103 protein-coding genes, 1 tRNA gene, 1 other RNA gene and 3 pseudogenes (2 of these 108 running past the window's edge) are annotated in these 115,343 nt (G+C 37.9%); 63 read left to right on the forward strand and 45 right to left on the reverse strand.

Going from position 1 to position 115,343, the window contains the following annotated elements; genetic code table 11:
- The 8 genes and pseudogenes from glnE to dksA all read right to left on the reverse strand — a co-directional run.
- Positions 1–1,465: the 5' end (the start) of a bifunctional [glutamate--ammonia ligase]-adenylyl-L-tyrosine phosphorylase/[glutamate--ammonia-ligase] adenylyltransferase gene (gene glnE / locus GG9_RS07420; RefSeq protein ID WP_005630203.1), read on the reverse strand. Its footprint begins 1,481 nt before the window's first position; the window shows 1,465 of its 2,946 coding nt (coding positions 1–1,465); it begins with the start codon at positions 1,463–1,465; the stop codon falls past the left edge of the window.
- A gap of 5 nt (positions 1,466–1,470) precedes the next feature.
- On the reverse strand, positions 1,471–2,406 hold the full coding sequence (gene miaA / locus GG9_RS07415; protein ID WP_005630205.1) for a tRNA (adenosine(37)-N6)-dimethylallyltransferase MiaA: 936 nt from the start codon (positions 2,404–2,406) through the stop codon (positions 1,471–1,473).
- 7 nt (positions 2,407–2,413) lie between these two features.
- On the reverse strand, positions 2,414–4,303 hold the full coding sequence (mutL, locus tag GG9_RS07410) for a DNA mismatch repair endonuclease MutL (protein ID WP_005630207.1): 1,890 nt from the start codon (positions 4,301–4,303) through the stop codon (positions 2,414–2,416).
- Positions 4,304–5,673 (reverse strand): annotated as a pseudogene (locus tag GG9_RS09460) (N-acetylmuramoyl-L-alanine amidase). It abuts the gene before it with no gap.
- Between the two features lie 7 nt (positions 5,674–5,680).
- Complete coding sequence (gene tsaE, locus GG9_RS07405; protein ID WP_005630213.1) at positions 5,681–6,157, reverse strand: tRNA (adenosine(37)-N6)-threonylcarbamoyltransferase complex ATPase subunit type 1 TsaE; 477 nt, start codon at positions 6,155–6,157, stop codon at positions 5,681–5,683.
- A gap of 75 nt (positions 6,158–6,232) precedes the next feature.
- A complete protein-coding gene (folK, locus tag GG9_RS07400) occupies positions 6,233–6,715 on the reverse strand; it encodes a 2-amino-4-hydroxy-6-hydroxymethyldihydropteridine diphosphokinase (protein ID WP_005630215.1) in 483 nt (160 codons plus the stop codon).
- Between the two features lie 8 nt (positions 6,716–6,723).
- A complete protein-coding gene (gene pcnB, locus GG9_RS07395; RefSeq protein WP_420167072.1) occupies positions 6,724–8,166 on the reverse strand; it encodes a polynucleotide adenylyltransferase PcnB in 1,443 nt (480 codons plus the stop codon).
- A 164-nt stretch (positions 8,167–8,330) separates the two neighbouring features.
- Positions 8,331–8,768 carry an RNA polymerase-binding protein DksA gene (gene dksA / locus GG9_RS07390; protein ID WP_005630220.1) on the reverse strand — a complete coding sequence of 146 codons (438 nt, stop codon included), beginning with the start codon at positions 8,766–8,768 and terminating at the stop codon, positions 8,331–8,333.
- A 259-nt stretch (positions 8,769–9,027) separates the two neighbouring features.
- Here dksA and GG9_RS07385 point away from each other — a divergent pair, with 259 nt between their 5' ends.
- The 6 genes from GG9_RS07385 (at position 9,028) to GG9_RS07360 (ending at position 17,746) form a co-directional block, all read left to right on the forward strand.
- Positions 9,028–11,394 carry a DNA internalization-related competence protein ComEC/Rec2 gene (locus GG9_RS07385; RefSeq protein WP_005630222.1) on the forward strand — a complete coding sequence of 789 codons (2,367 nt, stop codon included), beginning with the start codon at positions 9,028–9,030 and terminating at the stop codon, positions 11,392–11,394.
- A gap of 40 nt (positions 11,395–11,434) precedes the next feature.
- Entirely contained in the window at positions 11,435–13,198 is a 1,764-nt protein-coding gene (gene msbA / locus GG9_RS07380; RefSeq protein ID WP_005630223.1) for a lipid A ABC transporter ATP-binding protein/permease MsbA, read from the forward strand.
- Between the two features lie 72 nt (positions 13,199–13,270).
- Entirely contained in the window at positions 13,271–14,269 is a 999-nt protein-coding gene (gene lpxK, locus GG9_RS07375) for a tetraacyldisaccharide 4'-kinase (protein ID WP_005630225.1), read from the forward strand.
- Between the two features lie 70 nt (positions 14,270–14,339).
- The gene (gene kdsB, locus GG9_RS07370; protein WP_005630227.1) at positions 14,340–15,104 is read left to right on the forward strand and encodes a 3-deoxy-manno-octulosonate cytidylyltransferase; all 765 of its coding nucleotides are present in this window, start codon (positions 14,340–14,342) and stop codon (positions 15,102–15,104) included.
- A gap of 1 nt (position 15,105) precedes the next feature.
- Positions 15,106–16,935, forward strand: a complete 1,830-nt coding sequence (gene uvrC / locus GG9_RS07365) for an excinuclease ABC subunit UvrC (RefSeq protein ID WP_005630229.1) — start codon at positions 15,106–15,108, stop codon at positions 16,933–16,935.
- A gap of 97 nt (positions 16,936–17,032) precedes the next feature.
- Entirely contained in the window at positions 17,033–17,746 is a 714-nt protein-coding gene (locus GG9_RS07360) for a TerC family protein (RefSeq protein ID WP_005630231.1), read from the forward strand.
- Between the two features lie 52 nt (positions 17,747–17,798).
- Here the strand turns inward: GG9_RS07360 and uxuA are convergent, their stop codons facing one another.
- The 5 genes from uxuA to GG9_RS07335 are packed head-to-tail and all read right to left on the reverse strand — an operon-like array spanning position 17,799 to position 23,992.
- On the reverse strand, positions 17,799–18,983 hold the full coding sequence (uxuA, locus tag GG9_RS07355) for a mannonate dehydratase (protein ID WP_005630233.1): 1,185 nt from the start codon (positions 18,981–18,983) through the stop codon (positions 17,799–17,801).
- Positions 18,984–19,002: 19 nt separating this feature from the next.
- Positions 19,003–19,758, reverse strand: a complete 756-nt coding sequence (locus GG9_RS07350) for an FCD domain-containing protein (protein WP_005630235.1) — start codon at positions 19,756–19,758, stop codon at positions 19,003–19,005.
- A 15-nt stretch (positions 19,759–19,773) separates the two neighbouring features.
- Positions 19,774–22,149: a glycoside hydrolase family 31 protein gene (locus GG9_RS07345; RefSeq protein WP_005630236.1), complete on the reverse strand. Its 2,376-nt coding sequence runs from the start codon at positions 22,147–22,149 to the stop codon at positions 19,774–19,776.
- Between the two features lie 21 nt (positions 22,150–22,170).
- Entirely contained in the window at positions 22,171–23,472 is a 1,302-nt protein-coding gene (locus tag GG9_RS07340; protein ID WP_005630238.1) for a TRAP transporter large permease, read from the reverse strand.
- Position 23,473: 1 nt separating this feature from the next.
- Positions 23,474–23,992, reverse strand: coding sequence for a TRAP transporter small permease (locus GG9_RS07335; RefSeq protein ID WP_005630240.1), 519 nt, complete (start codon positions 23,990–23,992; stop codon positions 23,474–23,476).
- Between the two features lie 208 nt (positions 23,993–24,200).
- On the opposite strand from GG9_RS07335, the gene GG9_RS07330 reads away from it, so the two are divergent.
- The 5 genes from GG9_RS07330 to GG9_RS07310 are packed head-to-tail and all read left to right on the forward strand — an operon-like array spanning position 24,201 to position 29,107.
- Positions 24,201–25,193: a TRAP transporter substrate-binding protein gene (locus GG9_RS07330; protein WP_005630242.1), complete on the forward strand. Its 993-nt coding sequence runs from the start codon at positions 24,201–24,203 to the stop codon at positions 25,191–25,193.
- 52 nt (positions 25,194–25,245) lie between these two features.
- A complete protein-coding gene (locus GG9_RS07325; protein WP_005630244.1) occupies positions 25,246–26,190 on the forward strand; it encodes a sugar kinase in 945 nt (314 codons plus the stop codon).
- Positions 26,191–26,201: 11 nt separating this feature from the next.
- Positions 26,202–27,047, forward strand: a complete 846-nt coding sequence (locus tag GG9_RS07320) for an SDR family oxidoreductase (RefSeq protein WP_005630246.1) — start codon at positions 26,202–26,204, stop codon at positions 27,045–27,047.
- A gap of 9 nt (positions 27,048–27,056) precedes the next feature.
- Positions 27,057–28,460, forward strand: a complete 1,404-nt coding sequence (uxaC, locus tag GG9_RS07315; protein ID WP_005630247.1) for a glucuronate isomerase — start codon at positions 27,057–27,059, stop codon at positions 28,458–28,460.
- 8 nt (positions 28,461–28,468) lie between these two features.
- On the forward strand, positions 28,469–29,107 hold the full coding sequence (locus tag GG9_RS07310; protein ID WP_005630249.1) for a bifunctional 4-hydroxy-2-oxoglutarate aldolase/2-dehydro-3-deoxy-phosphogluconate aldolase: 639 nt from the start codon (positions 28,469–28,471) through the stop codon (positions 29,105–29,107).
- Between the two features lie 51 nt (positions 29,108–29,158).
- Here GG9_RS07310 and GG9_RS07305 read toward each other — a convergent pair whose 3' ends face one another.
- Complete coding sequence (locus GG9_RS07305) at positions 29,159–29,485, reverse strand: zinc ribbon domain-containing protein YjdM (protein WP_005628024.1); 327 nt, start codon at positions 29,483–29,485, stop codon at positions 29,159–29,161.
- A 103-nt stretch (positions 29,486–29,588) separates the two neighbouring features.
- Between GG9_RS07305 and GG9_RS07300 the strand changes: the two genes are divergently transcribed.
- Positions 29,589–30,143 carry a YtfJ family protein gene (locus GG9_RS07300; protein WP_005630252.1) on the forward strand — a complete coding sequence of 185 codons (555 nt, stop codon included), beginning with the start codon at positions 29,589–29,591 and terminating at the stop codon, positions 30,141–30,143.
- Between the two features lie 57 nt (positions 30,144–30,200).
- On the opposite strand, the gene GG9_RS0108495 is transcribed toward GG9_RS07300, so the two are convergent.
- Positions 30,201–30,290: transfer RNA gene (locus GG9_RS0108495), tRNA-Ser, on the reverse strand.
- A gap of 180 nt (positions 30,291–30,470) precedes the next feature.
- On the opposite strand from GG9_RS0108495, the gene GG9_RS07295 reads away from it, so the two are divergent.
- From GG9_RS07295 to GG9_RS07275, 5 genes are read left to right on the forward strand one after another with little or no spacing between them, the layout of a single operon-like run.
- On the forward strand, positions 30,471–31,133 hold the full coding sequence (locus tag GG9_RS07295; protein WP_005630256.1) for a Bax inhibitor-1/YccA family membrane protein: 663 nt from the start codon (positions 30,471–30,473) through the stop codon (positions 31,131–31,133).
- Positions 31,134–31,192: 59 nt separating this feature from the next.
- Complete coding sequence (locus GG9_RS07290) at positions 31,193–32,257, forward strand: YcjF family protein (RefSeq protein WP_005630259.1); 1,065 nt, start codon at positions 31,193–31,195, stop codon at positions 32,255–32,257.
- Positions 32,257–32,931 carry a TIGR01621 family pseudouridine synthase gene (locus GG9_RS07285; RefSeq protein ID WP_005630261.1) on the forward strand — a complete coding sequence of 225 codons (675 nt, stop codon included), beginning with the start codon at positions 32,257–32,259 and terminating at the stop codon, positions 32,929–32,931. Before GG9_RS07290 ends, GG9_RS07285 begins: the two co-directional genes overlap by 1 nt.
- A 47-nt stretch (positions 32,932–32,978) precedes the next feature.
- Complete coding sequence (xthA, locus tag GG9_RS07280) at positions 32,979–33,782, forward strand: exodeoxyribonuclease III (protein WP_005630263.1); 804 nt, start codon at positions 32,979–32,981, stop codon at positions 33,780–33,782.
- Between the two features lie 9 nt (positions 33,783–33,791).
- Positions 33,792–34,568, forward strand: a complete 777-nt coding sequence (locus GG9_RS07275) for a TIGR01619 family protein (protein WP_005630265.1) — start codon at positions 33,792–33,794, stop codon at positions 34,566–34,568.
- Between the two features lie 51 nt (positions 34,569–34,619).
- On the opposite strand, the gene mreD is transcribed toward GG9_RS07275, so the two are convergent.
- The 4 genes from mreD to GG9_RS07255 form a co-directional block, all read right to left on the reverse strand.
- Positions 34,620–35,108, reverse strand: coding sequence for a rod shape-determining protein MreD (gene mreD, locus GG9_RS07270; protein ID WP_005630267.1), 489 nt, complete (start codon positions 35,106–35,108; stop codon positions 34,620–34,622).
- On the reverse strand, positions 35,108–36,163 hold the full coding sequence (gene mreC, locus GG9_RS07265; protein ID WP_005630269.1) for a rod shape-determining protein MreC: 1,056 nt from the start codon (positions 36,161–36,163) through the stop codon (positions 35,108–35,110). The genes mreD and mreC overlap by 1 nt, the downstream gene beginning before the upstream one ends.
- An 80-nt stretch (positions 36,164–36,243) precedes the next feature.
- Positions 36,244–37,299: a rod shape-determining protein gene (locus GG9_RS07260; protein ID WP_005630272.1), complete on the reverse strand. Its 1,056-nt coding sequence runs from the start codon at positions 37,297–37,299 to the stop codon at positions 36,244–36,246.
- 133 nt (positions 37,300–37,432) lie between these two features.
- On the reverse strand, positions 37,433–39,211 hold the full coding sequence (locus tag GG9_RS07255; RefSeq protein WP_005630274.1) for an ABC transporter ATP-binding protein/permease: 1,779 nt from the start codon (positions 39,209–39,211) through the stop codon (positions 37,433–37,435).
- A 204-nt stretch (positions 39,212–39,415) separates the two neighbouring features.
- Here GG9_RS07255 and GG9_RS07250 point away from each other — a divergent pair, with 204 nt between their 5' ends.
- From GG9_RS07250 to miaB, 11 genes are all read left to right on the forward strand, one after another.
- Positions 39,416–41,071, forward strand: a complete 1,656-nt coding sequence (locus GG9_RS07250; protein ID WP_005630276.1) for a putative transporter — start codon at positions 39,416–39,418, stop codon at positions 41,069–41,071.
- A gap of 125 nt (positions 41,072–41,196) precedes the next feature.
- Entirely contained in the window at positions 41,197–41,505 is a 309-nt protein-coding gene (gene rsfS, locus GG9_RS07245; protein WP_005630278.1) for a ribosome silencing factor, read from the forward strand.
- A 53-nt stretch (positions 41,506–41,558) separates the two neighbouring features.
- Entirely contained in the window at positions 41,559–42,026 is a 468-nt protein-coding gene (gene rlmH, locus GG9_RS07240; protein ID WP_005630280.1) for a 23S rRNA (pseudouridine(1915)-N(3))-methyltransferase RlmH, read from the forward strand.
- Between the two features lie 21 nt (positions 42,027–42,047).
- Positions 42,048–44,003 carry a penicillin-binding protein 2 gene (gene mrdA, locus GG9_RS07235; RefSeq protein WP_005630282.1) on the forward strand — a complete coding sequence of 652 codons (1,956 nt, stop codon included), beginning with the start codon at positions 42,048–42,050 and terminating at the stop codon, positions 44,001–44,003.
- Positions 43,993–45,108, forward strand: coding sequence for a rod shape-determining protein RodA (gene rodA / locus GG9_RS07230; RefSeq protein WP_005630284.1), 1,116 nt, complete (start codon positions 43,993–43,995; stop codon positions 45,106–45,108). Before mrdA ends, rodA begins: the two co-directional genes overlap by 11 nt.
- A 52-nt stretch (positions 45,109–45,160) precedes the next feature.
- A complete protein-coding gene (locus tag GG9_RS07225; RefSeq protein WP_005630286.1) occupies positions 45,161–46,024 on the forward strand; it encodes a septal ring lytic transglycosylase RlpA family protein in 864 nt (287 codons plus the stop codon).
- A 15-nt stretch (positions 46,025–46,039) separates the two neighbouring features.
- The gene (locus GG9_RS07220) at positions 46,040–47,221 is read left to right on the forward strand and encodes a D-alanyl-D-alanine carboxypeptidase family protein (RefSeq protein ID WP_005630287.1); all 1,182 of its coding nucleotides are present in this window, start codon (positions 46,040–46,042) and stop codon (positions 47,219–47,221) included.
- A gap of 103 nt (positions 47,222–47,324) precedes the next feature.
- A complete protein-coding gene (ybeD, locus tag GG9_RS07215) occupies positions 47,325–47,603 on the forward strand; it encodes a DUF493 family protein YbeD (RefSeq protein ID WP_006995721.1) in 279 nt (92 codons plus the stop codon).
- 1 nt (position 47,604) lies between these two features.
- Positions 47,605–48,243, forward strand: a complete 639-nt coding sequence (gene lipB, locus GG9_RS07210) for a lipoyl(octanoyl) transferase LipB (protein ID WP_005630291.1) — start codon at positions 47,605–47,607, stop codon at positions 48,241–48,243.
- A 51-nt stretch (positions 48,244–48,294) separates the two neighbouring features.
- On the forward strand, positions 48,295–49,257 hold the full coding sequence (lipA, locus tag GG9_RS07205) for a lipoyl synthase (protein WP_032825029.1): 963 nt from the start codon (positions 48,295–48,297) through the stop codon (positions 49,255–49,257).
- A gap of 170 nt (positions 49,258–49,427) precedes the next feature.
- On the forward strand, positions 49,428–50,852 hold the full coding sequence (gene miaB / locus GG9_RS07200) for a tRNA (N6-isopentenyl adenosine(37)-C2)-methylthiotransferase MiaB (RefSeq protein ID WP_005630294.1): 1,425 nt from the start codon (positions 49,428–49,430) through the stop codon (positions 50,850–50,852).
- 69 nt (positions 50,853–50,921) lie between these two features.
- Here the strand turns inward: miaB and ung are convergent, their stop codons facing one another.
- Entirely contained in the window at positions 50,922–51,581 is a 660-nt protein-coding gene (gene ung, locus GG9_RS07195; protein ID WP_005630296.1) for a uracil-DNA glycosylase, read from the reverse strand.
- 268 nt (positions 51,582–51,849) lie between these two features.
- Between ung and grcA the strand changes: the two genes are divergently transcribed.
- Positions 51,850–52,233: an autonomous glycyl radical cofactor GrcA gene (gene grcA / locus GG9_RS07190; RefSeq protein ID WP_005628746.1), complete on the forward strand. Its 384-nt coding sequence runs from the start codon at positions 51,850–51,852 to the stop codon at positions 52,231–52,233.
- Positions 52,234–52,314: 81 nt separating this feature from the next.
- Here grcA and GG9_RS07185 read toward each other — a convergent pair whose 3' ends face one another.
- The 4 genes from GG9_RS07185 to GG9_RS07170 form a co-directional block, all read right to left on the reverse strand.
- The gene (locus GG9_RS07185; RefSeq protein ID WP_237702618.1) at positions 52,315–53,331 is read right to left on the reverse strand and encodes a fimbrial protein; all 1,017 of its coding nucleotides are present in this window, start codon (positions 53,329–53,331) and stop codon (positions 52,315–52,317) included.
- Between the two features lie 122 nt (positions 53,332–53,453).
- Positions 53,454–55,949, reverse strand: a complete 2,496-nt coding sequence (locus tag GG9_RS07180; RefSeq protein ID WP_005630301.1) for a fimbria/pilus outer membrane usher protein — start codon at positions 55,947–55,949, stop codon at positions 53,454–53,456.
- A 69-nt stretch (positions 55,950–56,018) separates the two neighbouring features.
- The gene (locus GG9_RS07175) at positions 56,019–56,714 is read right to left on the reverse strand and encodes a fimbrial biogenesis chaperone (RefSeq protein ID WP_005630304.1); all 696 of its coding nucleotides are present in this window, start codon (positions 56,712–56,714) and stop codon (positions 56,019–56,021) included.
- A 67-nt stretch (positions 56,715–56,781) separates the two neighbouring features.
- The gene (locus GG9_RS07170) at positions 56,782–57,396 is read right to left on the reverse strand and encodes a fimbrial protein (protein ID WP_005630306.1); all 615 of its coding nucleotides are present in this window, start codon (positions 57,394–57,396) and stop codon (positions 56,782–56,784) included.
- Between the two features lie 305 nt (positions 57,397–57,701).
- Here GG9_RS07170 and lepA point away from each other — a divergent pair, with 305 nt between their 5' ends.
- Genes lepA through era form a run of 4 tightly spaced genes read left to right on the forward strand, consistent with a single transcriptional unit; the run spans position 57,702 to position 62,146 of the window.
- Positions 57,702–59,498, forward strand: a complete 1,797-nt coding sequence (gene lepA / locus GG9_RS07165) for a translation elongation factor 4 (protein ID WP_005630308.1) — start codon at positions 57,702–57,704, stop codon at positions 59,496–59,498.
- An 8-nt stretch (positions 59,499–59,506) separates the two neighbouring features.
- Positions 59,507–60,556, forward strand: a complete 1,050-nt coding sequence (gene lepB / locus GG9_RS07160) for a signal peptidase I (RefSeq protein WP_005630309.1) — start codon at positions 59,507–59,509, stop codon at positions 60,554–60,556.
- A 1-nt stretch (position 60,557) separates the two neighbouring features.
- Positions 60,558–61,241 (forward strand): ribonuclease III, encoded by a 684-nt coding sequence (rnc, locus tag GG9_RS07155; RefSeq protein ID WP_005630311.1) that lies wholly within the window; start codon positions 60,558–60,560, stop codon positions 61,239–61,241.
- Complete coding sequence (era, locus tag GG9_RS07150) at positions 61,238–62,146, forward strand: GTPase Era (RefSeq protein WP_005630313.1); 909 nt, start codon at positions 61,238–61,240, stop codon at positions 62,144–62,146. Before rnc ends, era begins: the two co-directional genes overlap by 4 nt.
- A 59-nt stretch (positions 62,147–62,205) precedes the next feature.
- On the opposite strand, the gene rsmC is transcribed toward era, so the two are convergent.
- Positions 62,206–63,198 carry a 16S rRNA (guanine(1207)-N(2))-methyltransferase RsmC gene (gene rsmC / locus GG9_RS07145; RefSeq protein WP_005630315.1) on the reverse strand — a complete coding sequence of 331 codons (993 nt, stop codon included), beginning with the start codon at positions 63,196–63,198 and terminating at the stop codon, positions 62,206–62,208.
- Between the two features lie 105 nt (positions 63,199–63,303).
- Here rsmC and holD point away from each other — a divergent pair, with 105 nt between their 5' ends.
- Positions 63,304–63,708 carry a DNA polymerase III subunit psi gene (gene holD / locus GG9_RS07140; RefSeq protein WP_005630317.1) on the forward strand — a complete coding sequence of 135 codons (405 nt, stop codon included), beginning with the start codon at positions 63,304–63,306 and terminating at the stop codon, positions 63,706–63,708.
- Between the two features lie 2 nt (positions 63,709–63,710).
- Entirely contained in the window at positions 63,711–64,151 is a 441-nt protein-coding gene (gene rimI / locus GG9_RS07135; protein ID WP_080451774.1) for a ribosomal protein S18-alanine N-acetyltransferase, read from the forward strand.
- A 44-nt stretch (positions 64,152–64,195) separates the two neighbouring features.
- Here the strand turns inward: rimI and fdhE are convergent, their stop codons facing one another.
- The 4 genes from fdhE to fdnG form a co-directional block, all read right to left on the reverse strand.
- A complete protein-coding gene (gene fdhE / locus GG9_RS07130; RefSeq protein WP_005630322.1) occupies positions 64,196–65,104 on the reverse strand; it encodes a formate dehydrogenase accessory protein FdhE in 909 nt (302 codons plus the stop codon).
- A gap of 71 nt (positions 65,105–65,175) precedes the next feature.
- On the reverse strand, positions 65,176–65,895 hold the full coding sequence (locus tag GG9_RS07125; protein ID WP_005630324.1) for a formate dehydrogenase subunit gamma: 720 nt from the start codon (positions 65,893–65,895) through the stop codon (positions 65,176–65,178).
- Entirely contained in the window at positions 65,888–66,826 is a 939-nt protein-coding gene (fdxH, locus tag GG9_RS07120) for a formate dehydrogenase subunit beta (RefSeq protein ID WP_005630326.1), read from the reverse strand. Before fdxH ends, GG9_RS07125 begins: the two co-directional genes overlap by 8 nt.
- Position 66,827: 1 nt before the next feature.
- Entirely contained in the window at positions 66,828–69,914 is a 3,087-nt protein-coding gene (fdnG, locus tag GG9_RS07115) for a formate dehydrogenase-N subunit alpha (protein ID WP_141561824.1), read from the reverse strand.
- Positions 69,915–70,189: 275 nt separating this feature from the next.
- On the opposite strand from fdnG, the gene fdhD reads away from it, so the two are divergent.
- Positions 70,190–71,002: a formate dehydrogenase accessory sulfurtransferase FdhD gene (fdhD, locus tag GG9_RS07105; RefSeq protein WP_005630332.1), complete on the forward strand. Its 813-nt coding sequence runs from the start codon at positions 70,190–70,192 to the stop codon at positions 71,000–71,002.
- A gap of 38 nt (positions 71,003–71,040) precedes the next feature.
- Here fdhD and GG9_RS07100 read toward each other — a convergent pair whose 3' ends face one another.
- Positions 71,041–71,274, reverse strand: coding sequence for a zinc ribbon domain-containing protein (locus tag GG9_RS07100; protein WP_032825035.1), 234 nt, complete (start codon positions 71,272–71,274; stop codon positions 71,041–71,043).
- A 197-nt stretch (positions 71,275–71,471) separates the two neighbouring features.
- On the opposite strand from GG9_RS07100, the gene GG9_RS07095 reads away from it, so the two are divergent.
- The 18 genes from GG9_RS07095 (at position 71,472) to GG9_RS07010 (ending at position 92,717) form a co-directional block, all read left to right on the forward strand.
- Positions 71,472–73,058 (forward strand): carbon starvation CstA family protein, encoded by a 1,587-nt coding sequence (locus GG9_RS07095; RefSeq protein WP_005630336.1) that lies wholly within the window; start codon positions 71,472–71,474, stop codon positions 73,056–73,058.
- A 206-nt stretch (positions 73,059–73,264) separates the two neighbouring features.
- Positions 73,265–73,720 (forward strand): division/cell wall cluster transcriptional repressor MraZ, encoded by a 456-nt coding sequence (gene mraZ / locus GG9_RS07090; RefSeq protein ID WP_005630337.1) that lies wholly within the window; start codon positions 73,265–73,267, stop codon positions 73,718–73,720.
- A gap of 37 nt (positions 73,721–73,757) precedes the next feature.
- Complete coding sequence (rsmH, locus tag GG9_RS07085) at positions 73,758–74,723, forward strand: 16S rRNA (cytosine(1402)-N(4))-methyltransferase RsmH (protein ID WP_005630339.1); 966 nt, start codon at positions 73,758–73,760, stop codon at positions 74,721–74,723.
- Positions 74,724–74,725: 2 nt separating this feature from the next.
- On the forward strand, positions 74,726–75,049 hold the full coding sequence (gene ftsL / locus GG9_RS07080) for a cell division protein FtsL (RefSeq protein ID WP_005630341.1): 324 nt from the start codon (positions 74,726–74,728) through the stop codon (positions 75,047–75,049).
- A gap of 12 nt (positions 75,050–75,061) precedes the next feature.
- Positions 75,062–76,894: a penicillin-binding transpeptidase domain-containing protein gene (locus GG9_RS07075; RefSeq protein ID WP_005630343.1), complete on the forward strand. Its 1,833-nt coding sequence runs from the start codon at positions 75,062–75,064 to the stop codon at positions 76,892–76,894.
- A 9-nt stretch (positions 76,895–76,903) separates the two neighbouring features.
- Positions 76,904–78,370, forward strand: coding sequence for a UDP-N-acetylmuramoyl-L-alanyl-D-glutamate--2,6-diaminopimelate ligase (gene murE, locus GG9_RS07070; RefSeq protein WP_005630345.1), 1,467 nt, complete (start codon positions 76,904–76,906; stop codon positions 78,368–78,370).
- Between the two features lie 13 nt (positions 78,371–78,383).
- Entirely contained in the window at positions 78,384–79,757 is a 1,374-nt protein-coding gene (murF, locus tag GG9_RS07065; RefSeq protein ID WP_005630347.1) for a UDP-N-acetylmuramoyl-tripeptide--D-alanyl-D-alanine ligase, read from the forward strand.
- A complete protein-coding gene (gene mraY / locus GG9_RS07060; protein ID WP_005630348.1) occupies positions 79,751–80,833 on the forward strand; it encodes a phospho-N-acetylmuramoyl-pentapeptide-transferase in 1,083 nt (360 codons plus the stop codon). The genes murF and mraY overlap by 7 nt, the downstream gene beginning before the upstream one ends.
- A gap of 123 nt (positions 80,834–80,956) precedes the next feature.
- Positions 80,957–82,270: a UDP-N-acetylmuramoyl-L-alanine--D-glutamate ligase gene (gene murD, locus GG9_RS07055; RefSeq protein ID WP_005630350.1), complete on the forward strand. Its 1,314-nt coding sequence runs from the start codon at positions 80,957–80,959 to the stop codon at positions 82,268–82,270.
- Between the two features lie 21 nt (positions 82,271–82,291).
- Positions 82,292–83,476 (forward strand): putative lipid II flippase FtsW, encoded by a 1,185-nt coding sequence (gene ftsW / locus GG9_RS07050; RefSeq protein ID WP_005630352.1) that lies wholly within the window; start codon positions 82,292–82,294, stop codon positions 83,474–83,476.
- A gap of 11 nt (positions 83,477–83,487) precedes the next feature.
- Positions 83,488–84,543, forward strand: coding sequence for an undecaprenyldiphospho-muramoylpentapeptide beta-N-acetylglucosaminyltransferase (gene murG / locus GG9_RS07045; RefSeq protein WP_005630354.1), 1,056 nt, complete (start codon positions 83,488–83,490; stop codon positions 84,541–84,543).
- Positions 84,544–84,639: 96 nt separating this feature from the next.
- Complete coding sequence (gene murC, locus GG9_RS07040; protein ID WP_005630356.1) at positions 84,640–86,067, forward strand: UDP-N-acetylmuramate--L-alanine ligase; 1,428 nt, start codon at positions 84,640–84,642, stop codon at positions 86,065–86,067.
- Between the two features lie 85 nt (positions 86,068–86,152).
- Positions 86,153–87,073, forward strand: coding sequence for a D-alanine--D-alanine ligase (locus GG9_RS07035; RefSeq protein WP_005630358.1), 921 nt, complete (start codon positions 86,153–86,155; stop codon positions 87,071–87,073).
- A complete protein-coding gene (locus GG9_RS07030; RefSeq protein WP_005630360.1) occupies positions 87,073–87,837 on the forward strand; it encodes a cell division protein FtsQ/DivIB in 765 nt (254 codons plus the stop codon). Before GG9_RS07035 ends, GG9_RS07030 begins: the two co-directional genes overlap by 1 nt.
- A gap of 15 nt (positions 87,838–87,852) precedes the next feature.
- Positions 87,853–89,130: a cell division protein FtsA gene (ftsA, locus tag GG9_RS07025; RefSeq protein ID WP_005630362.1), complete on the forward strand. Its 1,278-nt coding sequence runs from the start codon at positions 87,853–87,855 to the stop codon at positions 89,128–89,130.
- A gap of 81 nt (positions 89,131–89,211) precedes the next feature.
- Positions 89,212–90,474, forward strand: a complete 1,263-nt coding sequence (gene ftsZ, locus GG9_RS07020) for a cell division protein FtsZ (RefSeq protein WP_005630364.1) — start codon at positions 89,212–89,214, stop codon at positions 90,472–90,474.
- 43 nt (positions 90,475–90,517) lie between these two features.
- Complete coding sequence (gene lpxC / locus GG9_RS07015; RefSeq protein WP_005630366.1) at positions 90,518–91,435, forward strand: UDP-3-O-acyl-N-acetylglucosamine deacetylase; 918 nt, start codon at positions 90,518–90,520, stop codon at positions 91,433–91,435.
- A gap of 124 nt (positions 91,436–91,559) precedes the next feature.
- Positions 91,560–92,717 (forward strand): chorismate mutase, encoded by a 1,158-nt coding sequence (locus tag GG9_RS07010; protein ID WP_005630368.1) that lies wholly within the window; start codon positions 91,560–91,562, stop codon positions 92,715–92,717.
- 40 nt (positions 92,718–92,757) lie between these two features.
- Here GG9_RS07010 and rapZ read toward each other — a convergent pair whose 3' ends face one another.
- From rapZ to yjgA, 6 genes are read right to left on the reverse strand one after another with little or no spacing between them, the layout of a single operon-like run.
- Positions 92,758–93,615 carry an RNase adapter RapZ gene (gene rapZ / locus GG9_RS07005; protein ID WP_005630370.1) on the reverse strand — a complete coding sequence of 286 codons (858 nt, stop codon included), beginning with the start codon at positions 93,613–93,615 and terminating at the stop codon, positions 92,758–92,760.
- A gap of 17 nt (positions 93,616–93,632) precedes the next feature.
- Positions 93,633–94,127, reverse strand: a complete 495-nt coding sequence (gene ptsN / locus GG9_RS07000; RefSeq protein WP_005630372.1) for a PTS IIA-like nitrogen regulatory protein PtsN — start codon at positions 94,125–94,127, stop codon at positions 93,633–93,635.
- Positions 94,128–94,129: 2 nt separating this feature from the next.
- On the reverse strand, positions 94,130–94,855 hold the full coding sequence (gene lptB, locus GG9_RS06995; RefSeq protein WP_005630373.1) for an LPS export ABC transporter ATP-binding protein: 726 nt from the start codon (positions 94,853–94,855) through the stop codon (positions 94,130–94,132).
- A gap of 3 nt (positions 94,856–94,858) precedes the next feature.
- Entirely contained in the window at positions 94,859–95,377 is a 519-nt protein-coding gene (gene lptA / locus GG9_RS06990) for a lipopolysaccharide transport periplasmic protein LptA (RefSeq protein WP_005630375.1), read from the reverse strand.
- A complete protein-coding gene (gene lptC, locus GG9_RS06985) occupies positions 95,358–95,966 on the reverse strand; it encodes an LPS export ABC transporter periplasmic protein LptC (protein ID WP_005630377.1) in 609 nt (202 codons plus the stop codon). Before lptC ends, lptA begins: the two co-directional genes overlap by 20 nt.
- A 49-nt stretch (positions 95,967–96,015) precedes the next feature.
- Entirely contained in the window at positions 96,016–96,552 is a 537-nt protein-coding gene (gene yjgA / locus GG9_RS06980) for a ribosome biogenesis factor YjgA (RefSeq protein ID WP_005630379.1), read from the reverse strand.
- Between the two features lie 87 nt (positions 96,553–96,639).
- Here yjgA and pmbA point away from each other — a divergent pair, with 87 nt between their 5' ends.
- Both pmbA and GG9_RS0108500 read left to right on the forward strand, forming a co-directional pair.
- The gene (gene pmbA, locus GG9_RS06975; RefSeq protein WP_005630381.1) at positions 96,640–97,995 is read left to right on the forward strand and encodes a metalloprotease PmbA; all 1,356 of its coding nucleotides are present in this window, start codon (positions 96,640–96,642) and stop codon (positions 97,993–97,995) included.
- A gap of 275 nt (positions 97,996–98,270) precedes the next feature.
- Positions 98,271–98,924: pseudogene (locus tag GG9_RS0108500) on the forward strand (opacity family porin); the annotation flags it as partial.
- A gap of 285 nt (positions 98,925–99,209) precedes the next feature.
- On the opposite strand, the gene GG9_RS09165 reads toward GG9_RS0108500, so the two are convergent.
- Together GG9_RS09165 and GG9_RS06970 are read right to left on the reverse strand one after the other, a co-directional pair.
- Positions 99,210–99,749: a type II toxin-antitoxin system YafO family toxin gene (locus GG9_RS09165; protein ID WP_080563567.1), complete on the reverse strand. Its 540-nt coding sequence runs from the start codon at positions 99,747–99,749 to the stop codon at positions 99,210–99,212.
- Positions 99,750–99,981: 232 nt separating this feature from the next.
- Positions 99,982–100,392 carry a hypothetical protein gene (locus GG9_RS06970; RefSeq protein WP_005630385.1) on the reverse strand — a complete coding sequence of 137 codons (411 nt, stop codon included), beginning with the start codon at positions 100,390–100,392 and terminating at the stop codon, positions 99,982–99,984.
- A 210-nt stretch (positions 100,393–100,602) separates the two neighbouring features.
- Between GG9_RS06970 and GG9_RS09245 the strand changes: the two are divergent.
- Positions 100,603–100,689, forward strand: a pseudogene (locus tag GG9_RS09245) (SlyX family protein); the annotation flags it as partial.
- Between the two features lie 96 nt (positions 100,690–100,785).
- Here the strand turns inward: GG9_RS09245 and GG9_RS06965 are convergent.
- Complete coding sequence (locus tag GG9_RS06965) at positions 100,786–101,424, reverse strand: fimbrial protein (RefSeq protein WP_421800045.1); 639 nt, start codon at positions 101,422–101,424, stop codon at positions 100,786–100,788.
- A 609-nt stretch (positions 101,425–102,033) separates the two neighbouring features.
- Between GG9_RS06965 and GG9_RS06960 the strand changes: the two genes are divergently transcribed.
- The 5 genes from GG9_RS06960 (at position 102,034) to hpt (ending at position 108,409) form a co-directional block, all read left to right on the forward strand.
- Positions 102,034–102,747 (forward strand): fimbria/pilus periplasmic chaperone, encoded by a 714-nt coding sequence (locus tag GG9_RS06960; RefSeq protein WP_005630389.1) that lies wholly within the window; start codon positions 102,034–102,036, stop codon positions 102,745–102,747.
- 94 nt (positions 102,748–102,841) lie between these two features.
- A complete protein-coding gene (locus GG9_RS06955; RefSeq protein WP_005630391.1) occupies positions 102,842–105,355 on the forward strand; it encodes a fimbria/pilus outer membrane usher protein in 2,514 nt (837 codons plus the stop codon).
- Positions 105,356–105,368: 13 nt separating this feature from the next.
- Positions 105,369–106,034 (forward strand): fimbrial protein, encoded by a 666-nt coding sequence (locus tag GG9_RS06950; protein ID WP_005630393.1) that lies wholly within the window; start codon positions 105,369–105,371, stop codon positions 106,032–106,034.
- A 19-nt stretch (positions 106,035–106,053) separates the two neighbouring features.
- Positions 106,054–107,364: a fimbrial protein gene (locus GG9_RS06945; RefSeq protein ID WP_005630395.1), complete on the forward strand. Its 1,311-nt coding sequence runs from the start codon at positions 106,054–106,056 to the stop codon at positions 107,362–107,364.
- A gap of 505 nt (positions 107,365–107,869) precedes the next feature.
- Positions 107,870–108,409, forward strand: coding sequence for a hypoxanthine phosphoribosyltransferase (gene hpt, locus GG9_RS06940; protein ID WP_005630396.1), 540 nt, complete (start codon positions 107,870–107,872; stop codon positions 108,407–108,409).
- A gap of 56 nt (positions 108,410–108,465) precedes the next feature.
- Here hpt and nrdG read toward each other — a convergent pair whose 3' ends face one another.
- Positions 108,466–108,933, reverse strand: coding sequence for an anaerobic ribonucleoside-triphosphate reductase-activating protein (nrdG, locus tag GG9_RS06935; RefSeq protein ID WP_005630398.1), 468 nt, complete (start codon positions 108,931–108,933; stop codon positions 108,466–108,468).
- A gap of 129 nt (positions 108,934–109,062) precedes the next feature.
- On the opposite strand from nrdG, the gene ffs reads away from it, so the two are divergent.
- An RNA gene (ffs, locus tag GG9_RS09250) (signal recognition particle sRNA small type) lies at positions 109,063–109,161 on the forward strand.
- Between the two features lie 20 nt (positions 109,162–109,181).
- On the opposite strand, the gene cydC is transcribed toward ffs, so the two are convergent.
- The 5 genes from cydC to hemH all read right to left on the reverse strand — a co-directional run.
- Entirely contained in the window at positions 109,182–110,912 is a 1,731-nt protein-coding gene (gene cydC / locus GG9_RS06930) for a heme ABC transporter ATP-binding protein/permease CydC (RefSeq protein WP_005630400.1), read from the reverse strand.
- Positions 110,912–112,672, reverse strand: coding sequence for a heme ABC transporter permease/ATP-binding protein CydD (gene cydD / locus GG9_RS06925; protein ID WP_005630404.1), 1,761 nt, complete (start codon positions 112,670–112,672; stop codon positions 110,912–110,914). Before cydD ends, cydC begins: the two co-directional genes overlap by 1 nt.
- Positions 112,673–112,732: 60 nt before the next feature.
- The gene (gene trxB, locus GG9_RS06920) at positions 112,733–113,689 is read right to left on the reverse strand and encodes a thioredoxin-disulfide reductase (RefSeq protein WP_005630407.1); all 957 of its coding nucleotides are present in this window, start codon (positions 113,687–113,689) and stop codon (positions 112,733–112,735) included.
- A gap of 73 nt (positions 113,690–113,762) precedes the next feature.
- The gene (locus tag GG9_RS06915) at positions 113,763–114,620 is read right to left on the reverse strand and encodes a co-chaperone YbbN (protein WP_005630410.1); all 858 of its coding nucleotides are present in this window, start codon (positions 114,618–114,620) and stop codon (positions 113,763–113,765) included.
- Positions 114,621–114,698: 78 nt separating this feature from the next.
- Positions 114,699–115,343, reverse strand: the 3' portion of a protein-coding gene (gene hemH / locus GG9_RS0108510; RefSeq protein ID WP_032825030.1) for a ferrochelatase. 327 nt of this gene lie beyond the right edge of the window; the window shows 645 of its 972 coding nt (coding positions 328–972); the start codon falls outside the window, past its right edge — the gene reads right to left on this strand; the stop codon is at positions 114,699–114,701.

Below are 115,343 nucleotides of genomic sequence, written 5' to 3' on the forward strand. Positions count from 1 at the left end.
ATTGGCTATCCGTTGGCGAGGGTTCATTTTGTTCATTACCGATTAATTGAGTAAATACAGCCCGCACTTTTTCTTGTTTTTGTTGTAAAGTGCGGTAAAAATCGTCCCAATTTTCTATTGGATAATGTTTTTCAATGGTTTGATTATTGTCATTTAAACAGGTAAATGTTTTACATGCCTCGACTAAACGAATTTGATCTATTTCATCGGTTGGTAGTGTTTGAGTTTGTTGATCGTTTATAGCTTGTAGAATATTTTCTACGCGGCGTAAAAAAATATAACTTTCGCGTAAATCGTGGAATTGTTGCTCGGTAATTAATCCTAGTTTGGTAATTTCAGGCAAGATCTTTAAGAGTGAATGTTGTTGTAGATTGATTTCTCGCCCGCCTCGAATGAGTTGAAAAACTTGCACGATAAATTCGACTTCACGAATTCCACCTGCCCCCAGTTTAATATTATCTTTCAAACTACGACGGCGTACTTCTCGCTCAATTTTGCCTTTCATTTCGCGTAAAGATTGAATCACACTAAAGTCAATATAGCGACGATACACAAAGGGGCGTAACATTTTTTGCAATTTAGGTACGTTGGGATCCTTTGTTTGTGCGCCCAATATTCGCCCTTTAATCATTGCATAGCGTTCCCAATCTCGACCTTGATCTTGATAATATTGTTCCATTGCCGCAAAGCTGAGAACAAGCGCACCACTGTCGCCAAATGGACGCAAGCGCATATCGGTTCGATACACAAAACCATCAGAGGTAAATTCATCTAAGGCAGAAATAAGGCGTTGGCCTAAACGCGTAAAAAATTTTCCATTATCCACAGAACGTCGAGCATTCGTATTCTCAACGGACGTTTCCCCTTGTGATGGATAAGTGAAAATTAAATCAATATCTGAGGAAAAATTGAGTTCAAAACCGCCTAGTTTTCCCATTCCTAGGATATAAAGCTGCTGCGGATTACCTTGTTCATCCATTGGCGTGCCCATCTCCGCACAGGCTTGATGATAAAGCCAATCGCGGGCAGCGATAATTAAACTTTCTGCAAGTTGTGAAAGCTGAACAAAAATTTTCTCAACAGTCGCAAGATTCAAACTTTGACAAAAACTTAATTTTGCCATTTCAATGTTACGGAATTGACGTAATATTTGATAGAGTGCTGTTTCGTTATGCACATTGGCTAATTCACTATTCAAACGTTCAATATAGGCAGAGCAATCTGCAAAACAGGGCGCTTTATCCCACCATTGTTTCACTAAGTGCGGGTATTTTTGCAAGACTTTTTCCACAAAGTCAGACATTGCCATAGCATAGCCTAATTGATAAACAGGCAGTTCAGGGTGATTTGAATTTTGTTGAATGGCTTCGTGAATTTTTTCTGGGGAAAGTTCTGGAAAAGATTGGCACAGGATTGTGCCAAGATATTGTAATTTTTGTTCAATGAGGGCAGAAAGTGCGGTCATTTTTTCTAACCTTTTTGATAAGAATCTAAGTGACGTAATACGGTTTCTTTCGCTTGTTGAGGTTGCAAACTATCAAGCCATTGTATTGGCGTTTTCCAACCTCGTAGCCAAGTGAGTTGGCGTTTAGCTAGCTGGCGCGTTGCGCAAATACCACGGAAAATCATTTCCTCGTGATCGTAATCGCCTTGCAAATATTCCCACATTTGACGATAGCCCACACAGCGAATTGACGGTAGATTAATATTTAAATCACCACGCGCATAAAGTTTTTCTACCTCTTCTTGAAAGCCCAGTTCAATCATTTTATGAAAGCGTTGTTTAATGCGGTCATGTAAAATATGACGATCTTGCGGCGCAATTGCAAATTGCACAAAATCATAAGGCAAGGCTTCGCCTTTTTCTTCTGTTAGCTCAGTGAGTGATTTTCCCGTGATATAAAAAACCTCTAAAGCGCGATTGATTCGTTGAGAATCGCTAGGATTAATTCGAGCGGCAGAAATAGGATCGATTTTGGCAAGTTCTGTATGCAATGCTGCCCAACCTCGTTGAACCGCTTTTTGTTCGATCTCGGCGCGAATATTTTCATCAGCAGAAGGTAATGGCGAAAGTCCTTCAATTAAGGCTTTGTAATACAACATCGTACCGCCCACTAGTAACGGAATTTTACCTTGTGCGGTAATATCCGCCATTTCGCGTAGTGCATCATCGCGGAAATTCATCGCGGAATAGCTTTCCGACGGATCTAAAATATCGATCAATCGGTGAGGCGCAAGGGCAAGTTCTTCTTTTGATGGTTTCGCTGTGCCAATATCCATTCCCTTATAAATGAGTGCTGAATCTACACTAATCACTTCTATTGGAAGCGAGCATCGTAGTTGAATGGCTAAATCCGTTTTGCCTGAGGCCGTAGGACCCATTAAAAAAATTGCGGTTGGTTTCATGAAGAATCTAAATTTCGTCTAATAGAGGCTGCCAGTTAACCGGTTTTAGCAACTGGGTAAATGCCGTGCGATTTGTTTGCGTGAGTAAACGTTCTGTATCGCTTAATAAATTGAGTGCATCCGCTAAAGCGTTAAAGGTTTTACATTCCAATTGTGCGCAAAGTGCGGTTAAAAATGGTGATGAATTTTCATCTCTAGTCAGTATTGCCATCACGCATTTTTGTAGATTTTGTGTGCGTAATACACTTGGCACTTTATTTAATGTTAAGCGTAATTGTGCTTGATTTTCGATAAATTCAAAGCCAATTTTTTTGAAGTCATCTGAATATTGTTGCCATGCTTGAAATTGTGATTCAGTTAAGCGAAACACGATGGGAATCAATAAAGGCTGTTGTTCAATGTGTGTTTGTTGTAAAGCCAATTGCCATTGCAAGCGTTGTAATTTTTCCAATGAAAGCAAAAAGAAATCTTGGTTCTGTTGTAATAACAGCGCGCGATTTTCAATAAGTGAAAGGGCGCGTAGATATGATGAGTACTCAATTATTTCAGTTGAGATGATTTTAGTTGTATCTGAAATATTTTGTTGTGCTGTATTCGATATACCCCTTTGCTCTGTAGGCGGTAATGTACGTAACAATTCACCATATAAACGTTGCTCAGTTTTACTCGGTGCATCAGAACGGTAATCTCGATAACCTGTACTTACATGATTTGGCAACACTGGTGTATTAGAAAAGTGCGATTGATTTTGCTGTGGTTTTTCATGATATTGTGGCGCAAAGATATTTTGCCCCGCAGCAGCACGGTTAGGACGAATGCTGTAATTAGGTTGGGGTTCACGCACCGTATTTTCTTCGTGATTTTCTACCGCACTTTGTTCAGTATGCCAATTAATCTGTGCTTGATTGTTTAGTGCATAACTTATGCCTTCGTAAATAAAATCATGAATCAGACGTTGTTGATGAAAGCGTACTTCATGTTTGGTTGGATGAACATTGACATCCACATCGTGTGGGTTTAAGTCAATAAACAACACAAACGCAGGATAAGCATCGGTTGGTAAATATTGTGCATAGGCTTGTCGAATAGCATGACTAATCACTTTATCTCTCACCATTCGACCATTAATATAGCAATAACTTAAATCATTTTGAGTTCGGCTAAAATTTGGTGTGGCTACCCAGCCAGATAAGTGCAAATCATCGTGTTTCCAATCAATTCGTAAGGCATTTTTGACAAAATCATCTCCACAAATCGCGGCGACACGCTTAAGTTGCTGATTGAGATCGAAGGCAGGGCGATATTGACGCACAATTTTTCCATTATGCATTAATGTAAATGCCGTATTGAATTTTGTTAAAGCAATGCGGCGAATGACTTCATCAATATGCGCAAATTCTGTTTTATCTGTGCGCAAAAATTTTCGGCGGGCTGGTGTGTTGAAAAAAAGATTGGCAACTTCAACGGTTGTGCCGACGGGATGTGATGCGGGTTTGGTTGTGGTTTCCATATCACGACCTTGCGCATAAACTTGCCACGCTTCAGTTTGCTCTGCTGTGCGAGAGGTGAGTGTTAAGCGCGATACCGAGCTGATACTTGCCAATGCTTCGCCTCTAAAACCCAAACTTAAGATGGCTTCTAGATCGTCAAGATCGGCTATTTTACTCGTAGCATGTCGCGCTAAAGCCAGGCTTAATTCTTCTTTTGGAATACCACAGCCATTGTCACGAATGCGGATTAAATTTGCCCCACCATTTTCGATATCGATTTGGATTTTATTTGCACCTGCATCGAGGCTATTTTCCACTAATTCTTTCACCACAGACGCAGGGCGTTCTACCACTTCTCCGGCAGCAATTTGATTAGCAAGTTGTGGGGAAAGAATTTTAATTGGCATTTACTTTTCTCTTAATTTAATTTTTTGTCCGCTCAAGGCTTTACCATCTTTTAATTTTGGATTCAGTTTTAAAATTTGCTTGACTGAAATATTGTATTCTCGCGATACAGCATAGATTGTCTGATCTTTTTGAATGATATGGTAAAGCGGAATTTCTTTTTTCTCATCAGATTTTTTAGTGGATAAGGTTTCCTCTTTTTTAGTCTTATTTGAGGATTTATTTTTATCCGTTTTATTTTCTGATTTTTCTATTTTTGGATTGTTGGTTTTTTCAGTGGTTTTCTCTGCCTTTTTTACCGCACTTTCTTTATTTTTTGATGAATTTATTTTGTCATCTTGTGCTTTCTGAGTTTTTCCATTATCTGGAATTTTTACAGTTTCACCAATCCAAAGTGCTTGGCGTTTTAGTTTATTTAACCTCATAATATCTGATACTTTAACATCATATTTATTAGCAAGGCTTCCTAAACTTTCCCCCTTTTTCACAATATGATGAATACCACTGTCTTTTATGTTATTTTCATTTGTATTTTGTTCGGAAGTGCGGTTATTTTTTTCTGAATTTTTTGTGTCATTTTGTTTGATATTTTGAACAAAATCATCATTAACAAGGGGTTTTACTTTTCCACCTCGGAATGTAACCAGCCCCTCATAAATCATATAAGCAATGCGGCGATGATAGGCTTGAGAGTTAAGTTTTTTTCTTCTTCTGAATTGGAAAGAAATCCCGTTTCTACCAACACAGAAGGAATATCTGGCGAACGTAGAACACCTAGACTTGCATGTTGTGGCGTACTGCGACTTAATGTTGTTACTTTAGCAAAATGGCGCAAAATATGTTCGCCTAACGCATAGCCCGTGCGTTGGCTATGACCAAATTGTAAATCAAGCACAGTTTGATCTAGGTATTTATCATTATTGTGTGAAAGCACTTTTCCTGCGCCACCGAGTAGTTCAGAGCGTTTTTCATCGTCTTCTAACCATTGACCCATTTCATCATTAGCTCGACGGTTTGATAACACCCACACTGATGCACCGCGACGCTCAGGTGATTCAGATGAGTCCGCATGAATGGAAATGAGATAATTCGCTTTAAATTTACGTGCGATTTCTGAACGCTCAGGCACGGAAATATAGTAATCGCCGCTGCGCGTTAATACGCCGCGAAAATTTGGATCTTTATCGAGTAAGGCTTTTAACTCTTTTGCAATCGAAAGGGTGACATTTTTTTCATAAATGCCCAAGTTTCGGCTGATTGCACCGGGATCTTTTCCCCCATGACCTGGGTCAATCGCAATCGTAATTGGGGCTGCAAAAATAGAAAAGCTAAATATTGAGAAAAAAAGAAAAAATAAAATTTTAGTTTTCATAAATAAGTTAATTAGAAAATTCGCTTATAATATTTTTACCCAAATTTGTTTGTGCGATTAATTCAATATTTCGTGCATCATCGTAATAATCAATATTTACTAAAATATCCGCTTCTGGCAATATGCCTTGACCTTTTTCAGACCATTCAATTAAGCAAATGCTATTAGTATTAAAATAATCTCTAATACCCATAAATTCGAGTTCTTCAGGATCTGCTAAACGATATAAATCAAAATGATAAATCATTTTGCCTGCAATATTGTATTCTTCAACCAGCGTATAAGTTGGGCTTTTTACATTACCTTGATGACCGATACCTTGCAACATTCCGCGTGTCAGCGTTGTTTTTCCTGCGCCAAGATCACCGTTAAGGTAAACCATAATTGCTTTTTCAGTATGCAATTTTAAAAGAATTTCCGCGAATTTTTTGCCGAAGCGGAGCATAGAAAATTCATCAGGGATATATTGAGTTAAGCTTTCCATAAAGGGTCATGAATGAAGAAAAATGTGGGCAGATTCTACCGCACTTTTGAGGTTCATAAAAGTGCGGTGAAATTTCTAGGGAGTTAATTTTATCATTTCATGGTCATCAAATTGCTTGACCAAATCTGCTAGTGGTTGAGTGTTAGGTAAGACCAAATCCGATGCGATTTCAAACAACGGCACAATGACAAACTCACGGTTATGCATATCATAATGAGGAACTGTTAAGCGCTCGTTTTGAATGATTTCGTTGCCGTAAAGCAAAATATCCAAATCTAACGTACGCTCACCCCAGCGGCGTAAACGTACTCGACCTTGCTCATTTTCAATGCGTTGCAATTCATCTAATAGTGCAAGCGGGCTAAGCTCTGTTTCAATTTTTGCAACGGCATTCACATAATCGGGTTGATCTTGTGGGCCGAGCGGCTTGCTTTTATAAAAAGCGCTCGTCGTTACCAAATGTGTGTTTGGTAACTGACTTATCGCGTTAAGCGCAGAATGTAATTGTTCTACTGGTGTGTTTAAATTGCTACCAAGGGCAATATATGCAGTAATCATCTCTTCCCTTATTCTGCTGAGTGCGTTGTTTTACGACGGCGTGGACGGTAGTATTTTTTCTTTGGTTTGGGATGTAGGCGTTGTTGCTCGTGTATCAACTGTTCGCGCTGTTCACCATTGCTGAATTGATATTCGTGCCACCATTTGGCTAATTCAATTGTTTCGCCACCTTCAATTTCCGCACGCATAGCCAGTAAATCAAAGCCAGCACGGAATTTTGGATGTTCCATGGTTCGCATTGGTGCTGAACCAGTACGTTTTAATAATTGCAGTTGTAAGAACCAAATATCACGAATGACCGCAGTATGACGACGAGGTGCAGCCAAAGCACGGCAGAATAAATCTAAAACTTCATTCCCCGCCAAAGCATAAGCATCATGGTTATTTAGACCGCCTTCATTTTTCAAGATTTCCACTTTTTCGCGTAATGGATACCAGAAAAATGCTGCAAATAAGAATGCAGGATTAATACGAAGTTTATCCGCAACACGTTCATCCGTAGAAGTAAGTGCGGTGACGATCATGCGTTCTGCAAAGCTATCTTCTTTCTCTGTAAAATATGGGCTTAATGCAGGGAAAAGTTGTTCAAATAAACCATATTGACGTAATAAACGATAGGTTTTTACCCCTTGTCCTGCTTGTAATAATTTTAAACTTTCGTCAAATAAGCGGGCTGGCGGAATATTTTTTAATAAAGGAGTAAGTTCACGAATTGGCTGTTCGCTCGGTTTTTCAAGGAACATATCAAGTTTTGCCATGAAACGAATTGAGCGTAGCATGCGCACAGGATCTTCTTGATAACGCGTAACTGGATCACCGATTAAGCGTAGTTTTCCCGCTTTGAGATCCTGAATACCATCAAAATAATCACGTAAGGTATTGTCTTGCGGATTGTAATACAGCGCATTGACCGTAAAGTCTCGGCGTTCTGCATCTTGTTCGATCGTACCGTAAACATTATCGCGCAGTAACATGCCTTCATTGCTTTGTTTCGCTTGATTTTCATTGAGGGCATCACTGTGATTGGCACGGAAGGTGGCGACTTCAATAATATCTCGACCAAACATAATATGTGCTAAGCGGAAACGGCGGCCCACTAAACGGCATTGGCGTTGAAAAATATTTTGGATTTGCTCAGGACGGGCGTTTGTTGCAACATCAAAATCTTTTGGTTTTTTACCGAGCAATAAATCGCGGATACATCCACCGACGATATAAGCCTCGAAACCTTGACGTTGCAGTTTTTCCACTACGGTGAGAGCATTACGGCTAAAATCACGCGGTGAAATATCAAATTGAGCCGCTTTAATTACATTTTTATCGTAGCGGTGTGTTTGTTCTGATTTTTTTGCCCGCGCTTTTGGCATTTGACTATTAGAACGCTCAACTCGTTTAGAATGAGCACTTGTTTTGGCAACCTCTTTTGATTTTTTTGTCTTCTTGCCAAACAAATTTTTGATATAAGTAAGAATAATTTACTCCGTTTTTTTAGTTGGAAATAAATGACTTAGCTCTTTTTCTGTAAAGAAAAAGGCAAGGGGATTTTTCCGCATTTTTAAATGCAAAAAAGTGCGGCTAATTTTAACCGCACTTTTGTATTTTTCAATAGAATGAATTAACCAGCAACCTGTTTTTCGCGGATTTCAGCTAACGTTTTACAATCAATGCAAAGATCTGCTGTTGGGCGTGCTTCTAAACGGCGAATGCCAATTTCTTCACCACAACAATCGCAGTAACCAAAATCATCGGTATCAAGTTTTTTTAAGGTTGCTTCAATTTTTTTCATTAGTTTACGTTCGCGATCACGATTACGTAATTCTAGACTGAATTCCTCTTCCTGAGTTGCTCGGTCTGCAGGATCGGGGAAATTGGTTACTTCATCCTGCATATGTGCAACGGTGCGAGAAGCTTCTTCCACGATTTGTTCGTGCCAAGCATTAAGAATTTTTCTGAAATGAAGAATTTGCTCTTCATTCATATATTCTTCATCTTTTTTCATTTGATAAGGCTTAACGCCTGCTAAATCTAGCAAGCTCAATGATGCTCTTGACATCTCTCACTCCTAATACATACAGAATTTAAGCGTGAACTTCACGACTTCCTGTCTTGTTATTTTAGTTTGTTCCTGACAGCACTTTTAGGAACCCAATTTTTGCGGGCGGTATAAATATCAGAAGTTGTTTGTTTTAGCAAGTAAATTTTCCTGAAAAATTTATTTTTACGATATGGATCGCAAAATCTGAGGCAACCGTTTGCATATTTAAATAAAACTAGCCTAGGCTTAGAGAGACTGGGATTAATCTTTTATAAAAATGAAATTAAACTTAATAACTTTAGCTGTCTTGTTAATTGTTGCGGATTTAACGTTGTTATTTCTACCGCAACTGTTGCTATTGCCTTGGCAAGTTGCTCTCGTTATTGCGCTTGTTCTAATTTTTCTTTTTATTTTTTGGCGTAAACATTTCTTAGTTAGCCTTGCTTTTTTTGTTGCCTATCTTGGCTATTTTCATTATTCGGCTTTGAGTTTATTACAACAAGCTCAAAATATTACCGCTCAAAAGCAAGTGGTGACGTTTGAGATCCAAGAAATTTTGCATCAACAGGATTATCAAACACTTATCATCACAGCAACATTGGCGAATAATTTGCAAGAACAACGAATTTTTTTAAATTGGAAAGCGAAAGAGGTGCCTCAATTATCGGAAATTTGGCAAGCTGAAATTTCCTTACGTCCCCTTTCTGCGCGATTAAATTTTGGCGGATTTGATCGGCAACAATGGTATTTTTCAAAAGGAATTACTGCTGTTGGAACGGTAAAAAGTGCGGTGAAAATTGCTGATGTTTCATCATTGCGTGCAGAAAAATTGCAACAAGTGAGAAAGCAAACGGAAGGGTTATCACTACAAGGTTTATTGATCGCGTTAGCTTTTGGCGAACGGGCTTGGTTAGATAAAACCACTTGGTCAATTTACCAACAAACCAATACCGCGCATCTTATTGCCATTTCTGGCTTACATATTGGGTTGGCTATGGCAATTGGATTTTACTTGGCGCGTGCTGTGCAAGTATTTTTCCCCACCCATTTTATTCATCCTTATTTTCCCTTAGTTTTTGGTGTTTTATTGGCTTTAATTTATGCGTATTTGGCTGGTTTTAGCGTGCCAACTTTTCGTGCCATTTCAGCACTTGTTTTCGTTTTCTTCGTTCAAATAATAAGGCGACATTATTCACCTCTTCTGCTTTTTATGCTGGTTGTCGGATTCTTGCTTTGCTGCAATCCATTAATGCCGCTTTCAGTTAGTTTTTGGCTTTCTTGTGGTGCAGTTGGTTGTTTGATCCTCTGGTATCGCTATGTGCCTTTTCCTCTTTTTCAATGGAAAAATCGACCCTTTTCACAAAAAGTACGGTGGATTTTGAGTGTATTTCATTTGCAATTTGGGTTATTACTCTTTTTTACGCCTTTGCAACTTTTTCTATTTAATGGTTTATCGTTGAGTGGATTTTTAGCTAACCTTATCGCCGTTCCACTTTATAGTTTTTTTCTTGTGCCACTGATTTTATTTGCTGTTTTTACCAACGGCGCAGTTTTTTCTTGGCAACTAGCAAATAAGCTAGCCGAAGGAATTACTTGGTTAATTTCTGTTTTTCAAGGGAATTGGTTTAATGTTTCATTTAATTTAGCGCTGGTTTTAACCGCACTTTGTGCGGGAATTTTTATGTTAATTATTTGGAGTATTTACCGAGAACCTGAGGTTTCATCATCAAGCTGGCAAGTAAAACGAGCAAGATTTTTTTCATTAAATCTCAGTAAACCTTTGCTAAAAAATGAGCGAATCAACGTTTTACGATGTTCTTTTGGCATTATGTCGCTTTGTTTTATGATTTTGTTATTTAAACAATTGAGCAAGCCAACTTGGCAGGTAGATACTTTAGATGTGGGGCAGGGCTTGGCAACGCTGATTGTGAAAAATGGCAAAGGGATTCTTTATGATACGGGTTCTTCTTGGCGAGGTGGAAGTATGGCTGAGTTGGAAATTTTGCCTTATTTACAAAGAGAAGGGATTGTTTTGGAAAAATTGATTTTAAGCCATGACGATAACGATCACGCAGGTGGTGCTTCAACAATTTTAAAGGCGTATCCCAATGTGGAATTTATTAGCCCTTCACGAAAAAACTATGGGGAAAATCACCGCACTTTTTGTACTGCTGGACGTGATTGGGATTGGCAAGGGCTACATTTTCAAATACTTTCACCATATTCTATTGTGGATCGAGCAGATAATCCCCATTCTTGTGTGATTTTAGTCGATGATGGAAAGCATAGCGTTTTGCTAACTGGCGATGCTGAAGTAAAAAATGAGCAAATTTTTGCCCGCACTTTAGGCAAAATTGATGTGTTACAAGTGGGGCATCATGGGAGTAAAACATCGACAAGTGAATACTTGCTTTCTCAGGTTAGACCAGATGTAGCGATTATTTCTAGTGGACGTTGGAATCCGTGGAAATTCCCTCATTATTCGGTTATGGAAAGGCTTTATCGCTATAAAAGTGCGGTAGAAAATACCGCTGTTTCGGGGCAAGTGCGGGTAAATTTTTTTCAAGACCGATTAGAAATCCAGCAAGCTCGCACAAAATTTTCCCCTTGGTATGCGCGTGTAATTGGATTATCAAAGGAATAAAAGGTACAATGCGCGCAATTTTTACTATTAGATAGCGATTATGCAAAAACAAAAATTACAAGATCATGACTTTTCTACCCTGCAAACTTTTAAGCGTTTGTGGCCAATGATTAAACCTTTTAAAGCGGGTTTAGTGGTAGCTGCTATCGCATTAGTGCTTAATGCTTTGGCAGATTCAGGTCTTATTTATTTATTAAAACCTTTGCTAGATGATGGATTCGGTAAGGCGGATCATTCATTTTTGAAAATGATGGCTGTGGTCGTTGTGGGAATGATTTTTTTGCGTGGGGTCTCTAACTTTATTTCTAATTATTGTTTAGCATGGGTGTCAGGCAAAGTTGTGATGACAATGCGTCGTCGCTTGTTTAAACATTTGATGTTTATGCCAGTGAGTTTCTTTGACAGAAATTCAACAGGTAAATTACTTTCTCGGATTACTTATGATTCTGAGATGATTGCAAGTTCTTCTTCAGGATCTTTGATTACTATTGTGCGAGAAGGGGCATATATTATTTCACTATTGGCAGTAATGTTTTACACAAGCTGGGAATTAACCCTTGTTTTATTTGTTATCGGGCCAATTATTGCGGTATTGATCACTATCGTTTCAAAAATTTTCCGTAAATTGAGTAAGAATTTACAAGATTCAATGGGGGAATTAACCTCTGCAACGGAACAAATGCTAAAAGGGCATAAAGTGGTGCTTTCTTTTGGTGGGCAATTAGTGGAAGAAGAACGTTTCGATAAAGTGAGTAACGATATGCGTCGTAAAGGTATGAAAATGGTCACTGCAGATTCCATTTCCGACCCTGTTGTGCAGATTATCGCTTCTCTTGCTTTGGCTGCAGTATTGTTTTTAGCGACGACTCCGTTGATTGCAGAAGATAACCTAAGTGCGGGTTCTTTTACGGTGGTTTTCTCATCTATGTTGGCGATGATGCGTCCATTAAAATCTTTAACGAACGTAAACTCTCAATTCCAACGTGGAATGGCAGCGTGTCAAACTTTATTTGCCATTTTAGATTTAGAACCAGAAAAAGATAACGGCACTTATCAAGCTGAACCCGCGAAAGGCGAATTAGAATTTAAGAATGTGAGTTTTGCATATCAAGGAAAAGATGAACTTGCATTAAATAATATTTCTTTTAGCGTTCCAGCAGGAAAAACCGTTGCTTTGGTTGGACGTTCTGGATCGGGTAAATCAACCATTGCTAATTTAGTGACGCGCTTTTACGATATTGAGCAAGGCGAAATTTTACTGGATGGTGTAAATATTCAAGATTATCGTTTATCCAATTTACGTGAAAACTGCGCTGTGGTTTCTCAACAAGTACATTTATTTGACGATACCATTGCGAATAATATTGCTTATGCAGCGCAGGATAAGTATTCTCGCGAAGAAATTATCGCTGCAGCAAAAGCGGCTTATGCTTTAGAGTTTATCGAAAAATTACCACAAGGTTTTGATACGGTGATTGGTGAAAACGGTGCGAGCCTCTCTGGTGGCCAACGTCAACGTTTAGCGATTGCTCGTGCTTTATTGCGTAATTCGCCAGTATTAATTTTAGATGAAGCCACATCTGCGCTAGATACGGAATCTGAACGCGCCATCCAATCTGCATTAGAGGAATTAAAGAAAGATCGCACGGTTGTTGTGATTGCCCATCGATTATCTACTATTGAAAATGCGGATGAAATTCTTGTGATTGATCATGGAGAAATTCGTGAGCGTGGCAGCCATAAAACATTGCTTGAACAAAATGGCGCCTATAAACAGTTACACAGTATGCAGTTTACTGGCTAATTTATTGATTATCGAAAACGCGAGTTGAAAAACTCGCGTTATTTTATCCGCACTTATTAGAAAGGATTTTCTATGCCCTTCTGGTATTCCAACTCCAAACTTATTTGGCTCTTATCGCCTTTTTCTTTATTGTTTTGGTTGATTAGCCAAATTCGTCACGCCTTATTCTCTTTGGGGCTGAAGTCTTCTTATCGCGTACCTAAACCGATGATAATTGTGGGAAATTTGTCTGTGGGTGGAAATGGCAAAACGCCCGTGGTGGTGTGGCTTGTGGAAGAATTAAAAAAACGAGGTCTGTGTGTAGGTGTGATTTCTCGTGGTTACGGCAGTAAATCTAAAACTTATCCGTTGTTTGTTACTGAAAATACAAATCCAATTGAAGGTGGCGATGAGCCTGTATTGATCGCGAAACGTACTAATGCGCCAGTTGTGATTTCCCCGAATCGCCAGCAAGCGATTGAATTACTCTTAAGCCAAGCAGAGTGCGATATTATTATTTCTGACGATGGTTTACAGCATTATCAATTACAGCGTGATTTAGAAATTGTCGTAATGGATGCTGAGCGCGCGTTGGGAAATGGTTTTGTATTGCCTGCAGGCCCATTGCGTGAATTACCAAGTCGATTAAAATCCGTAGATTTTGTGATCACTAATGGTGGAAAAAATCAGTATTCAGATGCGGTTATGCGTCTCGTGCCTCATTTTGCGATTAATTTAAAAACCAATGAAAAACGCCAATTAAAGGAATTTCAATCAGGTGTTGCCATCGCAGGGATTGGCAATCCACAGCGTTTTTTTACTATGTTAGAAAAGTTAGGGATTCAGTTACAGCAAACTCAAGCATTTCAAGATCATCAACATTTTGAAGCCTCTCAATTAGAAAAACTTGCTGAAAATCAACCGCTCTTTATGACGGAAAAAGATGCGGTAAAATGTCAATCTTTTGCTAAAGATAATTGGTGGTATGTTCCTGTGGATGCGGAGATTATTGAGGCTGAAAAACAAAGTGAAAATTTACCGCTCTTTTGGGCCAAAATAGATAAACTTGTGGAACAATACAGAAATGGCTGAAAGGATTAATCCCCAGTTGTTTTGATTGCTTGCCGATAAAGCTGAAATATTAAAGAATAAGGAATAAATTATGTCATTTACCGTGATTATCCCCGCTCGTTTTGCATCAAGTCGTTTGCCTGGAAAACCTCTTGCTGATATTGCAGGCAAGCCAATGATTCAACATGTATTTGAGAAAGCACTGCAGTCTGGTGCGAGCCGAGTGATTATTGCCACCGATAATGAAAATGTGGCTGATGTTGCCAAAAGTTTTGGCGCAGAAGTGTGCATGACTTCGGTTAATCATAATTCTGGTACAGAACGTTTAGCGGAAGTTGTAGAAAAATTAGCGATTCCTGACAATGAAATCATTGTCAATATTCAAGGCGATGAGCCTTTGATTCCACCCATTATCGTGCGACAAGTGGCAGATAATTTAGCAAAATTTAATGTCAATATGGCAAGCCTTGCGGTAAAAATTCACGATGCTGAGGAATTATTTAATCCAAATGCAGTGAAAGTTTTGACGGATAAAGACGGCTATGTGCTGTATTTTTCCCGTTCGGTTATACCTTACGATCGTGAGCAGTTTATGAATTTACAGGATGTTCAGAAAGTACAGCTTGCGGACGCTTACTTACGTCATATTGGCATTTACGCATATCGTGCGGGGTTCATAAAACAATATGTGCAATGGGCACCGACTCAACTTGAAAATCTAGAAAAACTTGAGCAGCTTCGAGTGTTATATAACGGCGAACGCATTCATGTGGAGCTTGCGAAAGAAGTGCCTGCAGTGGGAGTGGATACCGCTGAAGATTTGGAAAAAGTGCGGGCAATTTTAGCGGCGAATTAAAATGTTTGATGCTAAAAAGTTCTTAGCGGATGTCTCTCACGAACCTGGTGTTTATCGTATGTATGACGATAAAGATCAGGTTATTTATGTTGGGAAAGCAAAGGATCTAAAAAAACGCCTTTCAAGCTATTTTCGTAAAAATCTGAGCAGTAAAAAAACAGAAGCGTTGGTGGCATCAATTCATCATATTGACACCACGCTAACTTCATCTGAAACGGAAGCTTTACTGTTAGAGCATAATTTCATCAAGCTTTATCAGCCTCGTTATAACGTATTATTACGTGATGATAAATCCTATCCATTTATTTTATTAACCAAAGAACGTCATCCAAGAATCACGTCCTATCGTGGGTCTAAAAAATTTACAGGTGAATATTTCGGACCTTATCCTCACGCAGGAGCCGTGCGTGAAACCTTATCGCTTTTGCAAAAACTTTTCCCTGTTCGACAATGTGAAAATTCCGTTTATTCCAACCGCTCTCGTCCTTGTTTGCAATATCAAATTGGGCGTTGTTCTGCGCCTTGTGTACAGGGATATGTTTCTGATGAAGAATATAATCAGCAAGTTGAATTAGCCCGTTTATTTTTACAAGGCAAAGATCAACAGGTGTTAGATTATTTAATCGGTAAAATGGAGCAGGCAAGCAGAAATTTAGATTTTGAACAGGCTGCGCGTTATCGTGATCAGATTCAGGCGGTACGTTCAGTTATTGAAAAACAATTTGTATCCAATGAACGTTTAGATGATATGGATATTATGTCCATCGCTTACCAACACGGTTTAGCCTGTGTACAAGTGATGTTTATTCGTCAAGGAAAAGTGCTCGGCAATCGCAGTTACTTCCCAAAAGTACCTGCCAATACGGATTTATCAGAACTTACCGAAACTTTTGTGGGGCAATTTTATTTACAAGGTCATCAAGGACGAAGTATCCCGAATAGCATTATTGTTGATCGTCAATTAGCTGAAAAATCAGAGCTTGAGCAACTTCTTACGGATCAAGCGGGCAGAAAAGTGACGATTCAGGAAAGTGTAAAAGGCGATAAGAGTAAATATTTACAGCTCGCACAAGTTAATGCAAAAGCGGCTTTAAATGTACAACTTAAACAATCTTCACGAATGTCAGAGCGTTATCAAGCGTTGTGTGATCTGCTAAATCTTCCTGAAATTAAGCGTATGGAATGTTTCGATATAAGCCACACGATGGGAAATCAAACGGTGGCATCTTGTGTTGTCTTTAATCAAGAAGGTCCAATGAAATCTGATTATCGTCGTTTTAATATTGAAGGGATTACTGGCGGGGATGATTATGCTGCGATGGAACAAGCGTTGCAGAAACGTTATGAGCGTGATTTAGAAGAAGATAAAATTCCCGATATTATTTTTATTGATGGTGGAAAAGGGCAATTAAATCGTGCACTGAACGTGTTCCAACATCTTCAAGTAAAATGGGATAAAAATAGACCGCACTTAATTGGCGTGGCAAAAGGTGTGGATCGTCGAGCAGGGCAAGAAGTACTGATCATCAGCAAACAAGACCGCGAAATTCATTTACCTGATGATAGCTTGGCATTGCATTTGATTCAACATATCCGCGATGAAAGCCATAACTACGCCATAAGCGGACACCGTAAAAAACGTCAAAAAGCCTTTACACAAAGTGGTTTAGAAACCATTGAAGGAGTGGGTGCTAAACGTCGTCAAGCTTTACTGAAATATCTTGGTGGTTTACAAGGTGTGAAAAAGGCGACCTTAGATGAAATAACCTCTGTACCGGGCATTTCCCCTAAACTTGCTGAAAGGATTTTTGAAACACTTAAAAACGACTAATCAATTATTTCTCAAATATAAATAACGATTGCTTTTCATCATAAAGCCATTATGATCCGCACTTTCGGATTTATTTAACTCAATTATAGGAAAAATTATGTTTGAATGGATTGCAGATCCTGAAGCCTGGGTATCACTTGCGACACTTGCTGCTTTGGAGATCGTTTTAGGGGTCGATAATATTATTTTTATTAGTATCTTAGTTGGGCGTTTACCTGAAAGCCAACGCCAGTCTGGTCGTATTGTTGGACTTGGTTTAGCAATGCTGACAAGAATTTTACTTTTAATGTCACTGGCGTGGATGATGAAACTTACTGCACCGTTATTTACTGTGTTTAATCAAGAAATTTCTGGGCGTGATTTGATTTTATTAATCGGTGGTTTATTCCTGATTATAAAAAGTTCAGGCGAAATTAGAGAAGCAATCAATCATCAAGACCATCATGAATCGGAAAGAAAAAATAAAGTGAGTTATCTTGGCGTATTAATTCAAATTGCAGTGCTAGATATTGTATTTTCTTTAGATTCCGTGATTACAGCCGTAGGTATGGCAAGCCACCTTCCTGTGATGATTTTGGCGATTATTATTGCCGTGGGTGTGATGATGTTTGCAGCAAAACCAATCGGCGATTTTGTGGATACACACCCAACGTTGAAAATTCTAGCTTTAGCCTTCTTGGTTTTAGTGGGAATTAGTTTAATTGCAGAAAGTTTAGATATTCACATCCCGAAAGGTTATATCTATTTTGCAATGGGATTCTCTGTTGTGGTCGAAATGATCAATATTCGAATGAGAAGATTGATGAAATAAATTAGAAGTGCGGTCGATAAAAATAATGTTTTTTACGACCGCACTTTTTCTTTTACTTATTGAAATACACTTTTTTTAGTGCCATCTCTAAACCGCGAAATTCAGCTAGACCTTTTAACCGACCAATGGCAGAGTAGCCAGGGTTGGTTTTTTTACGTAAGTCATCTAACATTTGATGCCCATGATCTGGGCGCATTGGGATTAAACGTGTTTCTCCTTGATTTAATCGACGACATTCTTCATTTAATAAAGCTTTTACTACATTAAACATATCTACGTCTCCTTCTAGATGAGCTGCTTCATGGAAGGTTAGTGGATTATCTTCACGTTGAGTAGAACGTAAATGTGCGAAGTAAATACGATTTGCAAATTGTTCTGTCATTTTTACGAGATCATTATCGGAACGTACGCCATAAGAACCCGTACACATTGTAAAACCATTTGCTGACAATGGCTGAGTTTCTACAAACCATTGCATATCTTCAATAGTTGAAACTATGCGTGGTAAGCCTAAGATTGGGCGTGGAGGATCGTCAGGGTGAATCGCCATTTTGATTCCTACTTCTTGGGCAACAGGCACGATTTCATGTAAAAAATATGCTAAATGTGTTCGGAATTTTTCGGATGAAATATCTTTATAGCGATCTAATTGACTTTGAAATTCATCAAGAGTGTAGCCTTCTTCTGCCCCAGGTAAGCCCGCAATAATATTACGCGTTAATTGCGTTATATCTTGCTCTGACATCTTGTCATAATAGGTTCTTGCTGCAACTTGTTCTTCTTGATTATAGGCTTTTTCTGCATCAGGACGTTTTAAAATATGAAGTTCAAATGCTGCGAAAGCAATATGATCAAAGCGTAATGCTTTAGAACCATCTGGTAATTCATAAGCAAGATCGGTTCGAGTCCAGTCTAAAACAGGCATAAAATTGTAACAAACAGTGTCAATTCCGCATTGAGCAAGATTGCGAAGAGTTTGTTTGTAGTTATTAATCCATTTTTGATAATTTCCAGTCTGAGTTTTAATTTCTTCATGAACTGGTACACTTTCCACTACTGACCAGCTTAAACCAGCATTCTCTATTTCAGTTTTGCGTTTTTTAATTTCTTCAATATTCCATATTTCACCGTTAGGAATATGGTGAAGTGCAGTGACTATACCAGTTGCGCCTGCTTGACGAATATCAGATAAAGAAACTGGATCTTTTGGTCCATACCAACGCCATGCTTGTTCCATTTTTAACTCCTATAGTTTTCTAACGATCAACAACAATTGGGCTCATATTAAATAGATAACCATCAAAATTAGGATCATCTACATCAGATAATTCAAAAAGTTTTTGCTTAACATTTTCTAAATGTTGCCACATTGCTTTTTTTGCCATTGCAGGATCTTTTCTCTGCAGGGCTGTAATAATATTCTCATGATCTTGTAACCAAAGGTGACGATAGCTCTGATTTGGAATATGAAGATGTAAACCTTTCCACATTTGACTATTAGTACGAAGATCCCACAGTGCTTTTTGCATTTGCAAGATAACTTCATTTTGGGTTATTTCTGCTATCGTACGATGAAAATCTTCATCTGCCACATAATCTTCATCACCTTGTTCAAGTGTATTTCGCTCTCTTGCTAGAATGTCTTTTAATTTAGTAATATCTGCTCTTGTCACTTGTAATGCAGCAAATTCAGCCATACTACTTTCTAATAATTGGCGAGCTTGTAAAAGTTCAAAAGGGCCTACATCAACCTTATCTAAAAATTCATCATTACTTGCAGAGCGTTGTGGCAATGCAATCACATACACTCCAGAACCTTTACGTACTTCAACAAGGTTTTCTAATTCAAGCATAATGATGGCTTCTCGAATGACTGTACGACTTACATCAAAATAATCAGCCAAGTCTCGCTCTGCAGGTAGTTTATCGCCTATTTTATATTGATGATTATTTAGCTGTTGTTTTAACTCATTTCCTATTTTTTTATAGGATCGCAAGTCATCAATGTTCATAAATTTTTCCTAATTTTAATCTAATAAACTCAATTTATAGCCTTTAGTGACTGTTTTACCATTAATGATCAATTTTCTACTTTCTTCATTAGGAAGATTAAAATTAATTTCATTATATTTTGGTAAATAATCACCCGATTTTTCTAAAACAAGTTCAACTGTTTGACTTGTGCATTTTAGATGAATATTAAGTTTCAAAAATTTACCCTTTAAATAATCGAAACTTTCACCGTCATCATCAAATAAAGTAATATTTTTCTCTCCTTGATTAATAAAAGGCAGAATTAATAATTGTCTATAATTATCAGATAACGTATTTTTATGACCTTTTTTTGCCATTGGAATAATGCTTCCAGCTTTTAAAAATAAAGGAATTTTTTCTAATGGCGCATCAGCTATGATTCTTTCGCCGCCATTAAACCATTTGTGTGTGTAATAGTCATACCAACCAACAAAATTTTGTGGTAGATAGACTTCACGTTTTCGCTGGTTAGGTTCAACAACAGAAGCGACGAGTAAATCTTCACCTAAAAGATAGTCATCATTTTCTTCAAAGGTATTTTTATCATGTTCGTGATCAAGGAATGTCGGACGCAGTATTGGTTCATGTTCATGATGAGCCTTCCATAATGTGTTATATAAATAAGGCATTAATATATAACGTAATTGGATAGCATCACGAATAATATTGATTATTTGTGGATACATCCAAGGTTCATTAACGGTTTTATCATCATTCCAAGAATGAATAGTGAAACGTGGATGCATTACACCGTTTTGAACCCAACGTGCAAATAACTCAGGATCTGGTTTATTTCCTGAGAATCCACCTACATCATGTCCAACGTTATAAAGTGCAGAAAGGCTCATACCTAATCCCATTTTGATATTGTAACGTAATGTATTCCAACTGGTACGATTATCTCCAGACCAAGTTTGTACATAACGGTTCATTCCAGGTGAGCCAGAACGTGAAATTAAATAAGGACGTTTATTTGGTGCGTACTCTAATTGAGCTTCATAGGAAGCTTTCATCATTAATAATGGTTGTAGTGGGCGCAATAATTTTATTGGCATACCTTCACCGAAATAATGGCATTTTGCGTAGTTGTCCCACACTTCAAATTCATTATTATCATTCCAAGTAGCATCAATGCCGTAATCGAGTAATTGTTGTTTTACATTCTTTTTCCACCAATTCACCGTGTCTATATTGGTAAAATCTAAATGAGAACCTTCATCATCCCAGAACATAGATTTTTCAGGATTATTTGATTCAGAATCCTTAATGAATAATCCAAGTTTTTCCACTTCTTGATAACGTGGATGATCTAGTAATAAACATGGTTTAATGTTTGCAGCTAACTTCATTCCTGCATTCTGAAAATATTTTGTCATTTCTTTCGGTGTTGGAATTTTGTCATAATTCCAGTTGAAAACATAACGCTTCCCATTTATGGAGGTATAACCTGAAGAGAGCTGGAATGAATCACAAGGAATATCATGCTCATTACATAAATTTACAAATTTTTTTAGTTGTTCTTGGGCATCAGGTGCATCGGTATAGTACATAGTTGAACCACTATAACCTAAGCTCCATTTTGGACCAAAAATAGTACCTCCCGTAAGGCGACAATATTTTTTTGTTACATCAAGTATTTGGGGACCTAGAATAACGTAGTAATCTAGATCTCCATCCTCAGCTTTATAGTTACGATAGTAAGAATGATAATTGTCAATTTCACTACCTAAGGTAAACCAACAAGGCGCAAGATTATCGTAATATAGCCCATAACTTACTTCAGGAGTATGTGTAATATAGAATGGAATGTGTTTATAAAGAGGATCTGTATGTTCAGCATTATAGCCCATTGCATCAATATTACGCATTTCAAAGCGACGTCCGTGGCGATTTAGATTTCCTGTTTTTTCACCGAGTCCATAATAATGTTCTTGAATATCTCGTTGTAAATAATGAGAAATGGTAGTATTTGAAATACCCATCAAATAGGCACCAGTTTGCCGGTCTTTAAATAATGGTTTCCATTTATCACCGTGTTTATATTCCCATTCTAGATAGAGTGGTTGATGAATTGTTACTTTTAAAAGTGCGGTTGATATTTCAAGCGTTTTTTCTGTTTGCTTTACTTCATAATCAGGGCAGGAAAACCCTTCTAACGACCATTTATCACGACCTTGCCAATCTACATCTGATTGATTTGGTGTAATAGCCCAGGTATGAGGGACGTTAAATTCCTTATTCTTTGTAAATGCCACGCGTAATAAATCATTTTCTAACACGAAAATATGCATTTGATAACTGTGATCGCAGGCAATATCAATGCGATGATTATGATTTTCTACAAATTGCCAATTTTTAATCGTTTTCATATTATTTTCCTAATGCGTGAATTAATAACCTAATAATATTTGTGGTAACGCTAAACTTAATGATGGAATGTAAGCTACTAATAAGAGTGTTAAGATTAAAACTGCATAGAATGGTAGTAGCGGTTTAATAACTTGATTAATTTTCACTCCGCCAACAGAACATCCGATAAATAATGCGCTACCAACAGGTGGTGTACAGATACCGATAGAAAGGTTGAAAGCCATTAATATACCGAAGTGAACAGGATCCATGCCTAATTCAGTCACAATAGGTAAGAAAATTGGTGTGAAGATAAGCAATGCTGGTGTCATATCCATAAATACACCCACAACTAATAAAATGATGTTGATGATTAGAAGTATGATAATTGGGTTATCTGAGACGTTTAATAATGCATCACTAATAGTGTAAGGAATATCTGCATTTGCCATTGCCCATGACATTCCCATTGATGTACCGATTAATAGTAGTACGATTGCAGTTGTAACAACCGAATCTAAAATGATCTTTGGTAATTCTTTGATGGTCACTTCGCGATAGAACACGACAGCAAGAATTAATGTGTAGACTACAGCGAACGCTGAAGCTTCTGTTGCAGTGAAGATGCCACCAATGATACCTCCCATTATAACGATGATTAAACCAAGGCTTGGTAATGCATCAAGCGTCTTTTTCATCGCTTCTGAGCGAGTTGGTTTTGGTGATATTGGGTATTTTCTTTTTTTCGCAATGATGGCAACAACAATCATGATTGATAAGCCCATCAAAATTCCTGGAATGTAACCTGCAAGGAATAATGCACCAATAGATGTTCCTCCAGAAATTAATGAATAAACGATAAAGGTATTACTTGGCGGAATAAGTAGTCCAGTTGGGCAAGAGGCAATATTTACTGCAGCGGAAAAAGCAGGATCATATCCTTCTTTCTTTTGTAAAGGTGACATAATCCCACCCATTGCTGCTCCTGATGCTACAGCTGAACCTGAAATTGAACCAAACATCATATTTGCGAGTACGTTCACGTGTGCTAGAGATCCAGGTAAGCGACCACCGATGACTTTAGCAAATTCAATTAACCGCATAGCAATACCGCCACGATTCATAATATTGCCCGCTAAGATGAAAAAAGGAATGGCGAGTAGTGAAAAGCTATCTAATCCAGATGCCATTTTTTGCGAAATAACAGCAATAGCAGCATCAAAAGGAATAGAAAGCATAATAGTAAGCAGTGAGGCAATTCCAATTGAAAATGAAATTGGTACACCAATAAAAAGTAGGACAAAGAAACTTGAGCTAAGCACAATAATATTGGACCATTCCATTTTATTCTCCTTGATTATCTGAAAGCGGTGATGATTTAAGATTCAAATGATGAAAGTTATCTATAATATCTCTTAAAAGGTAAATCAGCATAAAGAAACCACTTAAAGGAATTGCGAGATAAACTAATCCCATTTGGATACCTAAGACAGGTGATATTTGCCCATTGTTTACAGTGTCTATTACCAAGTTGCCTCCCCCATAGCACATAATCATTGTTGCAAAAGCCACGCTGATTAAATTAATTACAAGTTGTAATCGATGTTGAAGGTTGGGTGAGTGTTCGAATTTGCTGACTAGAAGATCGATCGCTAGGTGTTTCTTTTGACCAAGAGCATAAGCTGCGCCCATTAAGCCCACCCAAATAAAGAGAAATCTAGCTATTTCATCTGTATAAGTGCTAGGTGTATTTAATAAATAACGAGATAACACCTGCCAAACTACGCAACACACTAGAAATGAACTTAAAGCTACACAAATCGTTGATAATGCCCAATTCATAATAGATATAAATTTATTCATCATAGGTTCCTTATGTTATTAACTTAAGTTGGTGAACCAATTTTGTGTGTTTTTTTATTTTTGACAAGTTTTTTTATTTAAAAATGTGATCTGGATCACCAATTTAAAATAATTGGATTGACCACATTAAATTTGTTGGTCTATTATCTTTATAACATCCGAGCTGTTAGAGGATTAGTCTTTAATTTACTTATTATGGAGATGCCTTATGCAAATCAAAAAACATATGCTTTCTTGCGCTTTAACGCTGGCGTTGTCTGCTGGAGTTGCTTTCTCAGCTTCTGCTAAAACCGTATTAAAATTAAGTCATAACAATGACAAAACTCATCCTGTTCATATTTCAATGCAGTATATGGCAGATGAAGTAAAAAAATTAACTAATGGAGAAGTGGTGATCCGCATTTATCCAAATAGCCAATTAGGCAGCCAGCGTGAATCAATGGAACTATTACAAGCAGGTTCTCTTGATATGGCAAAATCAAATGCGAGTGAATTGGAGGCCTTTGAGCCTTCTTATGGCGCATATAATATCCCGTATCTTTTTCATGATGTGAACCATTACTATCGTGTTTTACTTGATCCTGCGGTAGGGCAAAAAATCCTTGATTCATCAAAAGGAAAGGGGTTCGTTGGTTTAACTTATTATGATGGTGGCGCACGTAGTTTCTATGCTGCTAAACCAATCCAGTCTCCTGAAGATTTAAAAGGTATGAAAATTCGTGTTCAACCAAGCCCAACCGCAGTTGAAATGATCAAATTGATGGGCGCAAATCCAACACCATTAGCTTATGGTGAACTCTATACAGCGTTGCAACAAAAAGTAGTCGATGGAGCTGAAAATAATGAAACAGCTTTAACATTAGCACGTCATGGTGAGGTTGCGAAATACTTTAGTCGTGATGAACACACAATGATTCCTGATGTGTTGGTAATAGGTCAAAAATCTTGGGACAAATTAACACCAGACCAACAACAGGCTCTCAAGAAAGCTGCTGATGATTCTATGATGTATCATAAAGATTTATGGCAAAAAATGATTGCTGAAACGACTCAAGAAGCAAAAGATAAATTGGGTGTAACTTTTGTTGAAGTTGATAAAAAGCCGTTTATTGATGCAACAAAGAATATGCATGATGCTGCTAAATCAAATCCTTTACTTAAGGAATATATTGAACGTATTGATAGTTTAGCAACTAAATAATTTGCATTGAGAAGGGTAGGCGTTTTCGCATACCCTTTACTTTGGGGCGAATATGAAAAAAATAGCATTTATCGGCGAGTGTATGATTGAGCTCAATGGGAAACCCTTTGCGGAAATGTGGCAAAGTTATGGTGGTGATACCTTAAATTCTGCAACTTATCTTAGCCGAGTAAGTTCATCAAAAGAGATTCAAGTTCATTATGTCTCTGCATTAGGAACTGATAATTTAAGTAAACAAATGCTTAAATATTGGCAAGCTGATGGCATCCAAACAAATTGGGTTTTACAGGATGAACAGCATCAACCAGGTCTTTATCTAATCCAATTAGATGCTCAAGGCGAACGCACGTTCCTTTATTGGCGTAATCAATCTGCAGCACATTATATGGTTCAACATCCTGATTTTGCTAAGGTTATTGCAGAACTTCAGCAAGTTGATGTGATTTATTTAAGTGGTATTTCATTAGCAATCTTACCGAAAAATGACCGCACTTTTTTAATTGAACAATTATCTTCTTTAGCTAAAAAAGGCACAGAAATTGTTTTTGATAGTAATTATCGCCCTGCACTTTGGGGTTCATTAGAAGAAACTCAAGATTGTTATTTGCAGCTTTTGCCTAGTGTCAATATAGCTTTGGTGACTTTTGATGATGAACAAGAATTATGGAAAGATAAAACATCTAGGGATACTTTAGAGCGATTACATAAAATTGGTATATCAAAAGTGATTGTGAAGTGCGGTAAGAATGGTGCTATTTTTTCAGATAGATATTTATCTCAATATGGGCAAGTGATACCTGAACCTATTTTAAATGTAGTGGATACAACCTCTGCTGGTGATTCTTTTAATGCTGGATTTCTGAACGGTTATTTACGAAATAAATCTCTCGAAATTTGTTGTCAGCAAGGCAATCGTATTGCTGGCATCGTCATTCAGCATAAAGGTGCGATTATAGATAAAGTCGCAACTTCTCATCTTCAATCTGAATTTAATTAATGGAGTTTACTATGAATATTGCAGCAAACCATAACTTAGAAAATAAGCTAATTGTAATCACGGGGGCTGGTGGAGTGTTATGTTCATTTCTAGCCAAGCAGTTAGCACATACTAAAGCTAATATTGCCCTGTTAGATTTGAATTTCGAGGCAGCAGACAAAGCAGCAAAAGAAATTAACCAATCAGGTGGAAAAGCAAAAGCTTATAAAACTAATGTGTTAGAACTTGAAAATATTAAAGAAGTGCGTGATCAAATAGCTATTGATTTTGGCACTTGTGATATTTTAATTAATGGTGCTGGTGGGAATAATCCAAAAGCGACAACAGATAATGAGTTCCATCAATTTGATTTAAATGAAACGACGAGAACATTCTTTGATTTAGATAAATCTGGTATAGAATTTGTATTCAATCTCAATTATTTAGGTTCATTATTACCAACTCAAGTTTTTGCAAAAGATATGCTTGGTAAACAAGGGGCAAATATTATTAATATTTCTAGTATGAATGCCTTTACACCACTTACAAAGATACCTGCTTACTCTGGTGCAAAAGCTGCAATCAGTAATTTTACTCAATGGCTTGCTGTATATTTCTCAAAAGTTGGTATTCGTTGTAATGCTATCGCACCAGGGTTTTTAGTTAGTAATCAAAACCGCGCTTTATTATTTGATACTGAAGGAAAACCAACAGATAGAGCAAATAAAATTCTAACTAACACACCAATGGGGCGTTTTGGTGAGCCAGAAGAATTACTAGGTGCATTACTTTTCTTAATAGATGAGCATTATTCTGCTTTTGTCAATGGGGTAGTTTTACCTGTTGATGGTGGTTTTTCTGCGTATAGTGGAGTATAGGGGGATTAAATGAAACAATTTATGGATGAAGATTTTCTTCTTTCAACAGATACAGCAAAAATTCTCTATCATGATTATGCAAAACATAAACCTATTTTTGATTATCACTGTCATTTAAATCCAAGAGAAGTGGCGGAAAATCGTCAATTTAATGATTTAGCTGAAATTTGGCTAGAGGGTGATCACTACAAATGGAGAGCTTTGCGTACAGCTGGAATACCAGAAGAATTGATTACAGGGAAGGCTACTAACTATCAAAAATATTTGGCTTGGGCGAAAACAGTTCCCCTTTGTATTGGTAATCCAATTTATCACTGGACACATTTAGAATTACGTCGCCCTTTTGGTATAACCAATATGTTATTTAATCCACAAAATGCGGAAAAAATTTGGAATCAATGTAATGAAATGTTGCAACAACCTGAATTTTCTGCGCGAGGCATTATGCAGAAAATGAACGTGAAATTAGTGGGGACAACAGATGATCCCATTGATTCTTTGCAATATCATCAAGCAATCAAGAATGATGAAAGTTTTGATATTGATGTGGTACCAAGTTGGCGACCTGATAAAGTATTTAAAATTGAGTTGCCGCAATTTAATGATTACCTTGTACAGTTAAGTGAAATTGCAGATGTAGATATTTATACGTTTGCAGATTTACAAAAAGCGTTGTTAAAACGTCTTGAATATTTTGATGCTCAAGGTTGTAAATCTGCTGATCATGGTATGGAAATTGTCCGTTTTTCAGCTATTCCAGATGAATCAGTATTGAATAGTATTTTACAAAAACGTTTGCAAAATCAACCGCTCTTGGAAGAAGAAGTTGCTCAATTTAGTACGGCCATTTTAGTGTGGTTGGCTTCGGAATATTGTAAACGTAACTGGGTAATGCAAATGCATATTGGTGCAATACGTAACAATAATAGTCGAATGTTTGCTTTACTCGGTGCAGATAGTGGCTTTGATTCCATTGGTGATCGAACTTATGTTGAGCCCCTCTCTCGTTTGTTAGATGCAATGGATAGGAAAAATCAATTGCCTAAAACTATTTTGTATTGTTTAAATCCTCGAGACAATGAAATGATTGCTAGTATGATCGGAAACTTTCAAGGCGATGGTATTGCAGGCAAAATACAGTTTGGTTCTGGATGGTGGTTTAATGATCAAAAAGACGGAATGGAACGTCAGTTACAACAGCTTTCTCAATTAGGGTTACTCAGTCAATTTGTTGGAATGCTAACTGATTCACGTAGTTTTTTATCTTACACTCGCCATGAGTATTTCCGCCGTATTTTATGTGAAATGATTGGCGGATGGGTTGAAAAAGGTGAAGCTCCAAATGACATTTCATTACTGGGTAAAATGATTGAAGATATTTGTTTCAACAATGCAAAAAATTATTTTAAATAGGGAAAATTATGTCATACACAACTCAACAAATTATTGAAAAACTTCGTGTACTCAAAATTGTGCCTGTAATTGCGTTGGATAATGCAGAAGATATTTTGCCGCTAGCAGATACGTTGGCTAAAAATGGTTTACCTGTGGCAGAGATTACTTTTCGCTCTGAAGCAGCGGTAGATGCAATTCATTTACTGCGTACTCATCGACCCGATTTTTTGATTGCTGCGGGCACAGTTTTAACTGAGGAACAAGTAGTTTTAGCTAAAAGTAGCGGAGCAGATTTTGTGGTTACTCCTGGGTTAAATCCAAAAATTGTGAAATTATGTCAAGATTTGAATTTTCCAATAACACCGGGGGTGAATAATCCTATGGCCATTGAAACTGCATTAGAAATGGGAATTTCGGCGGTAAAATTTTTCCCTGCGGAGGCTTCAGGCGGAGTGAAAATGATTAAAGCATTGCTCGGTCCTTATGCTCAGTTACAGATCATGCCGACTGGTGGTATAGGGCTTCATAACATAAGGGATTATCTCGCTATTCCTAATATTGTTGCTTGTGGAGGCTCTTGGTTTGTGGAGAAAAAATTGATTCAATCTAAAAATTGGGATGAAATTGGACGATTGATCAGGGAAGTAATTGATATTATTAAATAAATTTATTTCTTTAAAGAGCAAAGTGCGGTCTATTTAGACCGCATTTTTTGATTAAGCTTTTTTCAAAAATTCGGATTTCAACATGATTTTGCCGCAATCGACGTTATGATCGCCATTTACTAAGCGGATGTTTTTGAATTTTGTACCTTTTTTCAATACTTCTGATGAACCTTTTAATTTTAAATCTTTAATCAAAAGTACATCATCGCCATCTGCAAGCAAATTCCCATTGCTGTCTTTTACGATGAGTTGATCGTCATCTGATTCTTGAATTTCATTATTGTCCCATTCATTACCGCAATCAGGGCAAACAAAATTAATTGAATCGTGGTAAACGTATTCACTTTGACATTTTGGGCAATTAGGCATTTGATCCATTGGGTTTTCCTTCTTGATTACATATAATAGGCGCGCGAGTATAGCAAAAAAGATATCTTTCGCCAAAGCGTGAAAGTTTTTGATGAATTTTTGAGGAAAATGTATGAAAAAACAAATTATTGCCTTAGTTTGTGGCGTGATGTTTAGTAGCTCAACTTGGGCACACAATTTGCAATTAGAGCAATCTTTACCATCGGTAAAAGTGAGTGAGTATGGTGAAATTGTACTTTCTGGTAAAGATACCACGTTTCAACCTTGGGGTTCTGCTGGATTAGCGGGTAAAGTGCGTGTTGTCCATCATTTGGCTGGTAGAACTGCAGCAAAAGAGAAAAATCAGCCAATGATTGATGCGATAAAAGCATCTCATTTTAATCCTACAAAATACCAAACAACGACCATTATTAATGCGGATGATGCGATTGTTGGTACAGGTATGTTTGTAAAAAATAGTGCACAAAAAGGAAAACAGGAAAATCCACATAGCCAGGTTGTATTAGATGATAAAAGTGCAGTCAAAAATGCTTGGGGATTAAATCCTAAAGATAGTGCAATTATCGTGTTAGACAAAACGGGAAAAGTAAAATTTGTGAAAGAAGGAAAATTGTCTGATAGCGATATTCAGGCTGTTATTTCACTTGTGAATGGATTAACCAAATAACGTAATACAAAGTAAAAATCCCTAAGCCTTTCGACTTAGGGATTTTTTTAATTCTGATGGCGGAGGAATAGGGATTCGAACCCTAGGAGGGCGTAAACCCTCGCCGGTTTTCAAGACCGGTGCCTTCAACCACTCGACCATTCCTCCGTGATTGATGGGCGTAGTATAATGAATATTTTATTGATGTAAACAGAAATCTCATGATTTAAGTTTAGGTGATGATAATTTATTCATTTTGATGAAATTAATTCTATCAATACCATTGACTTTTTTACCCCTAGCCCTTACCTTACAGGAGACTTTTTACTTATTTTACAAGGAGCTTTTATGCAATCACGTCTTATTGTGGATGCTCAGCAGGAATCGCTACTCAGCACACATAAAGTGTTGCGTAACACGTATTTTTTATTGGGATTAACAATGGCATTTTCAGCGGTTGTTGCGTTTATTTCAATTAGCCTAAACCTGCCATATCCAAATATTATTGTGTTATTAGTGGGTTTTTATGGCTTACTTTTCTTAACAAATAAATTAGCTGATCGTCCTGCAGGTATTTTCGCTGCCTTTGCTTTCACAGGATTTATGGGATACACCATCGGGCCAATTTTAAATATGTATGTGGCACGTGGAATGGAAGATTTGATTATGCTTGCATTCGCAGGAACTGCAATTGTGTTCTTCGCATGTTCAGCTTATGTGTTAACCACGAAAAAAGATATGTCATTCTTATCAAGCGCAATGTTCGCATTATTTATTGTGCTATTACTTGGTATGGTGGCGAGTTTCTTCTTCCAAATTCCTGCGTTATCAGTCGCAATTAGTGCATTATTTGTTGTGTTCTCTACAATGACTATTTTGTATGAAACGAGTAATATCATCCATGGTGGTGAAACGAATTACATTCGCGCAACCGTGAATATTTATGTTTCAATCTACAATTTATTCTTGAGTTTATTAAGATTACTTTCTATTTTCTCAAGCGATGAATAATGATTGAATTTTAACGTTGTGACCCCACTTTTCAGTGGGGTTATTTTTTGGAATAGGCAATGGAAAAACAAATTTTTGAACATGCAGTCAACGTTGAGGAAGAACAATATCAGCCTAAGCAAGAGTTTCATCATGTAGAAACAAAGCTGGATGAACCCTTGGAAGGGGTGTTAATTGATGCTCAACTTGAACAGGCATTGAAACCAAAATCAGGTTTTGGAAAAACGGTATTAAAATTTACCGCACTTTTATTTGGTGTGGCGACGGTTGCGCAATCCGTGCAGTGGATTTGGGATAGCTATCAACAACATCAATGGATTTATCTTGCTTTTGCTTTAGTCAGTTTAATTGTCATTTTATTGGGGATTAAAGAGATTATTGGTGAGTGGCGACGTTTAGTTAGTTTAAAAAAACGTGAGCAATTGCAACAACAAAGTCAGCAGATTTGGTTAGAAAGTGCGGTAAAAAATGGCGATGTTTTTTCTGTTCATAACGCAGAAAAAAGTAAAGCGCTTTGCTTAGATATTGCAAAATCTCTACGTTTGGAAAATGATTCTCCTGCGGTAATTCAATGGCAACACCAATTAAATGAAGCTTATTCAGCGCAAGAAATTACGCATTTATTCAGTCGTAATGTTTTATCTACTTTTGATGCACAAGCTAAAAAATTGATTAGTAAAATGGCTGCTGAATCAGCTGTGATTGTCGCGATTAGTCCACTTGCTGTAGTGGATATGTTTTTTATCGCGTGGAGAAATCTTCGATTAATGAATAAGATTGCTGAGATTTATGGAATTGAATTAGGGTATTTTTCACGTATTCGATTGTTAAGAATGGTATTGGTCAATATCGCTTTTGCTGGGGCAACCGAAGTGGCACAAGATATTGGAATGGATTGGCTTTCTCAAGATGTAACAGCAAAACTTTCTGCTCGTATAGCTCAAGGAATCGGTGTGGGATTGCTCACTGCTAGATTAGGTGTGAAAGCAATGGAGCTTTGTCGCCCATTAGCATTTCAATTAAACGAAAAACCAAAGCTTTCACATATTCAACAGGAATTACTTAGCTCGGTGAAAGATATTGTTCTAGGTAAAAATAAAATTTACAAAAAGGAGCAAGTCTGATGAAAATCGAGGTTGTTTATCAACATAGCGATTTTATTATTATCAATAAGCCTGAAGGTATTAGTGTTCATAAAGATCAAGCAGAACAAGGTTTAACAGAACTTGTTGCAAAACAACTGAATGTACCTCAAGTATGGTTGGTTCATCGCTTGGATAAAGTGACGTCGGGGTTATTAATTTTGGCGTTGAACGCTGAAAGTGCGGCTGAATTTTCACGACTTTTTTCTGAACATAAAATTCATAAAACGTATTTGGCATTAAGTAGCCAAAAGCCTAAAAAGAAACAAGGGGTGATTATCGGGGATATGAAGAAAGCCCGAGATGGCGCATGGAAACTTTGTCAAACAAAAGAAAATCCAGCAATTACGCGTTTTGAAAGCGTAAGCTGTGAACCTAATTTACGTTTATTTATTTTAAAACCACAAACAGGGAAAACGCATCAATTACGTGTTGCGATGAAAAGTTTAGGTAGCCCGATTTTGGGCGATGGACTTTATGGTAAAAACATTGAAAAAATTGACCGCACTTATTTGCATGCTGCCCAATTGGAATTTGATTATTTGAATGATTTTATTTCGGTAACTTGTTTACCCTCTGAAGGTCAATTTTGGATTAACCCCAGTGTGTTTGAGCAAATTAAGGCTTATCTGGCAAAGCCGTTTTTATCAAAATAGAAATCTCTGTATAATAAAGACAATTTTACTCTTTAATAGGAACAAAAATGAAATTTATCTCTTTTAATATAAATGGTTTACGTGCTCGCCCACATCAACTTGAAGCCATTATTGAAAGATATCAGCCGGATGTGATCGGCTTGCAAGAAATTAAGGTCGCGGATGAGGCTTTTCCTTATGAAATTACAGAAAACTTAGGTTATCACGTATTTCATCACGGACAGAAAGGTCACTATGGCGTAGCATTATTGACTAAACAAGAACCTAAAGCGGTTCGTCGCGGTTTTCCAACAGACAATGAAGATGCGCAAAAACGCATTATTATGGCTGATCTTGAAACTGATTTTGGTTTGTTGACTGTCATTAATGGATATTTTCCTCAAGGGGAAAGCCGTGCGCACGAGACTAAATTTCCAGCTAAAGAGAAATTTTATGCGGATCTTCAACAGTATTTAGAAAAAGAACACGACAAATCGAATCCGATTTTAATTATGGGCGATATGAATATCAGCCCAAGTGATTTAGATATTGGTATCGGCGATGAAAATCGTAAACGTTGGTTACGCTCAGGTAAATGTTCTTTCTTACCAGAAGAAAGAGCGTGGTATCAACGTTTATATGATTACGGATTAGAAGACAGTTTCCGTAAGCTGAACCCAACAGCAAATGATAAATTCTCGTGGTTTGATTACCGTTCTAAAGGTTTTGATGATAATCGAGGTTTACGAATTGATCATATTTTAGTAAGTCAAAAATTGGCTGAACGCTGTGTCGATGTGGGCATTGCACTAGATATTCGAGCAATGGAAAAACCGTCTGATCACGCACCGATTTGGGCTGAATTTAAATAGGAAAGCGAAATGGATATGGCTAATTGGCAGAATTATCGTTCTACCGTGAATGGTATGCCTGCCGTGTTTACCGCAAATATTGAAGATGTTGAAAAATATCACGGTAAAGATCTCGATAAAATAGTGCAATTCACTATCGCTTATAAGGCTGATGATGAAACAGGTTTGCCCTCAGAAGTTGAATACGATAAGTTAATTAATCGTGTATTTAAAATTCTGGCGCAATTAACCGCACTTCCGAATGTATTTTTTGCCGGACATTTTATTTGTAATTCTCAAGCTAAAATGCATTTTTATTGTGAGCATGAAAATCTTGTAGTAGAAACCTTACAACAAATTGATTTTGTTAAAGATATTAATGTACAAAAGGATTTAAGTTGGGATACTTATTTTGACTTTTTGCTTGCTTCTCCATTAGAGATTAAGTTAAATGCAACGGAAGAGTTGCTTGATTTATTGAAAAATAAAGGTCGTGATTTAAGTGATACGTATCTGGTGGAGCATAGTTTTCATTTTGATGAAGAAGAGAAAATGTTCCCTTTTATGGATGAACTTAGTTTAGGGGATTATTCTTTCACGACATTACAATATTCCGCACAAGCTATTCAGTTTAATGAAGATGATGAGCCTTATTTCTTGGTGAAATTAGAGCAAGAAATTTCATTAGATAATGGTGAAATTTTTGAACAAGTCGAACGGTTTGAAAAACTGGCTAGTCAATTTTCGGGAGAGTATATTGGCTGGGAATGTGATTCTTTAATGGATGCGAACAAGCAGTTGAATTAGTTTTTTAGATACTCGTAAGTCATGAAAAAGAGAGATATTTATCTCTCTTTTTTAATGTAATTTAACTTTTCGGCGCATTTTACGCATTAATAAAAATACCCATGGCCACAGTATTCCCGACGCTAAAGCCCCAAAGATTTCTTGCCAGTTAAAAAATGCGGTATGCAGGGAGAATTCGACTAAAAAAATAGCTAATCTGACAATAAATACAAACGCAATCACTAAAAGGCTTTGAAACCAAAGCGATAAATTTCTGAGTACGAGATAGTTTTTTGCCACAAAATAAATTGTCACAGAAAGGACCAGGGCATGAATACCCAATGTGGAACCTAGGATTAAATCCCATACAAGCCCTAATAAAAATGCCCACCCAATACTGACTTTATTTGGAATAGCCAGAACCCAGTAAAGTAAAACGAGAACTAACCAAGCAGGCTTAAATGCTTGAAAACCAAGTGGCCAGGGTGCGAGTTCTAGCACTAATGCTACGACAAAGAAGATTAAAATTGTGAGCCATTGTAAAATAAAGCGAGTTTGCATTAATCTTCTTCCCTATGTTCTTGTTGTTCTGACGGTACAGCTTCTTCATTTTGCGGTGCATCGGTTGGAATTTCAGGTTCAACCGTTGATTTATCCTTATTTTCTTGAAGATTATCGTCTGTTAACGGGGCTTTTTTTACTTTGTAATCAGCTTCATTCGCTTGGCTTTCTAAACGTTTTTGCACTAAATTACGCACTTCTTCTGGAGACATAGATTTTACTTTAGACATATCTAAATTGCTTGGCCAAAGCAGCAATACATAGCGTAAGCGTTCAAGGGCTGCGAGAGGTTTGGCTTTGACCGTCGCAAAGTAATTGGAACCATCGCGTGACACGCTTTGTACAACCGCTACTGGATAGCCTTCAAGGAAACGGCCACCAAGACCAGACGTTACAAGTAAGTCGCCTTTTTCGATATCCACAGAACGAGGTACATTATCAAGAGTTAGCTCATCAGTATGCCCGGTTCCACTTGCAATGACGCGAACATCGTTACGTAGAACTTGTACTGGAATAGAATGGGTGACATCAGTTAAGAGTAATACTCGGCTCGTGTTCTCTCCCACAGAAATAATTTGGCCAATGACGCCTTTTTCATCAATTACAGGCTGACCAACATAAGCTCCGTCTTTTTCCCCTTGGTTAATAACAATTTGTTGACGATAAATATCTGTTTCTGCAGTTAAAATTTCCGCAATCTTTTTGTATTCATCTGTGCGTAAAGGGGAGTTTAACAATAAACGTAAACGCTGATTCTCGACTTTGAGTTGATCTAGTAAGAGTAAATCGGCATTTTTTTCACGTAATTGTTCGCGTAATACTTTATTTTCGATTTGTAATTTACTGGTATCGACTAAATTATCTGATACCCCATCTAATACTGTACGAGGGCTATTGGCAAGATAATAGAGACCACCCACTGCGGTTTCCATAGCGCTGCGAGCTTTAGTCATTGAATTAGTTTGACCATCAGCTAAGATTAAAGAAAAGGAAGCTGCTACAGCTAATAATAATCGAATGCCAAGCGGGGGGGCTTTACCGAAAATAGGCTTCATTAAGCGTCCTACGTTGAGATAAAAAGATTAAAAGGAAAAGTGCGGTCATTTTTAACCGCACTTTTTATTTTTGGTCTAAATTAAATTTCGTCACTAAAAATGTCGCCACCGTGCATATCGATCATTTCTAATGCCTCACCACCACCGCGAGCAACACAGGTTAATGGATCTTCTGCGATAATGACTGGAACGCCAGACTCTTTAGAGAGAAGGGTATCAATATTACGCAATAGTGCACCACCACCAGTTAACACCATACCTCGTTCAAAAATATCAGCTGCGTGCTCTGGTTGACATTCCTCAAGAGCAGTACGAACAGCGGTTACAATACCATTTAATGGCTGTTGAATAGCTTCTAAAACATCACGTGAGGTTAAGGTGAATGAACGAGGTGCGCCTTCAGCAAGATTGTGACCATGCACTTCCATTTCTTTAATTTCATCACCTTCTTGAATGTAGGCTGTACCGATTTCTTGTTTAATGCGTTCAGCAGTAGGTTCACCGATAACAGAACCAAAAGTGCGGCGAACATAAGAAATGATCGCTTCATCAAAACGGTCACCACCGATACGAACTGAAGAAGAATATACGATACCGTTTAAGGAAATAACAGCGACTTCAGTTGTACCGCCACCGATATCAATTACCATAGAACCAACTGCAGTGGAAACAGGTAATTTAGCGCCGATTGCGGCTGCCATTGGTTCTTCAATTAAATATACTTCACGCGCACCAGCACCGATTGCGGATTCTTTAATTGCACGACGTTCTACTTGTGTTGCACCAGCAGGCACACAGACAAGTACACGAGGGCTTGGACGCATAAAATTACCGCTGTGAACTTGTTTGATAAAGTATTGCAACATTTTTTCTGTAACAAAGAAGTCTGCGATTACGCCATCTTTCATTGGGCGAATGGCAGCGATGCTTTTTGGCGTACGTCCAAGCATTAATTTCGCTTCTTTACCTACCGCCGCAATACTTTTTAATGTGCCAACACGATCTTGGCGAATCGCGACAACAGAAGGTTCATCTAAGACAATACCTTGACCTTTGACATAAATTAAGGTGTTAGCTGTACCCAAGTCGATAGAAAGATCGTTGGAGAAAAGTCCACGTATTTTTTTAAATAACATAATTATTCCATTTTAAAATCAGAGTTAATTTTGCTTGGCTGAAAAAGTGAAATTATCTCATCGCCAAGCACGCAAAAAATTGTGCTAAATGTACCAAAAAATGTGTTGAAATTACAGTTGTTTTTCGTGTTTTTTACGTTAGTTGCCACTGGCCTTTATCTTGCAGAGTCAGTTGTTGCTGATGTAAAGCTTTCAGCGTTGAACGGTGGCCAACACTGATTAGCGTAGTTTTTGGTAGCTCTTGTTTTAATAGTTGATACATCGAAAATTCTAAACCTTCATCCATACTAGCCGTGGCTTCATCTAAGAAGGCTACGGCAGGTTTGTGTAGAATCAAACGCGCAAATGCTAAACGCTGCTGTTCGCCAAGAGAAAGAATACGTGTCCAATCCTGTTCTTTGTCTAATTGTTCAGCTAAATGACCTAATTGAACTTTATTGAGTATTTCAATGGCTTGATTATGTGAAATGTTGTCGGATTTATTTGGATAAGCTAATGCTGACATTAAATTTCCTTGTGGCACATATGGCTTTTGTGACAAGAAAAGCTGATTGTGCGTAGGGCAATTTATTTCCCCCTCAGCGTAGCTCCAAAGCCCAGCAATGGTGCGTAAAAGCGTGGTTTTTCCTGCCCCAGATTTTCCTTGAATAAGCAAACTTGTTCCTTGCGGTAAGGTAATGTTTAGATTTTTAATTAGTATATGACCTAATGGATTTTGAATACTTAGATTTTTGAAAATCACATCTGTTGGATGATTGTGGATCTGTGTTTGTGATTTATTATTTACTTTTTCAATGGCATAACTGAACCCAGTTAAACGATCCAGCGTTGCTTTATAGCTTGCAAAATTATCATAAGTATTGCGGAAGAATGAAAGATTTGCGTGTAACTGACCAAATACTTGTAAAGTTTGCATTAAATCACCGAGTTTTATTTGTTTTTCAAAGTAACGCCCAACTTGAATTAACAATGGAAAAACAACAGAAATTTGACTTACAACTAAGTTAAATCCTGAAAATTTTAGCGTTCTAAATACGATTACCCACATGTTATGGATGACAGCATTGAATTGTTGGTAAAGCTGATTTTTTTCTACCTTTTCACCTGCATAAAAAGCAATGCTTTCGGCATATTCTTTTATGCGAATTAAAGAATAACGGTAGTTTGCGTTTAAGCGTTCATTAATAAAATTCAACGATATTAATGGGCGACCGAGCCAGAATGCAATGAGGGTGGTGACAATGACATAGCCAAATACTAAGAACACCATCATATGTGGGATTTCCACGCCAAGTACCATCATTGGACCCGCTAATCCCCATAACAAAATCGTGTAAGAGATCATCGAGGTTACCGCATCAATGACGCCAGTGCTTAAAGAAAGTGTGTTTTTTACATAAGATTGGACATCTTGTTGAATACGTTGATCGGGATTATCAAGATTTTCTGATAAATATTGTGTTTTGTAATAGGCTCGATGTGCCATCCATTTATCTACAAATTGTTCGTTGAGCCATTCAATCCAGTTAATGGTAAAACGTTGCTCTAAATAATAGCTTACTAATGCCGCAGAAACAGAACTTGCCGCGATGACACAGAACAAGCCCATTTGTTGCCAAAATACATGTTCATTAAATTCTTGTAATGAGGTGTACATATTTTTGTACCACTCAGAATGTACAAGGCTGATGCGCACGCTAAGTAGCGTCATTGCAACAATGAGAAGAAAGAATAGGATAGGTTTAACGCTGCGTTTAGGTGAAAGATAGCCACCTGCAAATATCCAAAATTGTTTTCCCCATTGGGTAAAACGCACCAAAAGAAAAATGCCAAAACTAAAGACGATAGAGGTGATGGCTAGCGTTTGTAAAATCCAAATAAGAGAAGTAATGGCTTCTTGGCCGTAATCCATAATATTCCATCCGAGCTAAAAGTGCGGTGAAAAATAACCGCACCCTTTGTAAAAGGGTCAAAAATTTTCGGTATTGTAGAGTCTATGTTCAATTTCGCAAGAAAAAATGTGACGAACGTATCATTTTTTGAGTTTGGTTAAGGTTTTCAAAAAACAACTTGGATATAATCCGAAGGAGTTAAATTTCATTTTTAAGGGGTCAATATGAGTGATATTGCAATCACGATTAGTCTTCTTGCCCTTGTTGCCGTAATAGGTTTATGGATCGGGCATTGGAAGATCCGCGGCGTTGGATTGGGCATTGGTGGCGTGCTGTTTGGCGGCATTATTGTGGCGCATTTCACTAATCAATATGGTTTGCAACTGGATGCGCATACACTGCATTTTGTGCAAGAATTTGGTTTGATTTTATTTGTTTATACTATTGGTATTCAGGTGGGACCTGGCTTTTTTTCTTCTTTGCGAAAATCAGGTTTAAAGCTAAATGCCTTTGCCATTTTGATTATTGTGCTGGGTTCAATTGCCGTGGTTCTTGTACATAAAATTGCGGATGTTCCTCTGGATATTGCTTTAGGTATTTATTCTGGTGCTGTTACTAATACACCTGCATTGGGGGCTGGGCAGCAAATTCTGGCAGAATTAGGGGTACCTCAAACCACTGTAACTATGGGGATGTCTTATGCAATGGCTTATCCATTCGGTATTTGCGGTATTTTGCTTGCAATGTGGTTAATCCGCTTATTTTTTAAAGTTAAAGTGGACGATGAAGCGGCACGTTTTAATGTGGAGAGCGGTCAAGAAAAAGAAAGTTTACATAATGTTTCTTTAAAAGTGACGAACCAAAATTTAGATGGTCTGATGTTAATTCAAATTCCAGGATTTAGTGATGAAGAAGTCGTATGTTCACGTTTAAAACGCGATGATATGGAAATCGTTCCAAAGGCAAGTACTGAGATTCGTACCAACGATATTTTACAACTAGTTGGGGATGATAATTCGCTTGCCAAAATGCGTTTGATTATCGGGCACGAAGTTGATGCACCAACCGTTGCCTATAGTGGCGAAATTCGTTCCGAGAGAGTGGTAGTGACGAACGAAAAAGTCTTAGGTAAAAAGATCCGCACGTTGGGGATTCATCAAAAATATGGGGTTGTGATTTCACGTTTAAATCGTGCAGGTATTGAGCTAGTTCCAACGGGAAATACCACATTGCAATTTGGCGATGTGCTACATATGGTCGGACGCAGTGATGTACTAAATCAAGCCATTTCAGTCATTGGCAATGCACAACAAAAATTGCTTCAAGTGCAAATGTTACCAGTGTTTATCGGCATTGGTTTAGGTGTGCTTGTCGGCTCGATTCCATTTTATATTCCAGGGTTCCCTGTCGCATTAAAATTAGGGCTTGCCGGTGGGCCATTGGTGGTTGCGTTGATCTTAGCGAGAATTGGCACGATTGGTAAACTTTACTGGTTTATGCCACCTAGTGCTAACTTGGCATTGCGTGAAATAGGGATTGTTCTTTTCTTGGCTGTGGTCGGTTTAAAATCAGGTGGAAGTTTCTTTGATACCTTGTTGAATGGCTCAGGTCTTGAATGGATGGGATATGGTATTTTTATCACCTTTATTCCATTAATGATTACCGGTGTTTTGGCTCGTCTATATGGCAAACTGAATTACCTTACAATCTGTGGTTTACTTGCCGGTTCAATGACAGATCCTCCTGCTTTAGCATTTGCTAATGAAATTAAAGAAGATAACGGTGCAGCTGCACTTTCTTACGCAACTGTGTATCCATTGGTGATGTTCTTGCGGATAATGTCACCGCAGTTATTGGCAGTGTTATTGTGGGCGGCATAGCCAAAATAAGTTCAATTTATACAAACAAAAGCGCGGTTAATTTCGCGCTTATTTTTTGCGTGGATTTTGCGCGAGAAGGTATTCAATGATAGAATTTCGCACTTTTATTGCGAAGCGAGAACAAAATGGCACTAGTTGAATTTTTGATGGAAACCTTAGATGGGTTAAAGGGAACAGATATTGTTCATTTTGATGTACGTGGAAAATCATCGATTACGGATAATATGATTATTTGCACGTGTACATCGAGCCGCCAAGTTTCTGCAATGGCAGATAATTTAATTACAGAATGTAAAAAAGCAGGTTTTGAAACTTTTGGTGAAGAAGGTAAAAATACTGCAGATTGGATAGTGGTGGATCTTGGTCAAGCGATCGTACATATCATGCAACGTGACGCGCGTGAAATGTATCAATTAGAGAAACTTTGGGCGTAAATTTTAGTAAAGTGCGGTGAAAAATAACCGCACTTTTTAGATAAGGATGACTTGTGAAAATCACGTTAATTGCTGTCGGAACAAAAATGCCTTCTTGGGTTACAACGGGTTTTGAGGAATATCAACGCCGTTTCCCAAAAGATATGCCTTTTGAACTGATTGAAATCCCGGCAGGAAAGCGTGGAAAAAATGCTGATATTAAACGTATTTTAGAGCAAGAAGGCAAAGCAATGTTAGCTGCTTGTGGAAAAGGCAAAGTTATGACGTTAGATATTCCAGGTAAACCTTGGACCACACCGCAGTTAGCTGAGCAACTAGAAGCGTGGAAAAACGATGGCCGTGATGTATGTTTGTTGATCGGTGGTCCTGAGGGCCTTTCACCTGAATGTAAAGCAGCCGCAGAGCAAAGTTGGTCGCTTTCTCCCTTGACATTACCTCATCCGCTTGTTCGTGTTGTGGTGGCTGAAAGTTTATATCGAGCGTGGTCCCTCACGACTAATCATCCTTATCACCGAGAATAGTAAATCCTCATTTTTACTCAGATGAATTTAAAAAGATTCTTCAATACACCAACTCATGAACCGTTTCGCGATAAAAAAGCGGAGCGTAACCTTTTTGCACGTCGAACTTTAGTGGCTTTTTTGGGGATTTTGCTACTAACAGGCGTGTTATTCACCAATATTTATCAGCTACAGATTGTTAATTTCGATACTTACCAAACTCGTTCTAATGGTAACCGAATTAAATTATTACCTTTACCTCCAACGCGAGGCTTAATCTATGATCGTTACGGTAAATTATTAGCCGAAAATCTTACTTTTTTTGGTTTATACATTGTGCCAGAAAAAACCGAAAATTTAGACCGCACGTTAGATGAATTACGCTACATTGTGGGATTGACGGATAACGATATTGAAAATTTTAAAAAGGAACGTCGCCGCGGAACGCGTTATGCACCGATTTTATTAAAGCCGAATTTAACAGAAGAACAAATCGCACGTTTTGCAGTGAGTGGCTATCAATATCCGAGTTTAGATGTACGTCCTTATTTCAAACGTTATTATTTATATGGTGAAATTATGACTCACATTTTAGGTTATGTGGGCAAAATCAACGATAAAGACCTTGAACGTTTGAAAAAAGATGAAAAATTTGCCAATTATTCTGGTAGCAATGATATGGGCAAATTGGGGATTGAACGCTATTACGAAGATGAGTTACATGGCACCACAGGTTTTGAAGAAGTAGAAATCAACAACCGTGGTAAAGTTATTCGTAAGTTACGTGAACAACCTTCTGTAGCAGGAAAAAGTATTTATCTTACTATCGATTTAGAGTTGCAGCGTTACATCACAGATCTTTTGGCTGGGCAAAAAGGTGCAATTGTTGTATTGGATCCGAAAGATAGTGGTGTGCTGGCTATGGTGTCCACGCCAAGTTATGACAATAATTTGTTTGTTGATGGTATTTCGTCAGAAGATTATAAGCGTCTATTAAATGATCCTGCTCGTCCGCTTTATAGTCGTGCGACCCAAGGTGTGTATCCTCCTGCTTCTACGGTGAAACCTTTTATTGCAGTGGCTGCACAAACTGAGAATGTGATTAGCCAAAATACGACGATTTTTGACCCAGGCTATTGGGTATTGCCAAATACGACTAAGCGATTCCGAGATTGGAAAAAGAGCGGTCATGGTTATACAGATTTAAATAAAGCAATTACAGAATCATCCGATACTTATTTTTACCAAGTCGCTCATAGTATGGGAATTGATCGTCTTTCTGATTGGATGAAACGATTCGGCTTTGGTATGCCAACTGGGATTGAAATTCAAGAGGAAACGGCAGCCAATATGCCAACGCGCGAATGGAAACAAAAACGTTATAAACGTCCTTGGGTACAAGGCGATACTATTTCTGTGGGAATTGGCCAAGGTTATTGGACGGCAACCCCGTTACAAGTAGCAAAAGCGACAACGATATTGGTCAATAATGGCAAAGTAAATACACCGCATTTGATGAAAGCAATTGAAGTATCTACATTAAAACCTTATGAAGATCCTTTGCTTTATCCTGATATTACAGAGGCTAAACAAAGCTACTGGGATGCAGCGAAACGCGGTATGTACAATGTTGTTAATGCTGCAAATGGAAGTGGGCGAAAAGCCTTTGCAGATGCCAATTATCGTGTTGCAGGGAAATCTGGTACTGCTCAAGTATTTAGTTTAAAAGAAAATGAAAAATACAATGCGGCGGGATTGAAAAAAGAACTGCATGATCACGCATGGTTTACCGCATATGCGCCTTATGAAGATCCTAGATTGGTTGTGACAGTTATTTTAGAGAATGCGGGTGGTGGTTCAAGTAATGCCGCACCATTAGCGCGTAAAGTGATGGATTACTATTTAAATCAGCGTTTACCACAAGTTGAAAAATATAATGCAACCATTCAGCAAAAAGAAGATTTACCACAAGAGAGCGAGCAAATAAATGGAAGATAAAATTCCTTTCTGGTTGCGCGCATGGCAACGTTTGCATATTGATTTTTGGCTTTTTATCGGCTTAGTTGCAATAACAGCCTATGGCATGCTTGTGCTTTATAGTGCCACTGGTGCGAGTGAAACCATGTTTAACAACCGGATTATTCAGGTTTTTCTTGGATTTACTGTTATGCTCGTCATGGCACAATTTCCACCTAAATTCTATCAACGCATTGCGCCTTATCTTTATCTGATAGGCTTTATCATGTTGATTTTAGTGGATGCAATTGGAACAACCAGTAAAGGTGCACAGCGTTGGCTTGATCTTGGATTTATTCGTTTTCAGCCATCTGAAATTGTAAAGCTTGCAGTGCCATTAATGGTCGCTGTGTATTTAGGTAATCGTCCACTTCCACCTAAATTAAGTGAAACATTTATTGCGATTGCAATGATTATGATTCCGACTTTACTTGTGGCTATACAACCAGATTTAGGCACATCAATTTTGGTAAGTGCATCAGGTTTATTTGTAGTATTTTTAGCGGGAATGAGTTGGTGGTTGATTTTAGCTGCAGTGATTGGTTTAGCTGGATTTATTCCGATCATGTGGCTATATCTAATGCACGATTATCAACGCACTCGCGTTCTCACATTATTGGACCCAGAAAAAGATCCTCTCGGTGCTGGTTATCATATTTTACAATCAAAGATTGCGATTGGTTCTGGTGGACTTTGGGGAAAAGGCTGGATGCAGGGTACGCAATCTCAGCTTGAATTCTTACCTGAACCTCATACAGATTTTATTTTTGCTGTAATGAGTGAAGAACATGGAATGGTTGGTTTTCTTATTTTGATCTCCATTTACATGTTTATTATTGTACGTGGTTTGATTATTGCCGTGAACGCTCAAACCTCTTTTGGGCGAATTCTTGCTGGTGCAACGACGTTAATTTTCTTTGTTTATGTGTTTGTTAACATAGGCATGGTAAGTGGTATTTTGCCTGTAGTGGGAGTACCATTACCTTTATTCAGCTATGGTGGAACGTCTTACGTTGCTATTATGGCTGCTTTTGGCTTGGTGATGTCAGTTCATACACATCAAGTAAAATTTATGAAAGGGAACTAATTTCATTTTTACTTTTCTTAAAAGGGTAAATAAATGAAAATAGTCAACGCTTATGAAATTAAAAACATTATTAAATCTGACCGCACTTGCTTTGTTTGCTATAATTACTAGCTTTTCAGCCCATGCGGACACTCACAAAATGTATGGTATCCAAGGGGATAAACTTTCGATTATAACCAAAGTACCTTCTCCTAGTACTTATTCTGTGAAAGGGCAAACTTATACGACAAAAACTGAAGATGATGCTAAATCCTATACTAAAGAAGGGATGGCTAGTTACTATCATCTCAAATTTAATGGGCGTAGAACTGCAAGTGGTGATGTTTATAATTCAACACAATTTACTGCAGCACATAAAACATTGCCAATAAATTCTTATGCTTTGGTGACTAATTTACATAACAATCGTAAAGTTATCGTACGTATTAATGATCGTGGACCTTTTAGTGATAAACGTTTAATTGACCTTTCTCATGCAGCGGCGAAAGAAATTGGATTAATTTCTCGCGGTATGGGACATGTTAGAATTGAGGCGTTGCACGTTGCCAAAAATGGGAATTTATCAGGTGCAGCCACAAAAACACTGGCTAAACAAGCAAAAACTCAAGAAGCTGCCGATCGTTTAGTATTAAAATCTAATACGCTTTTTGATAACGCATCTAAGTCAATAAATGCTCTAAAAGGAACCGAATTTTACCGTTTGAAAATGCTTGAATTAACCTCTCGTAGCCAAGCAAATAAGTTAATTACGCAACTTGCGTTAGCGAATATTCAAACTGAAGTAAATCGCTCGGGAAATAAATATGAAATTCACATAGGGCCCTTTGATAATAAAGCACAAATGGCACAAGTGAGAGCTAAATTACAAAAAATGGCAGTAAACAAGCCACTAATTGTTTACACATATAAAAATTAATTGTAGGAACACACTATGTTGAAAAGAACAACAAAAATCGCATTTTTATCAAGTTTTGTAGCACTTAGTGCTTTTTCGGTAGCTGCCGAGGATATCCAGTTTGGCGTAACTCCACCACAAATTACTGCTCAAACTTATGTATTGATGGATTACAATTCTGGCGCAATTTTAGCCGCGCTTAATCCTGATGAGCGTCAATATCCTGCATCCTTAACTAAAATGATGACGAGTTATGTGGTAGGGAGCGCTTTAAAACAGGGCAAAATTCACAATACCGATATGGTAACCATTGATGAGAGTGCATGGGGGCGTAATTTCCCAGATTCATCAAAAATGTTTTTAGATTTAAATACACAAGTATCTGTAGCAGATTTGAATCGTGGTGTGATTGTTGTTTCTGGTAATGATGCGACTGTGGCATTAGCTGAACATATTTCTGGCAATGTACCGAATTTCGTAGAAACAATGAATAAATATGTTCAACAATTTGGTTTGAAAAACACGAATTTCACCACGCCGCATGGTTTAGACGATCCAAATCAATATTCTTCCGCGCGTGATATGGCAATTATTGGTGCGCATATTATTCGTGATTTACCTGAAGAATATAAAATTTACTCAGAAAAAGATTTTACATTTAACAAAATCAAACAACCTAACCGTAATGGACTATTATGGGATAAAACCATTAATGTTGATGGAATGAAAACTGGGCATACTAGTCAAGCAGGATATAACTTAGTCGCTTCAGCCACTACACCAAACAATATGCGTTTAATTTCTGTAGTAATGGGTGTGCCAACTTACAAAGGTCGTGAAGTAGAAAGTAAGAAACTTTTACAATGGGGGTTTGCTAATTTCGAAACATTTAAAACTTTAGAGGCTGGCAAAGAAATTTCAGAACAACCTGTTTATTACGGTAATAAAGGTAGTGTGAAATTAGGCTCGTTACAAGATAGCTTTATTACTGTTCCGAAAGGTAAACAAAATGAGCTTAAAGCGCGCTATGAGTTAGAAAGTAAAAACTTACAAGCGCCTTTAGCAAAAGGCCAAGTCGTAGGTAAAGTCATTTATCAATTAGAAGGTAAAGATATTGCAGCGGTAAACTTACAAGTGATGGATGAGGTGGGCGAAGCGGGTATTTTCGGAAAAGCTTGGGATTGGCTCGTGCTCACTGTAAAAGGCTTATTTGCATAAAATATGTCAGAAATTTACCGCACTTTCTTCATTTTTAACTGAGGCATTCGTAATGTGTGGGTGGTGTGCCATCAACACATCATTTTTATTATTGGGAAATAATATGACAACAGAAAACGATTACGCAAAACTTAAAGAATTAATGGAATTTCCAGCAAAAATGACCTTTAAAGTCGCAGGGATTAATCGCGAGGGGTTAGCGCAAGATCTAATTCAAGTCGTTCAAAAATATATTAAAGGCGATTATATTCCTAAGGAAAAACGGAGTAGTAAAGGTACCTATAATTCGGTTTCAATCGACATTATTGCTGAAAACTTTGAGCAAGTAGAAACACTTTATAAAGAACTTGCTAAAGTTGAAGGCGTAAAAATGGTTATTTAGTATGAACAATTCCCTTATCGTTCGTCAGTTAGGATTGCAAGATTATCAAGAAATTTGGCATAAAATGCAGAATTTTACAGATAGTCGCACCGCGGAAACGCGAGACGAAATTTGGTTGGTGCAACATCCTCCTGTATTTACCCAAGGGCAAGCAGGTAAACCAGAGCATCTTTTACAACGTAGTGAAATACCTGTGGTGCAGTCGGATCGTGGTGGGCAAATAACCTATCATGCACCCGGTCAGCAAGTGATGTATGTGCTCATTGATATTAAGCGTCATGAGAATTTAAATGTACGTCAATTAGTTACCGCACTTGAACAAACGGTGGTAAAAACTTTAGCTGAATATGGTATTGAAAGTTATCCAAAACCTGATGCGCCAGGCGTGTATGTGGATGGAAAAAAGATTTGTTCTCTTGGACTGCGTATTCGTCGTGGGTGTTCTTTTCATGGGTTAGCATTGAATATCAATATGGATCTTAATCCATTTCATTATATTAATCCATGCGGCTATGCTGGTCTTGAAATGTGTCAATTAGCGGATTTTGTTAATCAAGATGAAGCTAATTGCGATAAGGTTTCACCAAAATTAATTAGACACTTTGCCGAGCTTTTAGGCTATAATGTAACAAATTTGTAATATTTAATGATCAAAAATGCCCTGTTTGGGCATTTTTATTTAGGAACGCTTATGTCAACGCCTTTCAAAATGGAGCGCGGTGTAAAATATCGCGATGCGGCAAAAACGTCGATTATTCCAGTAAAAAATATTGATCCAAACCAAGAGCTATTGAAAAAGCCGGAATGGATGAAAATTAAACTTCCAGCAAATTCACTTAAAATTGAAAGCATCAAAAATGGAATGCGTCGCCATGGTTTGCATTCCGTTTGTGAAGAAGCATCTTGTCCAAATTTACACGAATGTTTTAATCATGGAACAGCAACTTTTATGATTTTAGGCGCAATTTGCACGCGCCGTTGTCCGTTCTGTGATGTTGCGCATGGGAAACCATTACCGCCCGATCCTGAAGAGCCACAAAAATTGGCAGAAACGATTCAAGATATGAAACTTAAATATGTGGTGATTACATCGGTGGATCGTGATGATTTGCCAGATCGTGGCGCGGGTCATTTTGCAGAATGTGTAAAAGCTGTGCGTAAACTTAATCCTGACATTAAGATTGAAATTTTAGTGCCTGATTTCCGTGGTCGCATTACACAGGCATTGGAAAAATTAAAAGATAATCCGCCAGATGTCTTTAACCATAATTTAGAAAACGTGCCGCGCCTATATAAAGAGATTCGTCCTGGAGCAGATTACGAATGGTCACTTAAATTATTGCGTGAATTTAAAGAAATGTTCCCGAATATCCCAACTAAATCAGGTTTAATGGTGGGATTAGGCGAAACTAACGAGGAAATTTTACAAGTCATGCAAGATTTACGTGATAACGGTGTGACAATGCTTACGTTGGGGCAATATCTTCAACCTAGCCGCCATCATTTGCCTGTTGCGCGTTATGTTCCGCCAGCTGAATTTGATGAATTCCGTGAAAAAGCCAATGCAATGGGCTTTGAACATGCGGCTTGTGGGCCATTTGTTCGCTCTTCTTATCATGCTGATTTACAAGCCAGTGGCGGATTGGTGAAATAATTTAAAACTGCTCTGAATTAAACCGCACTTTTTGCTTGTCACGAAAGTGCGGTTTATTTTTGATGTTTTTTTTCACCGAATATTTACTAGCCAGAATTATTGCAAGCCTGTAAAATAGCCGACCGCTTTATTCGACTAATTATTTATAACACCTGACGATATTGTAGAAAATGACTCAAAAATTACATATTAAAACTTGGGGCTGCCAGATGAATGAATACGATTCATCTAAAATGGCAGATCTTTTATTAAGTACTCATGGACTAGAACTTACTGAAATTCCTGAAGAAGCAGACGTATTATTATTGAATACCTGTTCTATTCGTGAAAAAGCACAAGAAAAAGTGTTCCACCAGCTTGGTCGTTGGAAAGAATTAAAGAAAAATAATCCAAATTTAGTGATTGGTGTGGGCGGCTGTGTAGCTTCTCAAGAAGGGGAACATATTCGCCATCGTGCGCCTTATGTAGATATTATTTTTGGTCCACAAACTTTGCACCGCCTGCCTGAAATGATTAACCAAATTCGTGGTGGTAAGAGTTCTGTTGTAGATGTAAGTTTCCCTGAAATTGAGAAATTTGACCGCTTACCTGAACCTCGTGCAGAAGGTCCAACAGCATTTGTTTCGATTATGGAAGGCTGCAATAAATACTGTACTTTCTGTGTTGTACCTTATACACGCGGTGAAGAAGTCAGCCGTCCTGTGGATGATGTCTTATTTGAAATTGCGCAGCTTGCGGATCAAGGTGTGCGTGAGGTCAATCTACTTGGTCAAAACGTGAATGCTTATCGTGGACCGACACATGATGGTCAAATTTGTAGCTTTGCTGAGTTGCTTCGTCTTGTCGCATCAATTGATGGTATTGACCGTTTACGTTTTACAACCAGCCATCCAATAGAATTTACAGATGATATTATTGATGTATATCGTGATACGCCTGAATTGGTGAGTTTCTTACATCTTCCAGTCCAAGCAGGTTCTGACCGTGTATTAACGATGATGAAACGTGGTCATACAGCATTAGAATATAAATCTATTATTCGTAAACTTCGTGCTGTGCGCCCAGATATTCAAATCAGCTCAGACTTTATTGTTGGTTTCCCGGGTGAAACTGCAGAAGATTTTGAGCAAACTATGAATTTGATTGCACAAGTGAACTTTGATATGAGTTTCAGTTTTGTGTACTCAGCCCGACCAGGTACGCCTGCTGCAGATATGCCAGATGATGTAACAGAAGATGAAAAGAAACAACGTCTTTATGTGTTACAAGAGCGTATTAATCAACAAGCTGCACAGTTTAGCCGTCGTATGCTTGGCACCGAACAACGAGTATTAGTTGAAGGGCCATCGAAGAAAGACATTATGGAATTGACGGGACGTACTGAAACGAATCGTATTGTCAATTTCCAGGGTTCTCCAGAAATGATCGGTAAATTTGTGGATGTGAAAATCACTGATGTTTATACCAATTCTCTACGTGGTGAAGTAGTGCGTACTGAAGATGAAATGGGATTACGTATTGCGCAATCTCCACAAGAAGTGATGAATCGCACACGTAAAGAAGATGAATTAGGTGTAGGGCGTTACCACGGCTAATTGAAATTTTGAAATATTTAACCGCACTTTGAGAAATTAAAGTGTGGTTATTTTTTTAGGGGATATGGTTTAGATTTGCCAATCTATCGGTTTTATTCCGTGGCTTTCCAAATATGAATTTGTTTTGGAAAAATGATGACAGCCAAAGAAACCTCGATGGGCTGAAAGTGGGGATGGGTGTGGAGCCGTTAAAACAAGATGACGAGTGCGGTCAATAATTTGCCCTTTTTTTTGTGCGTGACTGCCCCAAAGTAAAAAAACCAGTTTTTCACGATGTTCATTAAGTGCTGCAATAACACGATCAGTAAACGTTTCCCAGCCGAAATTAGCATGTGAATGTGCCATACCACGTTCTACGGTAAGCACTGTGTTGAGCAGTAATACCCCTTGTTCAGCCCATTTGACTAAATAACCATGAGATGGCATTTGGAATCCTGAAATATCTTGTGTGAGTTCTTTATACATATTTAATAGGGAAGGGGGAATGGCGACTTCAGGTTTTACTGAAAAAGCCAATCCATGAGCTTGGTTTGGTCCATGGTAGGGATCCTGACCTAAAATCACCACTTTTACATCTTCAAAAGCGGTATATTTAAATGCGTTAAATACATCTTCTTGTGGGGGATAAATCGTTTTCCCGCTTGCTCTTGCAAGATGAACCTGTTGTAGTGCGTGTTGAAAGTAAGGTTGTTCTTTTTCTTTTCCGATAACATCAGTCCAAGTTTTCATTATTTTGATCCTATTAATAAATTTGCTCTTATTATAAACAAAAAGCTTAAGGCAATAAAAAGTTTAAAAGGTTAAATTAATGTTAAATTATTTTAGGTAAATAGCTATATAAATGAGTAAAGTTTAATTTAGATCAAGTTTGTAAAATTATCCTAAAAAGATAATCTGTTCTTTATCAAAAAAATCCAAAATAATTTGAAATTTTCAAATTATTTGATAAAATTTGTACAGTTTTTATGATTATTCCAATGCCAATTAGGAGGCTATTATGATTAAAGGTATTCAAATTACTCAAGCGGCAAATGACAATTTGCTTAATTCATTCTGGTTATTAGACAGCGAAAAAAATGAAGCGCGTTGCTTATGTGCAAAAGGCGAATTTGCTGAAGACCAAGTTGTTGCAGTGAGCGAATTAGGTCAAATCGAATACCGTGAATTACCAGTAAACGTCGCACCAACTGTTAAAGTTGAAGGTGGCCAACACTTAAACGTAAACGTATTACGTCGTGAAACTTTAGAAGATGCGGTAAATAACCCAGATAAATATCCACAATTAACTATCCGTGTTTCTGGTTACGCAGTACGTTTCAACTCTTTAACTCCAGAACAACAACGCGACGTTATCACTCGTACTTTCACTGAAAGCCTATAATTTCAGTTTGAATGAAAAAAGAAACCCCGAAGTCATTCGGGGTTTTGTTTTATCTAAAAGGTTAAAAATTTTGACCGCACTTTATTGATAGGAAAATGTATAAGTGGCAATTGCTTTTACTGTTCCGGGCTTCACATTTCCATCTGTATTGACATAATAAGCTCGGAATAAGACGGAAGGATTATTTTGAACGCCAGAAGAAAACTCCCATTGATTTTCTGTGCCTTTTGCGGAATTTTCAGGCCCATATTTTAAAGCGGGCGTATTCCAATTATTATAGAGTTTAATTCCGATACCTTTTGCGCTTGAATCCGCTGTTAAACTTAAAATATCACTCCGATTATTTACATTTGACTTATCGGTTAATGTGCTATAAACACGAATCCCACCCCATAAACCACTTCGCGATGAATTATCACAACGTAAACCAATTTCGAATTTACCGCCATAAACTTCATCTCCTTGAGTTGCGATACTACGTTGAGAAATAGTTGGCAATTTGAGCGTAATGTCTTTTGGCGTGGTTAAAACACAAGTATGGGGAATAACCTTAAATCTGAATGTGTTAAGATAAATTTCTGTAATTTTATTTCCTGTATATTCGCCATATTTGCTATCGGAACGGCGACGAGGTTCAATTTCGCCAATTTTTATACGAGGAATGGTATATTCCCCTGCGGGAGGTTGTTTTAGAAGAACAGGAATTACTTTAGCTGAGGCCCCTTGACTTGATGTTGTGCACCATCCATTAAACACTTTTTGCCAAGAATTACCATTAACAGCCACAGGGCTATTGGTATCGCCAGCATAGACTAAAATCCCAATATATTCATTCCCTATATCATAAATAGATTGATTATCTATGGTGCCAATAACAGGTAAAGTAGATATTGCATAAAGTTCTGTGCAAAAATTATCTCCATTGTTATGACCACGAACAAACTTATATTTTTCGCTATCGTTTGCAAAAAATGCGTTACCAAAATTATCAAACTTTCGCGGTAAGTCGTCAGCGGAGTAATGGCGTGAATATAAAGGAATGGTGCCATCTGCCATTTTTGCGCCTAATTCAAAGGGCGCAACGATATCATACTCCATACTAGAGCCTCTGTAGTGATAACCATCGCCATTAGGACGACGTTCAATTGATAGCGAGGGTAAAGTGTAACAACATAAGCCTGTTAGAAATATTATTTTTTTCCACATATGATTCTCAACTTTTATTTACATTCCACATCATAAATTTGCATTGTTTCTGATTCATTATCTAAATTGACTTGATAATCAAAATAACATTGCTCGTTTTTCCCTAATCCCCAAGAAACAGCAAGTGTACCTTTTGTTTTCGTTAAATTATTCGCAAAAAGAACACCACCTTGCCCAACATAGCCTACGAGATTTCCTTTATCATCTTTAGCTTCTGTTGCCATTGGTAGAATAACGCCTTTTGGCGTTGCCACATTAAATAGCACCATCGTCGTTTTTTGCGTATCAAAATTGACTAGATTGATGCTATTGGCGCGTGGCACGATTTGTTGTTCTGTTGAATCAAATTCTATATTTATTGGTAAATGGGTCGGATCAATACCAATATAGTTAATAGAATAAGGGGAGGTGTAAGGCACAATAGCATTACCGAAATAATCTAAAGTTTGCCCCATACCAGTTGCCGTAACTAACGCACCTTTTGCGCCTTTAGCGTGAATAATGGCAAAATTATCTCCTACTGTTTGCCCTAACGTCACACCATAAGAATGTGCAACAACAGAACCAGAGGCGGTCATTGAGACTTGACGATTGTGTTGATTATCTTGTCCTACAGAGAATTGATAATCGCCGACATCGGCTCGGTAACCTACATTCGCAGAAATAGAACGATTATTTTGATTATTGCTCGCGGCGGATAATGCGTAATTAAATTGATTATATTGACCTGTTGAACCGCTTACGCTACTTTGCGCATTGTTATAACGGCGATTATGTGTAAATGTTGAAGACACATATTGTTCGCCCAATGGAATAGAAAAGCTTAAATACAGGCTGTTATCGCGTGTTTTTCTTTCTTTATCAACTGATTGTGAAAAACCAATTTGATAATTTAATCGTTTCCAATTATTACTGTAAGAAAGTTGGTATTCATTACGTACCCCGCTTTTTCCCCAGTAACTATAAGTTGAACCAATTAAATAAAGTACACCCCATTTTTCGCCAAGATTTTGATTAATTGAAAGTTGATATTGATTCTTAGGGCGAGAAAATAGTGAATTTCTCAAGGCTTCATTGGCAAGATTATAGTCATTATTTTTCGCCCAAATGACATCTCTCAATGTATAGAAATCTTTTGAATAATAGCGATAAGCCGCTAAAGTTACATTTGTTTTAGTCGAAAGTACATTTACACTATAACTTGCGTGCAGGCTATAACCGTTTTTCTTTTCTCTCGTTTCATCAAATATGCTTTGTGCAAAGGTGGCATCTGCAGAAAATGCGCCAATTGGCGTATTTAGGCTTGCGCCTAGCAATTCTGCACGATAATTTTTATGTAATGTTATTCCGCTATTAATCGTGAAATTATTTAATAAACCATATTGCAATGTACTTTGTAATACATTATCTGGATATATTTCGGAACCATAACGATAACGACCGTAAGCAGTTTGATAACGAAATTGTCCCATTCTGATCAACGGTGCAATATTAGCAAATGGCACTGTGAATGTGCGTATTTGCCCATTTGATTCTGTAATTTCAACGACTAAATCACCACTATAGCCACTTGGATAAAGATCTGTAATCGTAAAAGCACCTGCAGGAACAGAAGTTTGATAAATAATTGAACCATTTTGACGAATTGTCACATTGGCATTACTATTCGCGACACCTTGAACAATAGGCGCGTAACCACGCATTGAGGAGGGGAGCATTCGATCATCTGAAGCCACTTTTAATCCACGTAAAGACATTCCCTCCATTAATTCGCCAGATGTATAGAAATCGCCTAATGTTACAAGCCCTCTAATAGCGGCAAAATCTTTTTGTAAATAAGTTTCTGTACTTTCATAGTGACTATTTTGGTTTTGATCTACTGACTTTTGCCAATTTTTAGAGCCAGAATGTCGTAATGCCCAACTGCCTATATTGGCTCCAGCACGAATACCAAGATAAGATTGCGCTAAGGTATTATTCCCATTGTTATAGCGATAATGGTTGGCATTGTAATTTAAGAAGACGGCAGGTTCGCCATCTTGCCAACGACTTGGAGAAATATAACCGCGTGGACGTTGCACGGTAAGAGCCTGAGGAATTTCCACGTTAAGACGTAAAAGTCCTGTATCAAATTCTGTTTTTACTTGTGAAATTGCTGTATTTATAGGCACGCATATTGAATTAGACGCAGATTGTAAAAAAGCTTTCGGTTGTAAATCTAAGATTTCCGCTAATTCAGGGGTTAAACAAAGTGAAATACCCTGTTCAGTATCATCAAAACGCAGTTGTAAATGCCCTTTGTTAATATTATTGACAAAAATTTCTGCGGGATAATGACCTGCTAAAACCGCATTTTTTTCATTAAAACGGCGAATATCCACCACGGGTGCATTTTCACTTTGTCGTAAAAAGCCTGCATCAAATTCATCATCTGCGTGAACATAAAATGACAGGCTAAAACATAAAGCGAGCCCGCAATAAATTGGATGTAATTGATATTTTTGTAGCATTATTAATGTTCTTATTTGATTAATTAGAAAAAAGTGCGGTGAAATTTTACTTAATTTTTAGCGATTGAATTAATGTAAAATTGATTCACCTTTTTGATCGCCACCATAATCATTTACGACAGTCCACTGAACTGTTTCATTCGCGCGCGCACCTTTAAATGGATAGGTTTGTTGTGAATAAGGCGCAACCATATCTACATTTTTCACTGATTTTCCATTGATTTTAATTTGATCGTAGGTAATAAAATAAGGCGTTGGGTTATCCACTCGCAAAGAAGAACCATCTGTTGAAAAATTCACTTTTTGATAAGCATCATTAATAGATATTGCTAATCCTGTTGGACGATAAAAAAATTTCAAGCGTGAACGGATGGCTAATTGTAAATAATTAGGGTTGATCGCTAATGATTCCGCTTTTGGTTTAGGAGGAATATCTAATAAATTAAAGTAAAAAATCGATTCTCGATCTTGGGGTAAGGCTTCAGTGCCAGTAAAGTTTACGCGTAAAGATTGCCCAGAATTGCCTTCTACTCGAACAATGGGCGGTGCAATGACAAAAGGCACTTTAGTTGAATTAGGACTGCTATTAATATCGCCTTTATCTAACCACGATTGCACCAATGCGGGAGAATCGCCTACATTACTTAATTGAATGGAAATATTTTTTTGTTCAGCAGGATAAATAATGCGTGTGCCAGTAATCACGACATTTGCTTGGGCAAAAAAAGGAAGTGCGGTTAAAAAGAGGAAGATTTTTTTTAGCATAGGATTACTCAATAGGAAACAGAAAAAATCGACTAACGCAGAAAGCGTTAGTCGGAGAAAAGAACGTTTATTTATAGATAATGTTATATTCAACTTTAGATTGAACGACACCAGGTTCAGCAGGAGCATCAACAGTAACATATTGTGCATAGTAAGTTAAATTAGCTGTAGCTGTTGTTGCTCCAGTATCATTTTTAAAATTAGACCAAGGATTATAGGGATCGTTTTCATGCCCTTGAACATCAACATTCTCACCCACTGCAATCACTTTACTGGTATCGGCGTGAGTTAATTGAATTTGTACATGTTCAGCTCGAGTTGTTCCACCAACAGTAGTCTGTGCAATATTTTTTAAATTATGTGTGTTAGGATCCACATATTGGCTATTTGGCAGAAAATAGGCACGAACGCCATCTGTGCCTCCTATTGCAGCTTGTTTACAACCCGTTAATTCAATGTTAAAACGCGTTAAACCTGCAACTGCACCAACTGATGCTAATTGTGTTTTATTGACTGTTGGTAGTTTTACTTCAAAATTACCACTGTTGTTACCGTTTTTAACGGTACAAGTTTGATCAACGACACGACCATTAAATGTGATGGTGCCATCTGCTGCGCCAAATGCACTTGAGATTCCGCCTAAACTAAAAAGTAAGCCTGCTGCTAACGTTAATTTTTTCATTATTTAATCCTTAGAATGGAAGTAATTATTTAAAGATCACATTTTTTTGTTATTTTGTGATCACGACTGTTTTTAAAATGTTAAAAACCTGCGCATAATACACTTAATGAGCAAAAAAAAAACGATTTCAGATTATTTTTTAATCAATCGATCTTTTTTATAGCATTTTGGGCGGGGAGTTATATGGAATTGAACCTTTTATTTTATAGATAGCTGACTTTTCCCTTTCATCCCTAGCGATTTCCGCACTTTTCAGGTACAATCCGCCAGTTAAATTTAATGATTTTTGAGAAAAACTATCTTTTATGAAGAATATTCGCAACTTTTCTATTATTGCCCATATTGACCACGGTAAATCGACGCTTTCTGACCGTTTGATTCAAACTTGTGGTGGACTTTCGGATCGTGAAATGGAAGCGCAAGTGCTAGATTCTATGGATCTTGAGCGTGAGCGTGGAATTACCATCAAAGCACAAAGTGTGACTTTAAATTATAAAGCCAAAGATGGCGAAACTTATCAATTAAACTTTATCGATACCCCAGGACACGTGGACTTTTCCTATGAAGTGTCTCGCTCTCTTGCTGCTTGTGAAGGGGCATTGTTAGTTGTGGATGCAGGACAAGGAGTCGAAGCCCAAACTCTGGCAAACTGTTATACCGCAATCGAAATGGATTTAGAAGTAGTGCCGATTTTGAATAAAATCGACTTGCCTGCCGCAGATCCTGAACGCGTAGCGGAAGAAATTGAAGATATTGTTGGAATTGATGCGATGGAAGCGGTTCGATGCTCTGCTAAAACGGGTGTAGGTATCGAAGATGTATTAGAAGAAATCGTGGCAAAAATTCCTGCACCAGAAGGTAATCCTAATGCGCCATTACAAGCATTGATTATTGATTCTTGGTTCGATAACTATTTGGGCGTGGTATCTTTAGTGCGTATTAAAAATGGGGTATTACGTAAAGGCGATAAAATTAAAGTGATGTCCACAGGGCAAACTTACAACGTAGATCGTTTAGGGATTTTTACGCCAAAACAAGAAGATACGACTGTTTTAGAATGTGGCGAAGTGGGTTGGGTTGTTTGTGCGATTAAAGATATTCTAGGTGCGCCAGTGGGCGATACCTTAACCCATCAACATAATTCTGCAACTGAAGTATTACCAGGCTTTAAAAAAGTAAAACCACAGGTTTATGCTGGGCTTTTTCCTGTAAGTTCTGATGATTATGAAGCGTTTCGTGATGCGCTTGGTAAATTAAGTTTAAACGATGCATCACTTTTCTATGAACCAGAAACTTCGACCGCACTTGGTTTTGGTTTCCGTTGTGGTTTCCTTGGGCTTCTACATATGGAAATCATTCAAGAGCGTCTAGAGCGTGAGTATGATTTAGATCTTATCACGACTGCTCCAACGGTAATTTACGAAGTGCAATTAACGAATGGGGAGGTTGTTTATGTGGATAGTCCTGCAAAATTGCCTCCACTTAATAATATTGCTGAAATTCGCGAGCCAATCGCAGAATGTAATATGTTAGTGCCGCAAGAATATTTAGGTAACGTTATTACCCTTTGCGTTGAAAAACGTGGTGTGCAAACCAATATGGTATATCACGGTAATCAGATCGCACTGACTTATGAAATTCCAATGGGAGAAGTGGTTCTAGACTTCTTTGACCGTTTAAAATCAACATCGCGTGGTTATGCTTCTTTAGATTACGGTTTTAAACGTTTCCAAGCTGCAGATATGGTTCGCGTGGATATTATGATTAACAGCGAACGAGTAGATGCGTTGGCTTTAATCGTTCATAAAGATAATGCACAATATCGTGGTCGTGAATTGGTTGAAAAAATGCGTGAGTTAATTCCTCGTCAGCAATTTGATATTGCTATTCAAGCAGCGATTGGAAACCACATTATTGCGCGTTCAACCGTAAAACAATTACGTAAAAACGTATTAGCAAAATGTTATGGTGGCGACGTGAGCCGTAAGAAAAAACTCTTACAGAAACAGAAAGAGGGTAAAAAACGTATGAAGTCTTTAGGTAATGTAGAAGTACCGCAGGAAGCGTTTTTAGCAATTTTACACGTAGGAAAAGATAAATAAGGAAAAGTATGTCAAATTTATTTTTTGTGATTTTACTGGCGGTTGGTTTTGGTGTGTGGAAAGTTTTAGATTATTTTCAGTTGCCAAATACTTTTAGTATTTTGTTACTAATTTTGACCGCACTTTCAGGCGTATTATGGTGTTATCATCGTTTTGTGGTGCTGCCAAAACGTCATCGTCAAGTGGCACGTGCAGAACAACGTTCTGGTAAAACCTTAAGTGAGGAAGAAAAAACCAAAATTGAACCGATTTCTGAGGCTTCAGAATTTTTATCTTCACTTTTTCCTGTGCTTGCAGTGGTATTTTTGGTTCGTTCTTTTTTGTTTGAACCGTTTCAAATTCCCTCTGGCTCAATGGAATCCACCTTACGTGTTGGCGATTTTTTAATTGTGAATAAATATGCTTATGGTGTGAAAGATCCGATTTTCCAAAACACCATTATTGCAGGCGAAAAACCACAACGAGGTGATGTAATTGTGTTTAAAGCACCACAACAAGCTTTAATTCGTACTGGTCTTGGCGCGACGCGAGCAGCCTTTGCAGAAAATTTAGCGTTAAGCTCAAAAGATAATATGTCTGGCGTTGATTATATTAAGCGTATTGTTGGAAAGGGCGGAGATCGTGTCATTTTTGATGTGGAACAAAAAACATTAAAAATTGTATATGGTAAAGAGGGGAAACCTTGTGAAATTGATTGTGAAACCAAAGCGTTTGAATATTCACAAAATCCAACAAATCCTGCTTTTCCGAATGAATTAGAATTGACTGAAAAAGGCGATGTAACACATAACGTGTTAATTAGTGAATATCGTCGTTATTCAGGCTCTGAATTTTTCCCACAAGAGGGGATGCAAACTGCAGAATGGCTTGTGCCAGAGGGGCAGTATTTTGTGATGGGGGATCATCGCGATCACAGCGATGATAGCCGTTTCTGGGGCTTTGTGCCTGAAAAAAATATTGTGGGGAAAGCCACTTATATTTGGATGAGCTTAGAAAAAGAAGCGAATGAATGGCCAACAGGTTTCCGTTTTGAGCGTTTCTTTACAGCAATAAAATAAGATGAATCATTTAGATCGACTTGAGCGTAAAATCGGCTATCGTTTTAATGACATTGCGCTCTTAAAGCAGGCACTCACACATCGAAGTGCGGCAACTCAACATAATGAACGCCTAGAATTTCTAGGCGATTCCATTCTTAATTTCACTATCGCTGAGGTACTTTATCATCAGTTTCCACGTTGTAATGAAGGCGAACTGAGCCGTATGCGTGCTACTTTGGTACGCGAACCCACTTTAGCGATTTTAGCGCGCCAATTTGAATTAGGCGATTATATGTTGCTTGGTTCTGGCGAGCTAAAGAGCGGTGGTTTTCGCCGTGAATCTATTCTTGCCGATTGTGTAGAAGCAATTATTGGCGCGATGTCTTTGGATCAAGGATTGGCTGTGACGACCCAAGTGATTCGAAATTGGTATCAACAATTATTGGCAGAAATTAAACCAGGCGATAATCAAAAAGATGCAAAAACGCGTTTGCAAGAATATTTACAAGGTAAACATTTGCCATTGCCAACTTATGAAGTGGTAAATATTCAAGGGGAAGCCCATTGCCAAATTTTCACTGTTGAATGTAAAGTGAAAAGTGCGGAGAAAATTGACCGCACTTTTGTGGCAAAAGGATCTAGCCGTCGTAAAGCTGAACAAGCAGCAGCAGAACAAATTTTAAAAGAACTGGACATCAAATGACCGAACAATTCGACAAAACCTATTGCGGCTTTATTGCTATCGTAGGTCGCCCAAATGTGGGTAAATCAACGCTCTTAAATAAAATTTTAGGACAAAAAATTTCAATTACATCACGTAAAGCACAAACCACCCGTCACCGCATTGTGGGAATTAAAACTGAAGGGGCGTATCAAGAAATCTATGTGGATACGCCAGGGCTTCATATTGAAGAGAAACGTGCTATTAATCGTTTAATGAACCGTGCAGCAAGTAGTGCTATCGGCGATGTTGATTTAATTATTTTTGTCGTAGATGGCACACACTGGAATGCAGATGATGAAATGGTGTTAAACAAATTACGTAATGCAAAATCCCCCGTTGTGCTTGCTATCAACAAAGTAGATAACATCAAAAATAAAGATGATTTATTGCCGTTTATTACAGAACTTAGCAGTAAATTTAATTTTGCTCACGTTGTGCCAATTTCTGCACAGCGTGGGAATAATGTTCAGGAATTAGAGAAAATTGTACGCCAATCTTTACGCGAAGGTGTGCATCATTTCCCAGAAGATTATGTCACAGACCGTTCACAACGTTTTATGGCATCGGAAATAATCCGTGAAAAATTAATGCGTTTTACGGGGGAAGAATTGCCTTATTCTGTTACTGTTGAAATCGAACAGTTCAAAGTGAATGAACGTGGCACTTATGAAATAAATGGATTAATTTTGGTTGAGCGTGAGGGGCAGAAAAAAATGGTCATTGGTGCGGGCGGTCAAAAAATTAAAACTATTGGTATGGAAGCACGTGCTGATATGGAACGTTTATTTGATAACAAAGTCCATCTTGAACTTTGGGTAAAAGTGAAATCAGGTTGGGCTGATGATGAACGTGCGCTGCGAAGTTTAGGATATATGGATGAATAAAGTGCGGTAAAATTTATACGGATAATAAAAATCCCCATTATTGTGATGGGGATTTTTTTCTAATTTTTCACTGAATACACTCTAAATTTTCCTGTTTGAGCAAGAACTTGATAATCATTGAAATGTTGTCTAAGTAATTCGGGATAAGGCAAAAATGAATTGGCGACAATGCGTAATTCTCCACCTTGATTGAGGTGCCATTTCGCTTGAGTGATAAGTTCTGTTACGGCTCGATAGGCGGTATCAATGCCATCATGGAATGGCGGATTGGAAATGATTAAATCAAATTTTCCTTCTGTATCAGAAAAGACATCACTGACGTAAACCTCGCCTTGTAATTGATTTTCAGAAAGTGTTTTACGCGCTGATTCTAACGCCATAGCGTGAATATCTGTCATTGTAATTTGTGTGTTAGGCGAGCGTTTTTTTATCATAGAGCCAATTACTCCTGCTCCACAGCCAAGATCGAGTACTTTTCCTTTTATTTTATTATCAATGGTTGAAAGTAACAGTTCTGTGCCTGTGTCTAATTCCGCCGCACTAAATACCCCAGGTAAACTATAGATAGTTAGGTCTTCAAGTGTTGAATGTTGATAGGTTTTCCAGAAATTTTTAAGTTCAAAGTGCGGTTTATTTTGGAGTGAAAAATGATATAAACCGCAACGGCGAGCAGAGTCAATTTTTGCTATTTCCCCATAGGGTTTTAATGTTTTTTCTACTGAACGCACGCCACAACGATTTTCGCCAATAATTAATATTTCTTGACCAATAGGAGCTTGAGACAATAGTTGAAGTAGTTGGAAATTGACTTCTTGTTTGTTTTTAGTCCAATAATAAACGATTAAATCGGCTTGATCTTGAAATTCAACGGAAAAATTGACCGCACTTTGCGTTCTTGCATAGTCAAAATAGCAGCTCCAAATTTGGATTGATTGGCATTTTGAGGCTAATGTTTGAGGAAAATTATCAGAAATTCCTCCAGCAAATAATACCGATTTACCATTAAAAAATGAAAGATGGCGTTCTAAAACTTGGCTCTCTAGAGAAATCACGCTTTGAATCCTGTGGGTTATTAGTTAAAATTATGCGTCATTTTAGCAAAGATTAATAAAAGAAATTAACACTATTTTTCAAGCAACGTTTTTAAAAATTCACTTATGAACAGACGCGATCTTCTTTTACAAGAAATGGGGATTTCCCAGTGGACATTATATCGCCCCGAGGTGCTGCAAGGTTCCGTAGGAATTAGTGTGGCAGAGAATATTCGCTTTATCACTGTTTCCGATGAGAATATCAGTAGCTCTCCTTTATTGGCTGATGTGCTGTTAAGCCTTGATCTTAAAAAAGAAAATTGTTTATGTTTGAATTACGATCAAATCCAGCATATGGAATGTAAGCAGCCTATTCGTTACTGGCTACTATCAGAAAATAGCGACCAAATTGACCGCACTTTGCCATTTTGTATTCAGGCAGAGCAGGTTTATCGCTCGCCAAGTTGGCAGCAATTTCAATCTAATCATCAAGCCAAACGAGCGTTATGGCAACAAATTCAGCAGCCTTAATTATGTCTATTATTTCTCAAATTGAAGCCTGTGATTTCGAGCGATTGTATGAAATCGAGCAGCAAGCACATCTTGTGCCTTGGTCATTTGGTACGTTAAAAAATAATCAAGGGGATCGTTATCTCAATTTAAAATTAATTGAGAATAATCAGATTATCGGTTTTGCTATTTGCCAAACAGTATTGGATGAAGCGACTTTGTTTAATATTGCGATTTTACCGTCCTATCAAGGTAATGGATTGGGGAAATTATTGTTGAATGAGTTAATCGCTCGGTTAAAAGAAAAAGGTGTACAGACCTTATGGCTAGAAGTCAGAGAGTCTAATCCTGCTCGTTTCTTGTATGAAAAAATTGGTTTTAATGAAGTGGATATTCGGAAAAATTATTATCCTAAACCCAGTGGTGGACGAGAAAATGCCGTAGTAATGGCCTGTTATTTATAGACACGAATGATATAGCCTAGGATGTTTATCCTAGGCTATATTTTTTATGCTTCTTCTGCAGGAAAAACAAATGGATTTAATCCGCTGCGTGCGAAACCCTTTTCTTCCATTTCAATATCTAAGAAAATGGAGGCCAAATCATCGGCTACAGGTTCTACGTAAGGATCTTTTTCTTGGAACATCATTTTTAAGTAACTTTCACAGCTACCACAGGTTTCGGCACGAACAAGTGCAAGTTCTTCATCTAACGACCACATTTCGAGTTTGTCGTGGCTATTACAATTGGTGCATTGTGCGCGTACTAAATTCCATTCACTTTCACATAAATTACAATGTAAGTAGCGTAACCCTTGTGATGTACCAATTTGTACCATACTTGCCACTGGTAAAGAACCACAAACAGGGCAGTGATGTAAATTTTCGGCGTTCTCAACTTGGCTATTATGGGGTATTTGCTGGGCGAGCTGTAACCAATAAAGGGAAAGTGCAGCCCAAATAAAGACGGCTTTATCACTGCTGACTAAATTAAATTCTTGTGCTAATAGCTTATTTGCCATTTCTTCTAATTCGGCAGAGGAGGCTTTTTCAAGACATTCGATTGTTGCAGAAATTTGCTCGTTAGCTTTGGGCTTTATTTCATCAAGAATTTCAGTTAAGTATTCACGCCAGATACTGTCTCGCTTAAAGGTTTTGGCATTTAGTGGCTCGATAGCATTTAACTGTTCAAGCTGTTGTGGCGGTAAAGGATTTTTTTCTAACGTGGAAAGTTGGCTTTCAACTATATCTGCAGCAAATAATAAATAATCAGATAGAGGATGATTTTGTGCTAAGTCTCTTAAACGTTTTGCTCTGCGTTGGTAAAGATTTTTAGGATTGGCAAATAAAACCGCTGGGGCTTGATATGAATTTGCTACTTGTTTAATTTCTGATTCAGATAAGATTTTGATATTCATATTCTTCTCTCTTTTAGAATAAAAAGTGCGGTCAATTTTAACCGCACTTTTTTCTTTTTCAGGATTTCAGCTTATTTGCCAAATCCTTTAAATAATACTTTGGTTTTACCTACTTTTTTGCCAGATTGCTCGTTGAGTAAATCTTCTTCAAGTTTTGATAAAACTTCTTCACGATACCATCTCGGGTGGTGTTTTTTCGCCCAACGAACGGTTACCCAACCTTCAACAATACCGCGAATTGATCCTTTAACCCAAAATGCCATATATATATGCACCAAGATACCCGTGAATAACATAAAAGCACTTGCAGAGTGGAGCAAAATAGCAATTCGCAATACTGGGATTGAGAAGTAATGTGAAAAATATTGACGCCACATAATGATGCCAGTGACTAATAACGTTACCATTGCCAAGTTTAATGTCCAAAAGAGCATTTTTTGACCAAGGTTATATTTACCGTTGTCAGCAACTGCGTGTTCATTCCCTTTAAGCACTTCAATAACACCTTTTGCCCAGCGAATATCGTTTTTCTCTGGAATATTGTGATCCCAGTACAATAACGCTAAGTAGATGAAAGCGAAGAACATTAAAATCCCTGTGAATGGATGAATGGCGCGCGCAATTTGTGGTGTACCCAAAATTTCTGTGAGCCAAGCAAAGTCAGGGAAGAAAAATGCAACACCAGTGAACATCGTCATAAAAAAGCAAATAACCAACATCCAGTGACTAATACGCGCTGGAGTTCTATGACGGATAACGCGAGTATCATTGCTAATTTCAATTTTACTCATTATTTTCCCCCTTAGACGGTTTATTTTCTTCAAATTCGTGATGATGATCTTCTACATCTTCTTCTACATTTGGGCCAACGGTTAAGTAGTGCGCAACTTCTGCTAGAGCTAGACCACCCATTGCAACTGCAGCGACTGGTTTCAATACATCTTTCCATAAGGTCACACTCAAATCAATTTGAGGATCTTTTGGAAGACCATTGTAAAGCTCAGGTTTATCTGCGTGATGCAACACATACATTACGTGTGTACCGCCTACACCTGGAGGATCATAAAGTCCTGCGTTTTCATAACCACGGGATTTTAAATCTGCAACACGTTGTTCTGCATAAATTTTCATTTCTTCTTTAGAGCCGAAACGAATCGCACCTGTTGGACAGGTTTTCACGCAAGCTGGTTCTTGTCCTACAGAAACACGATCCACGCAAAGGGTGCATTTGTATACACGATTGTCTTCAGGATTCATTCGTGGAATATTGAATGGACAGCCTGCAATACAATAACCACAACCAATACATTTATCGGATTGGAAATCTACAATACCGTTAGCATATTGAATGATTGCACCTGGTGCAGGACAAGCCTTTAAACAACCAGGTTCTGCGCAGTGCATACAGCCATCTTTACGAATCAGCCATTCTAAACGATCGTTTTCTTCAACTTCGTTAAAACGCATCACCGTCCACGCTTTTGCATCAAGATCAACTGGATTGTCATAAACCCCAACACATTGTGCATTGACATCAGAGCGAATATCATTCCACTCTGAACAACCCACTTGGCAGGCTTTACATCCGATACAAGTTGAAACATCAATTAATTTTGCGACTTCAACTTTATGATCTCTCGCTTGTGGAGCTGGTGTTAAACCAGATGTTGCGGAGATTTTAATAACGTCTTGCGTTTGAACGCCTTGAGCAGTTCCAGCCATATTATGCCTCCCCAACTTTTTCAATATTTACCAAGAATGTTTTGTATTCTGGTGTTTGTGTGATTGCCTCACCCCAAGATGGTGTTAAGGTATTTGTAGAGAATCCACGGTTACCTTTGCCATTTAATGCCTTCATATTCCAGTGAATTGGAAGACCTATATGGTGTACGACACGTCCATCAATTTCGAGATCTTTAAGACGTTTTGTAACTACGGCAACCGCTTTAATATAGCCACGACGAGAAGTAATTTTTACCATATCGCCTTTTTGGATGCCTTTTTCTGCCGCTAATTTTTCGCCAATTTCCACAAATTGTTGTGGTTGTGCGATGATATTTAATGCAGATTGTGCAGTCCAACTGTGGAAATGCTCGGTTAAACGATAAGTTGTTGCTACAAATGGATAGTCTTTATTTGAACCAATAAATTCACGATCTTCTTTATAGATACGTAAAGTTGGATCTGTCACTACATTTGGATGAAGTGGGTTTGTATCAATTGGGCTTTCAACTGGTTCATAGTGTTCTGGCATTGGGCCATTTGCAATTTTATCAACGGCAAATAAACGTCCTACGCCTTCTGCGGACATAATAAATGGCCCTGTATCAGAACCTGGTGGTTGCGTGCCGTAGTCAGCAATATCAAACCAGTTCCAGTTTTTACCGTTCCATTTGATTAATTGGCGGTTTTTATCCCAAGGATTACCATTGATATCTAATGATGCACGGCTATAAAGTACGCGGCGGTTTGCAGGCCATGCAAATCCCCAACCAATAGTACAGCCTAAACCCGATGGATCTGAATTATCGCGATTAGCAGTTTGATTGCCTTTTTCAGTCCATTGACCAACATATAACCAGTTACCTGATGTTGTTGTACCATCATCACGTAAATGTGCAAATCCATTGAGTAATTGACCTTTCTTGTACATCAAGTTACCGTTTGGATCATAAAGGTCTTCAAGCGCATAACCATTTAATTCTTTGGCTAATTCAACCGCACTTGGTGAGTGTGGTTGAGCATAATTCCAAGTCATCGCTTCAAAAGATTCAATGCCTTGACCACCCTCTTTTTTGTAAAGTTCGTGCATTTCTTCGCGTAGCATAGAAAGAATATCAACATCAGGTAAGGCTTCTCCCGGTTGATCGCAACCTTTCCAGTGCCATTGAGCCCAGCGACCAGAATTAACGATTGATCCTTCTTCTTCTGCGAAACAAGTAGTTGGTAAACGGAAAACTTCTGTTTGAATTTCCGCAGGGTTTACATCATTTGACTCACCAAAATTTCTCCAAAATTCTGATGATTCAGTTTGTAATGGATCCATAACGACTAAGTATTTCAGTTTACTCATACCAGATAACGTTTTATTTTTATTTGGTAGTGAATTTAATACGTTAAAACCTTGTAAAATCCAACCGTGTAATTTGCCTTCATTCATCAATTTAACGTGAGTAATTGGATCATATAGGCGATCTGCTTTTGGTAAGAAATCGAACCCCCAGCCATTTTCCTTAGTGGCATTATCTCCGTAGAAAGTTTTCATCATACTGACAAAGAATTTTGAAGTATGACGATAATAGTTCACTTGGTTTGGAACGATATCTTTCGGTGTAATTGCGTTAATGTATTGCTCGTAAGAGGTATCTTTGTCGTTTGGCAAACGCATATAACCTGGTAAAGACATTGGCAATAAGCCCATATCTGTCGTACCTTGCACATTGGAGTGTCCACGTAATGCGTTAATACCGCCACCTGGCATTCCCATATTACCTAAAAGTAATTGTATCATCGCCATTGAGCGAATATTTTGTGTACCGATTGAATGCTCTGTAAAGCCTAACGCATATAGATGCGTCATCGTTTTATTTGGTACTGAGGTTTTACCAATTTCTTCACAGATTTGTAAGAAGAGTTTTTGTTTTACACCTGTAATACGCTCAACCATTTCTGGGGTATAACGAGAAACGTGTTCCTTTAAGATGTTAATGACACAACGAGGATGTTGTAATGTCATATCACGTTTAGCGTGACCATTTTCATCAAATTGGTAGTTCCATTTAGATTTATCGTAGTTACGTTTTTCTTCGTTATACCCTACAAATAAACCATCTTCAAATTTGAAACCTTCATCAATTAAGAATGATGCGTTGGTATAGTATTTAACATATTCGTGTTGAATTTGGTTTGTTTCCAATAGGTAACGGATCACGCCCATTAAGAACGTAATATCAGAACCAGAACGAATTGGCGCATGAAGATCAGCAACGGATGCTGTACGGTTAAAACGCGGATCAATAACGATGATTTTCGCACCGTTTTTCTTCGCTTCAATTGCCCAACGGAAGCCAACAGGATGGGCTTCAGCAGGGTTACCGCCTTGAACGATGATTAAGTTGGCATTTTTAATATCAACCCAGTTATTTGTCATGGCACCGCGACCAAATGATGGAGCAAGACTTGCTACCGTTGGTCCGTGTCAAGTATTCGCTTGGTTACATACTGGCACCATACCGAGCATTCGAATCCACTTTTGCGTTAATAACGCAGCTTCATTGCTCATTGCTGATGCAGTCATAATTCCTGTCGTTGCCCAACGATTAACCGTTTTTCCATTTGCATCTTTTTCAACAAAGTTGGCATCTCGGTCATCTTTCATTAAACGAGCAATACGTTTAATGGCATCTTTCCAAGAAATTCGTTCCCATTTATCAGAACCGGGCGCACGATATTGAGGATATAAAGAACGGCTTTCACTATTTACATAATCGAGTGCGCCAGCACCTTTCGGGCAAAGCGCACCACGACTGACTGGATGATCTGGATCACCCTCAATATGAAAGAGTTTTGAACGAGTATTTGTGCCAGTATGGCTGCTTAATGAATTGTAAGGTTTGCCTGTGCTATATAACAACATACCACAACTTACAGCGCAATATGTACAGGTGTTACGGGATTCAAACGCGCGTAATAATTTATATTCGCGTGGCGCAGCTAATACGTTTGCTGGAGAAAAACCCAACATCGCAGCTGACGTTCCCGCCATACCACCTGCACAGACCTTAAAGAATTTTCTTCTTGAGATCTGCATAATCACTCCTTTCAACAACAAGTTGTTGAGATATTTAGATAGTAATAAATTCGTCTAGTGTAACTAGATAATTTGGTTGATTTCGTTAAAATAACGTTACTCAACATCGCAAATTGGTTCAAAAGTGGGCCAATTTATGGACGCCTAGAATAACGATTTTTTAACGATAAATCCATAATCAAATGGCATTATAACGCAGAAATATTATGATCTAGATCATAAATTTACAAAAAAATTAACATTTTTTTTACATTTTAGTAATGGGTAGGTAAAGAATGGATTGGCTGATTAAACAAACGATTAACTTTTTTAAAAGAAATAAAAGTATAGAAAATTCAACCGCACTTTTACAATCAAAAGAAGATTTTCTAGCGGTCGAAATGCCAGTTTCATTAGTTTATAACGGTATTTCTCATGCGGTTATGATGTGTTCACCGAAAGATTTAGAGGTATTTGCTCTGGGGTTTTCTCTCACGGAAGGCATTATTGAAAAACCTTCGGATATTTACGGCATTGATGTAGTGGAAGTTTGCAATGGTATTGAAGTGCAAATCGAACTGTCTAGCCGAAAATTTATGGCATTAAAAGAGCATCGTCGTAATCTTACGGGACGTACGGGGTGCGGCATTTGTGGCACGGAGCAGCTTAATCAAGTGTATAAAAATTTTCCGAAATTAGACCGCACTTTTAAGTTTGATTTGAATTTGCTCGATGGCTGTTTGTCAGAGCTTCATAAAAATCAACGATTAGGTCAGCAAACAGGTTCGACACATGCTTGTGGCTTTTTTGATTTAGAAGGTAATATGCTTGCTATTTTTGAAGATGTGGGTCGTCATGTCGCGCTTGATAAATTACTTGGCTGGCATGCAAAATCAGGCAAGCCTAATGGAATTATTGTCGCTTCGAGTCGTGCAAGTTATGAAATGGTTCAAAAAACTATTTCTTGTGGGGTGGAAATGTTAGTGACGATTTCTGGAGCAACTAATCTTGCCGTGAAAATGGCTGAAGCACATCATTTGACTTTGATTGGCTTTGCAAGAGAAGGCAAAGGGAATATCTATAGTGGAGATGGACGAATTAATAGTTAATATCTGAAGTAACTTTATATACATACGAGATATTTTTTCTATTTATTTGTAATCCAACTAGCTATCGCGATAAAAATAGCAAAGATGCAAAGCCAAATTATGTGGAGTTTTGTACTTTTACGATTGATTTCAGCATTATGCAGCCGTCGTTTTTCTAATTGTTGTTTATAAATTTCTAAATCTGCGTGTTTGAAAGAAAAACCACAATTAGGGCAGTTTTCTGCATTTTCACTAATCTTTTTTCTGCATTCAGGGCATCGAGTTAAGGCCATATTTTCTCTATAATCCATAAAATTACTTATTTATTAGTATATTAATTGAATTTTTAGATTTTATAAATGTGATATAAGTCACAAATCTATAAAAATCTTTAAATTCAATTTTTGATTTAGAACAATTTGAAATAGAATACCGCAGCTTGTTTAGGGCATACACTAAATATTTTTGTTTATCTTTGAGGAGCCTTTCTATGCTATGGTTTTTCTTTTGTGTAGCCATTTTGATTCTTGGTTACTTTGTTTATGGAAAAATTATCGAAAAAATCTTTGTGATTAATCCACAACGTCAGACCCCTGCTTACCAGGTAAATGATGGCGTGGATTATATGCCAATGTCAAAAACCAAAATTTGGTTAATTCAATTATTAAACATTGCTGGAACTGGTCCTATTTTTGGTCCGATTCTTGGTGCGTTATACGGACCAGTGGCAATGCTTTGGATTGTAATCGGTTGTATTTTTGCCGGTGCAGTGCATGACTATTTCTGTGGTATGTTAAGTATCCGTCATGGCGGTGCAACTATGCCATATTTAGCTGGTAAATTCTTAGGTCGTCCTGTAAAAGTATTTATTAACACATTGGCACTTGTACTTTTATTATTAGTAGGTGTTGTGTTTGTATCAAGCCCAGCTCAATTAATGGGTACGATTACCATGGACTTATTGGGCGCATCTCAAGGGGCGTTACAATTAGGTGATGCTGAGGCTGTTCATCATGCAGTTGAAGCCGGTGGTATCAAAGTATGGGGAATGGATAAAGCAACGGTTGTTGCAGTTTGGACGATTATTATCTTTGCTTATTATATTCTTGCAACCTTACTTCCAGTTGATAAGATTATTGGTCGAATTTATCCACTCTTTGGTGCGTTATTACTCTTTATGTCAGTCGGTATGGTATACGGATTAGTTGTTTCACATTTTAGTGCAACAGATCCAATTGAGTTTTTCCGTACAATCAATGCTGATGGCGAGGGTTTAACTTGGGCGAAATTTACGCAAAACTTCCAAGTGAAGGGTGATGTTCCAATTTGGCCATTATTGTTCTTAACTATTTCTTGTGGTGCATTATCTGGTTTCCATGCAACTCAAACTCCTTTAATGGCGCGTTGTGCTGAAAATGAAAAAGAAGGCCGTTTTATCTTTTATGGTGCAATGATTGCTGAAGGTGTAATTGCGTTAATCTGGTGTATGGTTGGGCTTGCATTCTATGAAAACCCACAAGCATTACAAGATGCGATTTCAGCAGGTTCTCCGTCTAAAGTTGTGTATGACAGTTCGTTACACTTCTTAGGTTTTATCGGTGGTATTTTTGCTGTGTTAGGTGTGGTGGTTTTACCTATTACTTCTGGCGATACCGCATTCCGTGCTGCTCGTTTACAATTAGCAGAAATTTTCCATATCGACCAACGTTCATTGCCTAAACGTTTATTAATTGCTGTACCACTATTCGTATTAGGCTATTTCGTTTCAACCATTGACTTTAGCGTATTATGGCGTTATTTCACTTGGGCAAACCAAATGACAGCAATGGTAATGTTATGGACTGCAGCAGCATACTTATATCGCTACCATAAATTCCACTGGGTTGCGTCTATTCCAGCTTGGTTTATTACAACAGTATGTGCAACTTACTTGTTCTACAACAAAATCGGTTTTGGTTTAGATTATCAACTTTCAGTTTATCTTGGTTTTGCAACAACAATTGTTTGTATCGTGTTATTCTTCGCTATGCTTAATCCATTAGGCGAGCGTGATGAAGAAGCGTATGTGAATAATTAATCAAGATAATTTGGTTTAAAAAAAGCCGTTTGAGATATTGTCTCAAACGGCTTTTTATTTTGATAAAAAAATAGGGGTATTTCAGGGGTAATCGCTTGCAACTTAAGCAAACAAATTATAAACTTACATGGATGTGGAGAAAAGTGGTGTTTTGTGGAGATTTTTAGAAAAATTTCTCAAAATAAGTTCAATTTTTAAGGCGTAATATGTTTCGTGGTGCAACAGCAGTTAATTTAGATTCTAAGGGACGTGTAGCGATCCCAACCCGCTATCGCTCTGAAATTCTTGAAAAGAACCAAGGGCAAATGGTTTGTACTGTGGATATTCGCCAACCCTGCCTTTTACTTTATCCCCTTGATGAATGGGAAAAAATTGAACAAAAACTTCTCGCACTTTCTAACTTTGATCCTACCCAACGCCGTTTGCAACGAGTAATGCTTGGCCATGCCACTGAATGTGAGATGGATGCTCAGGGCCGTATTTTGCTTAGTGGACCATTACGTCAACATGCAAAATTAGAAAAAGGTTTAATGTTGGTTGGGCAACTTAATAAATTTGAAATTTGGAGTGCTGTAGAATGGCATGCCCAAATTGAAGAAGATATGGAAATTGGTTCAAGTGCAGACTTTGTGTCTGAGGCTTTGAAAGATTTCTCATTATAGAAAATGATTCACCGTTTTTTACTTTTATATTGTATTTATGGATATCGAAAATTCCTTTTCTTCACCTGAACATATCACAGTTTTACTTCACGAAGCCGTGAATGGCTTGGCATTGAAGGAAAATGGAATTTATATTGACGGTACTTTTGGTCGTGGTGGACATTCTCGTTTAATCCTTTCTAAATTATCCCCAAATGGTCGTCTCATTGGCGTTGACCGAGATCCTAGAGCAATTGCTGAATCTCAAAAAATTCAAGACTCACGTTTTCAGATTGAACACAACAGCTTTTCCCATATTCCTGAAATTTGTGAAAAATTAAATTTGGTTGGCAAAATTGATGGTATTTTGCTTGATCTTGGCGTGTCATCCCCACAGCTTGATGAAGCAGAGCGTGGTTTTAGTTTTATGAAAGATGGCCCACTTGATATGCGTATGGACACGACTCAAGGTTTGTCAGCAGCAGAATGGTTAAAACAAGTATCGGTTGAGGATTTAACTTGGGTTTTGAAAACTTTTGGCGAAGAGCGTTTCGCTAAACGTATTGCCACTGCTATTGTTGATTACAACAAAAGTGCGGCTAAAAATGGCACCGAATTTTTATCGCGTACTAGTCAATTAGCTGAACTTATTTCACAAGCGGTACCTTTCAAAGATAAACATAAACATCCTGCGACTCGTAGTTTCCAAGCTATTCGTATTTTTATCAATGCAGAATTAGATGAATTGGAAAGTGTACTCAATTCTGCTTTAGACATGCTAGCGCCAGAAGGCCGTTTATCAATCATTAGTTTCCATTCTTTAGAAGATAGAATGGTGAAACATTTTATGAAAAAACAAAGTAAAGGTGAGGATATCCCTAAAGGTTTGCCATTGAGAGAAGACCAAATTCAACGTAATCAAAAATTAAAAACTATTGGTAAAGCAATTCAACCAAGTGATGCAGAAATTCAAGCAAATCCTCGTTCAAGAAGTGCGGTATTACGTGTAGCGGAGAGAATTTAGTGATGTCTGAAAATAATAAACCTCGTTATCCGTTACAGCAGATTTTGGTTGAAGATCTATTTTCTTCAAATAAATTGATTGTGTTGTTATTGGTTGCGATTTTGATTTCATCAATGGGCGTGATTTGGGTAACTCATCAGACTCGTCGATTAATTTCTGAAAATGGTCAATTGATTTTACAGCGCCAAGCGCTTGAAAGTGAATATCGAAATTTGCAAGTACAAGAAGCAACAGAGGGAGATAGTACTCGAGTAGAGTCTATTGCTGTTGGCACCTTAAAAATGAAAACATTATCCCCAGAACAAGAAGTTGAAATTAGAGAATAATAGGTAGAAAAGATGGTTAAGTTCAATTCTTCTCGTAAATCAGGTAAAGCAAAAAAAACAATTAGAAAATTGACCACACCTGAAACCGTAAAACATAACAAACAGAAAATTGTGTTTGAAAAATGTTTTATGCGTGTTCGTTATGGAGTTTCTGCTTTTTTTATTTTGGCTGGTTTATGTGCTTTAGTTGCTCGTGCGGCTTATGTGCAGTCTGTTGATTCGAGTACCTTATCTGGAGAGGCTGATAAACGTTCTTTGCGTAAAGATGAAGTGTTATCTGTGCGTGGTTCAATTTTAGATCGTAATGGTCAGCTTTTATCTGTGAGTGTCCCGATGAATGCTGTGGTTGCAGATCCGAAAACCATGTTAAAAGAAAATGCACTTGCGGATAAAGAACGGATTACTGCGTTGGCTCAAGAATTGGGTATGAGCGAAAATGATTTGGTGAAAAAAATCGAGAAGAATTCCAAATCAGGTTATTTGTATTTGGCTCGTCAAGTAGAATCGAACAAAGCAGATTATATTCGTAAACTTAAGATTAAAGGTGTTAATTTAGAGACTGAGCATCGTCGTTTTTATCCTCGCGTAGAAGAGGCTGCACATGTGGTGGGCTATACCGATATTGATGGAAACGGTATTGAGGGCATTGAGAAAAGCTTTAATTCCATGCTTGTGGGTAAAGATGGTTCACGTACTGTTCGTAAAGATAAACGCGGAAATATTGTTGAACATATTGCGGATGAGAAAAAATATGATGCGCAAGATGTCACCTTAAGTATCGATGAAAAATTACAATCCATGGTATATCGTGAGATTAAAAAGGCGGTGTCTGATAATAATGCTGAGTCTGGTACTGCAGTATTAGTCGATGTTCGAACTGGTGAAGTGTTGGCTATGGCTACTGCCCCATCTTATAATCCAAACAATCGTGTGGGTGTGAAATCCGAGTTAATGCGTAACCGTGCAATCACCGACACGTTTGAGCCAGGTTCTACTGTAAAACCTTTCGTGGTTTTAACCGCACTTCAACGCGGAGTAGTGCGTCGTGATGAAATCATCAACACGGGATCATTCACAGTTAGTGGCAAAGAAATTGTGGACGTTGCACCTCGCGCACAACAAACTTTAGATGAGATTTTAATTAATTCTAGTAACCGTGGTGTGAGTCGCCTTGCATTGCGTATGCCACCTAGTGCATTGATGGAAACTTATCAAAATGCAGGTTTAAGTAAACCGACAGATTTAGGCTTGATCGGTGAACAAGTTGGGATTTTGAACGCAAACCGTAAACGCTGGGCAGATATTGAACGTGCAACAGTCGCTTATGGTTACGGTATTACTGCGACACCTTTACAAGTTGCTCGTGCCTATGCAACCCTTGGTAGTTTCGGTGTTTATCGCCCGCTTTCTATCACTAAAGTTGATCCGCCAGTTATTGGGAAACGGGTTTTCTCTGAAAAAATAACTAAAGATATTGTGGGAATTTTAGAGAAAGTCGCAATTAAAAATAAACGCGCAATGGTGGAAGGCTACCGCGTCGGCGTGAAAACGGGTACGGCACGTAAGATTGAAAATGGACATTATGTAAAGAAATATGTGGCATTTACTGCGGGTATTGCACCAATTAGTGACCCTCGTTATGCTTTAGTGATTTTGATCAATGATCCAAAAGCAGGTGAATATTATGGTGGTGCAGTTTCTGCGCCAGTATTCTCTAGTATCATGGGCTATGCTTTGCGTGCAAATGCTATTCCACAAGATGCTGAACCCGCTGAAAAAACAGCAACGAAAAGCGCGAAACGTATCGTATATGTTGGTGATCACAAGAATCAAAAAGTGAATTAAGGAAAAACTATGAAAAAACTCACCGCACTTTTTAATTTGCCTGAATTAAAGAATGATATAGAACTCCATAATATGGTGTTGGATAGCCGTAAAGTTAAAGCGGGAGATCTTTTTGTGGCGATAAAAGGTCATCAGGTCGATGGAAATCAATTTATTGATTCTGCTATTGATTCGGGTGCGAGTACGGTGGTTTCTGAGACAGAATTATCTAGCGAGCATTTAACAGTAACGTTTATTCGGAATGTACCAGTAGTAAAGTTTTATCAACTTGCACGCCATCTTTCGTCTTTGGCGGATATTTTCTATGATTCGCCTTCTAAAAAATTAACGCTTGTTGGTGTCACGGGGACAAATGGTAAAACCACTATTTCTCAATTATTAGCACAATGGGTGGAATTATTAGGTCATCGTGCGGCTGTGATGGGAACCATTGGTAATGGTCTTTTAGGTCAAGTGGTAGAAGCCAAAAATACAACTGGTTCAGCTGTGGAAATTCAATCATCACTTTTCAGTTTTAAGCAAGCAGGCGCAGATTTTGCTTCTATTGAAGTTTCATCGCATGGTTTGGCACAACATCGCGTGGAGGCGCTGCGTTTTAAAGCAGGGATTTTTACCAACTTAACGCGTGATCATTTAGATTATCACCAGACCATGGAAAATTATGCTTCCGCTAAAAAACGTTTGTTCACCGAATTAGATACGCAAATTAAAGTGATTAACGCTGATGATGAGATTGGATGCCAATGGTTAAGTGAATTGCCTGATGCTATTGCGGTAAGTACGAGCCCTGATTTCCAATCAAACTCACATCAATGGATGAAGGCAACAAATATCCACTATCATGCTAAAGGTGCTGATATTACCTTTGAATCTAGCTGGGGTAATGGCGTATTGCATAGTCCATTAATCGGTGCTTTCAATGTAAGCAATTTGTTATTAGTGATGACGACATTATTATCGTTTGGTTACCCATTGGAAAATTTACTCGCTACGGCGAAATCTTTGAAAGGAGTATGTGGAAGAATGGAAATGATTCAATATCCAAATAAACCAACAGTTATTGTAGATTATGCGCATACACCTGATGCACTAGAAAAAGCCTTGATGGCAGCGCGTGAACATTGCCAAGGTGAGTTATGGTGTATTTTTGGCTGTGGTGGAGACCGCGATAGAGGTAAACGTCCATTAATGGCACAAGTTGCAGAACAGTTTGCTGAAAAGGTGATTGTGACAAAAGATAATCCTAGAACAGAATCACAAAGCCAAATTGAATCAGATATTGTCGCTGGCTTTAAAAATATGGATAAAGTAGGCATTATTCCTGATCGTGAACAGGCTATTCAGTTTGCGATTGAAAGTGCGGTTGAAAATGATGTGATTTTAATTGCTGGCAAAGGTCATGAAAATTATCAAATTATTGGCACTGAAATCGTACATTTTTCCGATCAAGAAATTGCCCATGATTTTTTAAAATAATAACAATTAAATTATGATTAAACTCTCTACTGAACAATTACCACAGATTCTTCAAGCTAAATTAATTGGCGATAAAAATGTGCAAGTTGAAGAAATTAATACAGATACCCGGAAAAGCGTATCAAATAGTTTATTTTTTGCGTTGAAAGGTGAAAAGTTTGATGCTCACCAATATCTTGAACAAGCGGTAGCAGAAGGTGCGGTAGCCGTTGTTGTTCAGCAAGAAAATTCTTCCATTTCTGTTCCACAACTGGTGGTTAAGGATACTCGAATTGCTTTGGGCGAACTTGCAAAATGGTTACGCGAGAAAATTAATCCGCGTACTGTCGCGATGACTGGGTCTTCTGGTAAAACCACCGTGAAAGAAATGACGGCGAGTATTTTGCAACATACTGCTGGTGATTCAGACGCGGTACTTTTTACCAATGGAAATTTTAATAACGATATTGGTGTGCCCTTAACCCTTCTTCGCTTAACAGAAAAACATCGTTTCGCTGTGATTGAACTTGGTGCCAATCATCAAGGTGAAATTGATTACACTACAAAATTAGCTCAACCTGATGCCGCATTGATTAATAATATTGCGCCCGCGCATTTAGAGGGCTTTGGTTCTTTAGAGGGCGTAGCTCAAGCTAAAGGTGAAATTTATCGTGGTTTAACATCGAATGGTGTGGCGATTATTAATGCAGAACATGATCATTTAAATGTTTGGCAAAAAGAAATCGGTGAACATGAGATTCAATATTTCAACGGTAAAGATTATTCTGCAAAAAATATTCATCATACTGATCAAGGTTCCACTTTTACACTTATTTCCCCACAAGGTGAAATTGAGATTAACTTACCTTACCTTGGTGAACATAATGTAAAAAATGCCTTGGCAGCGACCGCACTTGCAATGAATGTAGGTGCCACTCTTACAGATGTAAAAACTGGATTAGAACAACGTTCACAAGTGAAAGGACGTTTATTCCCCATTCAAGTAACGCCTAATTTATTGCTGTTAGATGATACTTATAATGCGAATAAAGATTCTCTCTGTGCTGCCATTGATGTTTTAAAAAGTTATGATGCTTTCCGTATTTTGTGTGTCGGCGATATGAAAGAGTTAGGCGAAAACTCTCTCGCTATTCATTGTGAAGTAGGACAACATGCTAATTCGGCAAATTTAGATTTCGTTTGTTCTTATGGCAATGAAAGTGCGGTTATTTCTGAGTCTGTTTCGGGTAAGCATTTTACTGATAAGGTGGAAATGGTTGATTTTCTTGTGCCATTGATTGAAACCCAATTACAACAAAATAATAAAGTCGTGGTGCTAGGAAAAGGCTCTCGCTCAATGAAAATAGAAGATGTGATTTATTCATTAAAGGATAAAATTAAATGTTAGTCTGGCTTGCTGAATATCTTGTTCGTTATGAAACCGCGTTTAATGCGATTTCTTATATTACCGTCCGTGCAATTCTTGCGTTATTAACCGCACTTTTTATCTCACTTTGGATTGGTCCAAAAGTGATCAAACGTCTACAGATCTTAAAATTTGGCCAAGAAGTACGAAATGATGGTCCTGAAAGCCACTTTGCAAAAAAAGGCACACCTACTATGGGCGGTGTGATGATTTTATTCTCTATTGGCGTAAGTACGTTATTATGGGCAAATCTCGCGAATCCTTATATTTGGGTTTGCTTATTTGTATTATTTGGATACGGTGCAATTGGTTTTGTGGATGATTTCCGCAAAATTACTCGTAAAAACACGGATGGTTTGATTGCTCGTTGGAAATATTTTTGGATGTCTGTTGTGGCATTAGTGGCAATCCTTTGGCTTTATTGGCTTGGCCACGACACTGATGCAACTCGTTTAGTGATTCCATTCTTTAAAGACATTATGCCTCAATTAGGTTTGTTCTATATTGTGTTGTCTTACTTTGTGATTGTTGGAACCGGTAATGCGGTGAATTTAACAGATGGTTTGGATGGATTGGCGATTATGCCAACAGCGCTTGTTGCAGGCGCATTTGCGTTAATTGCATGGGCAACGGGTAATGTGAATTTCGCAGAATACTTACACATTCCATACATTAAATATAGTTCAGAGGTGGTTGTGTTCTGTACCGCCATTGTTGGTGCTGGGTTAGGGTTCTTATGGTTCAATACTTATCCCGCACAAGTCTTTATGGGCGATGTAGGTTCCCTTGCGTTAGGTGGCGCACTTGGTGTCGTGGCGATTCTAGTTCGTCAGGAGTTTTTACTTGTGATAATGGGCGGGGTATTTGTTGTTGAAGCGCTCTCTGTTATTTTGCAAGTGGGCTCTTATAAGTTGCGTAAACAACGCATTTTTAGAATGGCACCAATTCACCACCATTTTGAATTGAAGGGATGGCCAGAGCCAAGAGTGATTATTCGGTTTTGGATTATTTCCTTAATGTTGGTGTTGATGGGATTGGTCACCTTGAAGTTGCGTTAATAAATATAGCTAGGCTCGCTCTTTCAGTTTTTGAAAGGGCGACCTTTTTTACGTTAGTAAAGGAAATTTATATTTCCATCAATAATATAATTTTAAAATTTATAGCAATTAAGAAGAAAGAAAATGAACGCCTATCAAAACAAAAATATTACTATCATCGGGCTTGGCAAAACAGGTCTTTCTTGCGTGGATTATCTCTTATCCCAACAGGCTAATATTCGTGTGATTGATACCCGAAAAAATCCTACTGGTGTTGATAAACTTCCTCAAAATATCCCTCTTCATACTGGTAGTTTAAATCAGGAATGGTTACTTGAAAGCGATATGATTGTTATTAGCCCAGGGCTTGCGGTAAAAACACCTGAAATTCAAACCGCACTTAAAGCCGGCGTAGAAGTAATCGGTGATATTGAATTATTCTGCCGCACGGCGACGAAGCCAATTGTGGGGATTACCGGTTCAAATGGAAAAAGTACCGTGACTACTTTAGTTTATGAAATGGCGAAAGCTGCTGGCGTGAAAGTTGGTATGGGCGGCAATATTGGAATTCCAGCGTTGTCATTGTTGAATGAAGATTGTGAACTTTATGTATTAGAGCTGTCTAGTTTTCAGCTTGAAACAACTTACAGCTTAAAAGCTGCGGCTGCAACGGTCTTGAACGTGACAGAAGATCATATGGATCGCTATGTGGATTTAGAAGATTATCGCCAAGCAAAATTACGCATTTATCACAATGCTGAGGTCGGAGTTCTGAATAATGAGGATAAGCTGACTTTTGGTGAAGGTGAAAATCAAGCGAAACAAACCGTTTCTTTTGCGGAAAATACAGCAGATTATTGGCTAAAAACGGAAAACGGCAAGCAATACTTAATGGCAAAAGATGAAGTAATTTTGCCTTGTGAAGAAGCAACATTAGTCGGTCGCCATAATTATATGAATATTTTGGCGGCAACGGCATTGGCACAATCTGTCGGTATTAATTTAGATTCAATTCGTACTGCACTTCGTCATTTCAAAGGGTTAGATCATCGTTTTCAATTAGCGCATCAAGCTAATGGCATTCGTTGGGTTAATGACTCTAAAGCAACAAATGTGGGGAGTACAGTTGCCGCATTAGCAGGCCTTTATGTTGAGGGTAAATTACATTTATTGTTAGGCGGTGATGGAAAAGGGGCTGATTTTTCAGAATTAGCTGAATTAATTAATCAACCACACATTATTTGTTATTGTTTTGGTCGAGATGGTGCGCAACTTGCTAAGCTTTCATCGCAAAGTTATTTGTTCGATACAATGGAACAAGCGATAGAATTTTTACGCCCAACATTGCAAGACGGAGATATGGTATTATTGTCTCCAGCTTGTGCAAGCCTTGATCAGTTTGCTTCTTTTGAAAAGCGCGGTGAAGAATTTACTCGTTTAGCGCAATATTCAGCCTAATTAGTCATTAATAAAAATAAGATGGAATTTTTACAAAACATCAAAAAAAATTACGATGAATGGACACGCATCACACCGCAAGGTTTGTTGTATGATCGTGCGCTATTTTGGTTATTTGTTATTTTGCTTTTAATTGGTTTAGTTTCAGTAACATCTGCATCTATTCCTTATAGCTCTCGTTTATTTAATGATCCTTTTTACTTTGCAAAACGCGATGCTTTTTATGTATTTCTTTCTTTAGCGACTTGTTATGCCATGTTGTATATTCCAACTGAAAAGTTGGAAAAATGGAATGTAAATATTTTCTGGGCAGCCGTGGCTTTATTGATAGCCGTATTATTTATCGGTACATCAGTAAATGGTGCTAAACGTTGGATTTCATTGGGGATTTTGAATTTTCAGCCAGCTGAATTTGCGAAGCTTGCACTGACTTGTTTTTTAGCAAGCTATTTTACTCGTCGTTATGATGAGGTTCGAGGTAGAAAATTTAGTGCGATAAAACCCTTTATTGTGATGGGCGTGATGGGGATGTTCCTCTTAGTTCAGCCTGATATGGGAAGTACAGTTGTGCTGTTTGTTATTACTTTCGGTATGCTATTTATCGTTGGCGCGCACTTTTTCCAATTTATTTTGCTTGGCGCAACAGGTGTAATTCTTGGCGCTTGGTTAATCATCTCTGCTTCTTATCGTTTAAAACGTTTCACTGGTTTTTTAGATCCGTTTAAAGACCCTTATGGTACAGGCTTCCAATTAACGAACTCTCTTATGGCATTTGGTCGTGGAGAAATAACGGGTGAAGGGTTAGGCAATTCAATTCAAAAACTAGATTATTTACCTGAAGCGCATACTGACTTTATCATGGCGATTATTGGGGAAGAGTTTGGTTTTATAGGCATTTTAATTGTTGTTATTTTGCTCGGTTTACTTGTGTTTAGGGCATTGAAGATCGGAAAGGAATCTTTAATGTTAGAACAACGTTTTAGAGGATTTTTAGCTTTAGGCATTGGCTTTTGGATTTTCTTCCAAGGCTTTGTTAATTTAGGTATGGCGCTTGGAATGTTGCCGACTAAAGGTTTAACCTTTCCACTCGTGAGTTATGGTGGTTCGAGTATTATTATTATGTCAGCGACTATTGGCATTTTATTACGTATTGATCACGAAAACCGTTTACTTCGCGCAGGTCAAGCTCGCCTACGCGATGATTAGAGATAAAGAAGATGAAAAATAAAAAATTATTAGTAATGGCTGGTGGAACTGGCGGTCATGTTTTTCCAGCGATAGCTGTGGCCCAATTTTTACAAAAACAAGGATGGGATATTTGCTGGTTAGGTACGAAAGATCGAATGGAGGCTCACCTTGTACCAAAACATGGAATCCCGATTAGATTTATCCAAATTTCGGGTTTGCGTGGTAAAGGTATAAAAGCTTTATTAAGCGCGCCTTTCGCGATTTTCCGTGCCGTGTTGCAGGCAAAAAAAATTATTCAAGAAGAAAAGCCTGACGCTGTACTTGGAATGGGGGGATATGTTTCAGGCCCTGGCGGTATTGCTGCAAAACTTTGTGGTGTCCCGATAATTTTGCATGAACAAAATGCGATAGCGGGTTTAACGAATAAATGGTTAGCTAAAATTGCAACTCGTGTATTGCAAGCATTTCCAAGTGCTTTTCCTCATGCTAAAGTTGTTGGTAATCCAGTTCGAGAAGATTTATTTAATATGCCATATCCAACGCTCCGTTTTTCTGAGCGTGAGGAAAAATTACGTGTCTTAGTGGTTGGTGGTAGCCAAGGCGCGAGAGTTCTTAACCATACTTTACCTAAAGTAGTCGCCCAGCTTGCCGATAAATTAGACGTTCGTCATCAAGTAGGTAAAGGTGCGCTAGAAGAAGTTAGCAAACTTTATGGCGAGAATTCAGAACAAGTTAAAATAACAGAATTTATTGATGATATGGCTGAAGCTTATGCCTGGGCTGATGTGATAATTTGCCGTTCTGGCGCATTAACTGTATGTGAAATTGCGGCAGTTGGCGCCGCAGCTATTTTTGTACCTTTCCAACATAAAGATCGTCAACAATATTTAAATGCGAAATATTTGGCTGATGTGGGGGCGGCAAAGATTATAGAACAGGCAGATTTAACGCCTGAAATTCTGGTGAATTATTTAAAAAACTTTACTCGTGAAAATTTATTACAAATGGCTGAGAAAGCGAAAGCAATGTCTACCCCTCTCTCTGCACAGCGAGTTGTTGAGGTTATTATAGAAAACTCAAATTAATTGATATTCCAAAGAATAAGAAAAACATTGCGATTTTCAACCGCACTTTTAGAATAGGCACCAATATTTTGCCAATGTGTCAAAAAGGAAAAATAAATGAAACATTCCCACGAAGAAATTAGAAAAATTATCCCTGAAATGCGTCGAGTGCAACAAATTCATTTTATTGGAATTGGTGGCGCGGGAATGAGTGGTATTGCTGAGATTTTATTGAATGAAGGCTATCAAATCTCTGGCTCAGATATTGCTGACGGCTTAGTAACTCAACGTTTAGCTCAAGCTGGAGCAAAAATCTACATTGGCCATGCAGAAGAACATATTGAAGGTGCAAGTGTTGTTGTCGTATCTAGCGCGATAAAAGATGATAACCCTGAATTAGTTGCAGCGAAACAAAAACGCATTCCAGTGATTCAACGAGCACAAATGTTGGCTGAAATCATGCGTTTCCGTCATGGTATTGCTGTCGCAGGAACACACGGGAAGACGACGACAACCGCTATGATTTCTATGATTTACACCCAAGCAAAACTCGATCCAACGTTCGTTAATGGTGGTTTGGTGAAATCTGCAGGTAAAAATGCACATTTGGGTGCTAGTCGTTATTTAATTGCTGAAGCGGATGAAAGCGATGCTTCATTTTTACATTTGCAGCCAATGGTATCTGTTGTGACTAACATGGAACCAGACCATATGGACACCTACGAAGGTGATTTTGAAAAAATGAAAGCCACCTATGTGAAATTCCTGCATAATTTGCCATTCTACGGTTTAGCTGTGATGTGTGCAGATGATCCTGTATTAATGGAACTTGTGCCAAAAGTTGGTCGCCAAGTGATTACATATGGTTTTAGTGAATATGCAGATTATCGCATTGAAGATTATGAACAAACAGGTTTTCAAGGTCATTACACAGTGATTTGCCCAAATAATGAACGTATTAATGTACTATTAAATGTGCCAGGAAAACATAATGCGTTAAATGCAACGTCTGCACTTGCTGTAGCAAAAGAAGAAGGTATTGGCAATGAAGCTATTTTAGAAGCCCTTGCTGATTTCCAAGGTGCAGGTCGTCGCTTTGATCAGTTAGGTGAGTTTATTCGTCCAAATGGTAAAGTTCGTTTAGTTGATGACTATGGTCATCACCCAACAGAAGTGGGCGTAACGATTAAAGCCGCACGAGAAGGATGGGGAGATAAACGTATTGTTATGATTTTCCAACCGCATCGTTATTCTCGTACTCGTGATTTATTTGATGATTTTGTACAAGTGCTTTCTCAAGTGGACGCATTAATTATGCTTGATGTGTACGCAGCGGGAGAAATGCCGATTGTTGGAGCTGATAGTAAATCTCTTTGTCGCTCCATTAGAAATTTAGGAAAAATCGATCCAATCTTGGTTTCTGACACATCACAATTAGGCGATGTTCTTGATCAAATTATTCAAGATGGCGATTTGATTTTGGCGCAAGGTGCGGGTAGCGTAAGTAAGATCTCTCGTGGCTTAGCTCAATCTTGGAAAAATTAAGACGTTTATAAACAGATTTTAGAAATTTGAGATGGCCTAATCTATTAACTAAGGCCATCAGAATAAGATATATAAGTAGGATAAAATGAATTTAAAACAAGAAAAAATTGCAGTGTTATTAGGAGGAACATCCGCTGAACGTGAGGTTTCTCTTAATTCAGGTAAAGCAGTATTAGAGGCTTTATTAAGTCAAGGTTATGATGCTCATCCTATTGATCCTAAAGAATATAATGTTGCTAATCTTAAAAAGGATGGCTTTAATCGAGTGTTTAATATTTTGCATGGCCGAGGTGGTGAAGATGGCACAATGCAAGGTTTATTAGAGCAAATTGGTTTACCTTACACTGGTTGTGGAGTGATGGCTTCCGCATTAACTATGGATAAAATGCGTACAAAAATGTTGTGGAAAGCATTTGGATTACCTGTAGCAGATATGGAGGTCGTTACGCGTGAAACCTTCGCTGATTTAGACCCTCAGGTTGTAGTAGATAAATTGAGTTTGCCGTTAATGGTGAAACCTTCTTTAGAAGGCTCTAGTGTTGGATTAACTAAAGTTAAAGCAGTGGATGAGCTAAAAAGTGCGGTGGAATATGCCCTTAAATTTGATAATACGATTCTGATTGAAGAATGGTTAGCTGGCGATGAATTAACCGTGCCTGTATTGGATAGCCAGGTACTTCCAGCTATTCGTATTGTTCCTGAAGGTGAGTTCTACGATTACAATGCGAAATATATTTCTGATAATACTCAATATTTCTGCCCAGCAGGTTTAACGCCTGAGCGTGAGCAAGAGTTAGCTATATTAGTAAAACGCGCTTATGATGCAGTGGGCTGTCGTGGTTGGAGCCGTATTGATGTTATGTGCGATGCGAAAGGTAATTTCCGTTTAGTTGAAGTGAATACTAATCCAGGAATGACGAGCCATAGTTTATTCCCAAAATCTGCCGCAAGCGTGGGTATTTCTTTTGAACAGCTTGTTGTGAAAATCTTGGAGCTAAGTGTGTAATGAACATTCTGAAAAGGAAAACTCCACAGAATATTCGTTTTAGTGAACAAAAGCCTAAATATTATTTTCATATTCGGGCTTTCTTGGCTTTGCTTGGTATACTTTTTGCTCTTGGTATCTATTTTAATTGGCAAACGCTGCTAGAGAAAATGGATGATAAGCCTATTAGCGGTTTTGCATTGGCTGGACAAAAGGTTTTTACTACGGATGCCGATATTAAGGAAAGCTTATTAAAAATGGGCACTCTTAAAGGCTTTTGGGGGCAAGATGTTGAGCCAATTCAAGCGCAAATAGAAGCTTTACCTTGGGTTAAAAGCTCAATTGTTCGAAAAATATGGCCAAATCGTTTAAGTATTTGGATTACTGAATATCAACCAGTGGCATTTTGGAATCAGAATCAATTTGTTACTCAGGATGGCGTTGTATTCCAACTTCCAATTGAACGCTTAAAAGAAAATGCTTTGCCTTATTTAGGTGGGCCAGATTATCAGAGTTTAAAAGTATTGGAAGCATGGAATCAGATTTATGCCGATTTTAAATCAAAAAATTTAATTGCAAAAGGCATGAATATTGATGAACGCGGTGCATGGCAAGTAACACTTGATAATGACATTGTGTTAAAGTTAGGTCGTGGAGAATGGAAATCTAAGCTTGAGCGATTTGTTACGATTTATCCGCAAGTTGATGTTCCAGAAAATAAAAAAATAGATTATGTAGATTTACGATATGCTGCAGGCGCTGCAGTGGGTATGGCTGATAAATAAAAACTAGGTGCGAAAATGGTTAAAGGTGTGGAAGCTAAAACAATTGTAGGATTAGAAGTCGGTACGTCAAAAGTTGTTGCCGTAGTCGGTGAGGTATTTCCTGATGGCGTAGTGAATGTGTTAGGTGTTGGTAGTTGCCCATCTAAAGGGATTGACCGTGGCAGTATCACCGATCTTGAGGCTGTCGTAAATTCTATTCAAAGAGCCATTGAAGCTGCTGAATCTATGGCTGATTGCCAGATTATAAGTGTCACTTTGGCAATTACTGGTGAACATATTCAAAGTTTAAATGAAAGTGGTTTTGTACCAATTTCAGATGGTGAAGTAACACAAGACGAAATTGATTCTGCACTGCATACAGCGAGCTCTATCAAGTTGCCTGAAGGCTTATCCTTATTACATGTGATTCCACAAGAATATGCGGTGGATCGCCAGTTGAATATTAAAAATCCATTGGGTTTGCAAGGTGTTCGTTTAAAAGCACAAGTACATTTAATCGCCTGTCATCAAGATTGGCAAAACAACCTGAAAAAAGCGGTTGAGCGCTGCGGTTTACAGGTAGATAAAGTCGTTTTTTCTGGTTTTGCAGCAACACATTCAGTATTAACCGAAGATGAAAAAGATCTTGGTGTTTGCTTGATTGATTTTGGGGCGGGCACCATGAATGTGATGGTTTATACAAACGGCGCATTACGTTTCAGTAAGGTTATTCCTTATGCGGGAAATATTGTGACTAACGATATTGCCCACGCTTGTACTATTTCGCGTGCAGAAGCTGAACGAATTAAAGTTAATTATGCAAGTGCATTTTACCCAGCTCGTTTGCACGGTGATAAAAAAATTGAAGTTGCAAGTATTGGTGGCCGAGCACCTCGTTCATTAACAAAGAGTGATTTATCCTTAATTACATCTGCTCGCTACACGGAACTTCTAGGTGTTGTGAAAGATGAATTAGATAAATTAAAGTCTGAATTGGAAACAAAACATGTGAAGTTTGAGCTTATTGCTGGCGTAGTGATTACTGGTGGTGGAGCACAAATAGAAGATTTGAAAGAATGCGCATCTGACGTATTTAATTGCCAGGTACGTATTGGTAGTCCGCTGAATATTACTGGATTGACAGATTACGTGAATCGCCCTCAATATTCAACGGTGGTGGGGTTGTTGCAGTATAACCATAGTAACAGTGATGATGATTTGATTTCAGGAAATGATGAATCTGATGACGGAGTACTAAAACCAATTTGGAATGGAATTAAAAAAATTGTGAATAAAGTGCGGTCAGAATTTTGATTATTTTGATTTTTCATCTACAATAGAGAGAATTTAGGTTTTATATTGAGCCAGCTTATCTGGCCTTAACGGAGAACATCGATGTTATACCCAGAGTACCCTGAGTACGATAATTTTAATGAATCCGGCGCACTGATCAAAGTCGTAGGCGTTGGCGGCGGTGGCGGTAATGCTGTAAACCATATGGTTATGAGTATGGTAAAGCAAGAAATGGGTGGTACTTATTTAGGTGAAAGCTCATTAACTTCAGAAGAGCATGGCCGTATTATTTTTTATGCTGTAAATACAGACGCTCAAGCTCTACGTAAAAGCCAAGTTCAACAAACCGTACAAATTGGTGGAGAAACTACCAAAGGTTTAGGCGCTGGGGCAAATCCAAATGTTGGTCGTAAGGCTGCGGAAGATGATCAGGAAGAAATTCGCAAAATGCTTGAGGGTGCGGATATGGTCTTTATTGCAGCTGGTATGGGCGGTGGTACTGGTACTGGTGCAGCGCCTGTTGTCGCAAAAATTGCTAAAGAATTAGGCATTTTAACTGTTGCTGTTGTGACCAAACCATTTGCCTTTGAAGGCAAGAAGCGTATGCAATTTGCAGAGCTTGGTATTAAAGATTTAGCTCAGTATGTTGATTCGATGATTATTATCCCTAATCAACAAATCCAAAAAGTTCTCCCTAAAAATGCTAAATTAATTGATGCTTTTGCTGCAGCAAACGATGTGTTACGTAATTCGGTTATGGGTATTTCGGATATGATTACATCACCTGGTCTAATCAATGTGGACTTTGCCGATGTAAGAACGGTTATGTCTGAAATGGGTCAAGCGATGATTGGTTTCGGTTCTGCTATTGGTGCTGCAGGTGAGGGTAGAGCAGAAGAAGCCGCTCGTATTGCAGTACGTAATGATTTATTGGAAAAAATCGATCTTTCTAATGCTAAAGGTATTTTGGTAAACATCACAGCTGGTATGGATCTTTCTTTTGAAGAATTTAATATTGTTGGTGAAACTGTCGGTAGCTTTGCTTCAGAAGATGCAACAGTGGTTATTGGTACGAGTTTAGTGCCTGAGATGAGTGATGAAATTCGAGTGACTATTGTGGCAACAGGATTGGGGGAAATTGCCCCAACTGAGTCTGTTCAAGTATTGCGTCCTTCTCGTCCAGTTGAGCCAGAAGGTACGGGTCGCGTAAATATTGTGCCTGATATACATACTCGTGAGCCAGTAGAAACTCAAAAAAAACCAGCAGAAGAATACCATTGCCCTCTGGATAAACCTATCACAGATCGTTTAGAAGCATTTAAGAAAAACAGTTTCTTTAATCCTGCACAACGTGAAGAGAATTAATTTAATTGGTTTTGAGAAATACCTGGAATATTAAGGTAGTAGAATGATTAAACAAAGAACATTAAAACAAAGTATTAAAGTAACTGGTGTTGGTTTACATAGCGGTAAGAAAGTGACTTTAACATTACGTCCGGCTATGCCAAATACTGGTGTTGTTTACTATCGTACAGATTTAAATCCAGCTGTGGCATTCCCAGCTGATCCAAATTCAGTGCGTGATACAATGCTTTGTACTGCATTAATTAATGAGCAAGGTGTGCGCATTTCTACTGTTGAACATTTAAATGCAGCATTATCTGGCCTCGGTATTGATAATATCATTATTGAGGTTGATGCGCCTGAGATTCCTATTATGGATGGTAGCGCGAGTCCATTTATCTATTTGTTGTTAGATGCGGGAATTGAAGAACAAAATGCACCTAAGAAATTTATTCGTATTAAAGAATATGTTCGAGTTGAAGATGGTGATAAATGGGCTGAATTTAAACCTTACAATGGTTTTCGTTTAGATTTCACTATTGATTTTGATCATCCCGCTATTGGCAAAAATGTTCGCAATTATGTCATGGATTTCTCTGCTCAAGCATTTGTTCATCAAATTAGTCGAGCAAGAACATTTGGTTTCATGAAAGATATAGAATATCTTCAATCTCAAGGGCTAGCATTAGGTGGTAGCCTTGATAATGCTATTGTTCTTGATGATTATAGAATTTTAAATGAAGATGGCTTACGCTTTAAAGATGAACTTGTTCGTCATAAAATGTTAGACGCAATTGGCGATCTTTATATGGCTGGTTATAACATTATTGGTGATTTTAAAGCTTATAAGTCTGGTCATGGTTTAAATAACAAGTTACTACGTGCTGTATTAGCAAATCAAGAAGCGTGGGAGTTTGTAACTTTCGAAGATAAAGAACAAGTACCGCAAGGATATGTTGCGCCTGTTCAAGTATTTATCTAATCATTTTATTTTTGAAAAAGCTATATTTCTGCTAAGAAGTATAGCTTTTTTATTTTCATCGCACTTTAAATGACTAAGGCTTAAAAGTGCGGTTTGTTTTTCTTATTTTTTATAAGGGGATACTATGAAGCTAGAATTATCTGAAATTCGCCAACAAATTACGCAAATAGATCGTAGTTTATTAAAATTGCTTTCTGAGCGTCATCGTTTAGCTTTCGATGTAGTGAGAAGTAAAGAGATTTCGCAAAAAGCTTTACGTGATGTAGAGCGAGAACAGCAACTTTTACAAGAATTAGTTCAATTTTCAGAAAATGAGAATTATCAACTTGAACCACAATATATCACTTCAATTTTCCAAAAAATTATTGAAGATTCAGTATTGACCCAGCAAGTCTATTTGCAGAATAAACTTAATGAACAACGTAATCAAAATTTACATATTGCTTTTTTAGGTAAGAGAGGGTCTTATTCAAATTTAGCTGCACGTAATTATGCTGCTCGTTATCAAAAACAATTTGTAGAACTAGGATGTCAGTCTTTTGATCAAGTATTTGAAAAAGTGCAAAATGGTGAAGCAGATTTTGGCGTATTGCCTTTAGAAAATACAACATCAGGCGCTATTAATGAAGTCTATGATTTGCTCCAGCATACTGACTTATCATTGGTAGGCGAGCTCGCTTATCCAATTCAGCATTGTGTTTTGGTAAATGGCACAACTGAATTAAGTGAAATTGATACTTTATATAGTCATCCTCAAGTGATTCAACAATGTAGTCAATTTATACATAGCCTTGATCGAGTACATATTGAGTATTGTGAAAGTAGCTCTCATGCAATGCAACTTATTGCAAGTTTAAATAAGCCGAATATTGCGGCATTAGGGAATGAAGATGGTGGTAAATTGTATGGACTTAGCGTATTAAAAACTAATATTGCTAATCAAGAGAACAATATTACGCGTTTTATTGTCGTTGCTAAAGAACAGCATGAGGTTTCACCACAGATACCGGCAAAAACATTATTGTTAATGACAACTTCACAGCAAATTGGCTCATTAGTTGATGCACTTTTAGTTTTCAAAAAACATCAAATTAATATGACGAAATTAGAGTCTCGTCCAATTTATGGGAAACCTTGGGAAGAAATGTTTTATCTCGAAATAGAAGCGAATATCCATCATCCTGATATTCAGCAAGCTTTGGAAGAGTTAAAGAATTGTAGTAACTATCTAAAGATTTTAGGTTGTTATCCTAGCGAGATTGTAAAACCAGTTAATTTATAAGAACGTGCGGTCAATAAAATTATTTTTGACCGCACTTTTTTTATGCTTTTTTATTTCGTTCTAAAGATTTATGCTGAATCTGGACGATTTTCCCTTTAGCTTGAAAATATTCGCCTAACTGCTGGGCAATATAAACGGAGCGGTGTTTTCCCCCAGTACATCCAATGGCAATGGTTAAATAGCTACGATTATTTTTTTCTAACATTGGCAACCAAGTATCAATATAGTTACGAGTGAGGTAGATAAATTCATTTACTTGCGTGTGACTATTTAGAAATTCTGCTACTGGCGCATCTAATCCTGTCATTGGGCGTAATGTTGGATCCCAATGTGGGTTAGGCAAGAAACGGACATCGAAAACATAATCAGCGTCTAAAGGAATTCCATATTTAAAGCCAAAAGATTCAACAACGATTTTTAGTTCTTTATCACTATTTCCTCGTAAAAATTCGCGTAGGCGTTCCGCAAGGGTATGAGTAGAAAGATGAGTGGTATCAATAATAAAGTTTGCGTGTTGAATTAATGGCTCAAGGTAGCGATATTCTTCATCTATTGCTGCTTCAAGAGATAGATCTTGCAAGGAAAGTGGGTGCAGACGGCGTGAGTCGCTATAACGACGAATCAATGTGCCACGATCTGTTTCAAGGAAAATAATCTTTAATTGATGATATTTTTGTAAGGTATTTAGAGTTTGTTCAAGAGTATTGGCTGAATTAGGAATATTACGAATATCAAGGCTGATTGCGACAGAAGTTTGGGATTGAGATAGAATATCAGTCAATTGAGGAAGTAAATCTAGAGGAATATTATCAACACAATAATATCCGGCGTCTTCTAATGCTCGTAAGGCTACGGATTTTCCTGCGCCAGAACGTCCACTAATAATGATAATTTCCATAAGTTTCCCCACTGTAATTATTCTTTTACTTCTTCCGGCGAACTTTCTGCCCTATCTGAAATCTCAAAAACTTGCCAAATTTCATCCGCACTTTTGGCTGAACGCAATTGTTTCAACACATTTTTATCAGTCAGTTTTTCTATTAATGATGCTAAAACTGGAATGTAGGTTTCACATTGATTTTCTGGAATCAGCAAGGCAAAGATTAAATCCACTGGTTTACCATCAAAAGCATCGTAATCAATCGGATTATTGAGTTGCATAAATACTGCGATTGCTTTATCTGATACTGTTACGGGGATTTTCGCTTTTGGCATTGCAATCCCATTTCCTAAACTAGAATTCCCCAGTTTTTCACGTTCAAAAAGGCATTCAAAACAGGCTTGTTCGCCTTGTTCTGCAAGGATTTGTTCTTCTACAAAATGCGCAATAGACTCAAATAATCGTTTTTTGCTAGAAAAACTAACGCCCTGACGAATATTCTCAGGGCTTAATAGTTCAGTTATTTTCATTTTTATAATTTGAATTGTTCGCCCAAATAAACGCGTTTAACGTGTTCATCGTTCATCACTTGTTCTGGTGTGCCTGTTGCGATAATTTTGCCTTCACCTACAATATAAGCGCGTTCACATACATCAAGTGTTTCACGTACATTATGATCGGTAATCAAAACACCTAATCCTCGGTTACGTAAGTCGGTGATAATTTTCTTAATATCGCTGACAGAAATTGGATCTACACCAGCAAATGGCTCATCTAATAGAATAAACTTGGGATTTGCAGCTAATGCTCGTGCGATTTCAACTCGACGACGTTCACCGCCAGATAATGACTGACCTAAACTATCCCGAATATGGCCAATATTAAATTCCTCAATCAACTCATCAGCTTTTTCTCGACGTTGTTGAGAGGTTAAATCTTTGCGTATTTCTAATACAGCCATTAGATTTTCGTATACAGTCAAACGGCGAAAAATAGAGACTTCTTGTGGTAAATAACCGATTCCACGTTGCGCACGATTATGCATTGGGAGTAAGCTAATATCTTCTCCGTCAATAATAATTTTACCTTGATCTTGGCGAACTAATCCGACAACCATGTAGAAGGTTGTTGTTTTCCCAGCACCGTTTGGCCCGAGCAAACCGACAATTTCATTAGAATTTACGGTTAAACTGACATCCGAAACAACTTTACGACTTTTGTAGCTTTTAGCTAAATTCTCTGCAGTCAAAATTGACATAGATTACTTCCCTTTAGCTTGTTGTAATTGAGATGGAATAAGGACTGTGGTTACCCGTGATTTTCCATTGCCATTAGCTTTAAGTTGCTGTTTTTTCACATCGTAGGTAATTAGTTGTCCATTAATTTTACTATCAAGCTGCTTTAATTCGGCATTGTTGGTTAATGTTAAAAATTCAGTACCAAGATCATAGTGAACTTTGTTTGCTTTTCCATCCACTGGCTTACCATTATCTAACTGTTGATGGAATGTGACTGGCGTACCGAATGCTTCTACAGTTTCTTTTTTCCCTGATTTTTCAGCGGGACGAGTGATAACAACTTTATTTGCTTTAATGATGATAGATCCCTGTGTAATTACTACATTATCTGTGAATGTCACTACACTTTTTTCCATATCTAAGGATTGATTATCCGAAACGATATTTATCGGCTGATTAACGTCATCTTTCAATGCAAAAGCTGAGCTTGATGCTAATACCATCGTTGCAAGAAAAAGAATTTTATTGCTTACTAACTTCATAATATGTTTTTACCTGTTCCTTTAATGTCGCCACTTGTTGGCGTAAATTTCCGACTAATTTTAATCCTGTAGAACTAAAATTTTTACCCTTAATTTTAACCTGTGTTTCGGAAGTCATATCCTGTGTTTTCAAATTGACGACCGCTGATTCTGTTTCAATGCGTTGCAAACGAGAATCTGATGTTAAACTTTGCGCGACGACATTACCCTCTAAATACAATATTTGATCTTTTGTCAATCTTGCTTGATTTGCGCTTAATTTCCAGTTTTGTGTGCTAAAAAAATCTACATTTTGATTGGAATTTTGTTCCTTTTCATTTGATGTTATGGGATATAAATAAACTAAAGGCGCGGTAAAAAGGGTTTGTTCATTGACTGTATAATGTTCAATTTTATCGGATAAAGCCAAATATTGTTTTTTACCCTCAGGGGAAAAAACCGTTGTTTCCATTTTATAACCCACATAATCTGGACTATCTGGCTTTTTCACAAGTTCAGATAAATCTGCGGTTTCCTGATTTAAGGAATAAAACCACGCCAAAGCACAAAGTGCGATAACGCCCAAAATTACATTCCAACGAATATTCATTTTATTTCAATCACTTATCCACAAAGTGCGGATGAAAATTTCAATGTTTTTAATCTTCCAACATTAATACCTTGAGCATTTGATAAATTTCTCGATAGGCTTTCGATGGTTTATTTTGCTCACGTTCTTTTTGTGCCGAACGAATCAGATTGCGTAGTTGCTGACGATCGCCATTAGGATAATCATTTAATAAATCAGTTAAAGCCACGTCACCTTTTTCCACTAATTCATCCCGCACTTTTTCGATTTTGTGCAGCATAGCCTGCTGCTGGTTATGTTTATTTTCGATTTTATCTAATGCTTCACGAATAGGCTCAACATCAATGCCTCGAAATAATTTGCCGATATACTGTAATTGACGGCGACGAGCTTCTTTTTGTAAACGCTGTGCAAGTTCAATGGCATCAAGTAAGGATTCATCAAGTGGGATTTTTGCCAGATTGTTTTTCGTGAGATTGACAATCTTTTCGCCAAGTTGTTTTAAATCTTCTGCATCGCGTTTGATTTCGCTTTTACTTACCCAAATAATTTCTTCTTGATCTTCATCTTCCCAATCGAAAACTTCTTTTTTCTTACGTTTTGCCATTTTTTATCCTTATAAAAATTGGCGCGCATTTTACCATAAACTTTGAAAATAAGATAAAATGTTGAAAATTTTTAATAGGAAAAAATAATGAAAACAGCTGAAAATTCAACCGCACTTTTAAAAGCACAAGAACAAGAATTACGTCAAGCCGTCAGTTTTGCAGTGGAGTTAGCAACGAAAGCTGGCGCAAGTGCAGAAGTTGCCGTCACTAAAGTGAGCGGATTGTCAGTATCCACACGCTTGCAAGAAATTGAAAATGTTGAATTTACTAATGATGGCGCATTGGGGATCTCCGTTTATATGGGGCAACAAAAAGGCAATGCTTCTACTTCCGATTTAAGCGAAAGCGCAATTAAAAATGCGGTAGAAGCCGCACTTGCAATTGCAAAATACACTTCACCCGATGATTGCACAGGGTTGGCTGATAAAGATCTAATGGCTTTTGATGCGCCTGATTTAGAGCTTTATCATGCTGCTGATGTGGATGTTGATAAAGCAACAGAACTTGCGCTTCAGGCTGAAAAGGCGGCTTTACAGGCGGACGAGCGTATTATAAATAGTAATGGTGCAAGTTTTAATTCACATACAGGCGTGAAAGTGTATGGAAATAGTCATGGCATGTTGCAAAGTTATTTATCAAGCCGTTATTCCTTATCTTGTTCGGTTATTGGTGGCGTAGAAGATGCCTTAGAAAATGATTACGAATATACAATTTCTCGTGAATTTGACAAACTCCAATCGCCAATTTGGGTTGGAGAAAATTGTGCAAAGAAAGTCGTTTCTCGTTTAAATCCTCAAAAATTGAGTACACGAGAAGTGCCTGTTATTTTCTTAAATGATGTTGCCACTGGTCTTATTTCTCACTTTGCCGCTGCAATAAGTGGTGGCAGTTTATATAGAAAATCGAGTTTTTTGCTCGATCATTTAGATAAACAGGTCTTACCAGATTGGTTTAATATTAGTGAACGACCACATTTATTACGCCGTTTAGCTTCTACGCCTTTTGATAGTGAAGGTGTTCGTACGCAAGATCGTGAAATTGTCGAAGGCGGGATATTACAAACTTATTTAGTGACAAGTTACAGTGGTAAAAAACTTGGTATGCCAAGTACAGGGCATGCTGGAGGCATTCACAACTGGCTTGTTAAGCCAAATTTGAACGGTGGATTGACCGCACTTTTACGTCAAATGGGAACTGGATTGTTAGTAACTGATGTCATGGGACAAGGTGTCAATATCGTTACAGGCGATTATTCCCGTGGCGCATCAGGTTTTTGGGTGGAAAATGGTGAAATTCAATATCCCGTCGCCGAAATTACTATTGCGGGGCAATTGCAAGATATGTTGAAGAATATGGTTGCTGTAGCGGATGATATAGAGCATCGTTCTAACATCCAAACGGGTTCTATTTTGTTAGATAAGATAAAAATTTCAGGAAATTAAGAATATTTTTGAAATTGAGAATAATTCTTATTGACAATGGATAAATATCTGTTACTATACGTACATCTGTTAAGCGATTGCAGGTTGCTCCAACAGGTAGAGTAGAAAGTAAATTCGTTAGGGTTCAAAAAGGCTGAAGGTTTAAACTTCAGCCTTTTTTATTTTTTATTTCTTGAATAGGAAAATGCTATTTGATAGAATGAATAAGATTTTCTATTGACAAAAGGATATTTTTATGAAGAATATGAAACGAGCTCTGCTCCTCTGCGGCTCTAGCTGCCGATAATGAACAAAGCAAAGGTTTTTATGTTCAAGCTGATTTAGGTTATGCTTGGGAAAAACTTACCAATGATAGCGTTAATGCTAAATATAAAAATAAAGCCCTCCATCCACGCTTTTCTTTAGGTTATGATTTTGGTCAATGGCGTTTAGCTTTTGATTATTCTCGTTATAAACCGCTTAGAAAAGATGCCCATTCCTATACTTCTCAAGAGCCAATATTCATAACTGAATATAACACACATAATAAAGTAAAAAGTGAGACGTTCGGTGTTGCTGCGATTTATGATTTTGAAACCAAATCGCCTATTAAACCTTATATTGGTGCGCGCTTAAGTGTAAATCATATTACTATGGATTTTAGTGATGATGGTTATATTACTAATACACATAACTTGGTTACTATTCCTGCTGGAACAGTAAGTCCTGGTTTTCCAGCTATTGCACCGCATCAAACAGTAAATTTTGCTCCTACTACAAACCACATTAGCCTCACTCGCGTAGGTCTTGGTGCAATAGTTGGAGTAAGCTATGAAATTACCAAAAATCTTGCTTTGGATCTGGCATATCATTATGACGACTGGGGTAAATTAGAGAAAAATAAAATTAGAACTCATGAAGTTTCTACTGGGCTGAGATTTACGTTCTAAATCTATTAAGAAAAATAAAAAACTAAGTTGAAAGACTTAGTTTTTTTATAAGGCTGATATGACTTTGACCAATCATTGTGGATATATGTGATTAGGGCAGGAATACAAAGGCTGAAGGTTTAAACTTCAGCTTTTTTTTGTAAAACAGCAAACGATTTTATCCCCTGTCATTTCATAAGGAAACAAAATGAAAAAACACCACGTACCTGTAGGGTGGCATAAGGATAAATGCGGGCTTATGCCCCTCTTTTTGTTTACTATGCTTAAAGATGGTATATAAGTTATCTATGAAATAAAATTATCACATTCTAAGATTTCATTTTTACTATCCAAATTTGTAAAAGAATTCGCAATATTAATTAATTTCTGTATTAAAGATTTATCATTTTCAATCCGACTATGGGCATCAGGGCTTATAACACCCAAGATAAGGATACAATTTGAAATATTAGGATGTTTTATATACAAGACGTAATTATCGCTAGTTCTTGATTCAGCAGTTTTACGTTTCCACTTGGGAGATTTGAAATCTTCATCACTTAATGCGATATGTATTTTAGATATTAAAGAATTATATTGGTCTCTATTTATAATTTTACCTTCTATAGATACCCCTAGACGCCCCTGTTTTCCTAGTTGTAAGGGATATTCTAATTCATCGCAATCATCAATATGTTGTGATTGAGCTCGGCATTCGTTAATATTCTCAATCTGTTGAATATCTTTTCCTAGCGCAATTAATTGTAATTTGTCGATTTTATAATCTAGAGATTTTTTAAGAAAAAAGAGCATATTAATATTTAAGTTAAACCGAGAAATACTCATTAGACTTATTAATAGAAGATCGTAATGAATATTTGATTTTAGACTCACAATGTTCTACATTTAATTCTTTATTTTTTTCTTTGGAAAGGATAACAAAGAAATATCCTTTATGGTTATTGAAATGTCTCTTAAGCCACTTCTAATTAATTGCATTTCTCTTAGTATACTTTTTTCATTTTTTGCCAAATCTAAATTTAGTTCTCTTTTTATTGAAAGAATGCCCTCTAAAGACTCAACATATTGAATATATATTTTTGCACTTTTTAGCTACTTGTTTAGTAAAAAAACTTCGATTTTTCTTTAAGAACGAGATATTAGATTGAATATCTTTTAATAGAACAAGTAATTCATAAATGCCATCATTTAGTTCTGAAATATCACTACTAATCTCATTGATAAAGTTTTTAAATTCTAGAATCTTGGTTTGATCAATAGTTTTTAAAGGAGTTTTATGATTATTGATCAACTCTTTAATCTCTCTAATTTTTTCATTATTCATACTTTTAGTAACTTGAATGATAGCTTTATTTGTAGCATTGTAAGAGGATGGAAGATCAGAACTTGTTTTGGATGCTCCAATCGCTACAGCAAACAAACCTACAAAGAAAGTTTTTCCAATAGAAAGAGGAGGTAGTTTAGACATAATACAGAATTGAATAGATATACTTTGTTTAATTTATGTTAAGTATAATACTTAATTACAGGAAAAATACAACTTCCATTACAACTTCCATAATGTATAAAAGCAGAAAATTTATCAGATCCAGCCGTAAAACTCCGTTTTTTAGAGCGGAGATATAAGAAACAAACGGCGTAGCCGTTTCAAGGCTAACTAATCGGGTGTTTGTTGTTGCTCGATGTATTGGCAAATAAATTAAAAGATTTTCAACCCTCTAATATTGCAAGCCAATCTGAAGAAACACCCCCGCCTTATTATTAATTTTTGTGATGTAGAGAATGAAAAGTAATTGCAGGCTGGGCGTAGCCCACGCGGGATATAACAAACGCGTGGGCTTAGATTGCGTTACATTAGGAATTATTCGTAAGCAATTTGGAAATCAACTGAGGTTTGTACTTTGCCCGCGGTTGCTTGACCTATTGCGTAATATTGAGAAATAAAATGGAGGTCAACTGAGTTATTATTTGTTGATGCTGTACTGCCCGAAATATGTTTATTCGCTACGGCGGTTGAGTCTAATTGTGTTCCTTGTACTCCATTGGCGTTCGAATGAACAAAATCTTCCGTTTCTTTACCTACTACTTTAATTGGTGTTGTACCATTAGCTTCCATAAGCTGAATATTAACGTTACTCGCTTTATCTGTACCTGTCATATTCTTCAATGTATAGTTGTGATTCTTATCCGCATTGTCCCAAGAATAGAAATATAGCCCAACTTTTTTCGCTTGATTATTGCCTTGAGCGGCAATTTGACAATCGTTCAATGTAATCGTAAATGGCGTTGGCATCGCAGTATTTCCGTCAGTAGATAAACTATTTTTACCTACATCATTTAACACAACGCTCAGATTTTTATGTTCTGATTTCACTTTACAAGTATTTTCAACAACCTTACCAAAGAAAGTAACTTTACCAGAGGTTTCTGCATTAACATTCGCCTGCACATTTCCCGCAAATGCCAATAAAATTAAGCTACCAAGTAGTGTTTTTTTCATAATAAATTGCTCCATAAAAGAGGTTTGCGCCTTATAAATAAGGCAAAAGATGAATATAAACCGTTTATCAAAATGCCAAAGCCTCAATAAACAGCAAGATTTGTTTTCCCAAAAAAAGTAAAAAACGCTTCCATTATATATACATATATATATAATTAAAGTTCTTTTTGAAAAAAATTGCATATTTTATTTTGAATTTTCGCTGTAGGTTGGCTTTAGCTTACGTGGGAAAGACGAGAAAACCTTACAACACGAGGCATTGCACTTTTTTAACGCGTGGGCTTACGCCCACCCTACGAGATTAGCGGAGACATATAAAAAAGATTTGTAGGGTGGGCGTAAGCCCACGTGGAGACACATAAAAAAGATTTGTAGGGTGGGCGTAAGCCCACGTGGATACATATAAAAGATTTGTAGGGTGGGCGTAAGCCCACGTGGAGACATATAAAAAAGATTTGTAGGGTGGGCGTAAGCCCACGCGGAACATAATCAAACAACTGTAATGTATTAGGCGCGGTGGGCTTATGCCCCACCTACGGGGAAATGAATAAGGATAAATATGGGCTTAGCCCAATTTACGGATTTAATTATGTTGAAATGGGGAAAACAATGTTTAAAAAAACACTTTTATTTTTTATCGCACTATTTTTTACTGCACTTTGTGCATTTTCAGCCAATGCAAATGTGATTATCACTGGCACCAGAGTGATTTATCCCGCTGGGCAGAAAAATGTTATCGTTAAACTGGAAAATAATGATGATTCGGCAGCATTGGTGCAAGCCTGGATTGATAATGGTAATCCAAATGCCGATCCAAAATACACCAAAACCCCTTTTGTGATTACCCCGCCTGTTGCTCGCGTGGAAGCAAAATCAGGGCAAAGTTTGCGGATTACGTTCACAGGCGGCGAGCCTTTGCCTGACGATCGCGAAAGCCTCTTTTATTTTAATTTGTTAGATATTCCGCCGAAACCTGATGCAGCATTTCTGGCAAAACACGGCAGTTTTATGCAAATTGCCATTCGTTCACGTTTGAAGTTGTTTTATCGCCCTGCGAAACTCTCGATTGATTCTTTTGATGCAATGAAAAAAGTAGTGTTTAAAGCCACGCCTGAAGGGGTGTTGGTGGATAATCAAACACCTTATTATATGAACTATATTGGTTTGTTACATCAAAATAAACCTGCGAAAAATGTCAAAATGGTTGCGCCTTTTTCTCAAGCGGTATTTGAAGCCAAAGGCGTGCGTTCTGGCGATAAATTGAAATGGGTATTGGTTAATGATTACGGTGCCGACCAAGAAGGCGAAGCCATCGCTCAATAATAACGAACTCGTGTAGGGTGGGCTTTAGCCCACCGATTAACCATAACAAAGGTGGGCTGAAGCCCACCCTACAACCACAAAGAACGATTAATCTGTGAAAACAAAAATTTTTCCCTTAAATAAAATTGCGTTTGCTTGTTCACTGCTATTGGCAAATCCTTTAGCGTGGGCGGAAGATCAATTTGATGCCTCTCTTTGGGGAGATGGTTCGGTGTTGGGCGTTGATTTTGCCCGATTTAATGTAAAAAATGCCGTGTTACCAGGGCGTTATGAAGCTCAAATCTATGTGAATAATGAAGAAAAAGGCGAAAGCGATATTATTTTTGCTGATAATCCTGCCACAGGTCGGGCAGAATTATGCTTTACGCCTAAACTTCAAGAAATACTGGATTTGATGGATGAAGCCATTGTGAAATCGCCCAATTCAGAAGATGACACTTGTGTCTTTGCTTCTGATGCCATTCCTCAAGGCACGTTTGAATATCAAAGCGGCGAAATGAAATTGAAACTTGAGCTCCCTCAAGCTCTCACTATTCGCCGACCAAGAGGCTATATTGCGCCATCTCGCTGGCAAACTGGCACCAATGCCGCTTTTGCAAATTACGATATCAACTATTATCGTTCTGGTAATCCCGAAGTAAAATCCGAAAGTTTGTATGTGGGTTTGCGTAGTGGCGTAAATTTTGGCAACTGGGCATTGCGTCATAGCGGCAGTTTTAGCCGTTTTGAAAACCAAAGTAGCTCGGGTTTTACTGATAAGGGCAAAAATCATTACGAACGTGGCGATACCTATTTACAACGAGATTTCGCCCTGCTTCGTGGCAATGTCACTGTTGGGGATTTTTTCAGCACAGCCCGCATTGGCGAAAATTTTGGTATGCGTGGTTTGCGTATTGCCTCTGATGATAGAATGCTTGCTCCATCACAACGTGGTTTTGCCCCAGTGGTGCGTGGCGTGGCAAACACAAACGCCAAAGTCAGCATCAAACAAAATGGCTATACGATTTATCAAATCACCGTTCCCGCTGGGCCTTTCGTGATTAACGATTTGTATGCCAGCGGTTATAGCGGCGATTTAACGGTGGAAATCCAAGAAAGTGATGGCAAAGTGCGGTCATTTATTGTGCCGTTTTCTAATCTTGCCCCATTAATGCGTGTGGGGCATTTGCGTTATCAATTAGCTGGCGGACGTTATCGCATTGACAGCCGCACCTTTGATGAACGGGTGTTACAAGGCGTGTTGCAATATGGTTTAACTAATCATCTCACGCTGAATTCAAGCCTGCTTTACACTCGCCATTATCGTGCAGGGCTATTTGGTTTTGGATTAAACACGCCGATTGGGGCGTTTTCTGCCGATGCCACTTGGTCGCATGCTGAATTTCCGCTAAAAAATGTGAGCAAAAACGGCTACAGCTTGCACGGCAGTTATAGTATTAACTTCAATGAAAGTGGCACCAATATCACGTTGGCAGCCTATCGCTATTCTTCACGGGATTTTTACACCTTAAGCGACACCATTGGTCTTAACCGCACTTTCAGACAATTTAGCGGTGCGTATTTGCCTGAAATTTACCGCCCAAAAAATCAGTTTCAAGTAAGTTTAAGCCAAAGTCTGGGGAATTGGGGAAATCTCTATCTTTCAGGGCAAACCTATAATTATTGGGAAAAACGTGGCACGAATACGCAATATCAAGTTGCCTATTCAAACAGCTTCCACATTCTCAATTACTCTGTAAACCTCTCACAGAGTATTGATAAAGAAACGGGCAAACGTGACAACAGCATCTATTTGAGTCTCAGCCTGCCATTAGGCGATAACCATTCTGCAGATAGTAGTTATTCTCGTAGTGGTAACGATATTAACCAACGACTTGGCGTAAATGGCTCTTTTGGCGAACGTCATCAATGGAGTTATGGCATTAACGCTTCACGCAATAATCAAGGCTACCGCAGTTATGATGCAAACCTTGCACATAACAATAGCATTGGTAGCTATCGTGCTTCTTATTCCCGTGACAGCCTCAAAAATCGCTCTACTTCATTAGGCGTAAGTGGTGCTGTCGTGGCACACAAACACGGTATTACTTTAAGCCAACCTGTTGGCGAAAGCTTTGCCATTATTCACGCCAAAGATGCCGCAGGGGCAAAAGTGGAATCAGGTGCCAATGTGAGCCTTGATTATTTCGGCAATGCGGTTATGCCTTACACCAGCCCGTATGAAATCAATTATATCGGTATCAATCCATCTGATGCTGAGGCGAATGTGGAATTTGAAGCCACTGAACGCCAAATCATTCCTCGTGCAAATTCAATTAGCTTAGTGGATTTCCGCACGGGCAAAAACACAATGGTGTTATTTAACCTCACTTTGCCAAATGGCGAGCCAGTGCCAATGGCATCCACCGCACAAGATAGCGAAGGGGCATTTGTGGGCGATGTGGTGCAAGGGGGCGTGCTTTTCGCTAATAAACTTACCCAGCCAAAAGGCGAGTTAATCGTCAAATGGGGCGAGCGAGAAAGCGAACAATGTCGCTTCCACTATCAAGTTGATTTGGATAACGCACAAATACAAAGCCACGATATTCAATGCAAAACCGCAGAATAATTGAAGAGGATTTATGCAAAAAACACCCAAAAAATTAACCGCACTTTTCCATCAAAAATCCACCGCTTCTTGTAGTGGAGCAAATTATAGTGGAGCAAATTATAGTGGCTCAAAATGCTTTAGGCTTCATCGTCTGGCTCTGCTTGCTTGCGTGGCTCTGCTTGATTGCATTGTGGCACGGCCTGCTTATGCCGCTGATGGCAAAGTGACCTTTGAAGGGGAGATTTTAAGTGATGGCACTTGTAAAATTGAAACAGACAGCCAAAATCGCACTGTTACCCTGCCAACAGTGGGGAAAGCTAATTTACGCCTTGCAGGGCAAACCGCCGCCCCCGTGCCTTTTTCCATCACGTTAAAAGAATGCAAGGCAGTTGATGCAGAAAAATCCGCCCTGTTATTTAGCGGTGCAACAGCAGGGCAGTCTTATCTTCCTAACGTCACAGGCAGCGGCAAAGCCACCAATGTTGGCATTCAAATTGTCAAAGCCGACGGTGCAGGCACGACTGTCAAGGTGGATGGTAGCCAATCCGATAATGTGAAAGCCCCCGACACAGGCAAAGCGCAAAACGGCACGGTTATTCAACCCCGTTTTGACTACTTCGCACGTTATTACGCCACAGGTGCCGCCACCGCAGGCGACGTTGAAGCCACTGCAACTTTTCAAGTGCAGTATAAGTAATTTTTAATAGGCAAATAAAATGAAAACATTAAAATCAAGCCCGCTCCATCTCTCTCTTTTACCATATCTTATGGTGCTATTATTTCTTTTTTCCGCGTATCCAGCAATGGCGGCTCCGAAGCAGGCTCACTCAGAAGATAAATTGGGTATTCAATCAATAAAAACTTTCACATTTACTGGATCTAGTAGTTTGATTGCAAGATCAACAAAACCTGAGATAGTTCTTTTTTCTAGAGCTAGAGATAATCCGAAAGCTGATGCTTTTTCTAGTGACAGTACAAATGGTTCATTCACGCCATTTAACTCACTAGGCACTTGGATTAACACCACCGTAACAGGGGATTCAGGCTATTCTTTTGGGGGATTTACTTGTACTAATTGTCCTAAAGCCATATTACCACTTGAATTTCATCTTAATAAAAGTAAATTAACCGCAACGGATCAAGTTACCCCTGATGGGGATACTATTTTTCGGCTTAATGAACACCAATCAGTAGGCGTATCGTTTCAATTAGGAACACAACATCCAGGTCATAATGCTTATTTACCGCCGTTAAATATTGATAACTCTGGTATTGCCCAAGTGGGTAATATTGAAACATATTTTAATAATGCTGTATCTATTTATTTCCTAGTCCGTGTAAAATTGCATCTTCTTAATAATCAAATACCAAATAATGTGCAAGATATACTATTAACAGATTTAGACTTAGGCTATATTAAATTAAAAAGAAGCCAATTTCAAAATAACAAAAGAGTAACATTTATCATAGAAGATAAGGGAAGTATAACCGTTAAATTACAACCCCCAAAAATCCGTTTAATACACCAACAACGCCAATGTTATCTATCGAATAATGGAGGTGTACCCTCTATTGTTACATTAAAAAAAGTCAAAAAAAGCGAATTTGATAACACAGATGAAATTGAGGGTGGTTCATTTAGATTAAGGGTATCTTGCAATAGACAAGAAAACCAAATAAACAACCAATGGTTATTCCCTCGTGTAATGATTACTTTCAAAGGCGAACAAAACACTACAAACAACGGTTCAAGCGACTTACTCAAAACACAAACAGGCAGCGGACAAGCCACAGGCGTTAGTTTAATAATCAAACGTAATAGTGGTAATGGCGATTCGGTTAAATATGGACCTGATTCAGCTAATATGAAGAATCCTGGACAATTTGCAGTACACCAACAACCTAGTGAAGGGGATACAAACGCCCGAGAAACTTTCAAAGTCTATTACGTTAGAGACACAACAAGAGGTGCTTTAACCGAAGGAAAAGTCAAAGCCGCCGCCACTTTCACAATGTCATATCAATAATAACGTAGGGTGGGCTTTAGCCCACCGTTTTTATTCATTTAGCTCACCGTTTTTTATCTATTTAGCCATAACAAAGGTGGGCTGAAGCCCACCCTACAACTATTACGTTAAAGACACAACAAGAGGTGTTTTAACCGAAGGAAAAGTCAAAGCCGCCGCCACTTTCACAATGTCATATCAGTAATAATGTAGGGTGGAATATAAAGGCGGTGCTTTAAAATAGATCGTAGGGTGGGCTTTAGCCCACCGTTTTTATTCATTTAGCTCACCGTTTTTTATCCATTTAGCCATAACAAAGGTGGGCTGAAGCCCACCCTACAACTATTACGTTAAAGACACAACAAGAGGTGTTTTAACCGAAGGAAAAGTCAAAGCCGCCGCCACTTTCACAATGTCATATCAATAATAATGTAGGGCAGGAATACAAAGGCTGAAGGTTTAAACTTCAGTCTTTTTTTTGTAAAATAGCAAACGATTTTATCCCGCTATTTCATAAGGAAACACAATGAAAAAACACCACGTAGATGTTTTAATTTCAGAGAATGATGTTCATACACGTATTGCTGAATTAGGTGCTCAAATTACAAAATTTTATCAAGAAAAACAGATCGATAGCCTTGTTGTCGTAGGGCTTTTACGTGGTTCCTTTATGTTTATGGCGGATATCGTTCGTCAGATAAATTTACCTGTGGAAATTGAATTTATGACAACTTCAAGTTATGGCACAGGTATGACCACGAATCACGACGTTCGTATTACCAAAGATTTGGACGGCGATATAAAAGGTAAACACGTTTTAATTGTGGAAGATATTATTGATACGGGTTATACCTTGGAAAAAGTGCGTGATATTTTGAATTTACGTGAGCCTGCGAGCCTTACAATTTGTACGTTACTTGATAAACCTTCTCGCCGCGAAGTGGAAGTGCCTGTTGAATGGGTTGGTTTTGAAATTCCTGATGAATTTGTGGTGGGGTATGGTATCGATTACGCGCAACGCCATCGTAATTTAGGCTATATCGGTAAAGTTGTTTTAGAAGAATAATTTGATTTTATTGAGAAGTGCGGTTGAAATTTTAAATGAATTTTTAACCGCACTTTTTATAGCTTAAATCGATGAATAATTTGATTTGCTGAGCCTCGCCAAACTAAACTTGGGTCTGCCTGTTCTTGGATAAACTTCCCATCAATTAACACATCAATATAAGGCAACATAGCACGTTGTTGTTCGTCTAATTCATCTAGTTTATAACCCGTCCAAACCCAGATATCTTTATCGGGGCATTCTCGTTTTACGCGTTGCACAAAGGGCAATAATGTTTCTACATTGCGAGGATGAAGTGGATCGCCACCTGAAAGCGTCAGCCCTTGGCGTTTAATGCGTGTGTCTCTTAAATCATTGATGATTTGTTGTTCCATCGCTTCATCAAATAATACACCTGCTGAAAATGACCAACTTTTTTGGTTATAGCAACCTTTGCAAGCATGCGTACATCCACTGACGAAAAGTGTGCATCTTGTGCCTTCGCCATTAATCACATCGGTCGGGTAGTATTGGAGGTAGTTCATTTCATAAAAATCCTGAAAATGTGGCTTAAATTCTCGCCAAATTCACCGCACTTTTGAATTAATCTTTGCAATAAGGCAATAAATTCTGCATAATAGCGAGCAATCGCATTTGCGATATCAATGGAAACTTTCTCGGTCTCTCGCAACGGTGTCTGGTTTACTCGGTCAGGTTCGGAAGAAAGCAGCCAAAGTCGGAATTACTGTGTGCCGAGAAGAAGCTGGGAAAGTTTCCGCCCAATTTCCTTTTCTTATACTCGCTCAACCAATCTTTTAAAGAAACCATTTTGTTTTGTGATTAAGCTATTGTAATCGCCCTCTTCGATTAATCTTCCGTTATCAATTACGCAAATTTTATCGAATTGTTCAATTGAACTGAGACGATGAGTAACCATAATTAGGGTTTTATTTTCAGCATGTTGCAGAATTAAACGTAAAATTTGACGTTCAGTTTCGCGATCTAAACCTTCTGTTGGTTCATCTAACAATAAAATTGGCGCATTATTGAGTAAAATACGGGCTAAACCTAAACGGCGTTGTTCCCCTCCAGAAAGTGGACGACCACCATCTCCCAGCCAAAGATTTAAACCTTTTCCTTCTTGCTCAAGTAATTTGCTTAAACCAACTTGATGTAGCACTTCAATCATTTTTTCATCAGAAATTTCATCCGCACTTGCAAACTGTAAATTTTGACGAAGTGTATCGCTGAATACGTGAACACGTTGAGTTAAAAAACAAATTTGGCGGCGTAATGTTTCTTCTGAATAGGCGGAAATGGGTTTTTCTGCTAATAAAAGCTCGCCTTGATTTGCATCATAATTGCGTACTAAAAGTTGAAGAAGTGAAGATTTTCCACTTCCTGTTTTGCCTAAAATAGCAATTTTTTTGCCCTGTTCTAAATCTAATGTAAGATTTTTTAATACAAGCGTTTCTTGTTCGGGATAGGAAAAACTTAAATTATTTGCTGAAATTAACCGCACTTTTGTTTCAAATTCCTCGTTACCATTAAACTCTATAAGCGGTTTTTGCTCAATGATTTCGGTCACTCGCTCTGCTGCCGCAATAACTTGACCTATGTGTAAAAATGCTGCACCCAATGGCATGATTATCTCAAAGGCGGCAAGCGCAGCAAAAGTGAAAAGTGCAATATAAGCCGTGCGATATTCATCTGTGCCAAAATCGGCGTTACTTGCAAACCATAGCATTCCAGAAATCAACAAACCATTTAGAAACAGAACAAGTGCGGTCGAAAATCCGCTTAATTTTGCTTCTTTGGCTTGATCTTCCTGCCATGTTTTTTCTGTGACTGACATTTTCTCTTTTAATTTATCTTCTGCATTAAATAATAAAAGCTCGGCTTGTGCTTGGATAAATTCTAAGAACTGGGTTCGATAGGTCGCGCGTGCTTGGATTAAGCGTTCGCCAAATTGCTGTCCTAAGCGATAAAAAATGGTTGGGATAATTATTAATAAAATTAACAAAAATAAACCTAAACTCAGTGCAAGTGGAATATTGATAAAACTAAGTCCAATCGTTATAGCAATAGTCACAAATGCAGCCGTGAAAAATGGTGCAAGTAAACGTAAATAGAGGCTATCAAGTGTATCCACATCGGACACTAAACGATTTAACAAATCGCTGTTGCGATAACGATTTAATACCGCTGGGCTTAAAGGAATGATTTTTTCAAATACTTGTACGCGTAATTTGGACAAAATGCGGAATGTTGCATCATGCGTCACTATTTTTTCAAAATAGCGCATGACGGTTCGCCCGATAGCTAAACCTCGCACACTGGCTGAAGGGTAGAAAAAGTTAAATAGCGTTCCTAGTCCTGCAATGGCTGTAGCAGCTAAAAACCAGCCTGAAATGGTAAGCAAGCCCATGCTGGATCCCAATCCTAAAATCATCAGCACCAAGCCTAAAATAAGCGGAAATTTGGCGAATTTAAATAAACGTATAAAGGGAAGTAATGTGCGCATTATTGGATATCCTGTTGTCGTTGAGCGAGCAGTTCAGCAAAGAAACCTTGATGTTGTAATTCGGCAAATTTACCTTGCTGTACTATTTCTCCTCGTTGCATCACAAAAATTTGATCACATTGTTTCAAATCTTCAATTCGGTGGGTGATCATCAGCGTAGTTTGATGCAGGCTTGCTTCATTCAATGCGTGCAAAACAAGATTTTCTGATTGCGCATCTAGGCTTGCGGTTGGTTCATCAAGCAGAAGCAAATCGCCTTTGCGTAACAAGGCACGAGCAATGGCAAGACGTTGCGCTTGTCCCACAGAAATGCCTAATCCACCATCTTTGATTTCGTGATGAAGTCCAAGTTTATCGGTAAATTCTTTCGCTTGAGAATGCATTAATGCTTGATTAATTTCTTCATCGTTGGCTTGAATATTGCCAAGTAGTAAGTTTTCCTTAATTGTGCCTTGTAATAACAATGGATTTTGTCCTACCCACGCAATATGTTTTCGCCAGTCAGCTAGATTGCTTTCGCGAAGTTCTTGACCATTAATTTTGAGCGAGCCCTCATAAGGCAAAAAGCCCAAAATAACATTTATTAATGAAGTTTTACCTGCACCACTTTGTCCTACAAGTGCAACATTGTGATTTGCTGGAATTTGGAAGTTTAAAGGTTGGGTTAATGCTGAACCCTGTGTCGAAAGCACCACTAAATTTTCGGCAGAAATTTCAACCGCACTTTCTAAAGAAATTGTTTTTTCATTTTGATGAACGGTTAAATAATCAGCTTCTAAGAAATCAACAATGGCATCTGCTGCACCAATACCCGCTGCGCGGTCGTGGTAATAAGTGCCGAGATCACGCAAGGGTTGATAAAATTCAGGTGCAAGAATTAAACAAAAGAAACCTGTGAAAAGTGTAAGCGGTGCATTATAGGTGCCAAATTCAATTTGACCTAAGTAGCTAAAACCAAAATAGACCGCCATCAGTGCAATGGAAATAGAGGTAAAAAATTCCAATACAGCAGAAGAGAGAAAAGCGAGTTTTAGCACATCCATTGTGGTCTCACGAAAATCTTCAGTGGCGTTTTCAATATGCTCAGTTTGTTCAGAAGTGCGGTTAAAAAGACGCAAGGTTTCCAAGCCGCGTAAGCGATCTAAAAATTGGGCACTTAGGCGAGAAAGGGTATCCATATTTTTTTGGCTGTTGTCAGCCGCAGCAATACCGACAATGATCATAAACAGAGGAACAAGCGGTGCGGTAATCATTAAGATTAAGCCTGCAGCCCAATTCAACGGAAATACAGCAATGAAAATAACCACTGGAACAATGGCTGAAAGGCTTTGTTGAGGCAGAAAACGGGCATAGAAATTATGTAAGTTTTCTACTTGTTCTAACATAATGCTTGCCCAACTTCCAGCTGGTTTTTGATTGATTGTCGCAGGACCGACAAGATGGATTTTATCCAGAATTTTTTGACGAATATGGTTGCGTAATAATTGTCCGCTTCGGAAGCCAATTTTTTCTCTTACCCATAAAATAATGGCACGCATCCCGAAGCCGATAATTAGCCCGAGAAAATAAGGAATAAGTTCATCACGAGGCACATTTTGTATAATCAATTTATCGAGCAACGTCGCAAGAAAATAAGTTTGTGCGACTAAAATGAATGAAGAAAGCGTAGCTAAGACAATGTTCACACGCATTAATTTTTTGATAGGTTCTTGTTGTGCGCGAAGCCATTTTTGTAAATATTTTTGGCGAAGTTTGTTCATAGTTTTATCGTGATATAGAGAAAGTTCCCCTCTTTAAAAGAGGGGAATTGGTTAGAAGATTTATGCTTCTTGAGAGTCTAAATAGCGTTCTGCATCCAATGCTGCCATACAACCAGTTCCCGCGGAGGTAATGGCTTGGCGATAATTGTGATCCATTACATCGCCTGCTGCGAACACGCCTTCCACAGAAGTGGCTGTTGCATTGCCTTCAAGACCAGATTTTACAACGATATAGCCATTATTTAATTCTAGTTGCCCTTGGAAAATTTCCGTATTTGGCGAGTGACCAATCGCTACGAATAAGCCATCTAATTTGAGTTCTTCTTTCTCGCCCGTTTTTGTATCGGTTAAACGTAAGCCCGTTACGCCCATGTTATCGCCCAACACTTCATCTAAAGTGCGGTCAGTATGCAGAACGATTTTTCCTTCTTCCACTTTTTTGTACAAACGGTCGATAAGGATTTTTTCCGCACGGAAGCTATCGCGACGGTGAATTAAATGCACTGTACTTGCAATATTGGCTAAGTAAAGCGCTTCTTCCACCGCAGTATTTCCACCACCAATCACACCGACAGGCTTATTGCGATAAAAGAAACCATCACAGGTTGCACAAGCGGAAACACCACGACCTTTGTAGTTTTCTTCTGAAGGTAAGCCAATATAACGTGCAGAGGCACCTGTTGCGATAATTAACGCATCACAAGTGAAATTTTGTACATCGCCAAAAAGTTTGAATGGGCGAGAAGATAAATCTACGCGATTGATATGATCGAAGACGATTTCTGTCTCAAATTTTTCTGCGTGTTGCAACATACGTTGCATTAAACCTGAACCAGTAGTCATCTCAAAATCGCCTGGCCAGTTCTCAATTTCATCTGTAGTGGTCAGCTGCCCACCTTGTTGCAAACCCGTTACCAATACAGGTTTTAAGTTTGCACGTGCCGCATAAATGGCTGCCGTATAACCAGCAGGACCTGAGCCTAAAATTAAAAGTTTTGCATGTTTGGTATCTGACATAAAGAATCCTTGTTTGTAGTTAAGTAATAATATAATGCAATAAGTTGCATTTTACTGATTATAAACTTTTTGCTTAATAAAGCAGCGAATAAAGCAATCGACGAAATTTATTTGTCAGCGGATCAGCATTGCCCATTGCGCTTAAAATAGATAAAAATTGTTGTTTAACTTCGCCATTCTGTGTGCTTAAATCTGTTTTTAAAATGCCGAAAAGTAGTGTTAATGCTTCTTCATTTCGTCCTGCTTGATGAAGTTGTACGGCAAGTTTTATTGCAATTTCAGGCGTTGGATTTTTGGCATAATCAGCTTGTAATTGTTGGATTTCAGGCGTATCTGCAGCTTGAATTTGTAGCTCAATTTGTGCCTGTAATCCGTGCCAACGACTATCACGATCTTGCAATGGAATTTGATTTAAAATTTCCTGTGCTGGCTCCGTTTTCTTCATTGCAATATAGGTTTCAGCGTAGAGTAGAGCAACATCGCTGTTTTTCTTATCTGAAAGTTCCCACGCATCTTTCAATAATGGCAATGCAGCTTCGTAATTTTCTACTTGCAAGAAATCTAACGCTTGTTGGAATTTTAAATCTTCCTCTTTAGGTAAAATAATGCTTAATCGTTGGATTAATGAAGATTTATCAAGCACGCTTGGAAATGCATCTAATGCCTGTGCTTCTTTAAACAAATAGGTGGTTGGCAATGCTTGGATGCGGAATTGTGCGGCAATCATTTGCTCTTTTTCACAATTTACTTTTCCAAGAATAAATTGTCCTTGATATTGTTCTGCAACTTGCTCAAGTAATGCCAAAAAATCTGCCGATTCTTTATGCGTTGGTGCATAAAAATTGATGACAAGTGGTTTTTCTAAGGATTGTTGCAGTATTTCAGTAAGATTTTGTTCGTTGATCTCAACGATAAAAGGAAAATCAGCCATGTTTTATCCTTGTGAAAAAATAATGGCTGATTTTAGCAAAGTGCGGAAGATTTTAGAAACGTTTTACCATTTCTATTATTAATCAAGTTTCTTTAAGATCAATTTTCCCATCATTTCAATATGTGCATGCTCTACATTAAGTGCAGGAATATATTGATAAGATTGCCCGCCATTGTTTAGGAAATTTTCTCGATTTTCTTTGTCAATTTCTTCAATGGTTTCTAAACAATCTACGGAGAAACCTGGGCAAACAACAGCAATTTTTTGAATGTTCTGTGTTGCAGCAGATTCTAAAAATGTATCGGTATAAGGCTGTAGCCATTCTTCACGTCCAAAGCGAGATTGAAACGTCATTCCCCATTGGTTTTCTGTTAAGCCCAGCTTATTAACAACTGCAATAGTCGTTTGTTTACAATGTTCACGATAATAATCGCCCATTTTTTCATAACGCAGAGGAATACCGTGATAAGAAAATAACAAAAACTCATCGGATTTTAACCGCACTTTTATGGAGTCGGCTAAGGCATTAATGTAATTTTCATCAATATGATAAGAATGGATGAAATCAAAAGGCACTAATCCTCGTTCTTCTTTAAGAGCATTAGCGAAAGCATCAAATACTGCGCCCGTGGTTGAGCTAGAGTATTGCGGATAAAGAGGCAAAACAATAATTCGCTCAACTTGATTTTTAAGCAAGTTTTTCACCGCACTTTGCATTGATGG

The organism is Haemophilus haemolyticus M19501, from assembly GCF_000222025.1.
Taxonomy (GTDB): Bacteria; Pseudomonadota; Gammaproteobacteria; order Enterobacterales; family Pasteurellaceae; genus Haemophilus; species Haemophilus haemolyticus_G.

Bases quoted from the DNA above. Each gene is read 5' to 3' on its own strand.
- lptA (WP_005630375.1), bottom strand. From the start codon at position 95,377: ATGAAGTTAGTAAGCAATAAAATTCTTTTTCTTGCAACGATGGTATTA.
- GG9_RS07320 (WP_005630246.1), top strand. From the start codon at position 26,202: ATGAATATTGCAGCAAACCATAACTTAGAAAATAAGCTAATTGTAATC.
- GG9_RS07310 (WP_005630249.1), top strand. From the start codon at position 28,469: ATGTCATACACAACTCAACAAATTATTGAAAAACTTCGTGTACTCAAA.
- ybeD (WP_006995721.1), top strand. From the start codon at position 47,325: ATGACAACAGAAAACGATTACGCAAAACTTAAAGAATTAATGGAATTT.
- lpxK (WP_005630225.1), top strand. From the start codon at position 13,271: ATGCCCTTCTGGTATTCCAACTCCAAACTTATTTGGCTCTTATCGCCT.
- lptC (WP_005630377.1), bottom strand. From the start codon at position 95,966: ATGAATATTCGTTGGAATGTAATTTTGGGCGTTATCGCACTTTGTGCT.
- nrdG (WP_005630398.1), bottom strand. From the start codon at position 108,933: ATGAACTACCTCCAATACTACCCGACCGATGTGATTAATGGCGAAGGC.
- GG9_RS07030 (WP_005630360.1), top strand. From the start codon at position 87,073: ATGAACATTCTGAAAAGGAAAACTCCACAGAATATTCGTTTTAGTGAA.
- GG9_RS06970 (WP_005630385.1), bottom strand. From the start codon at position 100,392: ATGTCTAAACTACCTCCTCTTTCTATTGGAAAAACTTTCTTTGTAGGT.
- ftsA (WP_005630362.1), top strand. From the start codon at position 87,853: ATGGTTAAAGGTGTGGAAGCTAAAACAATTGTAGGATTAGAAGTCGGT.
- mraY (WP_005630348.1), top strand. From the start codon at position 79,751: ATGTTAGTCTGGCTTGCTGAATATCTTGTTCGTTATGAAACCGCGTTT.
- GG9_RS07275 (WP_005630265.1), top strand. From the start codon at position 33,792: ATGGATATGGCTAATTGGCAGAATTATCGTTCTACCGTGAATGGTATG.
- GG9_RS07220 (WP_005630287.1), top strand. From the start codon at position 46,040: ATGTTGAAAAGAACAACAAAAATCGCATTTTTATCAAGTTTTGTAGCA.
- GG9_RS07255 (WP_005630274.1), bottom strand. From the start codon at position 39,211: ATGGATTACGGCCAAGAAGCCATTACTTCTCTTATTTGGATTTTACAA.
- GG9_RS07295 (WP_005630256.1), top strand. From the start codon at position 30,471: ATGCAATCACGTCTTATTGTGGATGCTCAGCAGGAATCGCTACTCAGC.
- mutL (WP_005630207.1), bottom strand. From the start codon at position 4,303: ATGCCAATTAAAATTCTTTCCCCACAACTTGCTAATCAAATTGCTGCC.
- xthA (WP_005630263.1), top strand. From the start codon at position 32,979: ATGAAATTTATCTCTTTTAATATAAATGGTTTACGTGCTCGCCCACAT.
- kdsB (WP_005630227.1), top strand. From the start codon at position 14,340: ATGTCATTTACCGTGATTATCCCCGCTCGTTTTGCATCAAGTCGTTTG.
- rsmH (WP_005630339.1), top strand. From the start codon at position 73,758: ATGGATATCGAAAATTCCTTTTCTTCACCTGAACATATCACAGTTTTA.
- lipB (WP_005630291.1), top strand. From the start codon at position 47,605: ATGAACAATTCCCTTATCGTTCGTCAGTTAGGATTGCAAGATTATCAA.
- lipA (WP_032825029.1), top strand. From the start codon at position 48,295: ATGTCAACGCCTTTCAAAATGGAGCGCGGTGTAAAATATCGCGATGCG.
- mreC (WP_005630269.1), bottom strand. From the start codon at position 36,163: ATGAAGCCTATTTTCGGTAAAGCCCCCCCGCTTGGCATTCGATTATTA.
- rodA (WP_005630284.1), top strand. From the start codon at position 43,993: ATGGAAGATAAAATTCCTTTCTGGTTGCGCGCATGGCAACGTTTGCAT.
- GG9_RS07185 (WP_237702618.1), bottom strand. From the start codon at position 53,331: ATGGAGTATGATATCGTTGCGCCCTTTGAATTAGGCGCAAAAATGGCA.
- ptsN (WP_005630372.1), bottom strand. From the start codon at position 94,127: ATGAAAATAACTGAACTATTAAGCCCTGAGAATATTCGTCAGGGCGTT.
- GG9_RS07100 (WP_032825035.1), bottom strand. From the start codon at position 71,274: ATGGCCTTAACTCGATGCCCTGAATGCAGAAAAAAGATTAGTGAAAAT.
- grcA (WP_005628746.1), top strand. From the start codon at position 51,850: ATGATTAAAGGTATTCAAATTACTCAAGCGGCAAATGACAATTTGCTT.
- mraZ (WP_005630337.1), top strand. From the start codon at position 73,265: ATGTTTCGTGGTGCAACAGCAGTTAATTTAGATTCTAAGGGACGTGTA.
- GG9_RS07095 (WP_005630336.1), top strand. From the start codon at position 71,472: ATGCTATGGTTTTTCTTTTGTGTAGCCATTTTGATTCTTGGTTACTTT.
- lepB (WP_005630309.1), top strand. From the start codon at position 59,507: ATGTCAAATTTATTTTTTGTGATTTTACTGGCGGTTGGTTTTGGTGTG.
- GG9_RS07350 (WP_005630235.1), bottom strand. From the start codon at position 19,758: ATGAACATTGATGACTTGCGATCCTATAAAAAAATAGGAAATGAGTTA.
- trxB (WP_005630407.1), bottom strand. From the start codon at position 113,689: ATGTCAGATACCAAACATGCAAAACTTTTAATTTTAGGCTCAGGTCCT.
- mrdA (WP_005630282.1), top strand. From the start codon at position 42,048: ATGAATTTAAAAAGATTCTTCAATACACCAACTCATGAACCGTTTCGC.
- GG9_RS07250 (WP_005630276.1), top strand. From the start codon at position 39,416: ATGAGTGATATTGCAATCACGATTAGTCTTCTTGCCCTTGTTGCCGTA.
- ftsZ (WP_005630364.1), top strand. From the start codon at position 89,212: ATGTTATACCCAGAGTACCCTGAGTACGATAATTTTAATGAATCCGGC.
- tsaE (WP_005630213.1), bottom strand. From the start codon at position 6,157: ATGGAAAGCTTAACTCAATATATCCCTGATGAATTTTCTATGCTCCGC.
- GG9_RS07290 (WP_005630259.1), top strand. From the start codon at position 31,193: ATGGAAAAACAAATTTTTGAACATGCAGTCAACGTTGAGGAAGAACAA.
- GG9_RS07225 (WP_005630286.1), top strand. From the start codon at position 45,161: ATGAAATTAAAAACATTATTAAATCTGACCGCACTTGCTTTGTTTGCT.
- uxuA (WP_005630233.1), bottom strand. From the start codon at position 18,983: ATGGAACAAGCATGGCGTTGGTATGGACCAAAAGATCCAGTTTCTTTA.
- GG9_RS07305 (WP_005628024.1), bottom strand. From the start codon at position 29,485: ATGGATCAAATGCCTAATTGCCCAAAATGTCAAAGTGAATACGTTTAC.
- murC (WP_005630356.1), top strand. From the start codon at position 84,640: ATGAAACATTCCCACGAAGAAATTAGAAAAATTATCCCTGAAATGCGT.
- lpxC (WP_005630366.1), top strand. From the start codon at position 90,518: ATGATTAAACAAAGAACATTAAAACAAAGTATTAAAGTAACTGGTGTT.
- fdhD (WP_005630332.1), top strand. From the start codon at position 70,190: ATGGATTGGCTGATTAAACAAACGATTAACTTTTTTAAAAGAAATAAA.
- murE (WP_005630345.1), top strand. From the start codon at position 76,904: ATGAAAAAACTCACCGCACTTTTTAATTTGCCTGAATTAAAGAATGAT.
- cydD (WP_005630404.1), bottom strand. From the start codon at position 112,672: ATGAACAAACTTCGCCAAAAATATTTACAAAAATGGCTTCGCGCACAA.
- GG9_RS06965 (WP_421800045.1), bottom strand. From the start codon at position 101,424: ATGAAAAAAACACTACTTGGTAGCTTAATTTTATTGGCATTTGCGGGA.
- rimI (WP_080451774.1), top strand. From the start codon at position 63,711: ATGTCTATTATTTCTCAAATTGAAGCCTGTGATTTCGAGCGATTGTAT.
- lptB (WP_005630373.1), bottom strand. From the start codon at position 94,855: ATGTCAATTTTGACTGCAGAGAATTTAGCTAAAAGCTACAAAAGTCGT.
- ftsL (WP_005630341.1), top strand. From the start codon at position 74,726: ATGTCTGAAAATAATAAACCTCGTTATCCGTTACAGCAGATTTTGGTT.
- GG9_RS07075 (WP_005630343.1), top strand. From the start codon at position 75,062: ATGGTTAAGTTCAATTCTTCTCGTAAATCAGGTAAAGCAAAAAAAACA.
- GG9_RS07035 (WP_005630358.1), top strand. From the start codon at position 86,153: ATGAATTTAAAACAAGAAAAAATTGCAGTGTTATTAGGAGGAACATCC.
- GG9_RS06950 (WP_005630393.1), top strand. From the start codon at position 105,369: ATGCAAAAAACACCCAAAAAATTAACCGCACTTTTCCATCAAAAATCC.
- miaB (WP_005630294.1), top strand. From the start codon at position 49,428: ATGACTCAAAAATTACATATTAAAACTTGGGGCTGCCAGATGAATGAA.
- fdxH (WP_005630326.1), bottom strand. From the start codon at position 66,826: ATGGCTGGAACTGCTCAAGGCGTTCAAACGCAAGACGTTATTAAAATC.
- uvrC (WP_005630229.1), top strand. From the start codon at position 15,106: ATGTTTGATGCTAAAAAGTTCTTAGCGGATGTCTCTCACGAACCTGGT.
- murG (WP_005630354.1), top strand. From the start codon at position 83,488: ATGAAAAATAAAAAATTATTAGTAATGGCTGGTGGAACTGGCGGTCAT.
- hpt (WP_005630396.1), top strand. From the start codon at position 107,870: ATGAAAAAACACCACGTAGATGTTTTAATTTCAGAGAATGATGTTCAT.
- GG9_RS06945 (WP_005630395.1), top strand. From the start codon at position 106,054: ATGAAAACATTAAAATCAAGCCCGCTCCATCTCTCTCTTTTACCATAT.
- fdhE (WP_005630322.1), bottom strand. From the start codon at position 65,104: ATGAATATCAAAATCTTATCTGAATCAGAAATTAAACAAGTAGCAAAT.
- rsfS (WP_005630278.1), top strand. From the start codon at position 41,197: ATGGCACTAGTTGAATTTTTGATGGAAACCTTAGATGGGTTAAAGGGA.
- GG9_RS07330 (WP_005630242.1), top strand. From the start codon at position 24,201: ATGCAAATCAAAAAACATATGCTTTCTTGCGCTTTAACGCTGGCGTTG.
- folK (WP_005630215.1), bottom strand. From the start codon at position 6,715: ATGATTACTGCATATATTGCCCTTGGTAGCAATTTAAACACACCAGTA.
- GG9_RS07360 (WP_005630231.1), top strand. From the start codon at position 17,033: ATGTTTGAATGGATTGCAGATCCTGAAGCCTGGGTATCACTTGCGACA.
- murD (WP_005630350.1), top strand. From the start codon at position 80,957: ATGAACGCCTATCAAAACAAAAATATTACTATCATCGGGCTTGGCAAA.
- GG9_RS07335 (WP_005630240.1), bottom strand. From the start codon at position 23,992: ATGAATAAATTTATATCTATTATGAATTGGGCATTATCAACGATTTGT.
- mreD (WP_005630267.1), bottom strand. From the start codon at position 35,108: ATGCAAACTCGCTTTATTTTACAATGGCTCACAATTTTAATCTTCTTT.
- rapZ (WP_005630370.1), bottom strand. From the start codon at position 93,615: ATGGAAATTATCATTATTAGTGGACGTTCTGGCGCAGGAAAATCCGTA.
- cydC (WP_005630400.1), bottom strand. From the start codon at position 110,912: ATGCGCACATTACTTCCCTTTATACGTTTATTTAAATTCGCCAAATTT.
- miaA (WP_005630205.1), bottom strand. From the start codon at position 2,406: ATGAAACCAACCGCAATTTTTTTAATGGGTCCTACGGCCTCAGGCAAA.
- lepA (WP_005630308.1), top strand. From the start codon at position 57,702: ATGAAGAATATTCGCAACTTTTCTATTATTGCCCATATTGACCACGGT.
- GG9_RS07340 (WP_005630238.1), bottom strand. From the start codon at position 23,472: ATGGAATGGTCCAATATTATTGTGCTTAGCTCAAGTTTCTTTGTCCTA.
- GG9_RS07170 (WP_005630306.1), bottom strand. From the start codon at position 57,396: ATGAAAAAATTAACGTTAGCAGCAGGCTTACTTTTTAGTTTAGGCGGA.
- pmbA (WP_005630381.1), top strand. From the start codon at position 96,640: ATGAAAACAGCTGAAAATTCAACCGCACTTTTAAAAGCACAAGAACAA.
- uxaC (WP_005630247.1), top strand. From the start codon at position 27,057: ATGAAACAATTTATGGATGAAGATTTTCTTCTTTCAACAGATACAGCA.
- yjgA (WP_005630379.1), bottom strand. From the start codon at position 96,552: ATGGCAAAACGTAAGAAAAAAGAAGTTTTCGATTGGGAAGATGAAGAT.
- GG9_RS07175 (WP_005630304.1), bottom strand. From the start codon at position 56,714: ATGCTAAAAAAAATCTTCCTCTTTTTAACCGCACTTCCTTTTTTTGCC.
- GG9_RS06960 (WP_005630389.1), top strand. From the start codon at position 102,034: ATGTTTAAAAAAACACTTTTATTTTTTATCGCACTATTTTTTACTGCA.
- GG9_RS07285 (WP_005630261.1), top strand. From the start codon at position 32,257: ATGAAAATCGAGGTTGTTTATCAACATAGCGATTTTATTATTATCAAT.
- GG9_RS07300 (WP_005630252.1), top strand. From the start codon at position 29,589: ATGAAAAAACAAATTATTGCCTTAGTTTGTGGCGTGATGTTTAGTAGC.
- GG9_RS09165 (WP_080563567.1), bottom strand. From the start codon at position 99,749: ATGAGTATTTCTCGGTTTAACTTAAATATTAATATGCTCTTTTTTCTT.
- GG9_RS07180 (WP_005630301.1), bottom strand. From the start codon at position 55,949: ATGCTACAAAAATATCAATTACATCCAATTTATTGCGGGCTCGCTTTA.
- GG9_RS07125 (WP_005630324.1), bottom strand. From the start codon at position 65,895: ATGAGTAAAATTGAAATTAGCAATGATACTCGCGTTATCCGTCATAGA.
- ung (WP_005630296.1), bottom strand. From the start codon at position 51,581: ATGAAAACTTGGACTGATGTTATCGGAAAAGAAAAAGAACAACCTTAC.
- GG9_RS07385 (WP_005630222.1), top strand. From the start codon at position 9,028: ATGAAATTAAACTTAATAACTTTAGCTGTCTTGTTAATTGTTGCGGAT.
- rnc (WP_005630311.1), top strand. From the start codon at position 60,558: ATGAATCATTTAGATCGACTTGAGCGTAAAATCGGCTATCGTTTTAAT.
- holD (WP_005630317.1), top strand. From the start codon at position 63,304: ATGAACAGACGCGATCTTCTTTTACAAGAAATGGGGATTTCCCAGTGG.
- dksA (WP_005630220.1), bottom strand. From the start codon at position 8,768: ATGTCAAGAGCATCATTGAGCTTGCTAGATTTAGCAGGCGTTAAGCCT.
- ftsW (WP_005630352.1), top strand. From the start codon at position 82,292: ATGGAATTTTTACAAAACATCAAAAAAAATTACGATGAATGGACACGC.
- GG9_RS07325 (WP_005630244.1), top strand. From the start codon at position 25,246: ATGAAAAAAATAGCATTTATCGGCGAGTGTATGATTGAGCTCAATGGG.
- murF (WP_005630347.1), top strand. From the start codon at position 78,384: ATGATTAAACTCTCTACTGAACAATTACCACAGATTCTTCAAGCTAAA.
- GG9_RS07260 (WP_005630272.1), bottom strand. From the start codon at position 37,299: ATGTTATTTAAAAAAATACGTGGACTTTTCTCCAACGATCTTTCTATC.
- era (WP_005630313.1), top strand. From the start codon at position 61,238: ATGACCGAACAATTCGACAAAACCTATTGCGGCTTTATTGCTATCGTA.
- GG9_RS06915 (WP_005630410.1), bottom strand. From the start codon at position 114,620: ATGGCTGATTTTCCTTTTATCGTTGAGATCAACGAACAAAATCTTACT.
- GG9_RS07010 (WP_005630368.1), top strand. From the start codon at position 91,560: ATGAAGCTAGAATTATCTGAAATTCGCCAACAAATTACGCAAATAGAT.
- GG9_RS07345 (WP_005630236.1), bottom strand. From the start codon at position 22,149: ATGAAAACGATTAAAAATTGGCAATTTGTAGAAAATCATAATCATCGC.
- msbA (WP_005630223.1), top strand. From the start codon at position 11,435: ATGCAAAAACAAAAATTACAAGATCATGACTTTTCTACCCTGCAAACT.